This window comes from Nonomuraea cavernae (genome assembly GCF_040655715.1).
Lineage (GTDB): Bacteria > Actinomycetota > Actinomycetes > Streptosporangiales > Streptosporangiaceae > Nonomuraea > Nonomuraea cavernae_A.
The window spans coordinates 169,310-277,302 of sequence record NZ_JBFAKL010000010.1; the positions used below are offsets into that span (position 1 = coordinate 169,310).

119 protein-coding genes and 2 pseudogenes (2 of these 121 running past the window's edge) are annotated in these 107,993 nt (G+C 68.9%); 64 read left to right on the forward strand and 57 right to left on the reverse strand.

The features are described 5' to 3' along the window. Positions 1-179, reverse strand: partial view of a MerR family transcriptional regulator gene (locus tag AB0I38_RS17170; RefSeq protein WP_358468140.1) — the 5' portion only. It extends 217 nt beyond the left edge of the window; the window shows 179 of its 396 coding nt (coding positions 1-179); the start codon lies at positions 177-179; its stop codon lies beyond the left edge, outside the window. Positions 180-228: 49 nt separating this feature from the next. Between AB0I38_RS17170 and AB0I38_RS17175 the strand changes: the two genes are divergently transcribed. Then, on the forward strand, positions 229-1,278 hold the full coding sequence (locus AB0I38_RS17175; protein WP_358468148.1) for an aldo/keto reductase: 1,050 nt from the start codon (positions 229-231) through the stop codon (positions 1,276-1,278). Positions 1,279-1,349: 71 nt separating this feature from the next. Here AB0I38_RS17175 and AB0I38_RS17180 read toward each other — a convergent pair whose 3' ends face one another. From AB0I38_RS17180 to AB0I38_RS17190, 3 genes are all read right to left on the reverse strand, one after another. Further along, on the reverse strand, positions 1,350-1,718 hold the full coding sequence (locus AB0I38_RS17180) for a hypothetical protein (RefSeq protein ID WP_358468151.1): 369 nt from the start codon (positions 1,716-1,718) through the stop codon (positions 1,350-1,352). A 283-nt stretch (positions 1,719-2,001) separates the two neighbouring features. Next, the gene (locus AB0I38_RS17185) at positions 2,002-2,187 is read right to left on the reverse strand and encodes a DUF397 domain-containing protein (RefSeq protein ID WP_358468154.1); all 186 of its coding nucleotides are present in this window, start codon (positions 2,185-2,187) and stop codon (positions 2,002-2,004) included. An 8-nt stretch (positions 2,188-2,195) separates the two neighbouring features. Beyond that, entirely contained in the window at positions 2,196-3,011 is an 816-nt protein-coding gene (locus AB0I38_RS17190; RefSeq protein WP_358468157.1) for a helix-turn-helix domain-containing protein, read from the reverse strand. A gap of 260 nt (positions 3,012-3,271) precedes the next feature. On the opposite strand from AB0I38_RS17190, the gene AB0I38_RS17195 reads away from it, so the two are divergent. Together AB0I38_RS17195 and AB0I38_RS17200 are read left to right on the forward strand one after the other, a co-directional pair. Then, a complete protein-coding gene (locus AB0I38_RS17195) occupies positions 3,272-3,583 on the forward strand; it encodes a hypothetical protein (RefSeq protein WP_358468160.1) in 312 nt (103 codons plus the stop codon). Then, positions 3,580-4,041 carry an ATP-binding protein gene (locus AB0I38_RS17200; protein WP_358468163.1) on the forward strand — a complete coding sequence of 154 codons (462 nt, stop codon included), beginning with the start codon at positions 3,580-3,582 and terminating at the stop codon, positions 4,039-4,041. Before AB0I38_RS17195 ends, AB0I38_RS17200 begins: the two co-directional genes overlap by 4 nt. 144 nt (positions 4,042-4,185) lie before the next feature. Here AB0I38_RS17200 and AB0I38_RS17205 read toward each other — a convergent pair whose 3' ends face one another. Continuing rightward, complete coding sequence (locus AB0I38_RS17205) at positions 4,186-5,142, reverse strand: hypothetical protein (RefSeq protein WP_358468166.1); 957 nt, start codon at positions 5,140-5,142, stop codon at positions 4,186-4,188. Between the two features lie 381 nt (positions 5,143-5,523). Here AB0I38_RS17205 and AB0I38_RS17210 point away from each other — a divergent pair, with 381 nt between their 5' ends. Both AB0I38_RS17210 and AB0I38_RS17215 read left to right on the forward strand, forming a co-directional pair. Then, positions 5,524-6,417: a carbon-nitrogen hydrolase family protein gene (locus tag AB0I38_RS17210; protein ID WP_358468169.1), complete on the forward strand. Its 894-nt coding sequence runs from the start codon at positions 5,524-5,526 to the stop codon at positions 6,415-6,417. A gap of 160 nt (positions 6,418-6,577) precedes the next feature. Continuing rightward, positions 6,578-9,664, forward strand: a complete 3,087-nt coding sequence (locus AB0I38_RS17215; protein ID WP_358468171.1) for a DUF3427 domain-containing protein — start codon at positions 6,578-6,580, stop codon at positions 9,662-9,664. Positions 9,665-10,179: 515 nt separating this feature from the next. On the opposite strand, the gene AB0I38_RS17220 is transcribed toward AB0I38_RS17215, so the two are convergent. Continuing rightward, entirely contained in the window at positions 10,180-10,479 is a 300-nt protein-coding gene (locus AB0I38_RS17220) for a hypothetical protein (protein WP_358468174.1), read from the reverse strand. Between the two features lie 161 nt (positions 10,480-10,640). Beyond that, complete coding sequence (locus AB0I38_RS17225; protein ID WP_358468177.1) at positions 10,641-11,726, reverse strand: tetratricopeptide repeat protein; 1,086 nt, start codon at positions 11,724-11,726, stop codon at positions 10,641-10,643. 135 nt (positions 11,727-11,861) lie between these two features. Here AB0I38_RS17225 and AB0I38_RS17230 point away from each other — a divergent pair, with 135 nt between their 5' ends. Both AB0I38_RS17230 and AB0I38_RS17235 read left to right on the forward strand, forming a co-directional pair. Beyond that, on the forward strand, positions 11,862-11,984 hold the full coding sequence (locus tag AB0I38_RS17230; RefSeq protein WP_358468180.1) for a hypothetical protein: 123 nt from the start codon (positions 11,862-11,864) through the stop codon (positions 11,982-11,984). 282 nt (positions 11,985-12,266) lie between these two features. Further along, positions 12,267-12,986: a hypothetical protein gene (locus tag AB0I38_RS17235; RefSeq protein WP_358468183.1), complete on the forward strand. Its 720-nt coding sequence runs from the start codon at positions 12,267-12,269 to the stop codon at positions 12,984-12,986. A gap of 69 nt (positions 12,987-13,055) precedes the next feature. Here the strand turns inward: AB0I38_RS17235 and AB0I38_RS17240 are convergent, their stop codons facing one another. Continuing rightward, positions 13,056-15,650 carry a LamG-like jellyroll fold domain-containing protein gene (locus AB0I38_RS17240; RefSeq protein ID WP_358468186.1) on the reverse strand — a complete coding sequence of 865 codons (2,595 nt, stop codon included), beginning with the start codon at positions 15,648-15,650 and terminating at the stop codon, positions 13,056-13,058. Then, positions 15,651-18,287 carry an Ig-like domain-containing protein gene (locus AB0I38_RS17245; protein WP_358468189.1) on the reverse strand — a complete coding sequence of 879 codons (2,637 nt, stop codon included), beginning with the start codon at positions 18,285-18,287 and terminating at the stop codon, positions 15,651-15,653. Between the two features lie 326 nt (positions 18,288-18,613). Here AB0I38_RS17245 and AB0I38_RS17250 point away from each other — a divergent pair, with 326 nt between their 5' ends. Then, a complete protein-coding gene (locus AB0I38_RS17250) occupies positions 18,614-18,763 on the forward strand; it encodes a hypothetical protein (protein ID WP_358468192.1) in 150 nt (49 codons plus the stop codon). 179 nt (positions 18,764-18,942) lie between these two features. Then, a complete protein-coding gene (locus AB0I38_RS17255) occupies positions 18,943-19,218 on the forward strand; it encodes a hypothetical protein (protein WP_436838752.1) in 276 nt (91 codons plus the stop codon). A 71-nt stretch (positions 19,219-19,289) separates the two neighbouring features. On the opposite strand, the gene AB0I38_RS17260 is transcribed toward AB0I38_RS17255, so the two are convergent. After that, on the reverse strand, positions 19,290-19,424 hold the full coding sequence (locus tag AB0I38_RS17260; RefSeq protein ID WP_358468195.1) for a hypothetical protein: 135 nt from the start codon (positions 19,422-19,424) through the stop codon (positions 19,290-19,292). A 377-nt stretch (positions 19,425-19,801) separates the two neighbouring features. On the opposite strand from AB0I38_RS17260, the gene AB0I38_RS17265 reads away from it, so the two are divergent. The 4 genes from AB0I38_RS17265 to AB0I38_RS17280 are packed head-to-tail and all read left to right on the forward strand — an operon-like array spanning position 19,802 to position 21,220. After that, on the forward strand, positions 19,802-20,167 hold the full coding sequence (locus AB0I38_RS17265) for a hypothetical protein (RefSeq protein ID WP_358468198.1): 366 nt from the start codon (positions 19,802-19,804) through the stop codon (positions 20,165-20,167). Next, on the forward strand, positions 20,164-20,394 hold the full coding sequence (locus AB0I38_RS17270; protein ID WP_358468200.1) for a hypothetical protein: 231 nt from the start codon (positions 20,164-20,166) through the stop codon (positions 20,392-20,394). The genes AB0I38_RS17265 and AB0I38_RS17270 overlap by 4 nt, the downstream gene beginning before the upstream one ends. Beyond that, the gene (locus tag AB0I38_RS17275; protein WP_358468202.1) at positions 20,391-20,540 is read left to right on the forward strand and encodes a hypothetical protein; all 150 of its coding nucleotides are present in this window, start codon (positions 20,391-20,393) and stop codon (positions 20,538-20,540) included. The genes AB0I38_RS17270 and AB0I38_RS17275 overlap by 4 nt, the downstream gene beginning before the upstream one ends. Continuing rightward, entirely contained in the window at positions 20,537-21,220 is a 684-nt protein-coding gene (locus tag AB0I38_RS17280; RefSeq protein ID WP_358468205.1) for a hypothetical protein, read from the forward strand. Before AB0I38_RS17275 ends, AB0I38_RS17280 begins: the two co-directional genes overlap by 4 nt. 291 nt (positions 21,221-21,511) lie before the next feature. Here the strand turns inward: AB0I38_RS17280 and AB0I38_RS17285 are convergent, their stop codons facing one another. After that, on the reverse strand, positions 21,512-22,831 hold the full coding sequence (locus AB0I38_RS17285) for a hypothetical protein (RefSeq protein ID WP_358468208.1): 1,320 nt from the start codon (positions 22,829-22,831) through the stop codon (positions 21,512-21,514). Between the two features lie 129 nt (positions 22,832-22,960). On the opposite strand from AB0I38_RS17285, the gene AB0I38_RS17290 reads away from it, so the two are divergent. After that, the gene (locus AB0I38_RS17290; protein ID WP_358468211.1) at positions 22,961-23,296 is read left to right on the forward strand and encodes a hypothetical protein; all 336 of its coding nucleotides are present in this window, start codon (positions 22,961-22,963) and stop codon (positions 23,294-23,296) included. Between the two features lie 45 nt (positions 23,297-23,341). On the opposite strand, the gene AB0I38_RS17295 is transcribed toward AB0I38_RS17290, so the two are convergent. After that, on the reverse strand, positions 23,342-23,551 hold the full coding sequence (locus AB0I38_RS17295) for a DUF397 domain-containing protein (protein WP_358468213.1): 210 nt from the start codon (positions 23,549-23,551) through the stop codon (positions 23,342-23,344). Positions 23,552-23,565: 14 nt separating this feature from the next. Beyond that, complete coding sequence (locus AB0I38_RS17300; protein ID WP_358468216.1) at positions 23,566-24,417, reverse strand: helix-turn-helix domain-containing protein; 852 nt, start codon at positions 24,415-24,417, stop codon at positions 23,566-23,568. A gap of 141 nt (positions 24,418-24,558) precedes the next feature. On the opposite strand from AB0I38_RS17300, the gene AB0I38_RS17305 reads away from it, so the two are divergent. After that, complete coding sequence (locus AB0I38_RS17305; protein WP_358468219.1) at positions 24,559-24,888, forward strand: hypothetical protein; 330 nt, start codon at positions 24,559-24,561, stop codon at positions 24,886-24,888. A gap of 290 nt (positions 24,889-25,178) precedes the next feature. Further along, positions 25,179-25,412 (forward strand): annotated as a pseudogene (locus tag AB0I38_RS17310) (GNAT family N-acetyltransferase); the annotation flags it as partial. Positions 25,413-25,428: 16 nt separating this feature from the next. On the opposite strand, the gene AB0I38_RS17315 reads toward AB0I38_RS17310, so the two are convergent. Together AB0I38_RS17315 and AB0I38_RS17320 are read right to left on the reverse strand one after the other, a co-directional pair. Then, entirely contained in the window at positions 25,429-26,019 is a 591-nt protein-coding gene (locus tag AB0I38_RS17315; RefSeq protein WP_358468222.1) for a DinB family protein, read from the reverse strand. Positions 26,020-26,066: 47 nt separating this feature from the next. Continuing rightward, positions 26,067-26,504 carry a hypothetical protein gene (locus tag AB0I38_RS17320; RefSeq protein ID WP_358468225.1) on the reverse strand — a complete coding sequence of 146 codons (438 nt, stop codon included), beginning with the start codon at positions 26,502-26,504 and terminating at the stop codon, positions 26,067-26,069. A gap of 922 nt (positions 26,505-27,426) precedes the next feature. Here AB0I38_RS17320 and AB0I38_RS17325 point away from each other — a divergent pair. From AB0I38_RS17325 to AB0I38_RS17340, 4 genes are all read left to right on the forward strand, one after another. Beyond that, positions 27,427-28,278: a methionyl-tRNA formyltransferase gene (locus tag AB0I38_RS17325; protein ID WP_358468538.1), complete on the forward strand. Its 852-nt coding sequence runs from the start codon at positions 27,427-27,429 to the stop codon at positions 28,276-28,278. Positions 28,279-28,406: 128 nt separating this feature from the next. Further along, positions 28,407-28,676 carry a hypothetical protein gene (locus AB0I38_RS17330; RefSeq protein WP_358468228.1) on the forward strand — a complete coding sequence of 90 codons (270 nt, stop codon included), beginning with the start codon at positions 28,407-28,409 and terminating at the stop codon, positions 28,674-28,676. Beyond that, complete coding sequence (locus tag AB0I38_RS17335) at positions 28,669-29,292, forward strand: DUF6879 family protein (RefSeq protein ID WP_358468231.1); 624 nt, start codon at positions 28,669-28,671, stop codon at positions 29,290-29,292. The genes AB0I38_RS17330 and AB0I38_RS17335 overlap by 8 nt, the downstream gene beginning before the upstream one ends. A gap of 243 nt (positions 29,293-29,535) precedes the next feature. Beyond that, positions 29,536-31,776, forward strand: a complete 2,241-nt coding sequence (locus tag AB0I38_RS17340; RefSeq protein ID WP_358468234.1) for an ATP-binding protein — start codon at positions 29,536-29,538, stop codon at positions 31,774-31,776. A 131-nt stretch (positions 31,777-31,907) separates the two neighbouring features. Here AB0I38_RS17340 and AB0I38_RS17345 read toward each other — a convergent pair whose 3' ends face one another. The 5 genes from AB0I38_RS17345 to AB0I38_RS17365 all read right to left on the reverse strand — a co-directional run bounded on the left by AB0I38_RS17345 (position 31,908) and on the right by AB0I38_RS17365 (position 36,367). Further along, positions 31,908-32,870, reverse strand: coding sequence for a M64 family metallopeptidase (locus AB0I38_RS17345; protein WP_358468237.1), 963 nt, complete (start codon positions 32,868-32,870; stop codon positions 31,908-31,910). Positions 32,871-32,975: 105 nt separating this feature from the next. Continuing rightward, a complete protein-coding gene (locus AB0I38_RS17350) occupies positions 32,976-34,160 on the reverse strand; it encodes a serine hydrolase domain-containing protein (RefSeq protein WP_358468240.1) in 1,185 nt (394 codons plus the stop codon). Positions 34,161-34,306: 146 nt separating this feature from the next. Continuing rightward, entirely contained in the window at positions 34,307-34,684 is a 378-nt protein-coding gene (locus AB0I38_RS17355) for a hypothetical protein (RefSeq protein ID WP_358468243.1), read from the reverse strand. 217 nt (positions 34,685-34,901) lie between these two features. Continuing rightward, the gene (locus tag AB0I38_RS17360) at positions 34,902-35,780 is read right to left on the reverse strand and encodes an RNA polymerase sigma-70 factor (protein ID WP_358468246.1); all 879 of its coding nucleotides are present in this window, start codon (positions 35,778-35,780) and stop codon (positions 34,902-34,904) included. Then, positions 35,777-36,367, reverse strand: a complete 591-nt coding sequence (locus AB0I38_RS17365; RefSeq protein ID WP_358468249.1) for a carboxymuconolactone decarboxylase family protein — start codon at positions 36,365-36,367, stop codon at positions 35,777-35,779. Before AB0I38_RS17365 ends, AB0I38_RS17360 begins: the two co-directional genes overlap by 4 nt. 139 nt (positions 36,368-36,506) lie before the next feature. Here AB0I38_RS17365 and AB0I38_RS17370 point away from each other — a divergent pair, with 139 nt between their 5' ends. Genes AB0I38_RS17370 through AB0I38_RS17380 form a run of 3 tightly spaced genes read left to right on the forward strand, consistent with a single transcriptional unit; the run spans position 36,507 to position 38,133 of the window. Next, a complete protein-coding gene (locus tag AB0I38_RS17370; protein WP_358468252.1) occupies positions 36,507-36,935 on the forward strand; it encodes a hypothetical protein in 429 nt (142 codons plus the stop codon). Continuing rightward, positions 36,929-37,162, forward strand: coding sequence for a helix-turn-helix transcriptional regulator (locus AB0I38_RS17375; RefSeq protein WP_358468255.1), 234 nt, complete (start codon positions 36,929-36,931; stop codon positions 37,160-37,162). The genes AB0I38_RS17370 and AB0I38_RS17375 overlap by 7 nt, the downstream gene beginning before the upstream one ends. Then, on the forward strand, positions 37,159-38,133 hold the full coding sequence (locus AB0I38_RS17380; RefSeq protein WP_358468258.1) for an NAD(P)-dependent alcohol dehydrogenase: 975 nt from the start codon (positions 37,159-37,161) through the stop codon (positions 38,131-38,133). Before AB0I38_RS17375 ends, AB0I38_RS17380 begins: the two co-directional genes overlap by 4 nt. A gap of 155 nt (positions 38,134-38,288) precedes the next feature. Here the strand turns inward: AB0I38_RS17380 and AB0I38_RS17385 are convergent, their stop codons facing one another. The 4 genes from AB0I38_RS17385 to AB0I38_RS17400 form a co-directional block, all read right to left on the reverse strand. Continuing rightward, positions 38,289-38,819 (reverse strand): NUDIX hydrolase, encoded by a 531-nt coding sequence (locus AB0I38_RS17385; protein WP_358468260.1) that lies wholly within the window; start codon positions 38,817-38,819, stop codon positions 38,289-38,291. A gap of 35 nt (positions 38,820-38,854) precedes the next feature. Beyond that, entirely contained in the window at positions 38,855-39,391 is a 537-nt protein-coding gene (locus AB0I38_RS17390; RefSeq protein ID WP_358468263.1) for a hypothetical protein, read from the reverse strand. 85 nt (positions 39,392-39,476) lie between these two features. Next, a complete protein-coding gene (locus AB0I38_RS17395; protein ID WP_358468266.1) occupies positions 39,477-40,298 on the reverse strand; it encodes an alpha/beta fold hydrolase in 822 nt (273 codons plus the stop codon). A 78-nt stretch (positions 40,299-40,376) separates the two neighbouring features. After that, positions 40,377-40,955 (reverse strand): sugar O-acetyltransferase, encoded by a 579-nt coding sequence (locus tag AB0I38_RS17400; protein WP_358468269.1) that lies wholly within the window; start codon positions 40,953-40,955, stop codon positions 40,377-40,379. 279 nt (positions 40,956-41,234) lie between these two features. On the opposite strand from AB0I38_RS17400, the gene AB0I38_RS17405 reads away from it, so the two are divergent. From AB0I38_RS17405 to AB0I38_RS17420, 4 genes are all read left to right on the forward strand, one after another. Then, entirely contained in the window at positions 41,235-41,978 is a 744-nt protein-coding gene (locus AB0I38_RS17405) for a DUF6879 family protein (protein ID WP_358468272.1), read from the forward strand. 99 nt (positions 41,979-42,077) lie between these two features. After that, a complete protein-coding gene (locus AB0I38_RS17410; protein ID WP_358468275.1) occupies positions 42,078-43,367 on the forward strand; it encodes a glutamine synthetase family protein in 1,290 nt (429 codons plus the stop codon). Beyond that, positions 43,357-44,559 (forward strand): amidohydrolase family protein, encoded by a 1,203-nt coding sequence (locus AB0I38_RS17415; RefSeq protein WP_358468278.1) that lies wholly within the window; start codon positions 43,357-43,359, stop codon positions 44,557-44,559. Before AB0I38_RS17410 ends, AB0I38_RS17415 begins: the two co-directional genes overlap by 11 nt. A 62-nt stretch (positions 44,560-44,621) precedes the next feature. After that, the gene (locus AB0I38_RS17420; protein WP_358468281.1) at positions 44,622-46,106 is read left to right on the forward strand and encodes an AAA family ATPase; all 1,485 of its coding nucleotides are present in this window, start codon (positions 44,622-44,624) and stop codon (positions 46,104-46,106) included. Between the two features lie 7 nt (positions 46,107-46,113). On the opposite strand, the gene AB0I38_RS17425 is transcribed toward AB0I38_RS17420, so the two are convergent. Beyond that, positions 46,114-46,719, reverse strand: a complete 606-nt coding sequence (locus AB0I38_RS17425) for an Rv1733c family protein (protein ID WP_358468283.1) — start codon at positions 46,717-46,719, stop codon at positions 46,114-46,116. 215 nt (positions 46,720-46,934) lie between these two features. Between AB0I38_RS17425 and AB0I38_RS17430 the strand changes: the two genes are divergently transcribed. Then, positions 46,935-47,462, forward strand: a complete 528-nt coding sequence (locus AB0I38_RS17430) for a hypothetical protein (protein ID WP_358468286.1) — start codon at positions 46,935-46,937, stop codon at positions 47,460-47,462. A gap of 112 nt (positions 47,463-47,574) precedes the next feature. On the opposite strand, the gene AB0I38_RS17435 is transcribed toward AB0I38_RS17430, so the two are convergent. From AB0I38_RS17435 to AB0I38_RS17445, 3 genes are all read right to left on the reverse strand, one after another. Beyond that, positions 47,575-47,910, reverse strand: a complete 336-nt coding sequence (locus tag AB0I38_RS17435) for a cupin domain-containing protein (RefSeq protein WP_358468288.1) — start codon at positions 47,908-47,910, stop codon at positions 47,575-47,577. A gap of 122 nt (positions 47,911-48,032) precedes the next feature. Then, positions 48,033-48,182, reverse strand: coding sequence for a DUF6203 family protein (locus AB0I38_RS17440; RefSeq protein WP_358468290.1), 150 nt, complete (start codon positions 48,180-48,182; stop codon positions 48,033-48,035). A 182-nt stretch (positions 48,183-48,364) separates the two neighbouring features. Further along, complete coding sequence (locus AB0I38_RS17445; RefSeq protein WP_358468293.1) at positions 48,365-49,297, reverse strand: hypothetical protein; 933 nt, start codon at positions 49,295-49,297, stop codon at positions 48,365-48,367. Between the two features lie 376 nt (positions 49,298-49,673). Between AB0I38_RS17445 and AB0I38_RS17450 the strand changes: the two genes are divergently transcribed. From AB0I38_RS17450 to AB0I38_RS17470, 5 genes are all read left to right on the forward strand, one after another. Continuing rightward, positions 49,674-49,913, forward strand: a complete 240-nt coding sequence (locus AB0I38_RS17450; RefSeq protein WP_358468296.1) for a hypothetical protein — start codon at positions 49,674-49,676, stop codon at positions 49,911-49,913. A 12-nt stretch (positions 49,914-49,925) separates the two neighbouring features. Continuing rightward, positions 49,926-50,102, forward strand: coding sequence for a hypothetical protein (locus AB0I38_RS17455; RefSeq protein ID WP_358468299.1), 177 nt, complete (start codon positions 49,926-49,928; stop codon positions 50,100-50,102). 127 nt (positions 50,103-50,229) lie between these two features. Further along, the gene (locus AB0I38_RS17460; RefSeq protein ID WP_358468302.1) at positions 50,230-52,089 is read left to right on the forward strand and encodes an ABC transporter ATP-binding protein; all 1,860 of its coding nucleotides are present in this window, start codon (positions 50,230-50,232) and stop codon (positions 52,087-52,089) included. Beyond that, complete coding sequence (locus AB0I38_RS17465; RefSeq protein WP_358468305.1) at positions 52,089-53,909, forward strand: ABC transporter ATP-binding protein; 1,821 nt, start codon at positions 52,089-52,091, stop codon at positions 53,907-53,909. The genes AB0I38_RS17460 and AB0I38_RS17465 overlap by 1 nt, the downstream gene beginning before the upstream one ends. A 178-nt stretch (positions 53,910-54,087) precedes the next feature. After that, positions 54,088-55,242 (forward strand): hypothetical protein, encoded by a 1,155-nt coding sequence (locus AB0I38_RS17470; protein ID WP_358468308.1) that lies wholly within the window; start codon positions 54,088-54,090, stop codon positions 55,240-55,242. Between the two features lie 120 nt (positions 55,243-55,362). On the opposite strand, the gene AB0I38_RS17475 is transcribed toward AB0I38_RS17470, so the two are convergent. After that, positions 55,363-55,914: a hypothetical protein gene (locus AB0I38_RS17475; protein WP_358468310.1), complete on the reverse strand. Its 552-nt coding sequence runs from the start codon at positions 55,912-55,914 to the stop codon at positions 55,363-55,365. Positions 55,915-56,061: 147 nt separating this feature from the next. On the opposite strand from AB0I38_RS17475, the gene AB0I38_RS17480 reads away from it, so the two are divergent. After that, positions 56,062-57,333 carry a hypothetical protein gene (locus AB0I38_RS17480; RefSeq protein ID WP_358468313.1) on the forward strand — a complete coding sequence of 424 codons (1,272 nt, stop codon included), beginning with the start codon at positions 56,062-56,064 and terminating at the stop codon, positions 57,331-57,333. Between the two features lie 54 nt (positions 57,334-57,387). Here the strand turns inward: AB0I38_RS17480 and AB0I38_RS17485 are convergent, their stop codons facing one another. Genes AB0I38_RS17485 through AB0I38_RS17495 form a run of 3 tightly spaced genes read right to left on the reverse strand, consistent with a single transcriptional unit; the run spans position 57,388 to position 59,220 of the window. Beyond that, entirely contained in the window at positions 57,388-58,155 is a 768-nt protein-coding gene (locus AB0I38_RS17485; protein WP_358468316.1) for a MauE/DoxX family redox-associated membrane protein, read from the reverse strand. Between the two features lie 8 nt (positions 58,156-58,163). Beyond that, the gene (locus tag AB0I38_RS17490) at positions 58,164-58,760 is read right to left on the reverse strand and encodes a cell wall protein (protein WP_358468319.1); all 597 of its coding nucleotides are present in this window, start codon (positions 58,758-58,760) and stop codon (positions 58,164-58,166) included. Positions 58,761-58,770: 10 nt separating this feature from the next. Beyond that, complete coding sequence (locus tag AB0I38_RS17495; RefSeq protein ID WP_358468322.1) at positions 58,771-59,220, reverse strand: hypothetical protein; 450 nt, start codon at positions 59,218-59,220, stop codon at positions 58,771-58,773. Positions 59,221-59,475: 255 nt separating this feature from the next. Between AB0I38_RS17495 and AB0I38_RS17500 the strand changes: the two genes are divergently transcribed. Then, a complete protein-coding gene (locus tag AB0I38_RS17500) occupies positions 59,476-59,655 on the forward strand; it encodes a hypothetical protein (RefSeq protein WP_358468325.1) in 180 nt (59 codons plus the stop codon). Between the two features lie 143 nt (positions 59,656-59,798). Here the strand turns inward: AB0I38_RS17500 and AB0I38_RS17505 are convergent, their stop codons facing one another. The 6 genes and pseudogenes from AB0I38_RS17505 to AB0I38_RS17530 all read right to left on the reverse strand — a co-directional run bounded on the left by AB0I38_RS17505 (position 59,799) and on the right by AB0I38_RS17530 (position 64,807). After that, complete coding sequence (locus AB0I38_RS17505) at positions 59,799-60,731, reverse strand: DUF6891 domain-containing protein (RefSeq protein WP_358468328.1); 933 nt, start codon at positions 60,729-60,731, stop codon at positions 59,799-59,801. 136 nt (positions 60,732-60,867) lie between these two features. Beyond that, positions 60,868-61,254, reverse strand: a complete 387-nt coding sequence (locus tag AB0I38_RS17510; protein ID WP_358468331.1) for a TraR/DksA family transcriptional regulator — start codon at positions 61,252-61,254, stop codon at positions 60,868-60,870. A gap of 67 nt (positions 61,255-61,321) precedes the next feature. Continuing rightward, positions 61,322-61,957 (reverse strand): acyl-CoA dehydrogenase family protein, encoded by a 636-nt coding sequence (locus AB0I38_RS17515; protein ID WP_358468334.1) that lies wholly within the window; start codon positions 61,955-61,957, stop codon positions 61,322-61,324. A 92-nt stretch (positions 61,958-62,049) separates the two neighbouring features. Beyond that, positions 62,050-62,313: pseudogene (locus AB0I38_RS17520) on the reverse strand (acyl-CoA dehydrogenase family protein); the annotation flags it as partial. A gap of 157 nt (positions 62,314-62,470) precedes the next feature. After that, positions 62,471-63,409 (reverse strand): hypothetical protein, encoded by a 939-nt coding sequence (locus AB0I38_RS17525; RefSeq protein WP_358468337.1) that lies wholly within the window; start codon positions 63,407-63,409, stop codon positions 62,471-62,473. A gap of 132 nt (positions 63,410-63,541) precedes the next feature. Further along, complete coding sequence (locus AB0I38_RS17530) at positions 63,542-64,807, reverse strand: MFS transporter (RefSeq protein ID WP_358468340.1); 1,266 nt, start codon at positions 64,805-64,807, stop codon at positions 63,542-63,544. Positions 64,808-64,904: 97 nt separating this feature from the next. On the opposite strand from AB0I38_RS17530, the gene AB0I38_RS17535 reads away from it, so the two are divergent. Continuing rightward, a complete protein-coding gene (locus AB0I38_RS17535) occupies positions 64,905-65,615 on the forward strand; it encodes a CGNR zinc finger domain-containing protein (protein WP_358468541.1) in 711 nt (236 codons plus the stop codon). An 82-nt stretch (positions 65,616-65,697) separates the two neighbouring features. On the opposite strand, the gene AB0I38_RS17540 is transcribed toward AB0I38_RS17535, so the two are convergent. Further along, complete coding sequence (locus AB0I38_RS17540; protein WP_358468343.1) at positions 65,698-66,531, reverse strand: ABC transporter permease; 834 nt, start codon at positions 66,529-66,531, stop codon at positions 65,698-65,700. Further along, positions 66,528-67,472 carry an ATP-binding cassette domain-containing protein gene (locus AB0I38_RS17545; RefSeq protein ID WP_358468346.1) on the reverse strand — a complete coding sequence of 315 codons (945 nt, stop codon included), beginning with the start codon at positions 67,470-67,472 and terminating at the stop codon, positions 66,528-66,530. The genes AB0I38_RS17540 and AB0I38_RS17545 overlap by 4 nt, the downstream gene beginning before the upstream one ends. Positions 67,473-67,631: 159 nt before the next feature. Here AB0I38_RS17545 and AB0I38_RS17550 point away from each other — a divergent pair, with 159 nt between their 5' ends. Together AB0I38_RS17550 and AB0I38_RS17555 are read left to right on the forward strand one after the other, a co-directional pair. Beyond that, on the forward strand, positions 67,632-68,738 hold the full coding sequence (locus AB0I38_RS17550) for a DegT/DnrJ/EryC1/StrS family aminotransferase (RefSeq protein WP_358468350.1): 1,107 nt from the start codon (positions 67,632-67,634) through the stop codon (positions 68,736-68,738). A 4-nt stretch (positions 68,739-68,742) separates the two neighbouring features. Then, complete coding sequence (locus AB0I38_RS17555) at positions 68,743-69,333, forward strand: dTDP-4-dehydrorhamnose 3,5-epimerase family protein (protein WP_358468353.1); 591 nt, start codon at positions 68,743-68,745, stop codon at positions 69,331-69,333. A gap of 136 nt (positions 69,334-69,469) precedes the next feature. Here AB0I38_RS17555 and AB0I38_RS17560 read toward each other — a convergent pair whose 3' ends face one another. Beyond that, complete coding sequence (locus AB0I38_RS17560; protein WP_358468356.1) at positions 69,470-70,156, reverse strand: SDR family NAD(P)-dependent oxidoreductase; 687 nt, start codon at positions 70,154-70,156, stop codon at positions 69,470-69,472. 345 nt (positions 70,157-70,501) lie between these two features. Here AB0I38_RS17560 and AB0I38_RS17565 point away from each other — a divergent pair, with 345 nt between their 5' ends. From AB0I38_RS17565 to AB0I38_RS17585, 5 genes are all read left to right on the forward strand, one after another. Beyond that, the gene (locus AB0I38_RS17565) at positions 70,502-72,361 is read left to right on the forward strand and encodes an AfsR/SARP family transcriptional regulator (protein WP_358468359.1); all 1,860 of its coding nucleotides are present in this window, start codon (positions 70,502-70,504) and stop codon (positions 72,359-72,361) included. A 108-nt stretch (positions 72,362-72,469) separates the two neighbouring features. Beyond that, positions 72,470-73,534 (forward strand): glucose-1-phosphate thymidylyltransferase, encoded by a 1,065-nt coding sequence (locus AB0I38_RS17570; RefSeq protein WP_358468361.1) that lies wholly within the window; start codon positions 72,470-72,472, stop codon positions 73,532-73,534. After that, a complete protein-coding gene (locus AB0I38_RS17575) occupies positions 73,531-75,321 on the forward strand; it encodes an acetyl-CoA carboxylase carboxyltransferase subunit alpha (protein WP_358468364.1) in 1,791 nt (596 codons plus the stop codon). Before AB0I38_RS17570 ends, AB0I38_RS17575 begins: the two co-directional genes overlap by 4 nt. Beyond that, a complete protein-coding gene (locus AB0I38_RS17580; protein ID WP_358468367.1) occupies positions 75,300-75,857 on the forward strand; it encodes an acetyl-CoA carboxylase biotin carboxyl carrier protein in 558 nt (185 codons plus the stop codon). The genes AB0I38_RS17575 and AB0I38_RS17580 overlap by 22 nt, the downstream gene beginning before the upstream one ends. Continuing rightward, on the forward strand, positions 75,857-77,206 hold the full coding sequence (locus AB0I38_RS17585) for an acetyl-CoA carboxylase biotin carboxylase subunit (RefSeq protein WP_358468370.1): 1,350 nt from the start codon (positions 75,857-75,859) through the stop codon (positions 77,204-77,206). Before AB0I38_RS17580 ends, AB0I38_RS17585 begins: the two co-directional genes overlap by 1 nt. A 190-nt stretch (positions 77,207-77,396) precedes the next feature. On the opposite strand, the gene AB0I38_RS17590 is transcribed toward AB0I38_RS17585, so the two are convergent. Genes AB0I38_RS17590 through AB0I38_RS17605 form a run of 4 tightly spaced genes read right to left on the reverse strand, consistent with a single transcriptional unit; the run spans position 77,397 to position 80,992 of the window. Further along, positions 77,397-77,852 (reverse strand): anthrone oxygenase family protein, encoded by a 456-nt coding sequence (locus AB0I38_RS17590; RefSeq protein WP_358468373.1) that lies wholly within the window; start codon positions 77,850-77,852, stop codon positions 77,397-77,399. A gap of 17 nt (positions 77,853-77,869) precedes the next feature. Then, positions 77,870-78,865, reverse strand: a complete 996-nt coding sequence (locus AB0I38_RS17595; protein ID WP_358468376.1) for an acyltransferase domain-containing protein — start codon at positions 78,863-78,865, stop codon at positions 77,870-77,872. A gap of 9 nt (positions 78,866-78,874) precedes the next feature. Next, on the reverse strand, positions 78,875-80,725 hold the full coding sequence (gene asnB, locus AB0I38_RS17600) for an asparagine synthase (glutamine-hydrolyzing) (RefSeq protein WP_358468379.1): 1,851 nt from the start codon (positions 80,723-80,725) through the stop codon (positions 78,875-78,877). Between the two features lie 9 nt (positions 80,726-80,734). Further along, entirely contained in the window at positions 80,735-80,992 is a 258-nt protein-coding gene (locus tag AB0I38_RS17605; protein ID WP_358468382.1) for an acyl carrier protein, read from the reverse strand. Between the two features lie 152 nt (positions 80,993-81,144). Here AB0I38_RS17605 and AB0I38_RS17610 point away from each other — a divergent pair, with 152 nt between their 5' ends. Both AB0I38_RS17610 and AB0I38_RS17615 read left to right on the forward strand, forming a co-directional pair. Continuing rightward, a complete protein-coding gene (locus tag AB0I38_RS17610) occupies positions 81,145-81,285 on the forward strand; it encodes a hypothetical protein (protein ID WP_189129194.1) in 141 nt (46 codons plus the stop codon). Positions 81,286-81,322: 37 nt separating this feature from the next. Beyond that, complete coding sequence (locus AB0I38_RS17615; protein ID WP_358468385.1) at positions 81,323-82,522, forward strand: cytochrome P450; 1,200 nt, start codon at positions 81,323-81,325, stop codon at positions 82,520-82,522. A gap of 93 nt (positions 82,523-82,615) precedes the next feature. Here the strand turns inward: AB0I38_RS17615 and AB0I38_RS17620 are convergent, their stop codons facing one another. The 3 genes from AB0I38_RS17620 to AB0I38_RS17630 are packed head-to-tail and all read right to left on the reverse strand — an operon-like array spanning position 82,616 to position 84,281. Further along, positions 82,616-83,101, reverse strand: a complete 486-nt coding sequence (locus AB0I38_RS17620; RefSeq protein ID WP_358468388.1) for a hypothetical protein — start codon at positions 83,099-83,101, stop codon at positions 82,616-82,618. Continuing rightward, positions 83,086-83,259, reverse strand: coding sequence for a pentapeptide repeat-containing protein (locus AB0I38_RS17625; RefSeq protein ID WP_358468391.1), 174 nt, complete (start codon positions 83,257-83,259; stop codon positions 83,086-83,088). The genes AB0I38_RS17620 and AB0I38_RS17625 overlap by 16 nt, the downstream gene beginning before the upstream one ends. Beyond that, complete coding sequence (locus AB0I38_RS17630) at positions 83,256-84,281, reverse strand: LLM class flavin-dependent oxidoreductase (RefSeq protein ID WP_358468394.1); 1,026 nt, start codon at positions 84,279-84,281, stop codon at positions 83,256-83,258. Before AB0I38_RS17630 ends, AB0I38_RS17625 begins: the two co-directional genes overlap by 4 nt. Before the next feature lie 189 nt (positions 84,282-84,470). Here AB0I38_RS17630 and AB0I38_RS17635 point away from each other — a divergent pair, with 189 nt between their 5' ends. Genes AB0I38_RS17635 through AB0I38_RS17650 form a run of 4 tightly spaced genes read left to right on the forward strand, consistent with a single transcriptional unit; the run spans position 84,471 to position 89,343 of the window. Further along, positions 84,471-86,102: an FAD-dependent monooxygenase gene (locus AB0I38_RS17635; protein WP_358468397.1), complete on the forward strand. Its 1,632-nt coding sequence runs from the start codon at positions 84,471-84,473 to the stop codon at positions 86,100-86,102. Between the two features lie 13 nt (positions 86,103-86,115). Beyond that, positions 86,116-86,955, forward strand: coding sequence for an LLM class flavin-dependent oxidoreductase (locus tag AB0I38_RS17640; protein WP_358468400.1), 840 nt, complete (start codon positions 86,116-86,118; stop codon positions 86,953-86,955). Positions 86,956-86,969: 14 nt separating this feature from the next. After that, a complete protein-coding gene (locus AB0I38_RS17645) occupies positions 86,970-88,121 on the forward strand; it encodes a nucleotide disphospho-sugar-binding domain-containing protein (RefSeq protein WP_358468403.1) in 1,152 nt (383 codons plus the stop codon). Between the two features lie 52 nt (positions 88,122-88,173). Further along, the gene (locus tag AB0I38_RS17650; RefSeq protein ID WP_358468406.1) at positions 88,174-89,343 is read left to right on the forward strand and encodes a nucleotide disphospho-sugar-binding domain-containing protein; all 1,170 of its coding nucleotides are present in this window, start codon (positions 88,174-88,176) and stop codon (positions 89,341-89,343) included. Between the two features lie 4 nt (positions 89,344-89,347). Here AB0I38_RS17650 and AB0I38_RS17655 read toward each other — a convergent pair whose 3' ends face one another. Both AB0I38_RS17655 and AB0I38_RS17660 read right to left on the reverse strand, forming a co-directional pair. Beyond that, the gene (locus AB0I38_RS17655; protein WP_358468409.1) at positions 89,348-90,109 is read right to left on the reverse strand and encodes an SDR family NAD(P)-dependent oxidoreductase; all 762 of its coding nucleotides are present in this window, start codon (positions 90,107-90,109) and stop codon (positions 89,348-89,350) included. Positions 90,110-90,123: 14 nt separating this feature from the next. Then, complete coding sequence (locus AB0I38_RS17660; RefSeq protein ID WP_358468412.1) at positions 90,124-90,249, reverse strand: hypothetical protein; 126 nt, start codon at positions 90,247-90,249, stop codon at positions 90,124-90,126. Between the two features lie 107 nt (positions 90,250-90,356). Between AB0I38_RS17660 and AB0I38_RS17665 the strand changes: the two genes are divergently transcribed. From AB0I38_RS17665 to rfbB, 15 genes are read left to right on the forward strand one after another with little or no spacing between them, the layout of a single operon-like run. Continuing rightward, the gene (locus tag AB0I38_RS17665; RefSeq protein ID WP_358468415.1) at positions 90,357-91,364 is read left to right on the forward strand and encodes a methyltransferase; all 1,008 of its coding nucleotides are present in this window, start codon (positions 90,357-90,359) and stop codon (positions 91,362-91,364) included. Between the two features lie 28 nt (positions 91,365-91,392). Next, positions 91,393-92,397 carry a methyltransferase gene (locus AB0I38_RS17670; RefSeq protein WP_358468418.1) on the forward strand — a complete coding sequence of 335 codons (1,005 nt, stop codon included), beginning with the start codon at positions 91,393-91,395 and terminating at the stop codon, positions 92,395-92,397. A 9-nt stretch (positions 92,398-92,406) separates the two neighbouring features. Continuing rightward, positions 92,407-92,727, forward strand: a complete 321-nt coding sequence (locus tag AB0I38_RS17675) for a TcmI family type II polyketide cyclase (RefSeq protein ID WP_358468421.1) — start codon at positions 92,407-92,409, stop codon at positions 92,725-92,727. Then, complete coding sequence (locus tag AB0I38_RS17680; RefSeq protein ID WP_358468424.1) at positions 92,724-93,128, forward strand: cupin domain-containing protein; 405 nt, start codon at positions 92,724-92,726, stop codon at positions 93,126-93,128. Before AB0I38_RS17675 ends, AB0I38_RS17680 begins: the two co-directional genes overlap by 4 nt. Further along, positions 93,128-94,387: a beta-ketoacyl-[acyl-carrier-protein] synthase family protein gene (locus AB0I38_RS17685; RefSeq protein ID WP_358468427.1), complete on the forward strand. Its 1,260-nt coding sequence runs from the start codon at positions 93,128-93,130 to the stop codon at positions 94,385-94,387. The genes AB0I38_RS17680 and AB0I38_RS17685 overlap by 1 nt, the downstream gene beginning before the upstream one ends. Continuing rightward, entirely contained in the window at positions 94,384-95,559 is a 1,176-nt protein-coding gene (locus tag AB0I38_RS17690) for a ketosynthase chain-length factor (RefSeq protein ID WP_358468430.1), read from the forward strand. The genes AB0I38_RS17685 and AB0I38_RS17690 overlap by 4 nt, the downstream gene beginning before the upstream one ends. Before the next feature lie 10 nt (positions 95,560-95,569). Beyond that, a complete protein-coding gene (locus AB0I38_RS17695) occupies positions 95,570-96,031 on the forward strand; it encodes an SRPBCC family protein (RefSeq protein ID WP_358468433.1) in 462 nt (153 codons plus the stop codon). Further along, positions 96,028-96,489: a DUF1772 domain-containing protein gene (locus AB0I38_RS17700; protein ID WP_358468436.1), complete on the forward strand. Its 462-nt coding sequence runs from the start codon at positions 96,028-96,030 to the stop codon at positions 96,487-96,489. The genes AB0I38_RS17695 and AB0I38_RS17700 overlap by 4 nt, the downstream gene beginning before the upstream one ends. Positions 96,490-96,545: 56 nt before the next feature. After that, positions 96,546-97,271 (forward strand): SDR family NAD(P)-dependent oxidoreductase, encoded by a 726-nt coding sequence (locus tag AB0I38_RS17705; protein ID WP_358468439.1) that lies wholly within the window; start codon positions 96,546-96,548, stop codon positions 97,269-97,271. A 2-nt stretch (positions 97,272-97,273) separates the two neighbouring features. Continuing rightward, positions 97,274-97,585 (forward strand): antibiotic biosynthesis monooxygenase family protein, encoded by a 312-nt coding sequence (locus tag AB0I38_RS17710; protein ID WP_189128787.1) that lies wholly within the window; start codon positions 97,274-97,276, stop codon positions 97,583-97,585. After that, positions 97,582-97,908: an antibiotic biosynthesis monooxygenase family protein gene (locus AB0I38_RS17715; protein ID WP_358468443.1), complete on the forward strand. Its 327-nt coding sequence runs from the start codon at positions 97,582-97,584 to the stop codon at positions 97,906-97,908. The genes AB0I38_RS17710 and AB0I38_RS17715 overlap by 4 nt, the downstream gene beginning before the upstream one ends. Beyond that, positions 97,905-98,615, forward strand: a complete 711-nt coding sequence (locus AB0I38_RS17720) for an SDR family NAD(P)-dependent oxidoreductase (RefSeq protein WP_358468446.1) — start codon at positions 97,905-97,907, stop codon at positions 98,613-98,615. Before AB0I38_RS17715 ends, AB0I38_RS17720 begins: the two co-directional genes overlap by 4 nt. After that, on the forward strand, positions 98,615-98,998 hold the full coding sequence (locus AB0I38_RS17725; protein WP_358468449.1) for a SchA/CurD-like domain-containing protein: 384 nt from the start codon (positions 98,615-98,617) through the stop codon (positions 98,996-98,998). The genes AB0I38_RS17720 and AB0I38_RS17725 overlap by 1 nt, the downstream gene beginning before the upstream one ends. Continuing rightward, positions 98,995-99,855, forward strand: a complete 861-nt coding sequence (locus AB0I38_RS17730; RefSeq protein ID WP_358468452.1) for an NAD(P)-dependent oxidoreductase — start codon at positions 98,995-98,997, stop codon at positions 99,853-99,855. The genes AB0I38_RS17725 and AB0I38_RS17730 overlap by 4 nt, the downstream gene beginning before the upstream one ends. Before the next feature lie 6 nt (positions 99,856-99,861). Then, complete coding sequence (gene rfbB, locus AB0I38_RS17735) at positions 99,862-100,800, forward strand: dTDP-glucose 4,6-dehydratase (protein WP_358468455.1); 939 nt, start codon at positions 99,862-99,864, stop codon at positions 100,798-100,800. 1,234 nt (positions 100,801-102,034) lie between these two features. Here the strand turns inward: rfbB and AB0I38_RS17740 are convergent. From AB0I38_RS17740 to AB0I38_RS17770, 7 genes are all read right to left on the reverse strand, one after another. Then, a complete protein-coding gene (locus AB0I38_RS17740) occupies positions 102,035-104,569 on the reverse strand; it encodes a polysaccharide lyase family 8 super-sandwich domain-containing protein (RefSeq protein WP_358468458.1) in 2,535 nt (844 codons plus the stop codon). A gap of 15 nt (positions 104,570-104,584) precedes the next feature. After that, entirely contained in the window at positions 104,585-104,863 is a 279-nt protein-coding gene (locus AB0I38_RS17745; RefSeq protein WP_358468461.1) for a hypothetical protein, read from the reverse strand. Then, positions 104,845-105,198 carry an aldo/keto reductase gene (locus tag AB0I38_RS17750; RefSeq protein ID WP_358468464.1) on the reverse strand — a complete coding sequence of 118 codons (354 nt, stop codon included), beginning with the start codon at positions 105,196-105,198 and terminating at the stop codon, positions 104,845-104,847. The genes AB0I38_RS17745 and AB0I38_RS17750 overlap by 19 nt, the downstream gene beginning before the upstream one ends. A 75-nt stretch (positions 105,199-105,273) precedes the next feature. Continuing rightward, positions 105,274-105,819: a hypothetical protein gene (locus tag AB0I38_RS17755; RefSeq protein WP_358468467.1), complete on the reverse strand. Its 546-nt coding sequence runs from the start codon at positions 105,817-105,819 to the stop codon at positions 105,274-105,276. Between the two features lie 164 nt (positions 105,820-105,983). Then, entirely contained in the window at positions 105,984-106,382 is a 399-nt protein-coding gene (locus AB0I38_RS17760) for a hypothetical protein (RefSeq protein WP_358468470.1), read from the reverse strand. A gap of 208 nt (positions 106,383-106,590) precedes the next feature. Further along, positions 106,591-107,442, reverse strand: a complete 852-nt coding sequence (locus tag AB0I38_RS17765; RefSeq protein WP_358468473.1) for a metallophosphoesterase family protein — start codon at positions 107,440-107,442, stop codon at positions 106,591-106,593. After that, positions 107,439-107,993, reverse strand: the 3' portion of a protein-coding gene (locus tag AB0I38_RS17770) for a 4'-phosphopantetheinyl transferase family protein (protein WP_358468476.1). The gene runs 171 nt beyond the window's last position; only the last 555 of its 726 coding nucleotides appear in the window; its start codon lies off the right edge, out of view; its stop codon occupies positions 107,439-107,441. Before AB0I38_RS17770 ends, AB0I38_RS17765 begins: the two co-directional genes overlap by 4 nt.

Consider the following 107,993-nt stretch of genomic DNA (forward strand, 5'->3'; position numbering starts at 1 on the left):
GAGGCCCGTAGCCGGATGCACACGCCCAGCCAGTCGACGTCACCCTCGTTGTAGACCCGGTGCCCTGCGGTTCCCCGCCGTACCGGCTGGGCCAGCAGCCCCTCCCGCTCGTAGAACCGGAGTGTGTGCACGCTGAGCCCGGTCCGTTCGGCGACCTGGCCGATGCTCAAACCCGACATGTGGCCCAGTTTGACCTAGAGTCGGCTCTAGCTTCTACGGTTCCGAAGCATGAGATATCGCATCCTCGGCGGCACCGGTATCGAGGTCAGCACCCACTGCCTCGGCACCATGATGTTCGGCTCGGCCGGTAACCCCGACCACGATGACAGCATCCGCATCATCCACACCGCCCTCGACCACGGGATCAACTTCGTCGACACCGCCGACATGTACTCGGCGGGCGAGTCCGAGGAGATCGTGGGCAAGGCGCTGCAAGGCCGGCGAGACGAGGTGGTGCTGTCGACCAAGGTGCACTTCCAGATGGGGGAGGGGCCCAACCGAAGCGGCAACTCGCGGCGTTGGATCATGCGCGAGGTCGAGGCGAGTCTCAAGCGGCTGCGCACCGACTGGATCGACCTCTACCAGATCCACCGCCCCGACCACCGGACCGACATCGAGGAGACCCTCTCCGCACTGACCGATCTGGTACGGCAGGGCAAGATCCGGGCCTTCGGCAGCTCGGCCTTCCCGGCGCACGAGACCGTTGAGGCTTACCACGTGGCCCGGCAGCGCGGCTTGTACCGGTTCCGCACCGAGCAGCCGCCGTACAACATCCTGGCCCGCGGCATCGAGGGCGACGTCCTTCCCACCGCGCAGCGGCTCGGCATGGGCGTGCTCACCTACAGTCCGCTGGGCTGGGGGTTCCTGACCGGCCGTTACCGCAAGGGGCAGCAGGTCGACATGTCACAGGGCCGCGCCGCGCTCGCGCCAGAACGGTTCGACCCGTCCATCCCGGTCAACGCGGCCAAGTTGGAGATCGTTGAGGAGCTGGTGAAACTGGCGGACGAACTCGGCTGCACCCTGCCGGCGCTGGCCGTCGCCTTCGTCACGTCACATCCGGCGGTCACCTCGGTCATCCTCGGCCCGCGCACGATGGAGCAGTTGGAGGGCTTGCTGAAGGGCGCCTCGCTGGTGCTCGACGACACCGTGCTCGACCGGATCGACGAGCTCGTGCCGCCCGGCACCAACGTCTACCACCCTGTCGGTCTCTGGAGCCCCGCACCCCTGACCGACCCCGCACTGCGCCGCCGCCCGCTCGGCGACCGCGCGGCGAGCTGACCAGAAATCATCTGGCACGTTCGTGCCCGCCGGCCTGGGGCAGGCTGTCCCGGCTGCGCGCCGTAGGGGGTTCAGCCGCAGGTGAAGCCTTCGGTTGCGGCGCGGCAGAAGTCACGGAACGTCCGTAGCCACTCGGTGCTCGCCGAGTAGTTGAGGTCCAGGTCGGCGCGGTGGAACTGGTGGGTGTCGGGGTCGGTGGTGACCGTTCCGTCCAGCCGGACGCGGTCGTCGGAGGGCAGGCCGTTCAGGTAGGTGTCAAGGAAGTCCGCGATCCGGGCGGCATCTTGGGCGGTGATCGGCATGTGACCGTTGACGCCGAGCATGGTCGTGGTGTCGGGGTCGAGGACCTTGCCGTCTTCCAGCAGGGCCAGTGTGGGGCGCCAGTTCCACGCGTTCACGTACATCCGCGTGCCGTCAGGCGCCGTCAGTCTCCAGCCCATGTCCGCCCTCTCCGAGGTCAAGCTCCTCCGGCCCTTGTGGGCACAGTCGGATGGGCAACGACTGTGCCCAACGCGGAGCTCTGGCGCGACTGGGATATGGGCCCGGCCGATTTCGCGTACACGCGCGGGGCCGAGCACGTACGCCTGTACGAAGCATCCGTGACCCTGCCCCGCCGACACCCACAGGTGGCCGCCGGGTGGCGTCTGAAGACCACCCCGAACGGCCACGCCGTTCTGAGCGCCCTCTGACTGGCCTCGTCCCCTCCGTCGGGGGGCCTGTAGTTCAGAGGTCGAACTCGCCGCGCCCGGCTCCGTGAAGGAACGCCTTCCACTCCTGGGGTGTGAAGACCAGCGCGGGCCCGTTCGGGTCCTTGCTGTCGCGTACGGCCACAATGCCGGGCAGGTTGGTCGCGACTTCAACGCACTGACCGACGTCGCCGCTGGCGGTTGCTTTACGCCATTCCGCCATCTCTAGATTTAGTTCGCCCATTTGGTCACCGCATCCTCTATCGTCCGTTGTGAAACTGATTGGGAGTGTGCGTCCGCTCTGATGGTTTCATATCTAACCTTGAGGCTCGCGACTGAATCGTAATCGCCGGTGACATGACCGGACAGGAGCGAGTCGGTCGACGCAATCTCGGCACCGTTACGCAGACGCGCAAGCACGAACCCGGTCACCATCCCGACTATGCAGCCGGCATCGACAGGAACGACCTGGATCGTAATGCGTGGATGGTGTGACAGTTCGAGCAGGTAGCGAAGCTGGTCTATCAGGATGGCCTGGCCGCCGAGAGGACGATGTAGCACATGTTCGTCGATCAGCGCCATGTAGATGGGAGGGGTTGGGCCGTCGAACATCCGCAGGCGCTGTGTCCGGGCGAGGACCTGCTCCTCCACCTGCTCTGCGGGGGAAGTCTTGGAGAAGAGAGTCCGCGCGTACTCAGGTGTCTGGAGGCAGCCTGGGATCAGCAGCGGATCCCAGGACTGCAGGATGGCCGCCTGGGGTTCGATCTCCTCCACCCAACGCGCAAACCACCCGATGGTGGGCGAATGGGCTATTTCCCTGAATAGGCCGACGAAATGCTCGTCCAGTTGGAAGACCCGATCCAGGGCCTCGGCGAAGTCGAGCGTGGGTGTCCGCCGTCCTCTTTCGACGTGGCTGATAAGAGACGTGTGACACCGCATCCGGGTGCTCAGCCCGACCTGGGACATACCTGCATCCTTGCGGCGGCGTTCCAGATCAGAGGCGAAACGGGCCCGAGGGGACATCAGGTTGCTGATCTCGTCGCTCATGCCACTCCTTAGGGGGTCGCGTCGTCGTCCGATACGGTCGACTACTCTCCGCGACGATATCGCTACTCCCCAACGACAATCAACGTAGTTCTTATGTCGTTCTTTGTCTTTTATATTTCTCCAGGTAAACGCCCTATTCGCTGAAGCGAATGCGCATGCTGATACTCCACTCAGTCGTACAAGACGAGCTGCCTGTCGCGGCAAGCGGGCGGATGCGTCTCCATGAGGGAGGTCGGTGTGACGAACGTGACCTTGGCGCGGTGCTCATCGCCCACGATGAGTCTGGCGGTGATCGCATGATTGCGGCGCCGCTGTCTGACGGACAACAGGCGTACCTCTACCTGGTGCGCCTCGCCTGGGATCTACGCGAGCTGGGTGTGGGGTCGCTGGTCGACCTCTCGGTGCGGGCGGAGCCGGCAGTGGTGATCCATCAAGCATCCGCCAGGGTGAAGGTCACGGTCATCCAGCGCAAGGAAGTCTGGTTCTTCACCTGGGGCCACGGCCGCAAGCAGTCGGCCTGGGTGGGTGCGGACGGCGTCGTCTCCCAGATTGCGCACTGGGCGACGCGATGAAGACCTCTCTGACCCGCAGCACCTACACGGAACTCCCGACCCATCCCCTCTCGGTCTCGATCGCCCGTACGTACGTCGCGCGGATTCTCGCTGACTGGGGACGCGCGGAGCTGTCCGACGACGCCCAACTCGTCGTGAGCGAGCTGCTGACCAACGCCATCAAGGCCACCCAGGCCGCCCACACGCCGAACGACGAAGAACCCATGGTGCACGGGAAGTTCGCCGGGTACGAATGTCACCCGTGGATCGGCCTGCACCAATGGGGCAACGACCTGGTCGTGGAGGTCTGGGACTGCAACCACCACCCACCCAAGCTGCGTGCCCCCGAGTCGTGGGAGGCCGGCGGCCGTGGGCTGCAAGTGATCGACAGCCTGGCGGTGAGCTGGGGCTACCGATGGCCAAAGACCGGCGGCAAAATCGTCTGGGCCACACTGGCCATGTCGTCATCACCTGCCTGAACATGTGGCGCGGCCCATAGCTCGCCCCGGATCAACTGGGTCGAGAGATCGCAGGTCAGGGGCGTGTCCACTAAACGGCTCTCTCACAGAATCTGAGATAGAGCCGGAAACCGTGCAGTCCCGTCACTAAGCGCGGCTGGAATATTAAATGCAGAAAAACTCACCTCCTTTTGGGTAGATGAGCTTTATATCTAGCGAAGCTAGTAGATCTTGGAGGTCGTTGTGCGGCTCCGCTGGCAGGAGGATGGCCAGTAACGGCTCAATCGGTAAGACATGGCGGCGATAGTCGAAGAGTTGGCCGATCGCCATTCGGACTGCATCGCGGGAACTGGAGCTTTTAGCTTCGTATAGGATATTTGCGGTGCTGTCGTAGATGTCAGTGAAGAACGTAGATGTGAGCCCCTTTATCTTGATCTGGAAACGCTCGACCACATGATGTTGCGTCTTTAGATAGGCCATGTAGTCGTCAGTGAGTTGTGCTTCGCGGCGCTGGGCCTCGGTCTTCGGAACCGCTGGCCTGCGGCTTCTGAACTTGGTATTCGTCTCGGGGGCGACGAGTTTGCTTGTGGTTTCTTCAGCGGGGACGCGTAGGGCGGTCGTTCGAGGCGCGGGCGGAATTTGGTCTTGAGTTGTGCGCTGCACCGTGCCGATTGGGCGCAGGTTGAACACGATTGCCCAGCGGAGATCGCCCTTCTCGTCAGGGGCCCGTCGTATCACATACGGTTGTTGATCATCGAGCTGGAATTGGCCGAGGTAGCGGTGCGTCTTGGTTTTCGTTCCAGGTACCACGCCTACCGCAATGAAAACATGCAGTGCTTTTTGTGTGTCGACGTGATGAAGAACTGCCTTGTTTGGACCTGTGAAGGTTTGATCGCCGATACGACCTGCGCCTGTGTACTCGAAGAGAGGGCCGTCCGCATCCCCTTCAGCCAGCCATCCGTCGTAATAGCCGAACTGTGCCCCACTATCGTGATCGCTGTAGAGGAGGATGTTGTTGGTTGTCGCAGAGGGGATGATCCCCCCTTGCGACCCGCCGCCGACGATGGCGGTCATCTCCGCCCGGGTGACGATTTGTCCAGGTTTGATTGATAAGTCAGTCACATAAAGGACAATAGCCGCACTTGCGTGTTGCCTCTGTCGGATCTTGCGTGTAGTGATCCTTCTTGTCCGACAAAGTCATTAATCCTGCCTAAATATCCGCTATGTAGCGATCTCGGGGACTTTGGGTCATAGGTAGATCAATGTGCCGCAGCCTCTGTCTCGGCAGCCGCCAGCGGCCGAATGGGGCAGATGCTTGCCAGTCTGGAAGCCTTCAGTGGATAAGGTCGGCAAGCGTCTGAACTAGTGCTGTGACTGGAAACGTTCACCGCGTTGAGAGGAGTGAGTCGGATATCTGCACAGCTAGCCGATACGTCGCCAGGGCGTGGCGGAACGGATCATCAGGGCCTGGTAGTCGCGCAGCACGTGCCGTACCATCCCCGGATGGCTCGGACATTGCGGTTGGCGGTTGCGCAGAGCACGGTGCCTGAGGATCCGACCGATGCCGAGGCTCTCCGGGCGAGCGGCGCGGAAGTCCGCGGCCTGATGCGGGAGGCGGCTGCGGCCAGGGCGCGGCTGGTCCAGTTTCCCGAGGGCGCCATCACGTATCCGAGCAAGCATGTGATGTCTTCAGGGCCGCCTGGAACGCTGTCCGCCTCCGACTGGAGCCGGGTCCCCTGGGATGTCCTGCGGGAGGAGGCCGCGTCGATCGCCGACCTGGCCGGGGAACTGGGGCTCTGGGTGGCCTTCGGCTCCATTCACCCGTTGACGCCGCCGAACCGGCCGCACAACAGCCTGTACGTGGTCAGCGATCGGGGCCGCTTGGTAACGCGGTACGACAAGAGGTACTTGTCGAACACCGAGGTCTCTTTCATGTACTCGCCTGGCTCGTCACCGGTCGTCTTCGAGATCGACGGCATCCGGTTCGGATGCGCGTTGTGCATTGAGGCCGAGTTCCCTGAAGTGTTCGCCGAGTACGAGCGCCTGAACGTGGACTGCGTGCTGCTGTCGGTGATGGTCGACGATGCGCCTCGAGCGCTTGTCGCGCAGGCGTACGGGAGATTGTACGGCTACTGGATCGGGTATTCCGTCCCGGCGCAGTTCAGCGCGACCGTGCCCTCAGGGATCGTCGCACCTGGCGGTCGCTGGCTTGCGTGCTGCGCAAGGGACGGCCGGCCAGCACTGGCTGTGGCAGATCTCGATCTAGAGGCGCCGGACGCGGATATCGACGTATCCGTGCGTCTCGCCCGCCCGTGGCGCCGCGTGGCACGCGCCGGGCTCTATGACGATCGAAGGGTTCTAAGAGATCCCCGAAGCGAGACACGTACGGCATTCTGATGGGCGACAGCGATGTTCGGCGCCAGGCTTCGGCGGTACTTCGCAAACCCGGTGAACGTTTCCGGTCACAGCACTAGCGGCGATGTTGCGGAGCGTTCGAGTGAAACGCCAGACTCATCGGCAATCAGGGAGAGCGACCTGTCACCGGAGGCTTCTGCTTGTGGACGACACCCCAGTCACGGGCCTGTATGACTCGCTACTCACCCAGCAGCTCCAGCAGCGAGCGGGTCTCTGGCGTGAGACAGGCCATCTCGTCGAGATATCCGAGGTCGACAACGAGGAGGTCGCTCACCTGCTCGGACGCTTCGTAGGCCAAGCCGCAGCTCGCGCGTTTGCTGCGCTCAAGAGCCCTGAAGAGCAGGCAGAACTAGCCAACCGGCTGCTGCTCCAACTGGCCGACCCTGAGGTGGTTACCGACAGACCTGCCAGGCTGATGTCAGTCGTCGAGAAGGTGCCCGGTGCGGTCTCTCCGCCCAGGCCGCTTACCTCGCTGTCGGAGGCAGCACTGCTCACCAACGCTCGTGAGGACCCCAACCTGGCCCACGAGTTGGCGACCGAGTTGGCCAGCGCCGATCGGGTGGACCTGCTGTGTGCGTTCGTCAAATGGTCGGGACTGCGCATCCTGGAACGCCCGCTGGCCGATCTCTGCCGTAGGAACGTGCCATTGAGGGTCATCACCACCACGTACATGGGCGCAACCGAGCGGCGCGCCCTGGACCGGCTGGTACGTGACTTCGGTGCCCAGGTGCGGATCAGTTACGAGCAGAACACCACTCGCCTGCATGCGAAAGCGTGGCTGTTGCGACGCCGTACCGGCTTTGACACCGCCTACGTCGGCAGTTCCAACCTCTCACGAGCTGCCTTGCTGGACGGACTGGAGTGGAATGTACGTCTGTCATCGGTGACTACTGCCCGACTGCTGGACAAGTTCGAGGGCACCTTCGACTCGTACTGGAACCGTCCGGAGTTCGAGCCGTACGATCCCGACGCCGACGGTGACCGGTTGGATGAGGCACTCTCCCGTTCGAAGAGAGGGCAGCAGCTCTTCGACATTCCCGCCCTGGTCCCTCACCCTTTTCCGCACCAGCGGGAGATGCTTGAGGATTTGGACGTCGAGCGGACCGTGCACGACCGCCACCGCAACCTCCTCGTCGCCGCCACTGGGACGGGGAAGACCGTCGTGGCCGCGTTCGACTACCGCAATCTGCAACGGCGCCTTGGACGGCTGCCATCTCTGCTGTTCGTGGCGCATCGGCGGGAAATTCTTGCTCAGGCGTTGCGCACCTACCGACAGGTGCTGGCCGTACCGGACTTCGGCGAACTGCATGTCGGAGACGAGAGGTCACGACACTGGCGGCACGTATTCGCCTCGGTGCAGTCGCTCAACGCGCGCGGCATCGACGTATTCAATCCAGATTACTTCGACGTGGTCGTCATCGACGAATTCCACCATGCTGCTGCACGCACGTACCGAAAGATCATCGACCATCTTCAGCCTGCGGAACTGCTCGGTCTGACTGCCACGCCTGAGCGCGCGGACGGCACTTGGGTCCAGGACGAGTTCTTCGACCGGCGCATCGCCTCGGAACTACGCCTGTGGGACGCCCTCGATGCGGACCTGCTCTGCCCATTCCACTACTTCGGTATCAACGATGAGACTGACCTCACTACGGTGAAATGGTCACGTGGCTTCTACGACGCGGCGGCATTGGACAATGTCTTCACCGGCGACGACGCCCGCGCCCGCCTGGTGTTCAACTCGCTGCGTGACAAGGCCGCCGATTTGTCAGCGGTACGTGGGCTGGGGTTCTGCGTCTCAGTACGACACGCCCGTTTCATGGCCGATTTCTTCACCAAATCCGGGATCCCATCCCTGGCCGTGGATGGGACGACCGACAACCTTTCGCGGAAGGCGGCGTTGAAAGCCTTGCGCGACGGCGAGATCACGTTCCTGTTCGCGGTCGACCTGTTTAACGAAGGGTTGGACGTCCCAGATGTAAACACCCTGCTCTTGCTGCGCCCTACGGAGAGTGCGACCGTCTTTCTGCAGCAACTCGGCCGTGGCCTGCGGCGTACTCCAGAGAAGGACGTCCTGACGGTTCTGGACTTTGTTGGTCAGCACCGCAAGGAGTATCGCTTCGCCAACCGCTTCCAAGCCCTGACTGGGCACGCCCGTGGCCGGCTGGAGAAACAGGTGCACGACGACTTTCCGCTGCTGCCTCCCGGCAGTCAGATCGTGCTGGACCGGGTCACGAAGGATCGTCTACTCGCTGAGCTCAAGATTCACCTCGGCGCCACCGTGACGACCCTCATCCAGGAGGTCCGCTCGTATGCGGAGAAGTCCCTGGTCGGCTATCTCGAATCCAGCGGGCGCGACATCGACGATCTCTACCGCAATCGACGCTATTGGACGAGCCTCCTACGCCGCAGCAAACTCTTGGCCGAGCCGAGTTCGCCGCTCGAAGAGGCGCTGGGACGCCGTATCCGTGCACTCCTGCATGTCGACGATCGCGGCCGAGCCGAGGCTTACGCTCGCTTACTCGCCCCAGATGCTCCCCGCTATGACGATCTCACTCCTGTGGTCCAGTCCTTCGCCCGCATGCTGTTCTTCTCCTTCTGGCGCGACGGCGGAGACTTCGCTTCCTACGACCAGGCTCTCGGACAACTGCGCGGGCTTCCTGAGCTGTGCGAGGAGATCCGTCAGGTGCTGGCCTACGGCCTTGAGCGTCCACGGCACGTAGCCAAACCCTTGCCCGAACCGCTTGGCCAGTTGCCACTCGCGATCAATGCGCGTTACTCGTCCGACGAGATTCTTGCGGCCATTGGCTGGGCTTCCGTGGGTGGATCGGCGCCCTCGAACACTCGAGAAGGTGCCATCTGGAGCCCCACCATGCGATGCGACGCTCTCCTGGTCACGCTTAAGAAGAATGATAAGGAATTCTCTCCCCAAACTATGTATAGAGACTTCGCGCTAACCCCCACTCTTTTCCACTGGGAATCCCAAAATCGTACCAGCGAGCACTCGTCAACAGGGCTGCGCTATCAGAACCACGAGCGCGAAGGTAGCCACATTCTCCTGTTCGCGCGGGAGCGCAAGAAGAGCGATAGCGGCTATCCCGAGGCGTTCGTCTTCCACGGCACTGTTCGCTATGTGGAACATCAGAGGGAGAGGCCGATGGCCATCACATGGCGCCTGGACGAGGAAATGCCTGCCGACCTGTTCCGCCGCGCGGCTATCGCCAGCTAATGTGATGCTGCTCTGCGACAGAGCAGTTGTGCATGCTAGCTCGATGCGCGCGAAACGCCACCATCGCCATCTTCTGAAACGCTCCTATAAGTTCTCTCTGGAGAGGGGGTTCGCCTCTAGCGCTTGAGGCTGTGGCAGGTACTTGCCGGGGTTGGCACCTCGAATGATTATGCAGAGGAGCCAGCGGGCTCTGGCGCTGTTGTGGTCCTTGCCATAGACCACGGCAATAAGGAGCAAAAGGCAGGCCGAAATCTCCACGGTTATGACGACCAAAGACAGCATGGGCTGGTAGTAGGCGAGGACCACTGGAATCCCCAGAGTGGGGACGGCCCCGCGCAGGGCGCGCAACATCGACAGAAGCTCCAAGATCTGCTCTGCATGGATGATGCAGGTAGGGACGACGTTGGCCCTGCTGCGGATTGTCTGACTAGATTAACTCGCACTCACCGAACGCGCCAGAGGCATTGGTAGTTTTTCGCCTAGTGTCCCTCTGATAAGTGCGCTAAGGCCAACTACTAACCGATGGTGACACGCAGCCAGTGTGCGCTGCTCCTCATGACGGGAGTGGCGTCCAACTCCAAGCAGGCAACCTCATAGATGTAGTCGCTCAAGCATCCAGCCGGGTTGATCTCCCGGTCGTCACGGAAGGTCGCGTAGAAGGCTTCCCACAGTTCGGGGTCTTCGTCGAGGAGCAGGAGATCTGAATCTGCGCTGTTGAGGTGGCTGATCACGATGACCAGTGGGTCGCTGTCATCGTAAGGTGCGCGCCAATCGCAGATGTGAGATGTCTTCAGCATTGCCGTGCTCCAATCCATCGATGCTGACCCTAATCACCGCTCATCGCCGGTCTTTCACCAGGACGAGGGTATGGGAGGAGCGCTGTTCGGCGGTGGGGTCGTACGCCATCCGGCCGAAAACCGAAGCCTGGCATAGAAGGGCGCAGCACGAAGGTTTTCGATGAGACGGGCGCGTTCGTTCATGCCGCTCCCTGCCCAACTACGGCCAGACGCGCACGGAACTCGTCGGCTGCCTGCGGATGTGTGGTGGCGAGCACCAGGTCGAGATCAGCGGCGCGGGCCCGTACGGACGCGACCACCCGCGGTGAGTCCAGAGCCGCCACCCCTGCCGCGACCGCCTCGTCCACAGCCCCAAGGTTCGCCAGGGCAATGCCCAGGTCGAGGCGAGCGATCGCCTCCCGGCTGGGGGAGCGCTTGCTGTCCGGAACGTTCTCATGAGCCTTGACGGCACTCTCCGCGTGACGGCGGGCCAGTTCGTACTCGCCCAGCCAGATGTAGGACGAGGCTGTGTAGGCCGTCATCGCGTACGTGGCCAGCGGTCCTGTCTCGATCCCGTCGGGACGACTCGGTGTACGGCCAGGCAGCGTGTTCCACAACCGGTCGGCCTTGGCGAAGTGCTCCTCGAAGCCGCCGTGGTTTCCCAGTCTGGCCTGGCCCCGGGAAGCCTGAGCGTGGAGCCGTACGGCGAGGGGGTGGCTGGTCGAAACCCGGCTGAGTCCTCGTACCGCCGCGGAAACGGCGCGTTCGGGGCGGTCGGCGTGGAGCGCGATCGAGGCCATCGCATCGACCGCCCACCCGCACAGCTCGTCGTGTCCCGCCTGGTCGGCGTGCTCGAAGCAGTCGACGGCGTACGCCCACGCGGTCAGCGGGTTGCCCAGGTCGTGCGCGAGCCAGGCCAGGATCTCCGACAGCCATCCGGCGAGGACGAACAACTCCCGCCCCTCCTTGAGGGCGCGAGGTCCGGCGAGAAGCTGGTCGATCTCTATGCCGTCGGCTTCGACGTCACCGAGCCCATCCGCCGAGCGATCTGCAAGGTCCCCGCCGACGCCTGGACCCCAGCGGTCACCCCCGAAGGCGAACCACGGACCGGCGCCTGCACCACCGACATCACCGGCCTGCTCACCCTGGCCGAGGGCCGGCCTGGCGGCATGCGCGTGCAAGCCCGCCTCGAACCCCCGCACCCCCGCCACCACAAGCAGGCCAGCGACATCGAGAAGAGACGCGGCCAGCGCTTCCAGGCAGTCGCCCACAACCTGCCCGGCCACCACTACCCCCTCTGGACGCCTTCACCCGCAACCACGCCGGCGTCGAATCGGTGATCAAGGACGCCAAAGACCTCGGGCTGCGCCGGTTCCCGTTCTTCAAGATGGCCGCCAAACCAAGCCTGGTGCCTGGCCGTCATGCTCGCCACCGACCTGCTGGCCCACCTGCGGCTACTCCCCGACGACCACCCCCACGCCGCCGACCTGATCCTGGCCTGGAACAAGATCAGGGCCCTCAGCGCCGCCCCAGCGCCACCGTGACCGACACCCACCCGTCCCGACCAGTCGAAAGGCCTCGCCCACCCGGCCCACCAGGGGAACCACGGGCCACACCCGGCACCGCCGGGCCCTCACCATGCCCCCACCCAGCGCCATCAAGATCAACTACGGCCTACGGCTCCTACTTCACGATCGTGAAAGATTGAGGTGAAGTAGGTACCCAGGGGCTCGGTCGAAGCGTTTGGGCGGGATGCCCTCAATTTCCAGACCTGCGATAGATGGCATGATGGAGCGCCACGATATGGCTCAGGGAGTGGAACGCGCGTGACAATGGATCTTTCCGTGTTTGAGGATTTCTGCACCACGTTCACCACCCACAACGACATTGAGACTGTCGCATCACTGATCGGCGCAGTCCCTCTGGCGGTGGACTACCGTTCGCCGGAGGCTCTCGACTCGAGCACCGCCACCATCATCCGCTGGGGCGACGGGATCCTGATCACACATCCCTACTATGGCTACGAATGTGCCCGCCAAGAGGTCATGAGCGCCCTGTCCCGCCATGGTCACCTGGCCGTTTGCCTGGTGTGGGGAATCGCGCTCTCCCCATGGGCGAAGACCTACGCCAGAATGGACCCGTGGCACGCGGCGGGCGCATCGCGCGCCTACTTCGCCTACGCTGCGAACGGGAGACTGGACGTCGGGTTTGACCCTTATGACTTCGACAGTGCCGACGCGTCCGCCCGCTGCGGCTGGAATACCGGGGCGGTCGACTCCTACCTGCACGATCTGGACTTCAGCCCTCTTACGGTCGCGACACAGCAGGTCGGGAGGGGTTTTGGGAGGGGGTCGAGGCCGGGTCGGCGCACCATTCCCCGGCACAAGTACGCCGGCGTCACCCTGATGGAGCGAATCGCGGGGGCCACCTTTCCGGCGGATGTCGAAAGGCCGGATTCGCCCATTGCGGGATTCACTGTCGCCAGCCCGGTACCGGCCATGAGCGATGCTGAGTTCGCCCATTTCATGGGCCCGCCGCAGCGCTGAGGATCGCGTCGCCGGCTCCATGCAACCGATGAAGCCGGCGACGCCCCGTCATGGAAAAGCGGTATCAGCCTACGACGAAGGCCCCGCACCTGGGGAGATGAGAATCCAGAAGGGGTCTTCTTCAAGAAGCCTGTATCGCTGGTAGAACAATCTCAAGGCCGTGCCCGCACTGCCGTTGTGCGACGCCGACAGGTACTTGTAGCTGACATTCGCTGTGAGCGTCCCGGCTTTGTTTCTTCCGGCTCCTTCGTAGGCGCTGGCGAAGGGGTACTCATCGCATTGGTACCCTGCGGGCCTCGTGAGCAACTTGCATGCCTTGTCCTTCTCTGTGACGTTCGTCTCGTAGTGATCGTTGTCGTCTTCCTCCCAGATCCTGTGCAGCGGAGCACCGCGGCCCGCAACACCGCTGACGAGATACTCCACGTAGTCTCCTGGGATTACCTTGCTGGTGTTGGCGAAGGCGCTTTTGATGTGACGAGCGACCTCCCCGTGTTTCACGCTATTTTCGTAGTAGGTGAGGAACCTGTTCCCCCTGGCCAGGATGCAGCCCCCGTAATGGGCCCGGTACCTGGGCGAGGTGTCGCACATCACCTCCGGCTCTTTGTGGAAGTTCTTGACGTCCTCATCCTTCAGGAGCTTGCCGTTGAGATATCCGCTGACTTCGATGTACGGGGCTATCTTGCAGGTGCCGACCATGTCGGGCGCGGTGCTGGCGGCAGTACTCGACTTGATTTTGAAGTGGGCGTAGGGGTTCGACTCCCAGTCCGCGCGTGACGCCTTTCTGGAAGAGGGCCCGTCGACGGCACAGACGCCAGGACCGGGATCGCCCGCCGTCCTGATGTTGGCATTCAGCATGATGGCGTTGTCGTTGACCCTGACGCCCTCGGGCTCGATCTTGTACCAGACGTCGATGTCGCGGGCGTGCCGGGCAGGGTTATCCCAGGCCACGGCCAAGTAGTTCCCGATGCGAGTGAGAATCACCGTGGTTGCGGTGAACTGCGTGAATCCCATAGGGATCTTCGTCTTCACGCCATCTACGATGACCGTGTGGTAGAGGGTGACCCCGTAGGTCCAGGTGTAGCACCACGTGAAGGGCCGATATTGATCGTGGAGAACGGGCCTGGGCGGGAAGCCCGGCCGGCTCTCCCAGCCTTCGTCCCGACAGGTCTCAGTCGTGATGTGCTCCAGATTGAGATTGTCCGCAGCCGCACCGGTGGACTGGGTCGCTTGCTCGCCGTTGGGAAGGGGTTGGCCGCCACCGGCGGTGTTGATCGTGGCGGTGTGCCAGGTGGTCCAGGCGCCGTTGACGCTTGCTGTGGTGGCGCGGGCGCGCCATCTCACCGTCTTGCCGTCCCGCAACTTGCCCTTGGGGACCTGCAGAGATACCTGGGTATCGTTGGGCTTGGCGGTGACTTCGCCCGACCAGATCAGCCGCTTGTTCGTGGTCACTTTGTCCGCCTTGACGGACTTGGTGGGCTTGTCGGCGATCTCCACTTCCACCTTCGCCTCGCCGTTGCGCCCGGCGGACAGCCAGGCGGTCAGCTGCGGGGTGAGGTCGGAGGTGACGGTGACGCCGTCCACGGTCCGGCTGTCGCCGACCGCCAGCTTCTGGATTTCGGGGGCGGAGTTCGTCGGCAGCCGGCGGGCCATCACACCCGTGGCCGCGGCGCCGATGGGGGCGTTCATGTCGGCCTGGATCTGCGCCGCGGTCTGGACGACGTTGTAGACGCGTACCTCGTCGATCAGGCCGCTGTAGAACTCGTCTTCCCAGAGGGCGTTGCCGCCCAGGCGCAGCACACCGCCGTCGTCGACGATTTCACCGGTGAACAGGTATTGGTCGACCTGGGCGCCGTTGACGTACAGGGTGGCCATGCTGCCGTCGTAGGTGAGCGCAAGGTGACTCCACTGGTTCAGCGGCAGCGGGTCGTCGCCCTGTACCGCGCGGGGCCCGGCGGCGATTTCCACCCAGCCCATGGGGAGGGAGCCCTCGGAGGAGGAGTACAGGGCGTAGGAGCCGTCGGAGTCGTTCTCCTTCATCAGCACGGTGCGGTAGCCGCCCGCCGCCGCGGGCCGCACCCAGGCCGACAGGGTCAGCGTGTCGGTCAGGCGCAATGATTCGGCGTGGGGCACGGTGACCCAGCTGGAGGTGCCGTTGAACGATAGGGCCTTGCCGTGCTTGCCGGTCGTCGTCCACGCAGTGTCAGTGGCGGCTCCGGTGTTGTTCTGCCCGGAGGAGTCGCCGACGGTGGTACCCGTGCCCTCTTCCATGCCGTAGGCGGCCACCAGCCCGGGAACCGGTTCGGGGTCGGGGTCCGGCGTGGGTGTGGGGGTCGGGGTGGGCGTGGGGTCGGGCCCCGGGGTGGTGGAGCCGACGGGGGTGTTCATGTCGGTCTGGATCTCGGCGGCGGTCTGGGCGCGATTGTAGACGCGTACCTCGTCGATCAGGCCGCTGAAGAACTCGTCCCAGGCCTCGTTGCCGCCGATCCGCAGGGGGCTGTCGTTGTTGTAGAGGCTGCCGGTGAGCGCTGTCTCGTTAACCTGCTGGCCGTTGACGAACAAGCGCAGGGCGGAACCGTCGTAGGTGAGCGCGACGTGGCTCCAAGTGTTGACCGGCAACGGTGAGGTTCCGCTGACGGTCGAGTTGGTATCCGGACTGGTCTGCACTCAGGCGGACGGGACCGAAGCGCTGTTGGCCGCGTACAGGGTGTGGGTGACGGCGTCGAGCTCCAGTTCCTTGCCCACAATGGGGCTCCATGCGGCTACCGTGTCGGGGTTGACCCAGGCAGACAGCGTCATCCCGGTCGTCAGGCGCAGCGAGGCCGCGTCCTGGACGGTGACCCAGCTTGAAGAGCCGTTAAACGACAGCGCCTTTCCGTACTTGCCGTTGACCCAGCTGGTGCTGCTGCCAGTACCAGTGTTGTTCTGCCCAGAGGAGTCGGCCACGCTCGTGCCCGATCCCTCGTTCATGCCGTAGGCCGCCACCAGCCCCGGGATCGGCTGCGGCGTGTTCGCGCCCGTGGTGAACGACCAGGTGTAGGGCGCCATGACGTTGTCCGCGGCATCCTTGGCACTACTGACTTCGACCTGGTACGTCTTCTGCGCGGCGAGCTTGGATGTCGGTGTGAACGTCCATTCGGTGCCGCTGCCCTGCAGCGTCCCCTGCACCGCGGCGCCTGCCGGGTCTTTGACGGTGAGCTGTACCTGGGACACCGCCTCGTTGAACGTCGCCTTAACCGCAATGTTCACCGACACATTCGTGGCGCTACCGGCCGGTTCGGTTGCGGTCACGGTCGGCGGGACAGTATCGGGTTCTCCTGTTGTAAACGACCAAGAATGGGGTGCCATCTCATTACCGGCCTGGTCCTTCGCGCCGCTGACCTCCGCGCGGTAGGTCATTCCGGTGGCCAACTGAGTGAGCGGCGCGAACTCCAGCAAGGTCCCCCATGTGTCCAGGTCCCCTTGCCCCTCGACCGGGTTCTCCTGGTCGTCCGTGAGGGTGAAGACCGCTCCCGTGACCCGCTCGCTGAAGCGGACCATGACGCGGGACGATGTCGAGGTGTTCGTCTCGCCCGCGCTGGGGAGCGTATGGGCCACCTGCGGGGGCGTGGTGTCTGGTTGAGGATCACCTTCGAACGGAGGGGCGTCGGGAAGGTCTTCGGCCTTTATCTCGAAGGGGTTGACCACCTGGGTCTGCAGCGCCTGAAGCTGCTGACGGCTCACCGGTTCCACGGGCACGGGCTCGGGATAGGTCTCCACCTTCCAAGCGACTGCCTGCTCGTAGGAGGGAGGCTCCGCCAGCGGTGGACCGTTGTGGCGGAAGATCACCGTCTCGGGCTCGGGCTCTGCCGGGATGTATTCGACCATGAGGGTGGGCGGGTGCCGGTAGCCAGGGTAGGGGTCGCCGCTGTACTCGCTGGAGTAGTACTGGCGCCAGTTGATCGACGCAGTTTCGGGGAGGGCCCGCAGCACCAGCCCGTGGTTGGGTTCGTCCTGTTCGATCCAGGCGCGGGCCATGGCGTTGACCTCGTGCACCAGCGTCTCTTCCTTGGCGCACCAGCTGGCAGGATCGGCTTCGTAGTTGTAGCCGGCCTTGTTTCCTCCTTCTAGGGTGCCTAAGGTTGAGGGCTGGTTGGACCAGCTCAGGCTGCTGGTACTCCATGAAGAGATGACGCGTTCGGCCGCGATGCCGTTTCCGAGGTTCTTGCCGCACAGTTGGCCGTCGGGGCCGCCGGACTTGTAGTTCCACACCCATAGGTCCGCGTCAAGGACAGTGGCGCCCTCAAGCTCCGGGGCTTCGGTGTTGAACTTGAGGTACACGCGGGCGATGTCGGCACTGGTGGCGGTGGTACCGGCGCGCAGCCAGCCGGCCGCGGCGTTGTTGGAGCCGGGGTTGTTCTTATTGACCCAGGCGTCGGTGGGCACGCCGCCGCCAAACCACTCCGAGGCGGCCGCGATCGTCACCGGATAGGTGACCGCCGGGTCCGCCAGGAACTTCTCGTCCGGGGTGAACACCAGCTCCGGCGTCTTGCCGGAGGTCTCCACCCGCGCACTGACCGGGGAGCTCTTGCCCTCGTCGGGGGATGCCTCCACCTTGGCGTCCATCGCGGTCAGCACGATCGGCGAGGCCTTCGCCTTGCCCTTGGCATCCTTAAGTTGCGGTAGCCCTTCGGGCGTCTTGCCGAACGTGGTGCCTTTGGGCAGGGTGAGTGGCAGCCGCACGGCCACCGGGCCGGCCGGGCGCTGCCGGAAGACCACCTGGGAGATGAACCCGTCGGCCTGGGCCTGTACTACCAGGTCCGTCCCCGGCGCGACGGCGTCGGGGTAGGTGATCGTGCTGCCGGAGATCTTCGGCTCGGGCAGCGCCCGGGTGGCTTTCAGGCCGGTCGTGCCCTGCTCGCCGTCCGCCGACACCAGGTGTTTGGTACCGCGTCCGCCGAAGGTTAGCGGGCTTTTGACTCGCGCGGCCTGGAGCTTGCCGTCGCGGGTGACGATGCGCGTGTCGATGGGCTCCCAGGCGCCGCTGGCCGGGTTCTTCAGCTGGACGGGGCGGGTGTGCAGCTCGGCTCGCAGGTTCTTGCCGTTCGGAGTCGCCCAGACCTTCATGGTCTCGGTGAACCGGGAGGGGACCTCAACGGGTTTGCCGGACTTGACCGCCTTGTCCCAAGCGGTCTTGAGAGCTGGATCCGAGGCGGCGCCGGGTAGTGTCGTCGATGCGGACGCCGGGGTGGGGGATGGTGTGGGGCCCTGGGCGACCGCAGGTCCGCTCAGGAGCGAAAGCGGCAGCGTCAGGGCCGCGATCAAGGCAGCGCGGCGGCGCGTCCGGCCGGATAAGCCGGACGCTGATCGGCGTCTGTTCATTCACAACCTTTCGAACAGATGTAGCAAAACCAGCTGATCATCACATAAGGCGGACGTAACGTAAAGATCGTTTTTAGTAACGGGAACGAGATGCTCCGTGAGTGCAAGGCGAGGTCACCCGCGCCTCCCGGCGTGGCATAAGGACCTCCCGCTGAACCGGCTGCGCGAGCGGGTGCTGTTCGAGACCGTTTGCGATTTGCGACGCCCGCTCCGCCGAGGTCTGCGGCCTGTGCGTCGAAGACCTTGACCGGCGCCTGGACGATGAGCGCGTGCGCATCCACGGCAAGGGCGGCAGCGTGCTCCCAGATGGCCGCGGCTACGTTTTCCTGCTCAGGTTGTACCTGGCCCGCTCCGGATACACGAGCGGGCCGCTATTTCGCTGGCGCATCAACGACGCCGGCATCGACGGCTACGTATAATCCATGAGACCCGCTGCCAGGGCCGGATCGTCGCCCTTCTCCCGTACCGCGACACCGCAGTCGGCCGCTCCTACCTCGTCAAGTCCGAGGTCATCCCCTGCTGGAGCCTCGACCAGGTCCTGTCCACCATCACCGGCGGCTACGAAGGCGGCGACATCGCCGACGACGCCGTCCGCGAGATGCTCGAAGAGACCGGCTACACCATCACCGCCGACGAGCTCATCCCGCTCGGCGAGTCCTACGCCTCGAAGTCGTCCGACACCGTCTACACGTTGTACTCGGTAAATCTGACAGGGCGGACCGCCGGCGAAGCGATCGGAGACGGTATCCGCATCGAAGCCGAGAGCCGCGCCGTGTGGATGTACCCCGGCGCGCTCGCCGACCTGCGCGACCCGCAGATCGTCGTCATGTACGTCCGGCTCACCGCCCACCTGTCCCGCGCCACCTGGATGTAGACCAGCACGACGACGCCCCCGAGCCCCTTGCGGGCCTGGGGGCGTCGCCGCCTCAGCGTTTGGGGGAGTGGTCAGACCCGGACAGGCAGCAGGCTGGCCACGTCTACGCCGGCCGCCATCGCCACGAGGATGACGACGATGACGATGACGGTCCGGACGTGCGGACCCCACTCGCCGGGGATCCGGATGCTGAAAGTTACGTTCAAGAGCGCCTCCTCGGCTGGTTGGACGGCGCCCGACCCCCGGGAGATGCGGATTTCTGTCCGCGCCTCCCGGTACGCTCCACCTGTAAGCACACAGGCTGTGGTCGGGCACCAGTTGTTCGACCTGGCATCAGGGCCCTGACCCCCTTGGCCGAGAGAGTCAGGGCCTGCTGCTTGACCGCAACTGTAGGGCTGAAGGGTGACAGTTTGCCCTTGATCCGGCATACTCACGCCACCCCACGAACGCCGCTACTCACTTATTGTCCGACCTGCGGAAACGCCTCCGCAGCTGCGCCGGGCGGCCCACTCGGCCACGGTGCCCTCGCTCACCGTCCAAACGAGACGAGACACTAACCCTGTCCTGCCGGGACGCTCCCGCCATGACCACCACCCTCGCTGAGCCCCCGACGCTCACCGACGCCGGCACCCCCATCTACAAGGCGCTTCTCGCCGAACACCCCAACCTGTTCGACTACCGCGCGCCCGCTGGTGAGATCGAGATTCCGGCCCCGGTTGCCCGTGGCGGCACGGTTGACGTCGATGTCGAACTGGTCCAGCATCCGGTAGTCGGTGGCCCCCTCCGCGAGCATCCTGCCCCTTGCGCTCAGCGGCCCGCATCACCACCCACCAACACCGTGACGGCCACCGTCGAGATCCCCCGCATCGCCACCACGCCGCCAGCCCCAGCCGCGGCGGCACCGAACCCGTGGTTCACACCCCGCCGCACGGCAGGAGTCGCAGCATGAGCACCACCAACCTCGACAACGACGACCTCGCGCTCGCCGGCGGATGCGGCGCCCTCGCTCGCAACCTCATCCTCGGCGCGTTCCTGGCCAGCGCGATCCTCACCGATGGCGTCCCGTCCGGCGTCGCCTGGAGCGCCACCCGTCGGCTACACCCTGATCGGCTGTGTCACCGGCGCCAAGCGCGTCTACGCGCCCGCCGCGCACCCAAGACGAGGACCAGGCCGTGACCTACTTCGACCCGCCCAAGCCCGTCGAAGAGGTCCGGCTCGAAGTGCTCAAACTCGCCGCCGACCACGCGCCCCACGACGCCACCCCGGAGCAGGTGGTCGAAGCCGCGGCCACCTACGAGGCGTACATCGTGGAGGGGAAGTGAACAGCCGCGACTGGCAGCCCCGCAACCGGGAGCCAGTCGCCACCCTCGGCCGCAATACCGCAGGCGCCGTGCCCGCTATCGAACAGATCACGGTCACGATCCGCCTGGCGGACGGCTCCACCACCACCCTCGACATGCCCAAGCCGCAGGCTGCCGAGCTCGACGTCCAGGTCGATACGGGCCCTTGCCCCGGGTGCAGGCCGAGCCCCTACAGCCTGTCCCCGTACTGCCCGCACAAGGCGGACCAGGCAGACCTCACCCTCACCGTGCAGCTCAACCAGTGGCGCGACTGCGGCGAGAGCATGTTCTCCATCCAGCTCACCGACCCGCCCGACACCAGCCGACTGGCGGGGGTGCTCGAGGATCGCCGAGACACCAGGCGCCGCGTCCATACCGCCCTTTGTGCGCTCCATCACCGTGCTGTCGTGTCAGAGCTTGTCGCGCAGCTAGAGGAGCTGGCTGTTCTAGCTGGGCTTTTGCCCTGGACGGTCAGGTTTCGCTCCGCCGTTGGTGACCCGCAGCCAGTGTGCGCTGCTCCTCATGACGGGGGTGGCGTCCAGCTCCAAGCAGGCAACCTCATAGATGTAGTCGCTCAGGCATCCAGTCGGGTTGATCTCCCGGTCGTCGCGGAAAGCCGCGTAGAAGGCTTCCCACAGCTCAGGGTTTTCGTCGAGGAGTAGGAGGTCTGAATCTGCGCTGTCGGGGTGGGTGATCACGATGACCAGTGGGTCGCTGTCATCGTAAGGTGCGTGCCAATCGCAGATGTGAGATGTATTCAGCATTGCCGTGCTCCAATCCATCGATGCTGACCCCGAATCACCGATCCTCGCCGGTCTTTCACCAGGTCGAGGGTATGGGAGGAGCGCTGTTCGGCGGTGGGGTCGTACGCTATCCGGCCGAAAATCGAAGGCTGGGTCAGAGGCGGAACGCCGTCGCGGCACGAAGGTTTTCGATGAGACGGGCGAGATCGTTCATGCCGCTCCCTGCCCAACTACGGCCAGACGCGCACGGAACTCGTCGCCTGCCTGCGGATGTGTGGCGGCGAGCACCAGGTCGAGATCGGCGGCACGGGTCCGTACGGACGCGACCACCCGCGGTGAGTCCAGAGCCGCCATCCCCGCCGCGACCGCCTCGTCCACAGCCCCAAGGTTCGCCAGGGCAATGCCCAGGTCGAGGCGAGCGATCGCCTCCCGGCTGGGGGAGCGCTTGCCGTCCGGAACGTTCTCATGAGCCTTGACGGCACTCTCCGCATGACGGCGGGCCAGCTCGTACTCGCCCAGCCAGATGTAGGACGAGGCTGTGTAGGCCGTCATCGCGTACGTGGCCAGCGGTCCTGTCTCGATCCCGTCAGGACGACTCGGTGTACGGCCAGGCAGCGCGTTCCACAACCGGTCGGCCTTGGCGAAGTGCTCCTCGAAGCCGTCGTGGTTTCCCAGTCTGGCCTGGCCTCGGGAAGCCTGAGCGTGGAGCCGTACGGCGAGGGGGTGGTTGGTCGGAACCCGGCTGAGCCCTCGCATCGCCGCGGAGACCGCGCGCCCGGGCCGGTCGGCGTGGAGAGCGATCGAGGCCATCGCATCGGCCGCCCACCCGCACAACTCGTCGTGTCCCGCCTGGTCGGCGTGCTCAAAGCAGTCGACCGCGTATGCTCGCGCGGTCAGCGCGTCGCCCAGGTCGTGCGAGAGCCAGGCCAGGATCTCCGACAGCCATCCGGCGAGGACGAACAGCTCCCGCCCCTCCTTGAGGGTGCGGGGTCCGGCGAGAAGCTGGTCGATCTTGCGCCGGTAGAGGCGCGCCACGGTGAACAGGTCGGCAGGCGCACGGCGGGAATAGCCGCCGGCGAGGTCGTGGACCACCGTCTGGAGATGGTCCAGCGTGCTTCGGCCGACGGCCGAGGTGTTCGCGCGTCGGGTGAACTCCATAGCCTCGTCGGCTGCCTCGCCCAACACCTGGGCGAGGGTGGTGGCCAGCCCGAGTTTGAGTGCGTCACGTCGGTTCGTGGGATCGCCTTCTTCCCGCGATAGCTGTTGCCCGCCTTTCTCCTCATTGTTGGCAGATTCTTCGAACGACACACTCTCGTCGAGCGCGAGGGCGTGGCAGTACAGCAGCCGGTACCGCTCGCTCAACATCGCGATGGCGTTGGACTCCCAGCGGCGGATCGAGCGTACAAGTGACTCGTGATCCGGGAGGCCGGCACGGTCCTCTCCAGCGGCGGTTCGCAGGCGTCGAGCCATGGTGTGCACGTCCCAGGAGCGGGCCTTGCGTTCGGTGCGAATTCGTACGGTCCAGCTCATTGTCGTCACCTTAAGGACATGCACGGACACACACTGTGTCGGCCGTTGCCCCTCATTGTCATCCTTCGCAGGCCACGCAGCGGCCCCTCTACTGGGACTGATCCGAATTCCAGCAGGAGGGCCACGGACATGGATGAGATCACGGCGAGCCAGGCGGTTCGGGTGCTTGCGGCGCGGCTGCCGAACTGGACCATCTGGTACGGCCGGCACACGGGCCATTTCTGGGCCCTGCTCAAGCGCCGCCCCGGCGTCGAAGCACTCCACGTCGAAGCCAGGGCCGCGGCGGAGTTGGAAAACCAGGCGGCGGTGGCCGAACGATGGCTGGCGGGAGCGGTCGTCGGCCAGAAGGCGCCTCCGTTGCCCATCGGCGTCGCTCCGATCGGGGACGTCCTCGTGGCGCGAGCGCCCGACAGTCGGCCGCTTAGGGCGAGGCCACGGCCGCGCCGTACCACCGAGGCGATGTGACATCCGACGGCTTTTCCTCGGCGTAGGCGCGCTACGCCGAGGCGTTCAGTCGAACCTGCCGTCTTTGGCTCCATGGATAAAGGAATTCCATTCGCCTGACGTGAAAGTCAGCACCGGTCCATCGGGATTCTTGCTGTCGCGTACGGCCACGTGGCCGCCGCCAAGGAATGCGACCTGTACACACTGGCCGTTCGCGCCGCTGAAGCTGCTGGTGCGCCACTCGGCACGAGAAGGATCGACTTCCTTGTCCGTCATCTCCGCACTTCCTCTCACTCCATGTCCGTAAGCAAGTGGGTCATGAGATCCCGTGTCTTCGCCGGACTGGCCGCGACGGCTCGAAGCCGGTCGAATATCCGGTTATATCGTCGCAAGTCGTTCTCGCTGTCCAGGAACAGATCAGCCGCACTCGTCTCGATGTAGATCACATCGTGAACTCCTTCGGCGAACTGGAGGATGACGAAGGAGCCATGCATCCCAGGGTGCCCGCCGACGTCATAGGGGATCACCTGCAACGTCACATGGGGTTGTTGGCTGTCCGTGACGAGTCGTTCTATCTGCTGGCGCATGACCTTGGGGCCGCCAACGCGTCGACGCAGCACTGCTTCATCGATGATCGCCCAGAGGGCAGGCGAAGGATCGTGTTGGGCCTGGCGCGTCATGCGCGCGACCACCCGGTTCTCAACTTCGTTGGGAGAGAGCTCCGGATCGCTCGCGCGGATCACGTCTCGCGCGTACGCCTCGGTCTGCAGCAACCCGGGAACGAATGAGGACTCGTAGTTCAGGAGCCCCTTGGCCTCGCTCTCGAAGCCGATGTACGTGGCGTACTGCCCAGGCAGGCTCTCCGACGTGACATGGAGCCAGCTCTCCTCCTTGGCCAGTCTGAGGATCGCGACCAGCTCGTCCTGACGGGCGGTAGGCACGCCGTATACGTCGAGAAGCGCTCGCAGGGTCCTGACCTGTGGTTTCGCCTGCGCCGTCTCAATGCGGTAGAGGGTGGCGCGGTTGATGTCCGTCGCGTCGGCCACCTGCTCGCGGGACAAGCCCGTGCGTTCTCTGAGCTGCCGCAACTCCATCGCGAGACGCCGTAGGCGGGCGGTCGGTGCCTGTCTCAGTTGAGGCATGCGGCAAAGAGTAGCGGAGACATCTACCGATGTGGACGCAACGTGTTGCATCCACAGCAGAGCGTATGCATCATGGTGTGTAATCGAACTGTCACCCAAGGTGATCAACTCTGGCTTGTCGTCAACAGGAGGGCTGCTGACATGGACGAGTTGATGGCGAGCCAGACGGTTCGGGTGCTTGCGGACCGTCTGCCGAACTGGACCATCTGGTACGGCCGGCACACTGGCCACTTCTGGGCCCTGCTCAAGCATCGCCCCGGCGTCCAAGCGCTCCATGTCGAGGCGCCGACCGCGGCGGAGCTGGAGGGTCAGGCCGCCGAGGCCGAGCGATGGTTGCCGCGACCGGCTCTGGTCCGGCCGGTGCCCCGGCTGCCCTTGGGGGTCGCTCCGGTCGAGGATGTTCTCGTCGCATGGGCTCCCAACGGCTTCCTGGGCGTCACGGGGCCGACTGCGGCAGGAAAGGGGATTTGACCAGGTGATCGCGTCTGGGATAGAACGTCCTGCGACTCCCGGCCGACGTACGGCCGGAACTGCTTCGACGAGAGGAGGGATAAGCCGATGCGTGCCATGACCATCGTGCCGGTCCTTCCCGGGGTGCCGCGAAAGCACTGATCCCGGAGTGACCAGGCACGCCTTCACCGAAGGACAGTGCCTTGCCTCAGAGTGACCTGATCATGCGCCCGATCGCCGGGCGTGCGGAACTCGACCTCTTCAATCGCCTGCCGTACGTGCTCAACCATGAGTTCGCGGAGCCGTGCTCGATCCCGGCCCGGAACAACTACAACCCGATCATCGCGTACCTCGGCGTCGTGCCCGCGCACCGGGGGAACGGCCACATCGACGACCTGCTCGCCGAGGGCACCCGGATCCTCGCCGCGTACGACGTCCCGAGGATCCGGGCGTCCACGGACGTCGGCAACGTTCCCATGGCGCGGGCGTTCGAGCGGGCCGGATACGTCGACTTCCAGCGTGAGATCAACCTGGTCTGGAGCTGATCCGAGCGCGGTGGGATCAGTGCTGATCGGCTTCGCGTGCTGCCCGCTCCAGCCGGCTCCGATACTCCTCCCACCATGCCTGGTCGCCCTCAGGCAGGTTGTCGTTGTCCTTGCGCAGCCCGGCGGCCCCGTCGATGAGTTCGCGGACGATGTCGGCGTGGCCGGCGTGCCGGTCGGTCTCGGCGATCATGTGGATCAGGATGCGGTGCAGCGTCGCCTGGCGCCGGTCTTCCCCCCACCACGGCACGTGGCCGATCGCGTCCAGCGCGAGCGCGTCGATGGTCGCGTCCGTGTGGGCCCACGCCCGGTGGTACAGGCCGACGATGTCCTCGCGTGACTCGTCGGTGGTCGCCCACATGTCCGCGTTGGGCTCGGCATCGTCCTCGAACCAGGGCAGCGGCTCGCCGGACGGACGGCCGAAGGTGTCGCCGAAGTATCCGAACTCCACGCTGGCGACGTGCTTGATCAGCCCCAGCAGGTTGGTGCCGGTGGGAGTCAGCGGACGCCGGATGTCGTACTCCGAGAGCCCGTCGAGCTTCCACACCAGGGCTTCACGGGCAGTCTGCAGGTAACGGCGAAGCTCCGCTTTCGGGTCCCAATCAGTCATACGGGCATCCTCGCAGCGATCAGGGCTGTCCGACTAATGACTTGTGCTCAGGACCCACCCATACGACGACCTCGAGCACGCGTTGCCGCCAGTGGGACACCTCCGGGTGCCGGCCAGGTGTCTGCTGCCATTCGCATCCGCCACCGGTGCACGTAGTCCTGGAGGCCGGCCTGCGCTCGCGGCATGTCCAGCCACTCCTGGGCCGCTCGCTTGAACTCGCGCAGGGCGAGGGTCTCGCTGTCGGTCCCGTAGTCGACGGGCCAGCCGTCGAGGATGTCGTCGATATCCATCCAGATGCAGTAGATGCTGCCCGCAGGCCACAGATCCTCCAAGTGGGGCGATTCCAGACAGTGGTGCGTCACGTCATAGACGAAGTCGCCTGCCTGTCTCACGTCGTCACTGGCGAGGATGCCGCGCATGAGTGGGTCGAGCCCTGCCGCGAGTTCGGCGAGCAGGTCCAGGCCCACGTGCGGGGGGTCGGTCATGACTCCAGCATCGCAGGCCGGTGCTGAACTGCCTGTGGTCAGCTCGGCCAGGACCCTGGTGATCGTTGGACTCCCGGTCCACCTGTCGTGAGCTGCGGCTTCAGGATGAAAGGGCTCGCTGAAGCCTCTGGCTCTGAAGCTGATCTCTATACGAGAAACCACTTCTACCAGGGCTTTACGCTTGTCGGGCCATCGGGCTACGGCTTGCCAGGGCAATCTAGCGTCGCTAGAGCTACCGACCGTTACGGACAATGCCTCACTGAACGAGCGAGGCAACAGTTCCCGCCGTTGACATCGCGCAGATCCGCCTGACACACCACTACTTACGCTCTCTCGATGGCTTTTATCTGGCACGATGGGCGCCGTATCACCAAAAGTGCCCGTTTAAGCAGTTAAAGGCAAGGCGTCCATAAGCTACGCACTTGGGCGACCGTCATCGCCCTCTAGTCAGATCTACGTGTGAAGCTCAAGATAGAGCCATGCCGGGAAGATCCCTATGCTGGATTGGCGGGCTCCTGACCGCTGCTGCCATCGGTGGGTTGAGTGCCCACTTTGCGGTGCTTGGACTGGATAAAGCTGACAAACTGGCAAGTGTGATCGCAGCGTTGGTAGCGATCGCGGGCGCAGGGCTGACAGTTCATGGAATGATCCGCGCTCGCAGAGAGTCCTCGTCAGCCCCCTCTGACTCTGACGGCCCGGTAGCATCACCGCGCGTGCAGAACATCATCAGCGGGGGCACGCAGAATGGAACTGTCATCCAAGGCCAGGATTTTCATGGGCCGATATCTTTAGGCAGGCCAGATACACCGATCAGAAAAACCCCGAAGGCTAAACCCTAGTTGGTGATGGTCCTGTCCACGAATCAGCGAGCAGGATGGCTCCGCAAACACAAAGTGAGAAGTGAATAATCATGGCCGCCCCAATGCGGGTTGTTCTCGTTTCCTATAGCGCCAGTGGCTTCAAATTGCTGACCGATGCGTGCGCCGAGTCTGGCAACCAGCCGGTCGCCTACGTCCACGCCCGTACTCTTCGCCAACGAAGGCCCACGAGTTCGCTCTCGGCGGAGACTGTGGCAAACATAAGTCAATCACTTCCCGCTGGAGCGGATCTACTGCTGCCTGGAAGTGTCGAGGGCCTGGCTGAGGCGCTAGCCGGCTATCGTCCTGACCTCATTTTGGTCTATGGATTGCCTTGGAAGCTCTCGCGCGATGTCTTGCAGATACCAAGGCTCGGTGCCATAAACGTCCATACCTCTCTGCTGCCGAAATATCGGGGTCCGCTGCCAGTCCATTGGGCAGTTAGGAACGGAGACCCCGAGATCGGGGTGACGATCCACTGGATGGATGATCATTTTGATACAGGAAATATGCTCATCCAGCAAGGAGGAATTCAAATCGAAGAAGACCTCGTCACTTCTCGACTATGGAAGGAGACCGACCGATTGATCGGTGATTTGCTTGCTCCGGCTCTCCGGCGTGCGTCCGCTGGCGACGCAGGTGAGCCACAGGACGAGACAAATGCCAGTTATGCCGGCTGGATGGAACCCGACTTCATGTTCGTCGACTGGTCTCACCCTGCCGGCCAGATCCATAACCAAGTCCGTACTTTCAGATTCAACCTTTTTGGGCTGCGTGGCCCCTTTGCGAAGATCGATGATGAATGGGTGACCGTACTTCGCACCAGGCTCGAACCAGTAGACGGCCTGCGAGTAGAGTGCGGTGATGGGCCAATTTGGATCACAGACTCGGCGGCCGCAGTGCCAGTCGACCGTTAAGCGCCCATGTCCGGTAAGAAACGGTCCAATGCTTACGATCGACATGAATATAGCAGCAAAGGAGATGTGTGTCTTTTATTCGAGCAGGTAGCCGACCCCCTTCCGACATACCTCGAAAAGGAGAACCCATGACTAGAGCATGGGAAGCGGACCCTTCAGCGACGTTCATTCGACGACTCGGCAGGTCAGCGGTTGAGCTTGACTGCACAGGTGGAGACAGCGGCTGTCCTGACATCTGGGAACTCGATAATGGCGATATAGCTATCATCGGACGAGACCTAACGGACTCCTACGAGTCGCGGCTTCCCGCAAGTGTAAGCGTGGCTCCAGACGAGAAACTGGTCATAATCCCACGCATCATGCTCGTCACAGCAAAGGCGGATATACCGGATGCGTGATCTGCTCGAAGCATCCCCTGGCAGGGAACTCGGTCGCGAGGCCTATCTGAATGACTTCGACAAGTATTTCTGGAGGATAAACAATCACGACTTTTGGAAGCTGGAACGACAGCAATCGTTCCAGGAGCCGGGGGATGACAGTTGGGAGGCATTTGCTGCGAGCGACTGGAAAAAATCTCTTCAGTTGCTCGAGGAGAGGCGTGGTGCACTCCAAGACTATTATCATCGAATCGCTCAGGCCGGTTTCAGAACGTGGCGTGTTCGCGTTGTCGGCGAATCAATAACTCCCTATCTCAAGTGGGAACTCCGCCTTCTTCGGCTGCGCCATGAGTACGGTGGGAGCGTACGCGTTATTGGTGCTGCGGCAGTCCGATCATTGGAGTCGCAAGGCCAACTCCCCGAACTTGTCACTCTCGGCTCAGACGTCATGTATGAAGTGCTATATGACGAACACGGCATCCTCGCAGGGGGCAGACGGTATACGGATCCGTCCTTGATCGAGGCATGCAGGAAGATCATATCTGGACTGTATGCAGTCGGCGAAGATGTGGACAGATTTTTCGATCGCAACCGTGCGGAACTCGAGTTTTCCCACGGTGACCAGGATGACCGATAGGATCGCGCGACATCTTTGGAGACGCCGTCCTCCGCTGATGTGCACGACCAATAGGGAAATAGGAAAGCGATGGGGTGGTCTAAGAGGCCGAACGATGGTGACGATCGGGCCGGCGGTGGCACACGCTCCGAGCTATCGGGTCAAGCGAGTGATGTCGTACAGGCCCGGGATGTACATGGAGGAGTCCACTTCCATGGATCGGACCAGTCGAGAAGGCACGTTCCACGTCAACTGCCTGGTGATGTGAGGAGCTTCGTTAATCGCGTCAGCGAATTGGAACGACTTGAAGGTATCTTGATTCCTGACGGCGATGTTCTCAGGTCGAGCGGAGTCTGTATCATCGCCGGCACCGCTGGCGTAGGAAAAACTGCACTCGCACTGCATTGGGCACACCGGATCAGGGAAAAATACCCCGATGGCCAGCTTTATGTTAATTTGCGCGGATACGATCCAGGCCCACCGATTACAGCCAACGAAGTCTTGGATAGATTTCTGCGTGTTCTCGATGTGCCGGCGGGGGCGATCCCTCCGGATCTCGAGGCGAGATCGGCCATGTACCGCTCCTTGCTGGCAGGCCGCCGGATGCTGGTCCTGCTCGACAATGCCTTCAATGCACCTCAGGTACGGCCGTTGCTTCCTGGTACAGATGTGTCCCTGGTTATCGTGACCAGTAGAAGCCGGCTCTCTGGCCTAGTGGTTCGCGATGGAGCGTATCGAATCACCGTAGACATGCTTGCAGAGCCGGAGGCGTTGGAGCTTATTCGCCGGGTAACCGAAGGCTACCGTGGCAAAGATGATCGCGAGGAGCTCGCCGAGCTGGCCAGATTGTGTGCGCGCCTGCCCTTGGCCTTGCGAATTGCTGCAGAACGGGCCGCTAGTCGCCCGTGGATGCCCTTGCGTGAACTCATCAGAGACCTGCGTGACGAGTCTGCTCTCTGGGATGCTCTTACGGCAGAGAACGGTGATGAGGCCGACGCGGTTCGGTCGGTTTTCGCTTGGTCCTACCGTGCTCTTCCTGCGGCCGTGGCCAGCTTATTCCGACTGCTGGGTTTGCATCCAGGTCCAGAATTCGGCGTACAAGCAGCGGCTGCGATTGCCGGTTGCACGATCAGCCAGGCCCGCCAGATGCTCGACCTGTTGGTAGGGGCGTACCTGCTGGAGCAGATCGCACCTGATCGTTATCAGTTCCATGATCTTATGCGTGCCTATTCTGTCGATCAGGCGGGTGCCGAAGAGAGCATGGAAACCCGGAATGCTGCCTTGGAGCGGTCGATCACGTGGTACCTGTGGTGCGCTGTTCACGCTCAGGAGAAGATAGCTCCTCTTGATCGCAGGGTGAGGATGGACGAGTCATCTTCAGCTGTAGAGGCGATCGCTTTCTCTGATTATTCAGAGGCGCTCCGGTGGTATCAGGCTGAGCTCGCAAACCTGGTGACGGCTGTCCGGGTGGCCGCACAGATTGGATTGGATGACCTAGCGTGGAGGCTCGCCGCCGTCCTGCGCAGTTACTGTATGCGACACAATCCGTTTGATGCCTGGTTCGCCGCGGGGGAAATTGGGCTCAAGGCTGCTCGCCGTGTTGGTGATAGATATGGTGAAGCCGAGATTCTTGATAGCCTCGGGAAGGCGTATGTTCAGTCTCACCGGCTACCTATGGGGGTTGAGCATCATAGAATGGCGCTCGCAGTCCGTCGGGAAATCGGCGACCGACTTGGGGAGGCTATTTCACTAAATTCTCTCGGACTGGTGAATCTTCGCCGCCGCCATCTGCTGGAAGCGTATGCCGACTTCGAGCGGAGCTTAAGCGTGCTTAGGGAATTGGATCAACCTTATTGGGAGTCGACCTTGCTCGCGAATCTGGCTGAGGCAAGCTTCGAACTGTCGCGCCTTGAGGAGGCCGCCGAGTTCGCAGCATTCGCACTTGACGGGTTCCGTCATATGAACAGCCCAGACGGCCAGGGCAACGTACTTCGGATATTGTCAATGATTCATCGTGAGCGGGGGCGTTCCGATCTGGCGCTGGGACATATCCAAGAGGCCCTCTCCATAGCACATGAGCAAAATAATCAGATGTGGGAGGGCTACTGGCTGCTAGAGCTGGGAAAGGTGCAACTCATCTTGAGGCGTCCCGAAGAATCATTGATCGCGTTCCAGCGCTCTGCAAGCATTCAGCGGCGCATGGGTGACCGCAGCCGTGAAGCGCGCGCGCTGGATGGTACTGGCGAGGCATATCGCGAGATTGGGCGTCCTCTTGAGGCACTTGACTTCCATCGGACGGCAGCGGCCATTCACCGGGAGCTTGGCGATCCGTGGCAGTTGGCGATCGCGCTCGAGAACATACTGCTGGCCATCAGGAGTGCCGGGACCGGGGGCGATGTTTCAGTGCACGTGACGGAGATGTTCTCTGTGCTGGAGCAGCTGGATGACCCTCGAGCCCATGCAGCTCGTGACCGTATTGCCGCTGCTCTCGAAGAGGACGGTTGATGCGCCCTTACGAAACGGGTTAGGCGTCGCCGTCCAGGCGGGTGTGGATGCGCAAAGCGCTCCGGCGCCGGCCGTGGTCGACGAGTGTGCTCAGGGTCGCCCTGGAGGACGCCCCTGAGCACGCGGTCTGGTCAGCCCAGTTTGGCGGTGATGGCTCTGGTCATCGCGTCAAGGCCGATCAGGTTGAACGGCCTGCCGAGGGTGCGCATGAGGGAGTTCTCGGAGGGGCGGTAGATGCCGGAGGTGTAACCGTAGGCGCCCGCGTAGGTCCCGATCACGCCACCGTCGGGAGTGGCCTGGCCGAGGTACTGGTACCACTTGCGCCGGTTGGAGGTGAGCTGTGCGGCGGTGTAGATGGTGATGTTGGCGGCCGACGGCTCGGAGCCGCGATAACGGCTCGTCCCCTCGGTGTACTCGTCCGCGAGGCCGCCCATCGAGTGGCCGAGCTCGTGCACCACGACCTGGCCGGAGCTCGCGTTGCCGCCGGAGGCGGTGGCGACCCGGCCGCCGGCGCCGCCGTACTTGGTGCTGTTGCCCAGCGCGATCACGTGGTCGACCGCCGGGGCGTTGGCGGCGTAGGACAGGGCGGTGGACTCGTTCACGCACAGCAGGCGCTCGATCCCGGAGCACCAGAAGCCCATCCCGAGCGCCGTGTTCTTGCTCACGCCCTGGGTGGGGTCGTTGTCGACGCCGGATTGGCTGGAGATGACCTCGACCATCCAGACGTTGAAGGAGTTCTTGTACGTCTTGAACGGCTCGACCGTGGTCATGACGGCCCACTGGCTCGCGACGTGGGCGTGGAACGTGGCGATCTGGGATGAGGTGTAGCCGTCACCGACGAAGACCAGGTCGTAGCGCTGGCCGGTCGGGCCGGTCTGCTGGAGGGCGGTCACGTTCGCCGGCGGTGGCACGGCGAACGGCGAGATCTGTTCCGCGCGTTTCGGGACCTCGACCCGGCTGATGGTTCCGTCGGGGGAGAAGACCTCCACCGACTCTGTCTCGGGGGGTGGGATGGCGGCGGACGCGGGAGCGGAGGCGAGGGCGGTGGCGGCGGTGATCAGCACGCATAAGGCGAGTCTGAGCGAATGGCGCACGAAGTCTCCTGGGGGGTGGACGCGGCGTATTCACTCTCAGCGTGAGCGTTCGTTTCCGCCGACGGAAATCGTTCTTCGGGATAACTCCGCAGCTATGGAAGTTTTCTACGCCGTATCGCCCTTCATCGCGCTCTTGACCGCGTCCAGGAGGCCGGCGGCTCTCAGGTCCGGCACTCCTTCCTGAACGTGGTTCATTACATAGCCGAACGCCAGGCCGGTGGCCGGGTCGGCGAAGCCGATCGATCCGCCGAAACCGGCGAACCCGAAGGCGGTCGGGCTGTACCAGTACGCGTCGGGCGTCGGCAGGCCGAACCCGGTGCCGATCCGGACGGGTACGCGCAGGATGCGATCGATGCCGACGGCCTGTTCCGCGGTCGCCGTGGCCAAGGTGCCGGAGGTGAGGATGCGATGCCCGTCGACCTCGCCGATCAGCGCGGCGTAGAAGCGGGCCAGTGCGCGGGCCGTGCAGATGCCGTTGGTGGAGGGCATCTCGGCGGACTGCTCGTCCGGGTCGTTGTGGTCCAGCGGGGGCGTGACGACGGTCATCGATCGCACAGTCAACGACGTCGGATCGGCGTAGGCCGCCATCATGTCGCGCATGGGCTCGGGAAAAGTCTCCAGGTCGATCGCGGCCAGGGCTTCGAAGTCGGGCGCGGCGGCGATGATGCGGCTGACCCGGTGCTGCTCGGTCTTCGGCAGGCCGATCCACAGGTCCAGGCCGAGCGGTGCGGCGATCTCTTCGGCGAGGAACGTGCCGAGGGTGCGGCCTGTCACCCGGCGGACGACCTCTCCGACCAGCCAGCCGTACGTGAGCCCGTGGTAGCCGTGTTCGGTGCCCGGCTCCCAGGCCGGGCGCTGGGCGGCCAACGCGGCCACCATCGGATCCCAGGCGATCGCCTCCGCCGGGGTGATCGGGTGGTCGATCGTGGGCAGGCCGGCCTGGTGGGTGAGGAGCCAGCGGACGGGGATGCGGTCCTTGCCATTGGCCGCGAACTCCGGCCAGTAGGCGGCGACGGGGGCGTCGAGGTCGAGCTCGCCGCGCTGGGCCAGCAGGTGCGCGCAGGCGGCGACGACGCCCTTGGTCGTGGAGTAGACGACCTGCAGGGTGTCGCGTTCCCAGCGGCGGCCGGTCTGGGGGTCGGCGATTCCGCCCCACAGGTCGACGACCTTCCGGCCGTGCAGGTAGACGCCGACCGCGGCGCCCACCTCCTGGCCGCCGGCCAGGTTGGCGGCGAACGCCTCGCGTACTCCTTCGAATCCGGGTGCTGTGGTTCCGCTGATTTCGGGCATGCGTCATCGCCTTCCGTGCTGTGGGGTGTCGCTGGAGGTGCCGGCCGGTGTCGCCGGACGTGTCAGCGGTGATGCTGGAGGTGCCGGCCGGTGTTGCTGGACGTGTCAGCGGTGATGCTGGAGGTGCCGGCCGGTGTTGCCGGGAGTCAGCCGCGCCACTTCTCGAGGAGCCAGGCGCAGAGCTCCGGCTCGGTCATCTCGGGAAACTCCGCGGTGAACGTGGCGAGTGCGCGCATCGCCTCGTCCCGGTCCAGGCCGCGGATCGCCGCTTGCCGGAGGTAATCCTGACGCGCGGCCGTAGGACGGCCTCCGCCCGCGCCACGGCCCGGCAGGCTTTCGCGCCACCGCACTATCTGGTCAATGCGGTCAGGCCGCCAACCGGGAGCTCCGTCGACCTCGACGTCGGGCTCGGGAAACGGGTGACTCGAATCGCTCGGATAGCGAGCGCGCCACTTGTGCACCGCGTGCCGGGTCACTCCCAGGGCCTCGGCGATGCCGAGCACGCCGAGGTAGTGCTCGGTCATGGCGCACCAACTTGTCTGTCCGGCCTCCTCCGTGGGTCTCATGAATACCACGCCCAAGGCAGAGCCCTCGCGCCGACCAGATGCGTCGAACATCGTCTCTGCCAGAGACGACATTAATGCCGCAAAGGAAACGTCGTCAACAACGAGGACGAAGTTCGTCCCTCGCGGCCGGGGCCAAGCGTCGCCGGGCGTCGTCGAGGGGCATGCCGGGGACCGGTCAGCGGCTGAGTTCGGTCTCCTCGTCGAGCCGGGCCAGCTTGTGCGGGTTGCGGATCGCGTAGATCCGGGTGATCCGGCCGTCCTCGATCACCAGGCTCGCCACCGTGTCCAGTTCGCCGTCGAGGTCGAGCCGCGCCGCCGGCTCGCCGTTGAGCCACATCGGCATCGCCTCGAAAGCGCTGGTCATCCTCGCCCACGAGCTCAGCAGCGGGGCCACCCGGTGGGCACCCTTGATCGGGCGGCGAGCGGCGTCGACCACGCCGCCACCGTCGGACACCACGACCACGTCCGGCGCGAGCACGTCCAGCAGCCCCTGCAGGTCGCCGTCGCGGACCGCGACCAGGAACCGCTGCACGACGGCCTCCCGCTCGGCCCGGCTCACCTTCACTCGGGGTCGCCGCGCGGCCACGTGCTCCCGGGCGCGGTGGGCGATCTGCCGCACCGCCGCCGGCGTCCTGCCGACCGCCTCCGCGATCTCGTCGTACGGGGTCTCGAACACCTCGCGCAGCACGAACACCGCCCGTTCGATGGGGCCCAGGGTCTCCAGCACGGTCAGCATCGCGAGCGAGACGCTCTCGGCGAGCTCGACGTCCTCTGCCACGTCGGGGCTGGTCAGCAGCGGCTCGGGAAGCCACTCACCGATGTACTCCTCGCGCCGCCGCGTCAGCGTGCGCAGCCGGTTGAGCGCCTGCCGGGTGACGGTCCGTACCAGGTAGGCCCGTGCGTCGCGGACGTCCGCCCGGAGCGCGGCGTCGAGTCCCGCCCACCGCAGCCAGGTCTCCTGCACGACGTCCTCGGCGTCGGCGGCGGAGCCGAGCATCTCGTAGGCGACCGTGAACAGCAGGCTGCGGTGGGTGACGAACGGGTCGGCGGTCATGCCCGCGACGCTACGTCGCCGGGTCGAGCCAGGGGCGCCAGGCCGCACGCCGCGGAGAAGCCCTGGGCCTCGATGCCGAGGGCGAAGTTCGTCCGCGCGGTCTGGTTCGCCAGCGCGACCCACGCGGTGAGCTCGACCATCGCCGGCGCCCCGAGCCGCTCGAGCAGCCGAGCGGAGAGCTCGTCGGTGACGGTCGGCGGCGTGTGCGTCATCGCCTCGGCGTACTCCATGACGTCGCGCTCCAGCGGTGTGAAGACGTCCGATTCGCGCCAGCGCGGCACCTCGCGGGCCTTGGCCACGTCCAGCCCCTCGTTGTGCGCCTGGAAATACCCGAAATCGAGGCAGAACGTGCAACCGATCAGGGATGCCGTCGCCATGTGGGCGTAGGACTTCAGGTCCTTGTCGCACGTCTTCCACTTGCCGGCCTTCCGGCCGAGGCCGAGGCTGAACGTGAGCACCGGCCGGTTGTTCCACATCACTCCGAGAGGCTCGGGCACGACGCCGAACATCTTCCTGCTGAACTTCTTCAGTACGGCCCCGTAGACGCCGGTGATCTCAGCCTTGGGAACCCGGGTGCGGCTGCTCATGTCTCTCCTCGTCTCCTGATGTCGGCATGGAGACACCGGCGGGGCCCGATCTGTGACATGTACGGCGGGGGAGCCTCGCCCCAGGGTGGCGATGTAAAGAAAGCTAGACATCGGGTCTGCTTTGTTTTACATTGCCGGTATGGCAGCAGAAGAGAAGAGCGCGTGGATCATGCTGATGGTCTCGGTCGTCGCGTACACGGCGTACCTGGTCGTGGTCCTCGGGCGGGTGGGAGACGGCCCGCTGGCCGAGGTGTCGTACGCGGCGCCGCTGGTGTGGACCATCGGCGGGGCGATCGTGGCCGGGATCGTGCTGAACATCGCGGCCGGCGTCATCGCGCCGAAGGAGGCGCTCCGGAAGGACCAGCGCGATCGGGAGATCAACCAGTTCGGCGAGCACATCGGCCAGTCGTTCGCCGTCATCGGCGGCGTGACGGCGATGGGCCTGGCGGTGGCCGAGTTCGCCCACTTCTGGATCGCGAACGCGATCTACCTTGGGTTCGTGCTGTCGGCCATCCTCGGGTCGATCGCGAAGATCTTCGCCTATCGCAAGGGCTTCCACCAGTGGTGAAGCCGACCCGGGTGACGAACTCGATCCGCTCCCTCCGGTTCGCGCATGGCGAGATGACCCAGGCGGAGCTGGCGGAGCGGATCGGCGTGACCCGGCAGACCGTCATCGCCATCGAGCAGGGCCGCTACTCGCCCTCGCTGGAGATGGCCTTCCAGATCGCCAGAGTGTTCGGCGTCCCGCTCGACGACGTCTTCCAGTATCCGGACAGTCAGGAGGAGGCACCATGAAGGCAATCATCCAAGACAGGTACGGTTCGCCCGACGTACTGAGATTAGAGGACATCGACCGGCCGACTCCGGGGGACGACGACGTGCTCGTGGAGGTGTACGCGGCGGGGGTCGAACAGGGCGTCGCCCACCTCATGACCGGCCTGCCGTACCTGGTCCGACTGGCCTTCGGGCTCCGCGCGCCCCGAGGTCGCGTCCGGGGCCGCGAGCTCGCCGGGCGCGTCGAAGCGGTCGGGAAGAACGTGACCCGCTTCCGGCCGGGCGACGAGGTCTTCGGCATGGGCGAGGGCACCTTCGCCGCGTACGCCTGCGCCCGCGAGCGCAAGCTCGCCCGCAAGCCGGCGAACCTCACGTTCGAGCAGGCCGCGGCCGTCACCATCTCGGCGACCACCGCCCTCCTGGGGATCCACGACATCGGCCAGGTCAAGCCCGGCCAGCAGGTGCTCGTCACCGGAGCCGGAGGGGGCGTGGGGACGTTCGCGGTGCAGCTGGCCAAGGCGTCCGGCGCCGAGGTCACCGGCGTGTGCGGCACGGCCAAGGCGGAGCTGGTCCGGTCGATCGGCGCCGACCACGTCATCGACTACACGCGCGAGGACTTCACGAACGGCGGGCGCCGCTACGACGTCATCTTCGACCTGGCCGGCAACCGCCCGGTGGCCCGCCTGCGGCACTGCCTCACGCCTCACGGCACTCTCGTCCTCGGCGGCGGCGAGGGCGGCGGGCGGTGGCTCGGCGGCATGGAACGTTCCCTCGGCGCGATCCTGCTGTCGCCGTTCGTCGGCCAGCGGCTCCGCTGGCTGCTGGCGGGCGAGCGCAGCGAGGATCTCGAACGCCTGAGAGAGCTCGCCGAGGCCGGCACGATCACGCCGGTCATCGGCGGGACGTATCCGCTGAGCGAAGCCCCCGAGGCCCTGCGGCAACTGGCCGCCGGCCAGGCACACGGAAAGCTGGTCATCACCGTGCGAGAGTGAGCGGCGCGCGGACGGACGACTTCGACGGTCGAGAAGCTGGACCAGATCCTGCCGGTGGCGCTCCGCAGGCGTCCTCTACGGCTGAACGCCCGTGTTTCCGCCAACCCGTACGACCTCGATCCCGTCGAGCCGGTCGTCGCCGAGCCGGACGCCCGTCAGTCCTGAGCCGGACAGGGCTCCTTGATGGCCGGGAGGTGCCAGGGGAGGATCACCGGTTCGGTGGGATGGTCGCCCATGAGGAGGCGTTCGAGCAGGTCGGCCAGGTCGAGGGGGATGACGCGTTCGCCGGTGGCCCGGAGCTCCGGCAGGGTCCACCAGCGGAACGTGTCGAGCAGGGAGCGTTCGAGCTGTTCCATGGCGGAGACGTCCACGGTCAGCTCGGGGACGCGCAGGAAGAAGTAGGAATCGTACGCGTGGAACAGCCGGTCGTCGTCCCTGACCCAGTGGCCGGAGCTGACGGCGACGACGGGGCCGAAGTCGTCGGGGGCGACCACGTGCCCGGTCTCCTCACGCAGTTCGCGGGCCGCTGCCACGGGAAGTGCCTCGCCGGGCTGGACACCGCCGCCCGGCGTGAACCAGGCCAGGTCAGGTTTCTTGGTGGGACCCTGGCCGCGAAACAGGAAGACCCGGTCACGGTCGTCGACCATCAGGACGCGGGCGGTGGGGCGGGAGATCGCTTCGGGCATGATCACGAGCCTAGTCGCCCGCCCTCCTGGGGCGCCTACAGCCAGCTGGCCCGGACGCTGTCCGCCTTGCCGTCGGGCGCCTGGCCGAGCTCTCCCTTGCGCACCCTGGTGAGCAGGCGTTCGACGCTGTCGATGATCTCGGGGGCGGACGCGCGCAGCTCGGCCACGTCGGCGGCGATCAGGTCGTCGCGCTCGATCCCGGCCCGGTCCAGCACGCCGTCCAGGTCGGTCAGCCGGGCGGCCAGCCAGCCGATCGGGTCGCCGGACAGCTCCCTCTCGAACACGCGGGAGCCCGGCTCCCAGCCGGTGAAGGTGGGGTGGTGGTGGGTGCGGTCGAAGCTGCCGGGCTGCCCGGCGACCGACTCCAGCAGGTCGACGCGCCAGACGGGCTGGTCGACCTCGATGGGGCGGGCCGAGTAGATGGATCCCTTCAGCTGCCCTTGCCGGAGCATCCGCACTTCGAGACGTACGCCGCGCTCGGGTCCCTCCTGGCCCTTGTCCGGCTCGGGGTCCACGAAGTAGAGGTCGCTGACGACCACGCCGATGCGCTCGAAGCCGAAGACGTAAAGCACAACAAACCCTCCCATTTCGGATGTCTTTCTCGCAGTATGAACACCCCGGAGATCGGCTTCAATCCGCGTCCGGAGATTGCGGCCGTCAGTCCACGAACTCCACCAGAGCCCGGTTGACCTGTTCGGGATGGGTCCAGCCGATGTTGTGCGGGCCGCCCTCGACGACCTCGAACCGCAGGTTCCTGACGAACTCGCCCAGCCGCCTGCCCGTGGACTCGATCGGCAGGATGCGGTCCTCGTCGCCCTGGACGGCCAGCACCGGCACGTCGAATCTGGCCAGGTCCGCGCGGAAGTCCGTGCCCCACGCCGGGACACAGTCGTAGGTGCCCTTGGCCGATGCCGCCGCGGCCACGTTCCAGCTCGCCTGCCACGCCTCCGCGCTGATCCGCTCGCCGCCGAGAACGTCCACGTTGTAGAAGTCGTCGAGGAACGTCTTCAGGTAGGCGAACCGGTCGTCGGCGATGGACTTCTGGATGCCGTCCAGCACGCTCGGGTCGATGCCGCCGTGCTCGTCGACCAGGTACGGCTGGAGCGGCGCGAGCAGCACCGCCTTGCGGGCCCGGCCGGAGCCGTACGTGCCGAGGTAGCGGGTGACCTCGCCGGTGCCCATGGAGAAGCCGACCAGGACGACGTCGCGCAGGTCGAGCCGCTCCATCAGAATGTTGAGGTCGGCGGCCAAGGTGTCGTAGTCGTAGCCCGTGGCCGGTTTGCTGGATCGGCCGAAGCCGCGCCGGTCGTAGGCGATGACGCGGTGGCCGGCGGCCAGCATGGGCGGCACCTGCTTCTCCCACGAGTGGCAGTCCAGCGGGAAGCCGTGGATCAGCACGACGGGCGTGCCGCTGCCGTGGTCCTCGTAGTAGATCTCGATGGGTCCGGAGTTCTCCTGGCCGGTCGTGATGTAAGGCATGTGGTGTCTCCCCCGAAGTGACGCTCAAACAGCATGAATGCCCCTTGACGAGGATGAACACGCCTCCGACCGTAAGAGTCAGAGGTGGCGGACCACTCTGGCCGGGACGCCCACGGCCACCACGCCGCCAGGGAGGTCGCCGGTGACGACGGCGCCCGCGCCGATGACGGTGTCGTCGCCGATGGTGACTCCGGCCAGCACGATCGCGCCGCCGCCGAGCCAGACGTTGTCGCCGATCACGATCGGCTCGGCCGCCTCCAGCCTGGCGCGCCGCTGCGCCGGGTCCAGCGGGTGGGTGGGGGTGAGCAACTGGACGTGCGGGCCGATCTGCACGTCGGCGCCGATCGTGATGGGCGCCACGTCCAGGGCGGTCAGGCCGTAGTTGGCGAACGTGCCCTCGCCGACCGTGATGTGCGAGCCGTAGTCGACGTACAGGGGCGGCTTGATGTGCGCGGTGGGCGCGATCGAGCCGAGCAACTCCTCCAGGATGGGATGCGCGGCGCCGGGGTCGACCGCGTAGACCTCGCCGTAGCGGTGCGCCAGCGCGACCGCGCGCCTGGCGGCGGCGTCGAGCTCGGGGTCGTCGGCGATGTAGAGGTCACCGGCCAGCATGCGCTCGCGGTTGGTACGCGGGTCTCCGGCGAAGAAGTCAACCATAGGGCCGAACGTACGCTTTCCCCCGGAAACGGTCGTGGATGCCGCGCCCGGTGTGGAGTGTCCCCATGTGTCGGGGCCGCCAGAGGTGCTCGGTGAGGCCGGGCCAAGCTCGCCGGATCGCGACCCTTGACCTTGATCGGCGCAAAGGAGTGATCTTCGGGGGAGTCTTTCCAGCAGCGCCGGACCCGATGTGGAGGGATTTTGGATCCGTTCGACCGTCTTCGTACCGCCAAGGGAGAGGTTCTCCCCGTTTCCGCGTACCGGAGGGAGTTCGGGGAGGTGTACGCCGCGTCACGCGGCGTCGTCTGGAAACTGGAGCGGGCACATGACTTCCACGAGCCGGACGTGCCGAGCTGGCGGGCCATGATGGACGGCGACTGGGACCTCTCGATGCGCCTGATGGCCGAGATGTGCGAGCCCCTGCGGCAGCTCTACGCCGCTCCGCCCGAGTTCCGGAGGCTGCGCGTCGTCGACACCCCGATCACGCCCTACCTGCAGTGGGAGATCAACGGCCTGGCGATGCGGGTGGCGGCCGGCGAGCAGATCAGGGCCCTGCCGGCCGCCGCCGTACGCGATCTCGAAACCACCGCCCCACTGCCCGAGCTGGTCGTCTTCACCACCTCGCTCTGCTACGAGGTCCGCTACGACGGCATCGGCGGCCACACCGGAGCCCGCCGGGTGACCGACCCCGACGCGATCGGCCCCGCCCTGAACGCGCTCATCGGCCTCTACGGCCGGGCCGAGGACCTGATCGCCTACCACGAGCGGGAGGTCAGCGCAGGTGCGCCGCGACTGTGCGGGGCTCAGTCGGGGGGGACACTTAGTGGCCGTCCGCGGGCTCGGCGAGCCCGCACCACTCGATCGCGGCCAGCGCGTACGTCTTCGCCGACTGCACGAGCTGGGCGATCTCGACGTACTCGTTCTCCGCGTGGGCCGTGTCGGGGATGGCGTTCCGCGCCTGTTTTGCGACGGACTGTCACGTTCGTCATTGAAACGTACGTTGCATCTGTGTGCCAAGGGTAGGTGTGTAAATGTCTGTTACACACTGTGTTCGGCTTCGACGTGCTGATCAGGTAAACGCCGATCAGCTCGGCGGTACCGGACTGGGAGGAGAGAGTGCCGATGGCGACGGGGACCGTCTTTGTGGCGACCTGTGACCTCGCGGGACAGGTTCGGGGGCGAGCCACCCCGGCGGCCCGGCTGGAGCACACGCTGCGCACCGGTGTGGGCTGGGTCCCCGCCAACCTGGCGGTGAACTGCTTCGGCGAACTGGTCGAGGACAACGTCTTCGGCTCGGTGGGAGACCTGCGGCTGATCCCCGACCCTGCCACGGCCATCGACCTCCCGGCCGACGACCGGACGCCCGGCACCCGGCTCTACCTCGCCGACCAGACCGGCCTCGACGGCTCCCGCTGGCCCGGCTGTCCGCGCGGGTTCCTCGCCGCCGCCCTCGAAGACCTCAGGGAGACCGCCGGGCTGGAGGTGCACGCCTCCTTCGAGCACGAGTTCGTGCTCCAGGACCAGGGCGACCGGCCGCCGTTCTCGTTCCAGCGGCTACGCGGCGCCGAGCCGTTCGGCACCGACCTGGTCGCGCTGCTGGAGACGACCGGGCTGGAGCCGGAGAGCTGGCTGCCCGAGTTCGGCGACGGCCAGTTCGGGATCACGCTGCGCCCGGCAGCCGGCATGGCCGCCGCCGACCGGGCCGTCCTGCTGCGCGAGCTGGTGCGCGACCTCGCCCACCGCAGGGGACACCGGGCCACCTTCGTCCCGATCGCCGCCCCCGACGGCGTCGGCAACGGCGTCCACGTGCACTTCTCGCTCCGGCGGGTCGGCGGCGGCCCCGTCATGTACGACGGCGACGCCCCCGGCAGGCTGTCGTCGACCGCGGCCAGGTTCGCCGCCGGAATCCTGCGGCACGCCGGCGCCGTGGTCGCCGTCACCGCGCCCAACCCGTCGTCCTACTTCAGGCTCACCCCGCACCGGTGGAGCGCCGGCGGCGTCTTCCTCGCCGAACGCGACCGCGAGGCCCTGCTGCGCATCGCCCCCACGGTCGAGATCGGCGGCGCCGACCCGGCGGCCCAGTCGCACCTCGAATACCGGGCCGCCGACGCCACGGCCAACCCGTGGCTGGTGCTGGGCGTCCTCGTACGGGCCGGACTCGCCGGGCTGGCCGGCGACGAGCCCGCCAGGGTGTGGCCGGAGACCAGCACCGAGGCCGACCTGGCCGGGGAGCCCCCGCTGCCCGGATCCCTGCCGGAGGCGCTCGCCGCGCTGGAGGCCGACGAGGCCGCCCGCGGCTGGTTCCCCCACGAGCTGCTCCACACGTTCCTCACGGTGCGACGGGCCGAGCTGGCCACCGTCGACGGCCTGCCCATCCACGAGATCTGCCGGAAGGTCGCAGATGTCTACTGAGAGCAGCGGCCTGGAGGCCGCGCTCGCCGAGCTCCCCCTGGTCGACCACCACGTGCACGGCGCCTCGGCCGACGACCTCGACCGGGCCACGTTCGAGACGCTGGTGACCGAGTCGGACCGGCCGATCCCGGCGTACATGACTCAGTTCGACTCCCAGATCGGCTTCGCGCTCCGGCGGTGGTGCGCACCCGTCCTCGGGCTGCCCGCCCACGCCTCGCCCGAGGACTATCTCGCCCGCCGCGCCGAGCTGGGCGCGGCCGAGGTCAACCGGCTGCTGCTGGCCGCGAGCGGCGTAGGCCGCTACCTGGTGGAGACCGGCTACCGGGGCGACGCCGTGCTCGACCCCGCCGGGATGGCCGCCGTCTCGGGCCGTCCCGCGCACGAGGTCGTCCGCCTCGAACGGGTGCTGGAGGAGACCGCCGCGTCCGGCGTCTCGGCCGCCGACCTGCCCGGACGCTTCCGCGAGGAGCTGACCCGCCGCATCGCGGGCGCGGTGGGGCTGAAGAGCATCATCGCCTACCGGCACGGCTTCGCCTTCGACCCCGAGCCGCCCGGAGATCGGGAGGTCGTCGAGGCCGCGGGCCGCTGGCTGGCCGCCGGCGAGACGAGCGGCGAGTGGCGGGTGGACGACCCGGTGCTGCTGCGCCTCGCCCTCTGGGCGGGCGTGGAGCACGGCCTGCCGCTGCAACTACACGTCGGCTACGGCGACCCCGACGTCGAGCTGCGGCTGACCGACCCGCTGCTGCTCACCCGCTGGCTCAAACTGGTCGAGCCGCACGGCGTGGACGTCATGCTGCTGCACTGCTATCCCTACCACCGCAACGCCGGCTACCTGGCGCAGGTGTTCCCGCACGTCTACTTCGACGTCGGCCTCGGCGTCAACTACACCGGCAGCCGCTCCGACGCCCTGATCGCCGAGTCGTTGGAACTGGCCCCGTTCGCCAAGATCCTGTTCTCGTCCGACGCCTGGGGGCCCGCCGAGCTGCACTTCCTGGGAGCCCACCTGTTCCGCCGGGGGCTCGGCCGGGCGCTGCGCCGCTGGGTAGACGCCGGAGAGTGGACCGAGGCCGATGCGATCCGGGTGGCGACCATGATCGGCGCCGGCAACGCCCTGCGCGTCTACGGCCTGGAAGAAGGCGGCGGCCCGCGCGGCGGGGTCTCTCACGGCTACGGCCCCCGACAGGTTCGATGACCTGCTCAAAGGGGACATCCGGGGATGCCGACCGGATCCGCATCGCAGGCAGGGGGAGCGCCATGACCACCATGATCAAGGAGACGCACGCCGCCATGGTGTTCCTGCTCGGCGAGCGCGCGTACAAGATGAAGAAGCCGGTGAACCTCGGTTTCCTCGACTTCTCGACCGTGCGGGCCCGGGAGGCGGCGTGCCGGCGGGAGGTCGAGCTCAACCGCAGGCTGGCGCCCGACGTCTACGAAGGGGTGGCCGACGTGCTCGGCCCCGACGGCCAGGTCTGTGAGCATCTGGTGGTCATGCGCCAGATGCCCGGCGAGCGGCGGCTGGCCACCCTCGTGCGGTCGGGCGCGCACGTGGAGGACCAGCTGCGCGGCATCGCGCGCCAGCTCGCCGGGCTGCACGCCAAGTCCCGGCACGGCCCCGACCTCGATCGCGAAGGCAGCCGGGAGGCGCTGCACGCCCGATGGACCGCGAGCTTCTCGCAGGTGCGCGGCCTGCCCGGCGGCACGATCCCGGCCGAGACGCTCGACGAGATCGAGCGGCTCACGCTCCGCTTCCTCGACGGCAGAGAGCCCCTCTTCGCCGCCCGCATCGCCGCGCGGCGCATCGTCGACGGCCACGGCGACCTGATGGCCGAGGACATCTTCTGCCTGGAGGACGGCCCCCGGATCCTCGACTGCCTGGAGTTCGACGAACGCCTGCGCTACGTCGACGGCCTGGACGACGCGGCCTTCCTGGCCATGGACCTCGAACGGCTGGGCGCGCCCCGGCTGTCCGAGCTGTTCCTGCGCCGCTACGTCGAGTTCTCCGGCGACCCCGCGCCGCCCACGCTGTGGCACCACTACGTCGCCTACCGCGCGTTCGTCCGGGCCAAGGTCGCCTGCCTGCGCCACTGGCAGGGCGACGTCGACGCCGGCTGGGAGGCACGGCGGCTGGCCGAGCTGACCCTGCGCCACCTGCGCGCGGGCGCGGTCACCATGGTCGTCGTCGGTGGCTCGCCCGGCACCGGCAAGTCGACCCTGAGCGGCGGCATCGCCGACCGGCTCGGCTACACGGTGCTGCGCAGCGACCGCATCCGCAAGGAACTGGCCGGGTTCGACCCCCTCGAGTCCGCGCGCGCGCCGTACCAGCAGGGGATCTACGACCAGGCGCACACCGAGCGCACCTACACCGAGCTGCTGTCGCGCGCCGAGACGCTGCTCGGCCTGGGCGAGCCGGTCGTCCTCGACGCGTCGTGGACCGACGAGCGGCACCGGGACCTGGCCGCGCGGGTGGCCGCCCGCACGTCGAGCACCCTGGTCACGCTGCGCTGCACGGTCATGCCGCAGATCGCCGCCGAACGCCTCGCCAGGCGAGGTACCGGCCTCGCCGACGCCGACGAGGCCATCGGCGCCGCCATGGCGGCCACCGCGGTGCCCTGGCCGGACGCGACCGAGATCGACACCGGGGTCGCGCCGGAGCAGGCGCTCGAACGCGCCCTGACTGCCGTCCACCCGTCCGAGGGCGAGTCCTGGAGGTTCCGGCGCCCGCAGATCGAGCCCGGCTGACCCGCCGCTACACCTCGCGCCGACGCTGCCAGTGCTGGTTGTACAGGTTCCAGGCCGCGTCCCACGCGGCCAGGCGGCGCCGGTCGAGCACCCACCGGAGGGCGGCGAACGCGCCCGCGCACAGCAGCGCGGTCACCAGCACCACCAGCCCGCTCGTCGTGACCGCTCGGATCCGGATCTGCGTCCCGCTCAGCGGCGGAGACGCGGGAGCCCCGCCGCCGTCCAGCCACACCGGAACCGTGGCTCCGGCCCTGGTCAGGGCCGGAGCCGGCACCAGCCCCGTCCGCGCCTCACCCGTCCGGGTCGTCCACCGCGCCTTCACCGACACTTCGGGCGCGGCGCCGTCCCACCCGAGCCGGCCGCCGGTCGGCGCGTCCTCCAGCAGCGTCGCCTCCACCTGCCGGCTCGTGCTCGCCTCGCGCGCGTTCGTCTCGTACGAGTGCCGCCCCGCCAGCACCGCCGGCCAGAGGCTGACCAGCACCAGCAGCACCGCCACCACGCCTCCGCTCGTCTCCAGCCGGTCGGCGCGGCGGCGCAGTGGATTGCCGTCCAACCGGTGCCTGCGCACCCGGGACCTCACGGAACACACCACGGAGCGGATCGCGGCCTTCATCTCGCACCTCCCTCGCCAGGCTCCCCTTTCTCTCGCGAGCCGGGCCAGAGTCGTAAGCCCCGCCCGATCAGGGACCTTCGGCAGGGCCGCGGCCAAGGCCCGACGAGGTCCAAAGTCCCTGCGGGGCAGGCCCTACGGCACTGCACCGGAGCCGCCGGACACGATGTGATCGTGGTGTGAGAAAGACGCTGATCTAGCACTGAAAGGGGGCCGTCATGGCCACCACGATCACCAGGCCCGTCATGGCAGCCGACACCGGCACCGCGGCGCGCCGCCCCGTTGACTACGTCTGGGCCATCGCCCGGATCTCGCTCGGCTGGGTCTTCCTGTGGGCGTTCCTGGACAAGACCTTCGGCTGGGGCTTCGCCACTCCGGCCGAGCGGGCCTGGGTCGCGGGTGGCAGCCCGACGACCGGCTTCCTCAAGGGCACCGGCGAGAACGCGCTCGGCGGCTTCTTCGGCTCGCTGGCCGGACAGGTCTGGGTGGACTGGCTGTTCATGCTCGGCCTGCTCGGCATCGGCACCGCGCTCATCCTCGGAGTCGGCCTGCGGATCGCCGCCGCAACCGGCAGCCTCCTGATGGTCATGATGTGGGCGGCGGCCCTGCCCCTGACCACCAACCCCTTCATGGACGACCACATCATCTACGCGATCGTGATGGTCGGCCTGGCCCTCGGCGGCGCCGGCACCACGCTCGGCCTGGGCAAGCTGCCGATCGTCCAGCGCAACCCGTACCTCAAGTGATCGGCCCCGCCGATGCCCACCCTCCCGGTGGGCATCGGACCGCACCCGCGACGCCCCGACCCTGACCCAGGGACGGGGCGTTTCGCCGTGTCCGATCGGACGGGTGCGCCGCTCAGACCGCGCGCTTGGCCACGGTGAGCAGGACGGCGGAGTCCTCCAGGGCCTCCAGGCTGTGGCGTTCCTCCGGGATCTCCAGGAGGTCACCGGCCAGGCCGTCGCGCGTCTCGTCGCCGCCGCGCAGCCGTACCCGTCCGCGCAGCACCAGCAGCGTGGCCTCGCCCGGGTTCTCGTGCTCGGCCAGCGACGTGCCGGCCGTCAGGACGAGGAGCGTCTGACGGAGGGCGCGTTCGTGGCCGCCGTAGAGGGTCTCGGCGCTGCGCCCCGACGTGGCCGCCGCGGCACGCTCCATGTGGTCCAGTACGAGCGCGTCCAAAGGGATCTTCCGCATGTTCACGAGTCTGCACCACCTTCCGGCCGATCACCGCACCCAGGTCCCGCGTTTCACCTCCCCGGCCGCCAGATGTCGTGAACGCCAGGAGTCGTGAACGCCAGGAGTTGTGAAGGCCGGGCTCAGCGCCGCCGGCGGCCCCGCTTGTCCTGCTGCTGCTCGGTGCGCTGCCGACGACGGCGTCCAAGAAACCAGGCCAGCCCGACGACGGCCAGGCCGATGGGGGTACGCGCCAGCCAGCGCGCTACGACGACTTCGAGGAAGTTTTTCATGGAGATCTCCTCTGCCCCGCTGAGAGGCGGGTAAAGATGGCCGAACATCCGCCACCTGCCCACGCGAAGCCGACGGTCCGCCACCAGCGCCACTTCCCACGATGGCGCTGGTGACCACCCAGCTCGGCCGACGCCCGCGGACGCGCGGGTCCTGGCCGCTCATGTGGCGCCCGGCGATGGCGTCAGACGAACGACGCGGAGGTGTCACCGGCCGGAGAGGGCGGCTCCTGAGGAGCGAGCGTCCTCGTCCAGCCGGGTGCCGGCGTCGCACGTGTGTCCCACTGGGAGGTGGTACGTCGCCACGAACCGTCGAGCTCGGCGGCGGCCTGGGGATGGCCGTTGGCGTCGGCCCGGTGAAACCAGTTCGTGGCCGCCCGGTGCTCGCCCTTGAGCTGGTGAGCCCGCGCGAGCTGGTAGGCGGCCTCGGCATGGCCGTTGACGCCGGACAGCCGGAAGAAGAACATCGCGACGCTGAGCTGCCTCCATCGGTAGTCGCAGCCGTAGACGTAGGCCAGCTCGGCCGCCTGCCGCCGCCCCGGCTGACCGACCAGCTCGGGAACGTCACGGTGACCCGCTTCGCCGGCCCGGCGCAGCCACTGACGCGCTTCGTCGGGCCAGCCCCTCAGCAGGGCGATCACCGCCAGGCGCAGGCAGTCGCGCCCGTCGCCCACCTCGCACTCGCGCAGCAGGCGGGTGCCGGTCCTGCCGTACACCCGAAGCTCGTGTTCCCTGTTCGAAGGCAGCGGTGGTGGGACGTCTCCGTTCTCCGGCCGTTCCTCTGGATCTGACGCGTCCGGCGGATTCGGCTGGGTCTCACGGGCGGCCAGCCATCGCTCGTTCCAGGCCTTTGGGTCGCCCAAGTCCCCCACATCCAGGCCGGTCTCTTCGGCGGCCGTCCTGCAGGCGGTGACGAAGGAGTACACCCACGCCCAGTCGGGCACCTTCTTCCGTTTGCCGGTCAGGATGTCGTGGGTGGTGCTTTCCGCCAGGTCTCTCTTGCCGCATCTCGATATCTTTCGCAGTTCGGACAGCGGTGGTGAGCCGGCCAGCGTGAGTAATTCGTTCAGTTGGTTGACGAAAGCGCATAGCGCCGCAACGCGAAGTTGTTCAGCCATCGCCCCTTGCCGAAAATGAGTGATCTTTGTTGTATGCCGAGTGGCGCAAGTCATATTGGCATCATCTGACCCGCAACTGGGGGAGATCTCGTATTCCGCCTCGTCCGGGATCAGTCGGTGGTTGTCCCACCTTTCGTACCCGGACACATCCGAAGATGATCAGGGCGATCCAGGATGAATGCGGACGGTTCCGGATGAAGTCGAGGTCGGTCGGGGCGTCCCGGAAAAGTCAGAAGTGGCTGATGGTGCGCTTTGTCGATATAGACAGGCATTTGCTCCGAGATCATCCGAAGACGCATGAAGCGCTGGCGGGCGTGCCACGGCCACCGCATCCTTGAGCGCATCCCGAACGCCGACGATGGAGACGAGACAGTTTATGCAGTGCGCCGATCCCGCCCCGCACACCTTCATTCGCGTCACCTGCGACCAGCGGCCGGACCCGGCCTCTCGGGTACGCGAAGACGACCAGTTGCTGACCCTGCTGGTGACGGCCTGGGCATTGACCACAGGACGCGTACCCCCGACCGGCCCGGCCGACCAGCTCACCGTCGACGAGCTGATCACCTTCTGGGCTGACGACCAGACCATCGCCGGCGACTCGCCGGCCCGTTTCTAGGAATGGATCGCGATGCTCTCTCTGCCTGGACTCCTCGTGCTCACCATCGCCGCGCTGACAGCGGCGATCGCCTGTGCTCTCACGCTGGCCACCGGCGTCTCGTGGCCGACGGCTCTGCTCAGCGGCGGAGCCGCCGGTGGGGTCGCCCTGGGCGTGGTGCCCCGGTTGCTCGGCGGCGACGACGATTAGCGCCGCGGGCGGAAGACGACCGGGTCGCGACCGCGCGGAGGACCGGGGAAAACCGATGGGAAACTGTCGGACGCCGGTGATAGAAAACAGTTTCGACCTACGTTCATCTGCGGCCGGGGGGCTCGCCGTGACCACCAGCAGTTCGGAGTTCTCCGTTTCCGGTCCGCGCTACAACGGGCGCGGTCCGGTGCGCTGGATCTGGTCCCATCTGCGCCGCCACCCGCTCCACCTGGTCGGTTTCCTCGGCGGGTCGCTCGTCATGGTGGTGCTCAACGCCTTGGTCCCCCAGCTCACCGGCGAGGCCTTCGACGCCGTGCTGGGAGAGCGGGGTGAGCCGGGCGCCGTGCTGGGCCTGCTCGCCCTGGCGCTGCTGGCGATCGTGTCGGCCCGCGGGCTGTTCGATCTCGCCGCCCGGCTGTCGAGCGAGGTCCTGGCCAAGCGGTTGGAGCGGGACGCCCGCGACGAGCTCTACGTGAGCCTGCTGGGCAAGAGTCAGACCTTCCACAACCGGCAGCGGGTGGGCGACCTGATGGCCCGCGCCGCCAACGACATCCGCCAGCTCTCCATCATGATCACTCCGGGGGTCGACCTGATCGTCGACTCCGGCCTCACCGGCCTGGTGCCGCTCTTCTTCATCGGTGCGATCGACCCGCGGCTGCTGCTGGTGCCCGGCGTCTTCGCGGTCACCTTCGTGATCGCGCTCTGGCATTACATGCGCCAGCTCAACCCGGTGGCCACCGGCATGCGCGAGCAGTTCGGCGATCTCAACGCGGGCCTCAACCAGGCCGTGCGCGGCATCGAGGTGATCAAGGTGACCGCGCAGGAGGAGCAGGAGCGGCGGCGGTTCCGCTCCTACGCGCGCGGCTACCGCGACTCGTTCGTCCGCAACGGCCTCGTCCAGGCCCGCTATCTGCCCACCCTGCTGTTCGCGTTCGCGATGGCCGGAGCACTGTGGCACGCCCTCCACCTCCAGGCGGCGGGGGCGATCACCATCGGCGAGCTGGTGGCCTTCATGGGCCTCATGGGCATGATGGGCTTCCCGACGCAGATCTCGATCTTCACGTTCTCGCTGGTCCAGCTCGGCATCGTGTCCTCCCGCCGGATCCTTCACATCGTCAACGCCGAGACCGAGCTGGAGCAGCGGGCCGAGGGCCACGCCGCGCCCATCACCGGCGAGATCGTCTTCGACGACGTGACGTTCGGCTACGGAGAGGGCGACCCGGTGCTGCGCGGGGTGACGTTCACCGTGCGGCCGGGCGAGACGGTGGCGATCGTCGGCGAGACGGGCTCCGGCAAGAGCACGCTGACCAAGCTGGTGCCCCGCATCTACGACGTGACCTCGGGCCGGATCCTGGTCGACGGCATCGACGTGCGCGACTGGGACCTCGACTCGCTGCGTTCGCAGATCTCCACCATCGAGCAGGACATCGTGCTCTTCTCCCGCTCCGTCGCCGCCAACATCGCCTTCAGCCTCGGCCAGCGGGCCGATCGCGAGGCCGTGGTCAGGGCGGCCGAGGACGCGCAGGCCGCCGAGTTCATCGCCGAGCTCGACGACGGCTACGACACGGTCATCGGCGAGCGCGGTGTCACCCTGTCGGGCGGCCAGCGCCAGCGTCTGGCCATCGCGCGGGCGTTGCTGACCGACCCGGCGATCCTCGTGCTCGACGACTCGACCAGCGCCGTCGACTCCGCCACCGAGGACCGGATCCAGCAGGCGATCGGCCGCATCCTCGACGGGCGCACCACACTGCTGATCACCCATCGCCTCTCCCAGATCCGCTGGGCCGACAAGGTCCTGCTGCTGCGGCGCGGCGAGCTGGTCGACTACGGCACCCACGACGAGCTGATCGAGCGCAGCCGCCTCTACCAGCGGATCTTCGCCCACTATGACGAGGTCGCGGACCCGGCCGAGGAGCCCGTACCAGCGGCTTGTCAGGACCTGGCCGAGCCGCCGGTCCTGGCGAGCGAGCAAGGAGGGACGCGCTGATGGGCTTCGTCATGGACGGCCTCGACGCCGAAGACTACGACCGCACCTATGACGACCGCGACCTGCTGCGCCGGATCCTGTCCTACTTCCGGCCGAAGCTCGGGTCGATGCTCCTGGTGGCCGTCATGATCGTGCTGGTCTCGGCGACCCAGGCGGCCATGCCGCTGCTGGCCAGCTGGGGCGTCGACGCGATCGCCGACGGCACGATCGCCGAGGTGGGGTGGCAGCTCACGGCGGGCATCCTGCTCGCCGGGGCGCTCGGCTGGCTGTTCACCTTCTTCCGGCAGTGGCACAGCGCGAGGGTCACCGGTGATGTCGTGCTCCGCCTGCGCGAGGACGCGTTCGACGCCGTGCTCGAACGCGACCTGTCCTTCTACGACGAGACCCCGTCCGGCAAGATCGTCAGCCGGGTGACCTCCGACACCGACGACTTCGCCACCGTGTCCACGCTCACGATGGACCTGATCAGCCAGGTGCTGATGGTGGGGTTCGTCACGGTTCTGCTGTTCCTGCGGAGCGTCGAGCTCGCCCTGCTGACCCTGCTGGTGGTGCCGGTCGTGGTGGGCATCGCGCTGCTCTTCCGGCGGCTGGCCCGCGTCAGCACCCGCAGGGCGCAGCGCTCGCTGAGCCGGGTCAACGCCAACCTGCAGGAGACCATGGGCGGCATCGCCGTGGCCAAGAACTTCCGGCAGGAGCGGCAGGTCTACGACGAGTTCCGGCCCATCAACCAGCAGAGCTACCGGGTGACCCTCAGGCAGGGGTTCGTCTTCTCCGCCATCTTCCCGGTGCTCTTCCTCGTGTCCGGGCTCGCCACCGTCGCGCTGGTCCAGCTGGGCGGCACGTCGGTGCTCGGGGGCGGCCTATCGGCCGGCGACTGGTACCTCTTCCTGCAGGGGGTGTCGCTCTTCTGGTTTCCGCTGACGTCCATCGCCGCCTTCTGGTCGCAGTTCCAGCAGGGCCTGTCGGCGTCCGAGCGGGTCTTCGCCCTGATCGACGCCCAGCCGCGCGTCGTCCAGACGGACGCGCGGGCTCCCGGCAGGCTGGCGGGCCGCATCGAGTTCCAGCACGTCACCTTCGGCTACGACGCCGCCAGCCCCGTGCTCCGTGACTTCGACCTGCTCATCGAGGCAGGCGAGTCCGTGGCCCTCGTCGGCCACACCGGTGCGGGCAAGTCCACGCTCAGCAAGCTGATCACCCGGTTCTACGAGTTCCAGGAAGGCAGCCTGCTGATCGACGGCCGCGACATCCGCACTCTCGATCTGGGCGGCTACCGCAGGCAGATCGGTGCGGTCCCGCAGGCCCCGTTCCTGTTCAGCGGCACCGTCGCCGACAACATCCGCTACCCGCGGCCCGACGCCGGCGACGAGGAGGTGCTCGCCGCCGCGGCCGCGGTCGGCGGCGGCGACTGGATCGACGCCCTGCCAGACGGCCTGCTGACCGACGTCGGCGAGCACGGCCGGGCGCTGTCCATGGGCCAGCGCCAGCTCGTCGCGCTGGCCCGCCTGCTCATCCAGGATCCGGCGATCGTGGTGCTCGACGAGGCCACGGCCAGCGTCGACCCGCTGACCGAGGCGCAGATCCAGGAGGGGCTCGACCTGGTGCTGGCCGGGCGCACCTCGATCGTCATCGCCCACCGGCTGTCCACGATCGAGCACGTCGACCGCATCATCGTGCTCGACCACGGCCAGATCGTGGAGGAGGGCGACCACGCGACGCTGCTGGCTCGGGGCGGCCGCTACTGCCAGGTTTACAACACCTACTTCCGGCACCAGTCGCCCAACTACCGCGCCGGTACGGGGTTCGTCGCCGTGAGCGACTGATCCCGGGTTCCGGGTTCCGGGTTCCGGGGCGGCGGGCGACGGCGGTCCGCACGCCTGCGGTCCGCCTGGCGGTCGTCGCATGGGTTCGTTCTGATCTCGGCTGGGACGCCCCTGGTCATGATCCGCTGGTTAATATGGGCGGCTATCCCCGAACGAACTCATGGGAGTGCCCGAGCCGGTGAGCGAGTACCAGTACTACGAGTTCCTCGCGATCGACCAGCCGCTGGACGATCGGCAACAGGCCCAGGTGCGTGCGCTGTCCACCCGAGCGCACATCACGGCCACGCGCTTCACCAACGAGTACCACTGGGGTGACTTCAGTGGAGACCCCGCCCGGCTCATGGAGCGCTACTACGACGCCCACTTCTACCTGGCCAACTGGGGCACCCACCGGATCATGCTCCGGCTGCCGAAAAGCGCCCTCAGCCTGAAGGTCGCCGAGGACTACCGCGTCGGCGAGCAGGTCACCGCCTGGACCTCCGGCAAGCACCTCATCCTTGATCTGACCAGCGAAGCCGAGGAGGAGTACTGGGAGGAGCACTCCCTGTCGGCGATCGTCGGGGTCCGCGCGGAGCTCGTCGCCGGCGACCTGCGGTCGCTCTACCTGGCCTGGCTGTCGGCCTACGGCAGCTGGGAGCGAGACGAGGAAGCCTTCGAATACGACGCGGAAGACGTCCTCGAACCTCCCGTCCCGCCCGGCCTCGGCTCGCTCACGGCGTCCCAGCGGGCGCTGGCCGACTTCCTGCGCCTGGACGACGATCTGCTGGCGGTCGCCGCGCGGGCCAGCTCGTCCGCGTCCCCCGTAAAAGACGATTCCGCGGCGCTGGCCGGCTGGATCGCCGCCCTTCCGGTGGCCGAGAAGGACAAACTGCTCCTCCGGCTGGCCCAGGATGAGACGGGTCAGGCCCGCACAAAGCTGTGGCGCCGCTTCCGGGGCCCGGTCGCCCCGGACGAGAGTCCCCGCCGGACGGTCGGCGACCTGCTGGACGCCGCCGCGTCACACCGCCAGGAACGACAGCGGGTGGCCGCCGCCGAGCGGGCCGAAGAGGAGGCCCGTCGCGAGAGGGCGCGGGTGCTGGCCCGCGAGCGGTGGCTGGAGGACCTGGCGGAGGACGAGGAAAGCGCGTGGGTGCGGGTGGAGACGCTGATCGCCGGCAGGCGGGCGGCTGACTACGACCAGGCGGCCGAACTCCTCCTGGACCTCCAGCAGGTGGCCTACCGTGCGGACCGCATCACCGCGTTCTCCGAACGGTTCACCCACCTGCGCACCCGGCATCTGCGCAAGCCCAGCCTCATCCAGCGTTTCGACCGCGCCGGCCTCATACCTGTGTGACCCTTCGCGCGAAGTGCCGGAAGGGCGGCCGTGCTGACGGGAGTGCCGTAAGGGCGGCCGTGCTGACGGGAGTGCCGTAAGGGCGGCCGCGCCGACCTCAGCCGCGGCCGCCGTGCGACGTCATTGCCGCCAGGTTTTGGCGTACTTACCTCGATATTTGAGGTCATCCTCGGTCTCGATGAGCGCCATCGCCCGCTGCTCGATCGTCTCGTCGCCGGTCGCGCGGTGCAGATCGCGCAACCCCGCGACGAGGTCGTTCCGGATGAGCGTGTGGTTCTTCTCCGGCGCGCAGTCGGCGAACCGCGCGGCGAGCGCGTCCATCACGGCCGCCCGCTGCGCTGGCCCCGCGAGCCCGATCTTCCACAGCGACCGCAGGCAGTGGCGGGCCGTGACGAACCGCTTGTCCCTGGTCACCTCGACCAGCGGGGCGAGGGCTTTGAGAATGCGCTGCTCCGGATCGCTGACCGCGAGGTTGCACAGGATTTGCGAGGCGATCGCCCGGTTGTGGTTGTCGTGGTGACCGAGGTTGGCGACCACGTCGTCCCACACCGTGTAGGCCCAGGGCACCGGATCGCTCGTCGCCTTCATCATCGCGTCGTACGCGGCGTTCTGCCGGTCGCGGTCGTCGGTCCAGAGGTCGCCGAACCCTTCGGGCGCTGGGACGCTGGTCATGGGCCTCGACTCCACCATCACTCGCGGGGATGATCTGGATCAGGTCGTCCATATCCTAGAGCGTCGCGATCAGCGGCAAACGCGCCTCCCATCGGAGCATGTTGCGTGATTTGTCGCCACTGTCACGGACGCGGCTAGCATCGGCGGATGCCCGCGATCTCGTCGGCCAGGCGCCGGATACCGCGCTGGTCGCTTCGGCTGGCGGCCGCCGTGGTCAGCGTCTGCGCCCTGGCGGGTGCGGTGCGGCTCATCGTCCCCGCCACCGCGGGGCCGACCGGCGAGCCTACTGGGGTCCGGCGGCAACTCGAGTTCCTGCGTTCGGCGCTCGACGACGGCGCCGCCGACGAGGCACAGCGGCTGTTCCCGGAAGGCTATTTCTTCCTGCACGCGCTGTACGGCCTGAGCTGGGTCGAGCTCGGCCTGCGCGAACCGGCCGCAGAACGTACGGTCGCGCTCCGCGAGGCCCGCTGGGCGCTGCGACGGCTGGACTCGCCCTCCGGCCGCGACCCGTTCAGCCCCGACCTCGTCCCGCCCTACGGCGTCTTCTACCAGGGCTGGACCAACTGGCTGCGCGGCGGAGCGCTGAGCCTGCAACCGGCCGGGCAGCGGGACCCGGCCGCGCTGCGCCGGTTCGCCGCCGACTCCGCCGCCCTCGGCCGGGCGTTCGACGCCTCCGGGTCACCGTTCCTGGCGGCGTACCCGGAGCAGGCCTGGCCGGTCGACTCCACGGTGGCCGTGGCGTCGCTCCGGCTGCATGACACGCTGCTGCCGCCGCGGTTCGCCGGCACCGTCGATCGGTGGCTCCAAGACGTACGCGAGCGGCTCGACCCGAGCACCGGGCTGATTCCGCACCGGACCGACCCCGTCACCGGCGAGCCGATCGAGGTGGCCAGGGGCACCTCGCAGAGCATGATCCAGCGCTTCCTCGCCGACATCGACCCCGCCTTCGCCGCAGAGCAGTACCTGCGTTTCCGCGACCGGTACGTCGTCACGCCACTCGGCCTCGGGCCGGCCGTGCGGGAGTACCCCGACGGCCTGGACGGCCCGGCCGACGTCGACTCCGGTCCGCTCCCGCTCGGCGTGAGCCTGTCGGCGACCGCCGTCACCCTCGGGGCCGCCCAGGTTCACGGCGACGCGCCACTCGCCGGCGCACTGGCCAACTACGGTGAGCTGGCCGGTCTGCCGATCGGCACACCGTGGACCAAGAGGTACGCCTTCGGCCTGCTCCCGATCGGTGACGCGTTCCTCGCCTGGTCGAAGACCGCACGGCCGTGGGTGGCGCGCACGCCGGACCCGCCGCCGGCGACCGTCTCGTGGTGGTGGCGGATGCCGCTGCTGTCGATGCTGTTCGTCGTCGGCGTCGCACCTTGGGTGGTGGCGCGGCGGCGGCGTCGTCGTACGCGTGCCGGCACCCGCTGAGCGGGACCCGCGCTCGGCCGGAAGAACCGCGAAAGCGGTCAGGCCGGAGCCTGGTCAGGCGAGGGCCGCTTCGTTGACCAGGGCGACCCTGATGGCCGCTGGATCGTCGCCGGAGAGGGGGACGGCGAAGACCGCGGACCGCTCGTCTGCCCCGTAGACCACGAACCGCACGCCGTCCTCGTCCCACGTCTCGCGTACGTCCGAGGTGAGCCGGGCGGACGCCGAGCAGTACGCGGGGCTGCGGCGGAGCAGGTGCAGCGTGGTCTCCAGCGGGACGTCCCTGGGCGGGGGAGCGGCGAGCGGGCGGCGCAGCCGTACCAGGAGGCGGCGTGACGGGGTGAGCCAGTAGCGGTCCAGCTCGGCCGAGAGGCCCAGCAGGATCACGACCTCCAGCAGGACGAGGGGCGCGAGCGACGGGTGCGGCCCCGCCCCGATCGACACCAGCCCGGCGGCGAGCAGGACACCCGCGCGGGCGAAGGCGCGCAGGTCCACCGGGCGGGAGTGCGTGCCCAGGCAGCCGCACGACGAGGTGGGCGCGGCGACGTACGCGTAGGTGAGGTAGGCGAGGAAACCGGCTGCCAGCAGCGCGGCGGCCACGCCGTCGAGAGGGTGGACCGGTGGCAGCAGCAGCGCGGCGGCCACCGCCAGCTCGACCAGGCCGACGAGCCGGAGCACCGGGACCGCGCGCGCCGCGCCGGTCAGCCGGGCCAGGGCGGTCTGCCCGGCCTGTGCCCGCATCCGCCGGCTGAGCAGCTTCATCAGGCCTGCCCAGGTGAGGAAGACGGCGATCACGTACGGCTGCGACGCGGCGATCCCGTGCATCTTGGCTCCTAGTGAGGGGAGAAGACGGTTGCGATGTCGACTTCGTTCGTGTCCGGGCGCCAGGCGCCCAGGATCTGCACGTGCTGGCTCACTTTCAGCATCGACAGGTCCGAGGTGGCCGGCGACTCGGAGTGGATGGCGACCGACTTGCCGGCCACGACATGGCACAGCACGTCGTGGCCGTTGTGATCGAGGTGGATCGTCTGGCTGGTGATGTTCTTGATGTGGCCCTTGATGTTGACGATGTTGAGCCACACCGCCTCGGCGGCGAGCATCCCATCGGGCATACGCACGCCCCTGGCGTACAGGCCGTCGCCCGGTTTGGCCTGGTCGAACCCGACCGGTCCCAGCTTCCACAGGCTCGTACCGTCGACGACCCTGATGGTGTGGAACACCATGTTCGAGCCCAGGACGAGCAGCGTGTTCTCCTTGATCGAGCGGATCCGGCCCTCGGCGAAGTTGGGGTCGGGGGTGCCGGGCTCGATCGCGGGAGCCGTGGTGGCGAAGGCCGCCTCGGGGCCGAGCGAGCCCAGCGCGGTCGCGGCGACGACGCTCGCACCACCGCCGAGCACGGCCGACTTGAGCAGGTCCCTTCTGCTGCGCATGGTTCGCCTCCTACGCGGCCGAGATCTCGCACGGCCGCAGGCCGGTGGAAAGACTGGCGATCTGGCTGTACGCGGCCGGCGTGAGGTCGATCAGCCGGTTGCTCGCGCAGGTCGCCCCGCAGCAGCTCTGCTCGCCGCAGAACAGGTCGGTCTGCGGGCCGCAGTCGGCGATGGCGGTGACGACGCTGACGCCGCTGCACAGCGCCGTGGTGCGGTGGCGGAAACCACAGGTCCTGCGGGACAGCCCGACACCGCAGCTGTCGGGGCGGGTGATCGCCCAGCAGGCGTCGGACGTGTTGGGCCAGGCATGCTGCATGCTGCCCGAGTTGCAGGTGCCGCAGGCTCCCTTGCCGGTGCTGCTGCACGGCCCCCAGGCGGTGCCGCAGCAGAACCAGGAGACCTCTCCTTGGACGGGGCCGAGTAAGTCGGCGGGCGGGTCGGGTGACTTGCTTCGCGACATGCGCGTCCTCCTTGGGTGAGCTCTGAACGATCTCAGCGAGGGGCTTGAAGCTTTCCGACTCGATCTATGAGTACCATGTAAGGATTTTTCGTCAATGCCTGATCGGTCCCATCGGAGAAAGCCGAAGCGGCCGACGATGAAGCGATCCCAGCATGGCCGGGTGCTGTCGCTGATGAGGTGAAAGCAAAGTGGCCTGAGTTGTCGGATTAAGCCAGATTTAAGGGTGTTGCAAGAGAGGCGCGATGGAATGCGGGCATGACGAACGAGAAGAAGGTTGGCGGCTTCGCACGCGCGGGCCGCCGAATCATCGCGGTCGCGGTGGTCGCCGCAGCCTCCTTGACCATCCTCGGCAGCGCAGCCCAGGCCAGGCCAAGTGATGGCTGGTACCGCTGCTGGATTTCGGACCACGGCTGGATGTGGTGCAAGGACGTCTAAGACGTCCTCGTCCCGCCGGCGCAGGGCCCGCGCCGGGTGGGGCATCAGATCCAGGCACGACCTTCGGCAAGGTCGTGCCTGCTCTGTTTCGAGTTCGCTTTGGTACGACGTGTCGTGGCGGAGTATGAGCCGCGGGACAGCTGCTAGGTCCACGAGACCGTGTGAAGCGGGCCGAGATCTGTCAGCGCGATGCGATCGTCGTGGACAAGGGTGGTGACCAGCATCAACGCCTCGTCGATGGTCACGTGTCGGCCACGCGAGCACTGCGCCGCCGCGTCAGGAGACTCCGCCCAGAGTTGTAAGTCGCTCTCCCACTGGAACTGAAGGATGGCTCCGGCGGCATTCTGAAAGCTGGTGAAGTTTCGCGTTGACGGGGTCAGCCAAAGCAGCAGGTCTCGGCACTCCTGCAGTGACATGGGAACGGGTTCGTGCTGCTGAAGAGCCGAATAGTCACAGTAGGTGACCCTCAGATCGGCTGCCGGTCTGTTCGCCTCCGGATGACGGGCCAGTGGACCGAAGCGCCTTCGCCGCCAGATCAGAGGCACCTGGATTCGTTGACCGGCGGCTCCGTTCCATCGGACGGACAGGCCGCGCCGGCCAAGGGCAGTCATGATCTCCTGGCCGACAGACTCGGTGCCGGCCGCGCCGGTCGAGCCGAAGGCCAGGTAGATCCCCTCGCCCTGGGCGGCTCGCTCGGCGTCCTGCTGGTGGTAGAAGGTGTAGCCGCGTGCTGCTGGGATGCGTTGAACCTCTGCCTGGATGTCATGGAGGCCGCAATTACGGCAGCAAGTGTAGTTTTCGCGAGACACGATCCCGGCCTGGGTGAGGTCGATCATGGCCAGGCTCAGCCGGTCGCAGTCGGTCGATTCGGGCCAGGCCGCCTGTTCGGCGAGGTGTCGCGCTAACTCCTGAGTAGCGATCTCTCTGATCGTGCTCTCCAGGAGTTGATCATCCTCCACCTCGTCCGCCCAGCGCTCCATCGCGTCCTCGACCAGCCACGAGTACGCGCTGCGCCCGACGGCCACCTGTGTGCGGAGATCCTCGCTGAGTTCCTCCAGCACGGTTGGCTCGATCACTTTCCGACCTCCTCATCCCCGCCTCGGCCACAGCTGAGGCCGCCGCTCATCGATATCGTTTCATCAGCGGCACTTCGCCCTCGGGGCTCGGGGAATACGGCGCAGTGGATCAATTCGGCCAGGTCCGGTCCGCGGGTCAGCGGCGGCGAGAGGCGCAGCTCACGCAGGTCTTGATGGCCGGCAGGACCTTCAGGCGCTCGATGGGAATGCGTTGCCCGCACCTCGCGCAGGTCCCGTAGGTGCCATCGCGTAGCCGCTCGGAAGCGAGGTCCAGCTCGGTGAGGTGAGTCAGGGCCTGATCGAGAAGGGCCTGGACGTGGGCCCGCTCGAACGCCGTGGACGTGCCCTCGGGGTCGTGCTCGTCGTCGGAGGCCGTCAGCGCCGACGATGTGACGATCTCGTCCCGGTCGCGGCCCAGCAGGGCCACACGGTCCATGGTCCTGCGACGGTCGGCGTCGAGCAGGTCTCGCATGGTCGCCTGCTCGGAGGGGGAAAGCGCGGCGTCCCGATGGTGTTCGGTCATGACGGCTCCTCACCTTCCCTGCCAGAGTATTCGCCGCCCTTCCCCGGAGATCCCTGAACGGTCCTGCTCACGGCCCCAGGGCGAAGAGCGTCCAGGATTCGTCCGGAGCCAGGCCGGCCAGTTCGCGGCCGCACTCCCGAAGCAACTGCGGGCCCGAGGTGATATGCGCGGTGCCGGCGTGAGCATCCCTGAACAGCCGCTGGATCAGCCCGTCGCGCAGCGCCGAGGTGCCGCCCGACGCGTAGACGAAACGAGCCACCTCGGCGACCGTCGACGTGACGTGATTGAGTGCGAGCCGCACCATCGTCTCCTGGCGTACGTCGAGCGTCCGGCCGGAGTCCAGGGTGTGTTCCGTGTCGTCCCACGTCGCGTGCACCAGCGCCTTCGCCGCGCGGAACGTCGCCTCGGCGCGGGCGAAGTCGGCGTGGAAAGCGTCACTGCCGGCGATCTGACCCGGCCGCCCGGCCCGCGCCCCCGCGTAGCGGATCAGCTCGTCGAGTAACCGGCGGCCGACCCCGAGTGCCCAGGCGGAGTGGCAGATCAGCGCCTGGTCGAGCACGCCGAGCCGGTAGATCGCGCCGCCGCGCAACGGCTCGTTCTGGGCGAAGACGTGCGTCTGGGACTCTGGTACGAAGGCGCCGTCGATGGAGTAGTCGATGCTGCCTGTCGCGCGCAGGCCCAGGACGTCCCAGTTGCCGAGCATCGTGACGTCCTCGATCGGGGTGATGAAGATCCGGTCACGGCCTCGTCGCCCAGGTAGGCGCCGGCCGTGCCGTTCTCCAGCGTGGTGGCCATCAGGACCCACCCCGTTGAAGGGTCGGCGTAGGAGAGTTCCTCGAAGACGGCGATCAGCTCCCTCGGGGAAAGCTCGGCGCCGCCCAGCGGCACAGGCACCCAGATGCCGAAAAGCCCTGCCTCGTGCAGGGCGTCCACGACAGTGGCGGTGAGTCTGCCCTCCGCCTCGGCGGCGGTCGCCTCGCGCTCGATCAGCGGGCGCAGCTCGCGGGCTCGGTTCAGCAGGGTGGTGCCGGCGGTGTGCAGTCGCGGCGTGTCGCTCATATCCAGATGCCCCTGATTCCTGATGGACGGCGCTCTTCTTTACTCCTTCCGTCAGATCACGTAAGCGCCAGATTGTCCAGTGCGGGGTAGCTCGTCCACAGCCTGGACGAGCTCCTACGCGGTGGGCGAGGGTGTGTTAACGGCACTGATCGCGTGGTTAGCTGAACAGGTCCTGGAGGCTCTCGGCGGTCACCGCGCGGGTGGCCCAGGTTTCGAGCTGGTCCAGGTTGGTGCAGGCAGCGATCTGGGTGCGTGTGTCATCTGGGACGTCGAGACCGCGGGCTTCCAGTAGGAGCAGCACCAGCCTGGCGGCCTCTTCGGCCTTGCCTTCGGCCTTGCCTTCCGCTTTCCCTTCCGCTTTGCCTTCAGCCTTGCCCTCGGCTTTGCCTATGGTTTGGCCTTCTTCGAGGCCGCGGCCGTAGTGTTCGCGGGCGAAGGGGCTGTACACGGGCCAGGCGGTGGACGTCATGATCTCCTCCATGAGTCGCCGGATGTCGGGCGAGGCCATGCTGTAAGCGTATTCATAGTACTTCGGAGCGTGTTCGTCGTGCAGTTCGGCCAACGCCATGGCGAACGCCTCGATGACCTTGCGATCGCGGCCGTGGACCATGACCGCCATGGCCGAAAGCCCTGGGTGGGCTGCGGCCTGGTGGGGGTCGGTGATGGCCGGAATGCCGTCCGGCCCGAGCACCTGGGCCTGGAGGCGGTAGCCGGTCAGGCCGGAGTTGATCGGTTGTGCGTAGTGGGCGGCGGTCCCACGGTCGGGGCAGATGACCAGGACCGTGACGTCACAGCCCAGCAGCAGCCACAGGGCGGCGGCGTAGCGGGCGAGCTGCCGGGGATCCTTGGACTTGTCCTGCTGGATCTCCACGATGATCGCGTGCGCGGGGCTTTGTGGCGGCCCCAGGACGAGGACCAGGTCGGCCGCGAAGTCGTCCGAGGTGCGAGTGTTGAATGAGTTGTCCTCCAGTCGGATCAGCGGAGTCGCGGGTAGCTCCACCCCCATGAGGTCGCGCAAGATCTCCACCGCCAGCTGGGGGCGGTCGCTGATCAACTGGATGAGGGCATCATGTCGGGGGGACGGCATGTCGCTCATTGTTACACAGTAATCGCTGTGCGTGATGTCGGTGTCATGGCCCGTCGGCGCCTTGGTGATCGCGGTGGACGCCTCACCGGCGGGTGGGCGCATCGGGGGGCCGGTCGTGTCGCGCTCGCCGAGATAACGCCGTCACAGGACCGGCTGCGGGGTCCGTCCGGGCTCGACCGCCGCCGACAGGTCCGTACGGAGCGCGTACGGGATGAAGGCGACCAGGATGGCGACGGCGAGCACGGTGGCGATGACGAACACCGCTCGCACGCCCCAGAGCTCGGCCGCGATCCCGGCCAGGGCGGCGCCGGCCGGGATGACGCCCCAGCTGAGCACGCGCGAGGCGGCGTAGACGCGGCCGAGAAGGTGGGGCGGTGACAGGTTCTGCCGGATGGTGGCGACCAGGATGCGCCAGACGCTGGAGCCTGCTCCGGCGACCACCGCGCCCGCGGCCACGGTCCACACCGGGCCGTCCGCCGCCACGGGGGCCACCAGCAGGACGGTGCCGGCGGCATCGGCGATCAGCAGCCTGGTCACGCCGAACCTGCGGCGCAGCCGCTCCACCACCGTCGACGCGAGCAGGCCGCCGACGGCCATCGCGGTCAGCACGAGCCCGTACTGCGCCGTGCTGAGCCCGAGCGGGCCAGGGGAGACCGCGTACACGACGAGCAGGGCGGTCGCCACGGCCCAGGGGATGTTCATGGCGGCGGTGAAGAGAGTCAGGGTCCGCACGACCGGCTGCCGCCAGAGGTAGCGGAAGCCCGCGACCACTCCGTCGCTCGCGGTGCCTGCCGCGGCCACCCCGTCGCTCGCGGTGTGTGCCGCGGCGAGCGGGCGGCGCAGCGTCATCGCGAGGACGCCGGCGACGGCCAGCACGTAGAGCGCCGCGCTCGCGCCGGTGGCCAGCGCGAGGGTGGCCGCTGCCAGCAGACCCGCGAGCGGCGGGCCGGCGAGTTGGTTGGTGAGGTTGATGGTCGCCTCGATGCGGGCGTTGGCCCGGTTGCGGCCGGCCGGCTCGACGACCATCGGGATGGTCGCCGTCAGCGCGGTGTCGACGAGGGTCTCGGCGGTGCCGAGCAGCACGGCGCCGGCGAGGATGAGCGGCAGCGACAGCGTGCCGGCGAGGTGGGCCGTGCTGAGACCGGCCAGCACGAGGGCGCGGACCACGTTGACGCTGATGAGGACCGTCCGGCGGTCGACGCGGTCGACGATCCAGCCGGCGTGCAGGCCGAAGACCGGCCAAGCCAGCGTCAGCGCCGCGGTGACGGCGGCGACTCCGCCGGGGGACGCGTCGACGGCGAGGGCCAGCAGGGGGAGCACGAACAGCGCCATGCCGTCGCCCAGGTTCGCGGCGCCGGTGCCGAACCACAGCGCGTTGAACGGCCGGCCGAGTGAGGTGGGACGCATGGCGTTCTTACCTTTCAACTGTAGTTGATCGGTCGTAGCCTGACGTCCTCGATCTGACCTGTCAATGGCATTTGATCGGTGAGATACTGGTTCGGTGATGGATGTCGAGCTGGTTGGCAACGCGCTCTGCCTGGACTTCGCCAACACCGTCAACGCCCGTCCAGTGGCGCGGAGCGACTGGCTGGCCGATGAGAGAGAGGCCGAGACCTGGGCCCACGCCGCGGGGCACCCGATCGAGGACGCGGCCGGGCTCGCCGCCGCGCTGCCGGCCGCGCGGGAGTTCCGGGAGGCGGTGTTCCGGGTGTTCCAGCCGCTCGCGCACGGCGAGCGGCCACCGCGCGCGGACCTGGACGCCGTCGCCGCCATGTACGCCGACGGCGTCGCGCGCGGCCGCCTCACCGCCGGGCCGAGCGGTGACGGGCCGAGCGGGGAGGGGCCGAGCGGGGAGGGGCCGAGCGGTGACGGGCCGAGCGGGGAGGGGCCGAGCGGGGAGGGGCCGAGCGGTGACGGGCCGAGCGGGGAGGGGCCGAGCGGTGACGGGCCGAGCGGGGAGGGATCGAGGGACAGGTACTACCGGTTCACGTGGGACGGGCCGCGGACGGCGCGGGTGCTGCTTTGGGAGGTCGCCGCGTCCGCGGTGGAACTACTCGGCCACGGGCCGCTCGGACGGCTGGGCGAATGCCCGTCGTGCTGCTGGCTCTTCCTCGACACGAGCAGGAACAACCGTCGCCGCTGGTGCAGCATGACCACCTGCGGCAGCCGTGACAAGTCCCGCCGCTACTACGCGACCCGGCCTGCGGAGCCCTGACCCGCGGGGCCTGACCGCGGGGCTGACCGCGGGGCCCTCATCCGCGGGGCCCTGACCCGCGAGGCCCTGACCCGCGAGGCCCTCATCCGCGGCGGGCCGAGCGGCGGAAGGCGAGCAGGGACAGCGGGATGAAGACCGCGATCAGCGCCAGCGACCAGATCACGGCGGCGACGATGGGATGCTCCAGCGGCAGCCGGTCCGGGGTGGCCATGCCGAGCGGGTTGCCGAACAGGCTCCTGGCCGCGGTGACGACCGCGCTGACGGGGTTCCACGCCGCCACGACCTGCAGCCAGTCCGGCATCGAGGTGATCGGGACGAACCCGTTCGAGACGAAGCCCAGCGGCAGCACCCACAGCAGCCCGGCCGTGCCGGCCACCTCGGGGCTGCGCACCGACAGACCGATGGCGATGCCCACCCACGTCATCGCGTAGGCGAACAGCAGCAGCACCCCCAGCCCCGCCGCCGTGGACAGCACGCCCGTGTGCGCCCGCCAGCCCACCAGCAGACCCACCACCGCCAGCACGCCGGTCACCAGGACGGCGCGTACCAGCTCCGCGTTGGCCCGTCCGATGAGCACCGCCACGTGGGCCATCGGCAGCGCGCGGAAACGGTCGATGACCCCTCTGCTCATGTCCACCGCCAGGCCGGTGCCGGTGCCGACGCCCATGAAGGCCAGGGTGTGGGCGAAGACCGCCACCACGACGTACTCCTTGAACGGCCCGCCGCCGGGCAGCGGGATCGCGCCGCCGAAGACGTAGCTGAACAGCAGCACGAAGATGATCGGCTGGGCCAGGTTGTAGGCCAGTTCGTCGGGGACGCGGCCCATGCGCAGCAGCCCGCGTCTGGTCATCACGGCGCAGTCGCGCAGCGCCAGGCCGAGGCCCGTGGGCGCGGTGCCCGGGTCGGTCACGGTCATGCTTCGTCCGCCTTCCTGGTCAGGGCGAAGAAGACGTCGTCCAGCGTCGGCCGGCGCACGGTGAGGTCGGCGACCTCGACGCCGCCGGTGTCCAGTTCCCTGATCACGTCCGCCAACCGGCTCGCGCCGCCCGGCAGTACCGCCGTCACGCGCAGCGTGTCCTCGTCGGCCTTCGGCTCGGCCAGGCCGGCCGCGGCCAGTGCGGACATCGCGGGCGGCAGGTCGGAGGCGTAGCGCACCGCCACTTCGAGGTGGTCGCCGCCGACCCGGTCCTTGAGCTCGGCCGGCTTGCCCGTCGCGACCTCCCGCCCGTGGTCGATGACCACGATGAGGTCGGCGAACTGGTCCGCCTCCTCCAGGTACTGCGTGGTGACCAGCGCGGTCGTGCCCTCCTTGACCAGGTCCCCGAGCACCCGCCACACCTCCGCCCGGCCGCGGGGGTCGAGGCCGGTCGTGGGCTCGTCGAGGAACAGGACGCGGGGAGCGGCCAGCAGCGCCACCCCCAGGTCCAGGCGGCGGCGCATGCCGCCCGAGTAGGTGCGCACCGGACGGTCGGCCGCGCGGGTGAGGTCGAAGCGTTCGATCAGCTCCTCGCTGCGGGCCCGGACCGCCGCCGGTGTCATGCGGGCCAGCAGGCCGAAGATGTGCAGGTTCTCCCGGGCCGTCAGGTACTCGTCGACGGCCGCGTACTGTCCCGCCAGGCCGACGACCCTGCGGACCGCCTGGGCCTCGCGGGCCACGTCGAAGCCGCACACCCGGGCGTGGCCGCCGTCCGGGCGCAGCAGAGTCGCCAGGATGCGCACCAGCGTGGACTTGCCCGCCCCGTTGGGCCCGAGCAGGCCGAGCACCTGTCCTTCGGGGGCGTGCAGATCGAGACCGTCGAGGGCGAGGACCGAGCCGTACCGCTTCACCAGCCCTTCCGCCTGGATGCCGCCGTTCATGGCGCGCTCCGCGCGGGGGCCGGGCATCTGAGAGCGTTCATGTGTGGCAGCCTGGCCCGGACCGCTCGAGCCCGGGTGGTGCGCGCCGCTCCACGCGGACTTGTGGGGCTCGACCGAACGTCCAGGAGGCCTCGAACCACCGCTGCGACCGTGACCGCCATGATTCCCATGTTCAAGGTCGCCATGTCCGAACAGGCCCCGGCGGCGGTCGCGGACGTGCTGGCCAGCGGGCACATCGGGCAGGGCGCCAAGGTCGACGCGTTCGAGGACGCGCTGCGCTCGCGGGTGGGCAACCCCCGCCTGGCCACCGTCAACAGCGGCACCGCCGGCCTGCAGATGGCCCTGCGACTGGCCGGCGCGGAAGGCGGCGAGGTGCTGAGCACCCCGCTGACATTCGTGGCGACCAACTGGGCCATCCTGGCCGCCGGGCTGCGCATCCGCTGGGTCGACGTCGACCCGTCCACGCTCAACGCCGACCTGGACGACCTGGCGGCCAAGGTGTCGCCCGAGACGTCCGCGATCATGGTGGTCCACTGGGCCGGCTACCCGATCGACCTGACCAGGGTGGCGGCCATCGCCGACGAGTGCGAGCGCCGCCACGGCAGGCGGCCGGTCATCATCGAGGACTGCGCGCAGGCGTGGGGGGCGACGTACGCGGGACGACCGCTGGGCAACCACGGCAACCTCGCCGTCTACAGCTTCCAGGCCATCAAGCACATCACCTGCGGAGACGGCGGCCTCGTCGTCTTCCCCGACGACGACGGCAACCGGAGGGGCCGCCTGATGCGCTGGTTCGGCCTGGACCGCGACCCCGGTGCGGCCCCCAGGCCCGAGCAGAACGTCACCGAGTGGGGCCTGAAGTTCCACATGAACGACATCAGCGCCGCGATCGGCCTGGCGAACCTGGACGGGGTCGACGAGCGCGTCCGGCGGCACCGCGGCAACGCCGCCTACTACGACAGGGAGTTGAAGGACGTGGCCGGCCTGGAGCTGACCCGGCCGGTGCCCGGCAGCGAGCCGTCCTACTGGGTCTATCCGGTCAAGGTGAAGCGCAGAGACGACTTCGTCGCCCGGCTGGCGGCGGCCGGCATCGCCGCCGGGCACGTCGATCCGCGCAACGACCGGCACGCCTGCGTGGCCGCGTACGCCGAGCCGCTGCCGAAGCTGGACGCGGTCCACGACCAGATCGTGTGCCTGCCCGTCGGCTGGTGGCTGTCGGAACAGGACAGGGAGCACATCGTGAACACGATCAAGTCTGGATGGTGACGCCGTGAGCACATCAGTCGAACCGTTGCGGATCGAAGGGTCCTTCCTCGTCCAACCGGAGATCTTCCTCGACGAGCGCGGGCAGTTCCTGGAACTGTTCCAGCAGCGCGCCGTCGAGGGACCGACCGGCGGCCCGATGCCGGTGGCGCAGGTCAACTGCTCGGTCTCCCAGCGGGGGACGATCAGGGGTGTGCACTCCTGCGTGACGCCCCCCGGCCAGGCCAGGTACGTCACCTGCGTGAGCGGGGCCATCCTGGACGTCATCGTGGACATCCGACCCGGATCCCCCACGTACGGGGAGCACGTGGCGGTGCCGCTGGACGAGTACTCGCGGCACGCGGTGTATCTAGCCGAGGGGCTGGGGCACGCGTTCGCGCCGCTCAGCGAGCAGGCCACCGTGGTCTATCTCTGCTCCACCGCCTACAACCCGGGCGGGGAGATCTGCGTCAACCCGCTGGACCCGGAGCTGGCGCTGCCGTGGGCGGCCTCGCCGCGGATCCTGTCGGACAAGGACGCCAAGGCGCCGACGCTGCGCGAGGCCGAGGCCGCCGGGTTGCTGCCGGCCTACGCGGGCGGCACGCTCGTCGGCGCGTAACAGCACGTACCGGTCAGCGCATGACAGCACGTACCGGGGAGCACGCGTCGTCAACGCGTAACAAGCACCTACGGGGCCGCCGGGCCACTGCCGCCCGGCGGCCCCTCGGCGTCCTGCCCACCGCCGGGGCGGCCGGCTACCAGGGCGTCTCCTTCCGGCCGCGCAGGAAGACGCCGGAGGGGCCGTTGTCCGGGAGGGTGGCCGCCCACACGATGTCCTCCGCGGCCTGTTCCGGCAGCCGGTCGGCCTGCGGCCGCATTCGTGTGCGCACCTGGCCGGGGTTGACCGCGTTGACCAGCACGCCCGTGCCCGCCGTCTCGGCCGCCATGAGCACGGTCAGCGCGTTGAGCGCGGTCTTCGACACCGAGTAGCCCGGCGTGTGCGCCGAGAGCCCGTGGCTGAACGCCCCCGTGCCGCTGGAGACCATCACCACCCGGCCCCAGCCTCGCTCCACCATGCCGGGCAGGAAGGCCTGGCACATCCGCCAGGCGCCCAGAACGTTCACCTCGAACTGCCGCCTGACCAGCTCCACCGGCACGGCCGACGGCGGGCGTCCCCAGTCGAGCTGGATCCCGGCGTTGTTCACCACGATGTCCACGGGCCCCACCAGGTCGCGCACCCGCGCCGGCCCCTCCTCATCGGTCACGTCGAGCACGGCGGCGCGCGCGTCGCGGCCCAGCGCCGTCGCGGCGCGCTCGGCCTCCTCCTGGTCTCTGGCCGTCACCACCACCTCGTGCCCGAGCGCGTGCAATCTGTCACTCACCGCGCGGCCGATGCCACGGTTGGCACCTGTGACCAGGGCGATACGTGTCTTCGCCGCCATAGGACGCTCCATTCGACCGTTGGTATCGCGCGATTGTGGCCACGATCGGTAGAGGATCGCTGGAGTCTGACTGGAAATAGTTTCCGTCGCGACGGGAGGGCTTGACGGTTTTCTCTGCATGGAGATCGTGCTTATATCAGAACACCAGCACCGCTCCATGGCTGACTCCAACCATGGCGGGTGTTCGACTGGGGGAGCTCAAAGGAGGGCAGGAGCTGAGGAAACGAACGAGTGGTAAGCGCAACAAGGCAGACGAAACACTGCCGCGCTCGGGGTATCACTCTTTGTGACACTCCGCTCTGCTGAGCGGCAGTCGCGTCTCCCTATTGAGAACCTGGGAAGGCGATGGATTTCCTTGTGCTGGGCCCGTTGGCCGTGCATGACCGTCAGGGTGTGGAGCTGACCCCGACGCCGCCGAAGGTCAGAGAAGTGCTCGCCCTGCTTCTCTTACGCAATCAAACACTCGTATTAACATCCGAGCTGGTCGACGAAATTTGGCCTGACAGCCCGCCGGTGAGTGCGCTGTCAACTCTTCAAACTTATATCTACAAGCTCCGGAACATGTTGTCGGAAGGTTACGGAGAGAGGTCAACCGTATTACGGACCAGGCCGCACGGCTACATGCTGGCGGTGCCCCAAGAAAGTATTGACTCGTTCCATTTCGAGAGATTGACGACAGCGGGAAACGCCGCACTCGCGGACGGTGATCTGGGTGCGGCGGCCGACCTGCTGAGCCAGGCCCTCTCGCTGTGGCGAGGCCCCGCGCTGGCCGATGTCACCGGCGGCAACCTGCTGTCGGCGTACGGGACGGCTTTGGAGGAGGGGCGCCTGCGCGCCCTGGAGTTGCGGATCGACGTGGATCTGCGGCTGGGGCGGCACCGCAAAGCCGTCAGCGAGCTGAAGAGGCTGGTCAACGACCATCCGTTGCAGGAGGTCTTCCACACCCAGCTCATGCTGGCGCTGCACCGGTCCGGCCGCCGTCCCGAGGCGCTCGACGTCTACCAGAGGCTGCGTAACCTCCTGGTGGAGGAGCTCGGCGTGGAGCCGTCGAGCCGGGCGCAGTCCATGCACCAGGCGGTGCTCTCCTCGGCCACCTCGCTGGAGGTGCGGGTCACCGAGGGCCGGATCAGCGTTCCCGACCGCCTGGAGGAGGAGTCCGCGCCGCCGCCCGCGCAGCTCCCGCCCGACGTTCTCGATTTCACCCCCCGGGCGGACCTGGAGCAGGTCCTGAACGGGCTGCTCAAGCCGCGCAACGGGACCGCCCCGGTCGTCTCGATCAGCGGCATGACCGGCGTGGGCAAGACGGTGCTGGCCGTGCACGCCGCCCACCTGCTGCGCCAGGACTTCCCCGACGGCCAGCTCTTCGCGCGGTTGCGCGGCAGCACCGGTGACCCGGCCGACCCGGCCGACATCCTGGCCGACTTCCTCCACGCCGCTGGCCTGGCCGAGGACCGCATCCCGGCCGGCATGGAGGGACGCGTCGCCGCGTTCCGCACCTGGGTGGCCACGCGAAAAGTGCTCATCGTGCTCGACGACGCGGCCACGGCCGCGCAGATCCAGCCGCTGCTGCCGGGCTGCCCGCCCAGCGGCACCATCATCACGGGCCGTGCCGGGCTCAACGGGCTGGTCGGCGCGGTGCACGTGCCGCTGGACCTGCCCACCGAGGCGGACTGCGTCGAGCTCCTGCAGAACATCATCGGCCGGCCGCTCGCCGACGGCGAACGCCAGGCCGCCGAGGTGATCGCCCAGCTCTGCGGCCGTCTGCCGCTGGCGATCAGGGCGGTCGGCGCGCGCCTGTCGTCCACCGGCTGGTCGCTCAAGAAGCTGGCCGAACGCCTGATCGCCAGCGGCAGGCGACTGGACGAGCTGGCCTTCGCCGATCTCGATGTACGGGACCGGCTGCAGGAGAGCTACCAGCAGCTCGGCGAGGAGGAGCGGCGGTTCCTGCGCCTGCTCAGCCTCCTGCCGGGACCGGTGTTCACCGCAGCCGGCGTGGCCAATCTGCTGGAGTCGGATTCCGACTCCGTGGACAAGCTGATGCTGCAACTCGTGGAGAGCCACTTCCTGCGGGTGCTTCTGCAGAATGTCGATGAAATCGTATACACCATCCATGAGCTGGTCCGGTTCTTCGCCCAGGAGCAGGTCCAGCAGGAGCTCGGCTACCACGAGCAGGTACGCCTGAACGGACCCTCCGAGCTGCCGTGACTTCCCTCAAGCCGCGCTCGACCCGCTGGACGAGTGCGGCTCCATCGCTTCTCCAGCGGTGCCGGACAGCCTGCGCTTTGTCCATGGCCTCGTCAGGCAGGAATATCCATGAAGGCACTTGTCCTCGCGGGTGGGCGGGGAACCAGGCTGCGGCCCCTCACCCACACTGTCCCCAAGCAACTGGTGCCGGTGGCCAACAAGCCGGTGCTCCTGTACGGTCTGGAAGCCATCAGGGACGTCGGCATCACCGACGTCGGCGTGGTCGTGGGCGACCACGAACCAACCTTTCGCGACGTGCTCGGCAACGGCGGCGCGCTGGGGCTCGACATCACCTACCTGCACCAGCACGCCCCTCTCGGACTGGCGCACTGCGTCATGCTGTCCCAGGACTTCCTCGGCGGCGCTGACTTCCTGCTCTACCTCGGAGACAACGTCATCCTCGACGGGCTCGGCCCGTTGCTCGACGCGTTCTGGCACTCCAGGCCGGACGCCCTGGTGATGACCGGCAAGGTGGGCAACCCCTCCGAATACGGCGTGGCGGAGGTCGGCCCCGGCGGCATCGTCACCGGCCTGGCGGAGAAACCCGCCAACCCGCGCAGCGACCTGGCCCTCATCGGCGCGTACGTCTTCTCCCCGGTCATCCACCAGGCCGTGCGCAGCATCAAGCCGAGCTGGCGCAACGAACGCGAGATCACCGATGCCATCGAATGGCTGATGCGCAACGGCTGGCGGGTGGAGGCGCACCTGCACGGCGGCTACTGGAAGGACACCGGCCGTACCGAGGACCTGCTGGAGTGCAATCGGGCGGTGCTCGACACCGCAGAGCGGTCGATCAGAGGCCAGGTGGACGACTCCTGCGAGATCCGCGGCCCGGTCGTCATCGAGGAGGGTGCGCAGGTCAGCGGCTCCCGCATCATCGGGCCGGTGGCGATCGGCGGCTCGGCGGTGGTGCGCGACAGCCGCATCGGGCCGTACACCAGCATCGGCGCCGACTGTGACATCGTCGGCGCCACCATCGAGAACTCGGTCGTGTGCGACGGCAGCACCGTCCGCGGCAGCCTGCGCGACTCCCTCATCGGCAGGCAGGCCAGGGTGAACGGCGACTTCGGACGGCCCGCCCGCCTGGTCCTGGGTGACCACAGCGAGGCCAGGCTGCACGAGGGCGCGTCATGACCGTCACCCTTGAGGCCACGTGGCTGATCTGTCCGAGCTGCTCCGACCTGGTCTTCCGGCCCAAGTACGAGCGTGGCCTGCGGGTCTGCCCGGGCTGCGGCCACCACGCCAGGCTCACCGCTCGCGAGCGGCTGGACAGCCTGCTGGACCCCGGCTCGGAGAAGCCGGTCGAGACCGCCCTGCCGGTCGACGATCCCCTCGGATTCACCGACACCCGTCCCTACGCCGAACGGCTGGCCACCGCGCGGGCCACCACCGGCCTGCGTGAGGCCGCCCTCTGCGCCACCGGAACCATCGAGTCCCACCCTGTCGTGGTGGCGTGCCTCGACTTCGCCTTCGTCGGCGGCTCGCTCGGCTCCGGGGTCGGCGAGCTGGTGACGGTCGCGGCCGAGAAGGCGCTGGCTGAACGCGTGCCGTTGCTGGTCGTGACCGCCTCCGGCGGCGCGCGGATGCAGGAGGGCGCGCTTTCGCTGATGCAGATGGCCAAGTGCAGCCAGGCGCTGGCCCGTCTGGACGAGGCGGGGATCCTCACCGTCGCCCTGGTGACCGACCCGACGTACGGCGGCGTGGCGGCCTCGATCGCCACGCTGCCCGACGTGCTGATCGCCGAGCCCGGGGCGCACCTGGGGTTCGCCGGGCCGCGCGTCATCGAGCAGACCATCCGGCAGCGGCTGCCGGAGGGGTTCCAGACGGCGGAGTTCCTGCTGACGCGCGGGCTGATCGACGCCGTGGTGCCCAGGCCGGCGCTGCGTCGCGCCCTGGCCCGGCTCCTCGCGGCCGCCCGCCCGGACGGCACGGGCGCGCCGACGGGCCACGAAGACCTCCCCGCCGAGCGGGTCGGGCAGGTCGGGCAGACCAGGCAGGCCGAGCAGGTCGAGCAGGTCGAGCAGGTCGGGCAGGCCGAGCGGGTCGGGCAGGTTGAGCGGGCCGGGCTGGTGCGGGACTCGGCGGCGCTGACGCGGCGCCCCTCCTGGGAGGTGGTGCGCCTGGCCAGGGAACCGGCCCGCCCGACCACCCTCGACTACGCCGGCCTGCTCCTGGAGGACTTCACCGAGCTGCGCGGCGACCGCGCGGGCGCGGACTGCCCGGCCATCGTCGGTGGTATCGGACGCCTGTACGGCAGGGGCGTGATGCTCATCGGTCACCAGAAGGGGCACGACACCCAGGAACGCGTCAAGCGGAACTTCGGCATGCCGACCCCTGCCGGATACCGCAAGGCGGCCCGGCTCATGCGGCTGGCCGCCAAGCTGGGCCTGCCGGTGCTCACCCTCGTGGACACCCCCGGCGCCTACCCCGGCATCGAGGCCGAGGAGCAGGGACAGGCGTGGGCCATCGCCGAGAACCAGCGCCTGATGTCCGGCCTGCCCGTGCCCGTCGTCGCCGTCATCACCGGCGAGGGCGGCAGCGGCGGCGCGCTCGCCCTCGCCGTGGCAGATCGGGTGCTCGCCCTGTCCAACGCCGTCTACTCCGTCATCAGCCCCGAGGGGTGCGCCGCGATCCTGTGGAAGACCGCCGCGGCGGCCCCGCAGGCCGCCGACGCGCTCGGCCTGGACGCCCGCGAACTGCTCCGGCACCGCATCGTCGACGCGGTCATCCTGGAGCCTGACGGCGGGGCGCACGAGGCCGTCTCCCGTACCGCCGAGCGGGTCGGGACGGCCGTGCGGCAGGCGTTCGAGGAGCTGACCCCGCTGTCGGCCGCCGAGTTGGTCGAGGCGCGTCGGCGGCGCTTCCGCAGTTTTGGTGCCCCTTCTTCCGAGGAGTCGAGATGGCCGAACACGGAGACCTGATCGAGGCGGTGCACCGGCATGCCGTGGGGTTCATCGAGTCGATCGGCGGGCCGATCCGCCGGCTGAAGGTGACGGCGGGCGAGGTCACCCTCGAAGCGGAATGGGCCGACCCCGCCGCCCTCGCTGACGCCGCCGACCGGCATGCTGCCGCGGCCGACGGCGCGACATCCAACGGGCAGGGGCCGGACGGTGTGGCCTCGGGTGCGGCGCTGGTCGCCGCCACGGTGGACGCGCACGGGACGCGGGCCGCCGCCACGGCGGCCTCGGTCACCTTGAACGGGGCCGCCGCCACGTTGGTGGCGGTTATCCCGTCGCCCACGGTCGGCACCTTCTACCGCTGCCCGGAGCCCGGAGCCGAGCCCTTCGTCAAGGAGGGCGACCTGGTCACCCCGGGACAGCAGGTCGCGATCCTGGAGGCGATGAAGATGATGAACCCCATCCACGCGCTCACCGCCGGCCGGATCACCCGGATCCTCGTCGAGGACGCCGCCGCCGTCGAGTACGGCCAGGCGCTCTTCGCCCTGGAGGAGAGCTGATGTTCGGAACGGTCCTGATCGCCAATCGCGGTGAGATCGCCCTCCGGGTGGTCCGGACCTGCAAGGAGATGGGCATCCGCACCGTCGCCGTCTACTCCTCGGCGGACGAGGACTCCCCGGTCGTCCGCATGGCCGACGAGGCCGTGCGGATCGGGCCGCCCCCGGCCAAACGCAGCTACCTGTACGCTCCCGCCATCCTCCAGGCCGCCCGCCTGACCGGCGCGGAGGCCATCCATCCCGGCTACGGCTTCGTGTCGGAGGACGCCGACTTCGCCGAGATGTGCCAGGCGGAGGGGCTGACCTTCATCGGACCACCGCCGGAGGTGCTGGCCATGCTGGGCGACAAGGCCGAGGCGCTGCGCGTGCTGTCGGCCGCCGGACTGCCGGTCCTTCCGGGCACGCACCGGCCGATCGCGAGCGCGGGAGAGGCGGTCGAGGCGGCGGCCGGCATCGGTTTCCCGATCATCGTCAAGGCCCTGTCGGGCGGGGGTGGCCGGGGCATGGCCATCGCGATGCGCCCGTCGGAGCTGCCCGAGGCGTACGCGCGGGCCCGCAACGCGGCCCGGGCCGTCTTCGGAGACGAGCGCGTCTACCTGGAGCGGTACGTCGAGTCGGCCCGGCACGTCGAGGTGCAGGTGCTGGGTGGGCTCCACGGGCAGGTCCTGCACCTGGGCGCGCGCGACTGCTCGGTGCAGCGGCGGCGGCAGAAGCTCATCGAGGAGACCCCGGTGCCCGGCCTGCCCGGGGACGTGGCGGCCAGGTTGTGCGAGCGGACCGTCGAGGCGGCCCGCGCCGTCGGATACGTAGGGGCGGGGACGTTCGAGTTCCTGCTCGACGACGCGGGCGAGTTCCACTGCATCGAGGTCAACTGCCGCATCCAGGTCGAACACCCGGTCACCGAACTGGTCACCGGCGTGGACCTGGTCCGCGAGCAGCTCAACGTGGCCGCGACCGGCGCGCCCGGCATCACGCAGGCCGACGTGCGGCTCAGCGGCGCGGCCATCGAGTGCCGCATCAACGCCGAGGATCCGGCACGGGGCTTCCTGCCCACGCCGGGTACGGTCGAGTCGCTGACGCTGCCGGCCGGGCCGTTCACCCGCGTGGACGATCACGTCCGGCAGGGCATGCGCGTCTCGCCCTTCTACGACCCGCTGCTGGCCAAGGTCAGCGTGTGGGCGCCCGACCGTGAGCAGGCCCTCGCCCGCATGGAGCGGGCGTTGTCGGAGTGCGTCGTCACCGGTCCCGGGATCAGCACCACGACCGGGTTCCTCGCCGGTCTGCTCGCCCACCCGCTCTTCCGGGACGGTAAGCACACCACGGCCCTGGCCGAGACCTTCGACCCCGCCTGACGGTACTCACGGCAACCAAAAACTCACGGCAACCAAAAACTCACGGCAACCAAAACTCACGGCAACCAAAACTCACGGCAACCAAAACTCACGGCAACCAAAACTCACGGCAACCAAAACTCACGGCAGACCAGAAGACGGCGCGGCCCCCACTCGGGGGCCGCGCCGCCTGGCTTTCGGTGAGCCGCACTCAGGTGAGCGCCACACCCAGGCTGTTGGCCGTCAGGGCGGCCACGGCCAGCGTGGTCCGCAGCAGGTGCCAGGCCCGCCAGCGCGGGCGCGGGTCGGCCCAGTCGGCCGGGACGGCGTCCGGGGCGATCCGCTTCAGCATCCGGTTGATCGGCACGTTGCACAGGTGAGAGACCCCCGCCACCCCCAGCATCAGCACGACCGTCGCCCCGAACAGCAGCCGGGCGCTCTGCGGTCCCGGCAGCAGCGCCAGGGCCAGGTCCCCGGCCGCCGTGCCCAGTACGAGGATCGGCATGACAGGGTCCCAGTTACGCCCGAGCAGGGTCGTGGTGTAGAGGTAGCGGTCGGCGGGCATCGCCATCAGCGCCGGCACCACGCTCAGCGCCACGGCGAACAGCACGCCCGCCACCATCCCGCTGCTCACCACCACCAACACGGCCAGCGGTGAAATCTGCATCGCTCGTCACACTCCCTCTACGCTCCTTCGCCGACCTGGGCGTCCAGCTCCTCCATCGCCGCCTTCCACGCGGCGAGCGTCCCCTCGGCCGAGGCCGGCAGCGGCGCGAGCACCGTGCTGCGGCCCGACCGCACGGCGGCGTGCCGCCGCGCCAGCATCGACAGGCTCCTCCCGGGACCGGCCTCCACCAGCGTGTGGTCGCCGTCGGTGAGCAGGCCGTCCAACGCCGCCCAGAACAGCACGGTCCGGGCCAGCTGCCCGGCCCAGAAGCCGGGGGAGAGCGCCTCGGCCCGGCTGACGGGCCGGCCCGTCGCGGTGGACCTGATCGGCACCCGAGGCGGCGCCAGGGGCACCCCGGCGAACCCCACGGCGAACAGCTCCGCCGCGCCTCGCACCGCCGGGCAGTGGAACGGCTGGCGCGACGGCACCCGCCGCGTCGTCACGCCCTCGGCGGCCAGCTCCCGCGTCAGCTCCGTCAGCCACGGTTCGGGCCCGGCCACGACGGTGTGGCGGGGGGCGTTGATCGCGGCCACGGCCACGCCCGCCGCCCGGTGCCGGGCGCCGATGCGGGGCTCCAGATCGTCGGCGGCCACCCCGGCGGCGATCATGCCGCCGGGGCCGACCGTCGCCATCGCCTGGCTGCGCGCCGCCATCAGCCGCGCCGCGTCGGCCAGGGTGAACACCCCGGCCAGGCAGGCCGCCGCCAGCTCGCCGACGCTATGGCCGAGCAGCGCCGCCGGCCTGAGCCCGCGGGCCGTCAGCGTCCTGCCGAGCGCGTACCCGATGGCGAACAACAGCGGCTGGGCGCGCGAGGCGTCGTCGAGGGGGACCCGCGGGTCGTCGCCGAGCCAGTCGGCGCGCAACCGGCCCCCCTCCTCGCCCATCAGGGCGAAGAACTCGTCCATGGTCGCGGTGAACTCCGGCTCGGCGCCGTACAGCTCCACCGCCATGCCGGGGTGCTGCGCCCCCTGCCCGGGGAACAGCAGCACCACCGGGCGACTCGGCTCGGGCATGTGCGCCTCTCAGTAGTCGAGGGTGACGTCGTATTCGGTGAACCACCTGGTCAGCCAGAGCGCCATCTCCAGGCTGCCGCGGTCGTACGGCCGGCTGACGTGGCCGGCCGGGCGCTGGACCGCCTTCCTGACGCGCTCCGGGTCGAGCAGCCCCGGCACCGCGCGCTCGCCGCCGCCGGTCAGCTCGCCGAGCTCGTCACGCAGGGCCTGCTCGTACGCGGGGTCCTGCGTGGCCGGGTACGGCGTCTTCACCCGGTCCCGTACGGCCTCGGGCAGCAGGTCGCCGACGGCGGCCCGCAGCAGGCTCTTCTCCCTGCCGTCGAACACCTTCATCGCCCACGGGACGTTGAAGACGTACTCGACCAGGCGGTGGTCCAGGAAGGGCACCCGCACCTCCAGGCCGTTGGCCATGCTCATGCGGTCCTTGCGGTCGAGGAGCGTCTGCAGGAACCGGGTGAGGTTGAGGTAGGTCACCTCGCGCATGCGCCGTTCGAGCCGATCCTCGCCCGGCAGCACGGGCACCTCGGCCAGCGCCTCGTGGTAGCGGGCCAGCCGGTGCTGCTGGATGTCGAGCTTCTCCTTCAGCTCCTCGGCCAGCAGCGACAGCCCGCCGAAGTAGCGTGCCGAGCCCGGCGTCAGCCAGGGGAAGGTGCCGGCGTGCACGGCCGCCTGGTTGAAGAACCAGCGGTAGCCGCCGAACAGCTCGTCGGCGCCCTCACCGGACAGCGCCACCGTGGAGCGTTCGCGCACCGCGCGGCAGAGCAGATACAGCGACGGCCACATGTCGCCCCAGAACGCGGGCGGCTGGTCGTTGGCCCGCAGCACCGCCGAGCGCACCGACTCGGCCACCAGCTCGTCGCTGTTCAGCCGCACTTCGCGGTGCTCGGCTCCCACGTGCGCCGCCAGCGCGCGGGCGAACGGGGCGTCGGGCGCGCCGCGCACCGCGTCCGCCTGGAAGATGTCCTCCGCGCCGGAGAAGGCGACCGAGAACGACCGCACGGGGCCCTTCCCGGCGGCCGCCAGCCGGTCGGCGGTCAGCGCCGTCAGCGCGGACGAGTCGAGGCCGCCCGACAGCAGCGTGCACACGGGCACGTCGGCGATGAGCTGCCGGCCGACGATGTCCTCCAGCAGCTCGCGCACCGTGGCGACCGTGGTGTCCAGGTCGTCGGTGTGCTCGCGGGCCTCGATCGACCAGTAGCGGTGCTTGGTCAGGCCGCTCCTGCGCAGCCGTACCAGGTGGCCGGGGCGGACCTCGTGCATGCCGGACAGGACCGCCCGCTCGGGGGTCTTGACCATGTCGAGGACCTCGCGCAGGCCGTCCAGCCCGACGCGGCGCCGCACCTCCGGGTGCGCGAGCAGGGCCTTGGGCTCCGAGCCGAACAGCACCCCGGCGCGGGTCGGATGGTAGAAGAGGGGCTTGACGCCCAGCCGGTCGCGCAGCAGCACCAGTTCCTGTGTGCGGACGTCCCAGACGGCCAGCGCGAACATGCCGTTCAGTCGCTGGGCGAAGTCGGTGCCCCACCGCAGGTAGGCGTGGAGCACCACCTCGGTGTCGCTGTTGGTGCGGAACCGGTGGCCGTACGAGAGCAGCTCGGCACGCAACTCCCTGAAGTTGTAGATCTCCCCGCAGAAGGTCACCGCGGCCAGCGTCCTGCCGTCCTCTTCGGCCGACATGGGCTGGTGGCCGCCGGCCAGGTCGATGACCGACAGGCGGCGGTGCCCGAGCAGGACGTGCCGGTCCTGCCACAGGCCCTCGTCGTCGGGGCCTCTGCGACTCATCGTGGCCGTCATCGCCCTGGCCGTCGCCGTGTGGCGGGTCAGGTCACGCGAGAAGTCCACCCAGCCGGCGATTCCGCACATGCGCGCTCCTCAGGACGTGCCCGCCAGGGCCCGGTTGACCGTCTTGAGCAGGTCCGCGGGCGTCTTGGCGCCGCCGACCTCCTCCTCCGAGATCTCGAGTGAGTACTCCCGCTCGATCGCGCTGACCGTGTTGAACAGGGCCAGCGAGTCGTAGCCGAGTGCTTCGAAGGTCGTGTCGAGGATGTCGCCGTCCAGCTGGACCGACTCGTCCTCGCCGGCGCTTTCGCGGAGCAGCCGCACCAGTGTGTCGATGGTGATTTCCCGCATCTTCACCCCTTGTCTTACCTGAGAGCTGTCTATAGCGGGAAATGTCGTACGACGCGCTTGATGGACGTTGGACGGCGGCTCGACCCGCCGTGCGGTCCGTGCTCCAGCGGGGCTCCAGCGAGACCACAGATCGCGCGGTCACGGTCGGCACCATGAGGTTGCCGTTAGGCGAATGGCTGCGGGCCTACGTCCGCGTCTGGGCGGAGTATCCGTCCCTGATCTTCTACCAGCCCAGCCCCTGGGACGACGGCCCCGAACCGGACGACGAGTGGCCCGAGACGGCGAACCGGTGAGGCCCACCGCGTGCCGTAGCCGTACAAGGAGGCAAGTATGACCGCAGAAGCACCACCCCCGAGCTTCCCGTTCACCGCCGCCGACCCGCTGGAGCCGGCCGAGAAGTACGTGCGGATGCGCGAGAACGGCTCCGCCGCCCGCGTCACCCTCCCGTCCGGCGACCCGGCCTGGCTGGTGACGAGGTACGAGGACGTCCGCACTGTGCTCGCCGACCCGCGCTTCAGCCGGGAGGCGATCACCGCGCCCGGCGCGCCCAAGGGGTTCCCGATCGCCCGGGGGGCCAAGTCCATCATCGTGATGGACCCGCCGGAGCACACCAGGCTGCGCCGCCTGGTGTCGTACGCGTTCTCCGTGCGGCGCATGGAGGCACTGCGCCCGCGCGTGGAGGAGATCGCCCGTGGGCTGGCGACGGCGATGGAACAGACCGGCCCGCCCGCCGACCTCGTGGCCGGCCTCACCCAGCCGCTGCCCATCATGGTCATCTGCGAGATGCTCGGCGTGCCGTACGCGGAGGTCGACCAGTTCCGCACGTGGACCGACCTCATGCTCAGCTTCGACTCCGGCCGTCGCGAGGAGGTCATCGAGGCCCGCGACCGGCTCAACGGCTACCTGGCCGAGCTCATCGCCGCCAAGCGCACCCAGCCGTCCGACGACCTGCTCATGGTGCTGATCAACGCCAGGGACGAGGGCGACCGGCTGTCGGAGGAGGAGCTGGTGGCGTTCGCGTTCACGCTGCTCGGCGCCGGTTACCACGCCACCACCGCCGGGATGACACACGTGATGCTGCGGTTGCTGCGCAGCCCCGAGCGGATGCGGACGCTGCGCGACAAGCCCGAGCTGCTGGCGTCCGCGGCCGAGGAGCTCCTGCGGCTGTCGCAGGCCGGCGGCGGGGTGGGCGCGCTGCGCATCGCCACCGAGGACGTCGAGCTGGGCGGCACCCTCGTCAAGGCGGGCGACGCAGTGCTGCCGTCCACGACGGCCGCCAACCGGGACCCCGGGGTCTTCTCCGACCCCGACGGGTACGACCCGGCGCGCGAGCAGAACCACCACATCACCTTCGGCCACGGCGTCCACTACTGCCTGGGCGCGCAGCTCAGCCGGATCGAGCTGCGGATCGTGCTGGAGACGGTGCTGGACCGGTTCCCCGCTCTGGAGCTGGCGGTGCCGGAGGAGGAGCTGGAGTGGCGCACCGGGACGGCGTTCGGCCGGCCCGAGCGGCTGCCGGTCACCTGGTAGCGGACACGGCAGGCCGGTAGGGAACACGGCAGGCCGGTAGGGAACACGGCAGGGGCGGCGCCGCGCGATCACGCGGCGCCGCCCCCGCTGCTGTCACGGTGCCTGGACGCTGTAGCGCTTGCCCTCGACCTGGGTCTGGAAGACGCCTTGGACGTTGCCGTCGGCGTCCACCGACGTGCCGGTGCCCGACGAGGTGAAGGTGTCGGCCGAGGTCACCTGCCCGTCCTGGACGCCGCGCAGCTCCCAGTCGAAGGCGCCGTCGGCGTTGAGGTTGTAGTGCCTGAAGACGTACCGGAAGCCGGTGGCGGTGGGCCGCCAGGTGCCGAGCCCGACGCGCTTGCCGTCGGCCAAGGTGAAGCTGCCGTCGGCCCGCAGCGCGAACAGGGCGCGCTCCTTCTTGGTGCTGGACGCGAACTTGATCTCCACGGCCCACGTGCCGATGGGAGAGCGTAACTGCTCGGTGTCACCGCTGGCCGAGCCGGCCAGGCCGGCCACCGAGCCGAGCGTCAGGGTCGCCGCTGCCGCCACCAGCGCCACGCGCCGGGCCATCCCGGGACGCCTGCCTACCTTGTCTGACATGCTTCCTCCCACTGTTCTGACCGTTTCTCCCGATTCGTCCGCCGGAACGTCGTCCGCCGGAACGTCGTCCGCCGGAACGTCGTCCGCCGGAACGTCGTCCGCCGGAACGTCGTCCGCCGGAACGTCGTCCGCCGGAACGTCATCCGCCGGAACGTCATCTGCCTGAACCGACCAGGCCGATCGCTTCCGCCGCGACCTGGACAGATGCGCGCCGCGCCGCCGGGTCGGAGCCGACGGGTGACAGGGCGAGCGTGGTGACGCCGGCCCGCGCGTACGCGGCCATCCGCTCCGCCACCCGGTCCGGCGGCCCGAGCAGCGAAACGCTGTCGACGAACTCGAACGGCACCGCCGCCACCGCGCCCGCGGTGTCACCCGACTGGGCCCGGTCCTGGATCTCCACCGCGGCCTCGCCGTGGCCGAGCCGCTCCAGCAGGCGGAAGTAGAAGTTGTCGGCGCGGTGCCCGAGGCTGACGAAACGCGCCACGTGGTGCCTGACGGGCAGGGCGGCGGCCTCCAGGTCCTCGTCCACGGCGATCGACACCGAGGGGATGACCTCGAACGGCTCGCCGGCCAGGTCGCCCCGCCGCCGTCCCGACTCCAGGTGCCCGATCACCTCGGTCACCCGCTCGGGCGAGCTGAAGACCCCGAACCAGCCGTCGGAGATCTCCCCGGCCAGCTCCAGCCCGCGCTCGCCGACGGCGGCGAGGTAGATCGGGATGCGCGGGCTGACCAGCGGAGCGTGCAGGCGGAAGCCGGTGCCCCGCCCGCCGGGCAGCGGCACCCGCAGGTGCTCGCCCTGGTGGTCGACCTGGCGGCCGGCCAGCGCGGCCCGTACCACCGAGACGTACTCGCGCGTCCTGGCCAGCGGGCGGCCGAACGGCAGGCCGTGCCAGCCCTCGGTGATGAACGCGTTGGAGACGCCCAGCCCGAGCCGGAACCGGCCGCCGGACAGGCCGTCCAGCGTGGCGGCCGTCATCACGGTCATGGCCGCGGTCCGCGCGGGAATCTGGAACACCCCGGCGGCCACGTGGATCCGCGTGGTCCTGGCCGCGAGGTACCCCAGCGCGCTGGCCGCGTCCGAACGGAACCCCTCCGGCACGAACGCCACCTCGAACCCGTGCCGCTCCGCCTCCACGGCGAGATCGGCGTCGTTCAGCGGGACGTTGATCCCCAGTCGCATGGCATGCTCCGCTCTCTCGGATCTGATCGCCGCGGGGGCCATCCTGGAAGGTCCGGTTCGAGCCGCGCTGGACCTGGGGCGAACGTGGCTGGAGCGGAACTCGACCGGGCGTCCAGCGCCGCGCGACGCCCGTTCTGCTCCCTGGTACCGCGGGTTCCCGTGCCGATGACCGAAGGGATGAGGCCAGCCATGCCACACGAAGACACCGAGGTGCTGATCGCCGGCGGGGCCGTGGTCGGCTTGTCCGCGGCTCTGTTCCTGGCCCGGGCCGGAGTCCGGGTGACGCTCGTCGAGCGCAAGCCCAGCACGCTGCGCCACCCCAGGGCGCGGGTGATCAATCCACGCACCGTCGAGATCTACCGGTCGGTCGGTTTGGAGGAGACGATCGTCGCCGCCCAGTCCCTGACCTCCGACCTGAGCACCAAGACGGTCATCAGGGCCAGGACGCTCGACGACGCCGAGCTGTTCTCCACCCCGATGCGCAACGAGGCGCCCGGGCTCAGCGAGGCCACCCCCTGCGACTGGTGCTCCATCGACCAGAACCGGCTGGAGGAGATCGTCGCCGACCACGCCGTGAAGCTGGGCGCCGACGTGCGGTACTCCACCGAATTGGCGTCGTTCGAGGAGGACGGCGACGGGGTGACGGCGACCCTGCGCGACCCCGACACCGGCCGGGAGCGCCGGATCCGCGCCCGCTACCTCATCGCCGCCGACGGCAGCCGCAGCTCCGTGCGGCGGCGGCTCGGCATCGGCGTCACCGGCCCCGGCGTGCTGCAGAACATCGTCAGCCTCGTCTTCAAGGCCGACCTCAGCGGCCCGCTGCGCGGCAGGGACCTCGGCCTGGGCTACTTCGACCAGCCCGAGCCGGGCACCCGGATGATGCCGCTGGACGGCTCGCGCTGGGTGTTCGTCACCCCCTACGACCCGGCCACCAACTCCGCCGAGGACTTCGACGACGACTGGTGCGTGGGGGTCATCCGCGCCGCCGTGGGCGTGCCCGATCTGCGCGTGGACAACATCGAGGTGCAGATCGAGCGGACCGGCGCCAAGGTGCTCGGCTACGAGGTCGCCGCCCAGCTCGCCGAGCGCTACCGCCAGGGGCGGGTGTTCCTGGCCGGCGACGCCGCGCACGCCATGCCGCCGACCGGCGCGCTCGGCGCGGCCACCGGCGTGCAGGACGCCCACAACCTGGCCTGGAAGCTGGCCGCCGTCCTGTCGGGCGACGCGGGTCCCGCCCTGCTCGACACCTACGAGCAGGAGCGCCGCGCCGTCGCCGGGCACACCATCGACTACGCCATGAAGACCATGCGCGACCGCACCAGCACCGCCGACGGCGACGAGAAGCCCGTCAGCTACGCCGCGATCATCCTGGGCTACCGGTACGACTCCGCGGCCGTGCTCCCCGAGGAGACCGGCGGCCCGCCCGCGCTGGACCCCGACCTGCTGGGCGCGCCGGGCACCCGGGCCCCGCACTACGTGATCGTCCGCGACGGCGTGCCGTTGTCCACGCTGGACCTGTTCGGCGGGGGCGCGGTGCTGCTCACCGGCCCCGAGGGCGGCGGCTGGCATCCGGCGGCGGCCCGCGCCGGGGTGGACGTCCGGATGATCGGCGGGCCCGAGCTGGCCGACCCCGAGGGCGGCTGGCCGCGGGCGTACGGCGTGAGCGCGTCGGGCGCGGTGCTCGTCCGCCCCGACGGGTTCGTCGCCTGGCGCGCGCCCGCCCTGCCCACCGTTGCCAAGTCCGATGCCGGGCGCGATGCCGGGCGCGATGCCGAGGCCGCGTTGCGGTCGGTGGTCGCCCGGATCCTCGATCGCGGCTGAGGGGCACGTGACCATGGACATCGGACTCGCCCTGCCCACGACCGTGCCGGACCTGACCGGCGAGAGGCTCATCGAGTGGGCCCGCCGGGCCGACCGGCTCGGCTTCAGCACTCTCGGCGCGCTCGACCGCATCGTGTACCCCAACTACGAGCCGCTGCTCGCCCTGACGGCGGCCGCCGCCGTCACCGAGCGGATCAAGCTGGCCACCACCATCCTCATCGCCGCCTGCCGCGACAGCACGCTGCTGGCCAAGCAACTGGCCACGCTCGATCACCTGGCCGGCGGACGGCTGGTGGTGGGCCTGGCCTCGGGCGACCGCGAGGACGACTTCACCGCGACCGGGACGCCGTTCGCCGGCCGGGGCAAGCGGCTCGACACCGTGGTCCGTGAGCTGCGCGCCGCCTGGTCCGAGGCGAGCCCGGGCCTGCGCCCGAGGCACGCGCCGTCCTTGCTGATCGGCGGCCACTCGCAGGTGGCCATGCGCCGCTCGGCGCGGGTCGGCGACGGCTGGATCGGCGGCGGCAGCTCGGTCTCCCGCTACGCCGACCTGGCCGCCCGGGTGCGCGCCGAGTGGCGGCGGCAGGGGCGGGCGCAGGCTCCCAGGCTGCTGGCGCTGTCCTACGTCGCGCTCGGCCCCGGCGGGCGCGAGCACGCCGAGCGCTACCTGCGCTCCTACTACGCCTTCATCGGCGACAAGGCGGCGCTGGTGGTCTCCGGCGTGACCACGGAGCCCGGACGACTGCGCGAGCTCGCCCGCGGCTACGCCGAGGCCGGCTGCGACGAGCTGATCCTGCTGCCGTGCGCGGCGGACCCCGGACAGGTCGACCTGATCGCCGACGCGGCGCTGAGCTGAGAGCTGGTAGAGCGATGCGGATGCTCGTCACGGCCTGGGCGTGGCCGTCCCACCTGTACGCCATGGTGCCCCTGGCCTGGGCGATGCGCGCGGCCGGGCACGACGTGCTGGTGGCCTGCCAGCCGTCCCTGATGGCCGCCGCGGAACGGACCGGCCTGCCGTGCGTGCGGGTCGGGTCCGACGTGGACTCGGTGGACATGGTCCGCGGCTACGCGCTGCCGACCCGCCGCTTCGGCACCCCGGAGGCGGCGGCCTCGGCGAACGGGGGCGCCCCCCGCGCGCTGCGCATGTTCCAGGCCAACGCGGAGGCCATGGTGGACGACCTGGTGCGGCTGACCCGGGAATGGCGGCCGGCGCTGATCGTCCACGACCCGACGGCCTGGGCCGCCTCGATCGCGGCGGCCGTGGCCGGGGTGCCCGCCGTGCGCCACCTGTACGGCGCCGACCTCGTCCACCGCGCCCGCCGGTTCCTGCCGGAGCTGCTGGCGCCGATGGGGGAGCGACACGGGCTGGACGACCTGGAACCCCTGGGGGCGGCCACGATCGACCCCTTCCCCGCCAGTGTGCAGGTGGAGGTGGACTACCGGCCGGCGCCCATCAGGTACGTCCCGTACAACGGGCCCGGCCAGGCCCCCCGCCTCGGCCCCTCGGACCGGCCGCGCGTCTGCGTGACGTGGGGCACGACCATGGCCCGCGTCGACTCCCGCCGCTTCCTGGCCGGGGAGGTCGTCAGGGCGCTGGCCTCGCCGGAGGTCGATGTGGTCGTCGCCGTGACCGCCGCGCAGCGCCGGCTCCTCGGCCCCGTGCCGGAGGGCGTGCGGGTCGTCGAGGGCGCGCCGCTGCACGCCCTGCTGCCCTCCTGCGACCTGCTGGTGGCGCACGGCGGCGCCGGCACCTCGCTGACCGGCCTGGCCGCCGGCCTGCCGCAGCTCCTGGTGCCGCAGCTGCCCGACCATCAGGCGCACGCCACCCGGCTGGTCCGCGCCGGGGCCGCCGACCTGCTGCCCTTTGACGAGGCCGGCCCTGCCGAGCTGCGGGAGCGCGCGCTGCGGCTGCTCCACGACGAGCGGGCCAGGCAGGCCGCGGCCTGCCTGCGCCAGGAGATCGCCGACCGGCCCGCCCCCGCCGCCGTCGTCCCGTGGCTGGAGCGCATCGCCGTCGCCTGACACCCCAGCGCGGGTCAACCGAGTCTCCAGCGTCCGGGCGCAGCCTGCGCGCATGCGGATCCTCATCTCCACCATCGGAACAGCGGCCCACTTCTACCCGGTCGTGCCGTTCGCCTGGGCGCTGCGCTGCGCGGGCCACGACGTGCGGGTGGCCTGCGAGCCGGGCTTCACCGCCACGGTCGGGGCCACCGGCCTGCCGGCGGTCGCCGTCGGCCATGACGTCGACCTGCGTACGTTCTGGCAGGGCGTCGCGCTGGAGCCCGAGGCGGGCACCGGCGACGACGACCACCTGCGCATGCGCATGGAGCGGTCGATGGCGATGTTCACCGGCATCGCGGCCGCCGCGGCCGGCGACCTCATCGACCTCGCCCGAGCCTGGCGTCCCGACGCCGTCGTCTTCGAGGCCCGAGGGTACGCCGGGCTTATCGCCGCCCACAGCGTGGGCGTTCCGGCCATCCGCCACACGTGGGGCATCGACACCAACTACTCGCGCCGCGACTTCGACCGGCCGTACCTGGACGAACTGTGCGCCCGCTACGGCCTCACCGGCGTGGACCCCCTGGGGGACCTGACGCTGACGCCCTGCCCGCCCAGCCTCACCGAGCCCGACGAGGTCAACCGCGCGCGGCTGCGCTACGTCCCGTACAACGGCTCCGGTGGCCTGCCGTCCTGGCTGATCCCCGCGCCGGAGCGCCCGCGCGTCTGCGTCACCTGGGGGCACATGTTCTCGCAGATCACCGACAACCTGCACCCGATCAACCAGGCCATCGAGGGCCTGCGCGGCCTGCCCGTCGAGGTGGTGGCCGCCGTCGCGCCCGGCCAGCGCGGGCTGCTGCCGGCCACGCCGCCACCGCACGTGCGCGTGGCCGAGTCGGTGCCGCTCAACCTGCTGCTGCCCACCTGCGCCGCGGTGATCAACGGGGGCGGCGCGGGCACGCTGATGACCGCGCTCAGCGCGGGCGTGCCGATGGTCGTGGTGCCTTCGCACACCGACGAGCCCGAGTACGCCGAGCGCATGTCCGCCGCAGGCGCGGCCACCTGGCTGTCCTACCGTGAGGCGGACGCCGGGGCGTTCCGCGCGGCGGCGGAAAAGGTACTGGCGGCCCCCTCCTACCAGGAGGGAGCCGCCAGGCTGGCAGCCGAGAACGCGGCGCTGCCGTCACCGGCCGCCCTGGCGGCGGGACTGGACGAGGTGATCGCCCAGGCCCGCCGGGGCGCGTGACGGATCAGGTTCCGCCGGTGACCTCGACGATGGTCCCGGTGATGTTCCCGTTGGCCTCCGAGCCCAGGAACACGATGGTCCGGGCCACTTCCTCGGGAGTCGAGATGCGGCCGGTGGCGGCCGAGGCGGCCACCTGGCTCATCAGCTTCGGGGGAAGGGCCCGCCGGGTGGTGTCGGTCGCGGTCGCCCCGGGCGAGACCACGACGCTCAGGACCCCGCTCGTGCCCGCCTCGCCCGCCAGGGTGCGGCTGAAGGCGTTCAGGCCGGCCTTGCTGGCGATGAACGCCTCCTCCCCGGGAATGCCCGAACGCACCGAGGCGGCGGAGATGAAGATCATCCTGCCCCAGCCGCGCGCCTTCATCGACGGCAGGACCGCCTGAACCGTGTGGAAGGCGCCGTCGAGCTCCTCGCGCAGCTGGCTCTGCCACTCCGCCACCGGCACGTCCTCGAAGGCGCGGAACGGGATGTGCGGCCCCGACCAAGGGGAGGCGTTGGCGACCAGTACGTCCACGCCGCCGTAGGCGTCGATCACACTGTCCACCGTGGCCCTGATCGTGGCCGGGTCGCCCAGGTCGTACTGTGTGGCGATCGCGGTGCCACCCGCCTGCTCGATCTCGGCGACAGCGCTGTGCGCGCCGTCCTTGTTGGACCGGTAGGTGAGCGCCACCCTGGCCCCTTCGGCGGCGAACAGGCGCGCGGTCGCGCGCCCGATGCCGCTGCTGGCGCCCGTGATGAGCACGCTCTTTCCGGTGAGCCCCAGATCCATCCGTCACTCCCTTGTCATCGGTACGACGGGCGGAGCCGGCCCGCCGGGACGCCCATGCTGACCCGCTCCACTCGAGCATCACCTGAGCGGTGCTCGCCGTCGCCGGTCAGCACCCCGCCGATCCGCGGGCGGCTGCTCAAGCGGCGCTGGAGCGATCCTTCAGCCCTCGCCGTCAGCGTCGGCACTCGGCGGGTCTCAAGGACCCGGCCGCCGGAAAACCCGGAGGTATCACATGGCAATGGCGGTCATGCGCGACAAAGCGGCCGCGGAGGTATTCGAGCTCTCCACCGGGGTGCACGCCAGCGCGGTGGTGCGGGCGGCGGTCCAGCTCGGCCTGGCCGACGCCGTCGGCGACGAGCCCATCACCCTGGCGGAACTCGCCTCGGCCGTCGGGGCGCGGCGGGACACGCTCGGGCGCTTCATGCGGCTGCTCACCGCGTACGGCATCTTCGCCGAGGTGGGGGACCGCTACGAGCACACCCCCACCTCCAGAGCGCTGCGCTCGGACGCGCCCGACGGCCCCGCGGGGATCATCCGCCTGGGCGGCGACTGGAACTGGATCCTGTGGGGACTGCTCGCCCACTCGGTCAGGACCGGCGAATCCGCCTTCCAGGCCCACTACGGCCAGGACATCTTCGCCTACTTCGACCAGAACAGGCAGGCCGGCGACGCGTTCCAGCACGGCCTGTCGGTCGTGGCCAAGCGGGAGGACCCGCTGGTCGCGGAGGCGCTGCCGGTCAAGGACGGAGAGTGCGTGGTCGAGCTGGCGGGCGGCAAGGGCAACCTGCTGCGCGCGGTGCTGGAACGCCACCCGGGCGTCACCGGGGTGCTCGTCGAGACCGAGCAGGCGCTCGACACCGTCGACCCGGCGCTGCGGGAGGGCCCGCTGGCCGAACGCTTCCGCGCGTTCCCCGGCGACTGCCAGACCGCCGTTCCCGGCGGCGGCGACGTCTATCTGATCAAGCAGACCCTGCACATGTGGGACGACGAGACGTGCCTGCGCGTCCTGGAGAACTGCCGGCGCGCCGCACCGCCCGGCGCCCGGGTGGTGGTCGTCGAGCAGCTCCTCACCAGCGGTCCCGCCGAGCGGCGGACCCGGCTGATGGACCTGCACATGCTCCTGGTCGCCGGCGGCAGGGAGCGCACCGAGAAGGACTTCGCCGAGCTGTTCCACCGTGCCGGCCTCAGCTTCGGCGGCATCCGCGGGGAGGCGGGCGACCTGCGGCTGATCGAGGCCGTGACGCCCGAGGCCTGACCCGATCAGCATTCAGAAGGGAGCCCCCATGGCAACGGACGCACCGATCAGTACCCCGGCCGACATCTTCCGGCTGGGCAGCATGTACGCGATGTCCAAGGTCGTGCTCACCGCGGTCGAGCTGGACCTGTTCACCGCGCTCCAGGACGCCGAGGCCACCGCCGAGGAGGTGTGCGAGCGCCTCGGCCTGCACCCGCGCGCCACCCGGCAGTGGCTGGACACCCTGGTCGTCACCGGCCTGCTCCGGCGCGAGAACGGCAGGTACGGCAACAGCCAGGCCGCGACCCGCTTCCTGGTCCGCGGCGCCCCCGCCTACGTCGGCGGCTTCCTGTCCCGCTCCGGTGAGATGCTCTACCCCGCGTGGGGCCGCCTCACCGACACGCTGCGCACCGGCCTGCCGCAGGCCAACGACGGCGACTTCCGCGAGCTGGTCGACAATCCCGCGTTCCTGGACCGCTTCCTGACCATGATGGACTCGCTCAGCGGCCACCTCGGCCCCGAGCTGGCCACGTCCTACGACTGGACCGCGCACGACTCCGTCGCGGACATCGGCGGCGCCCGTGGCAACCTCGTCGCGCACCTGGTCAGGGCGCACGTCCACCTCAAGGGCATGGTGTTCGACCTGCCGCAGATGGAGCCCAGGTTCGACGCGCACCTGGCCGAGCTCGGGCTGTCCGGCCGGGCCTCCTTCGTGCCCGGCGACTTCTTCAACGATCCGCTGCCGCAGGCCGACGTCCTGATCATGGGGCACGTGCTGCACGACTGGTCGGAGGAGGAGCGCCGGATGCTGGTCGGCAAGGCGTACCAGGCGCTCGCGCCGGGCGGGGTGCTGCTCGTCTACGACCGCATGATCGAGGACGAGCCGACCGACGCCGACAACCTCGTGGTGAGCCTGCACATGATCCTCACCACGACCGACGGGGCGGAGTACACGCAGGGCGAGTGCCTGGCGTGGCTGCGCGAGGCCGGCTTCCGGCAGACCTCGGTCCAGCCGCTCGGTCCCACGGACTCCCTCGTCATCGCGACCAAGTAGGAGATCACCGTGCACAGAACGCTCATCGTGGCGCACATGGAGGCCTCGCACGCCGACGCCATCGCGACCATCTTCGGCGAGTCCGACGCCACGGACCTGCCGCACCTGATCGGCGTGTCCCGCAGGACCCTCTTCCGTTTCCACGACCTGTACTTCCACCTGGTCGAGGCGGACCAGGACATCAAGCCCGACCTGGACAAGGCTCGCGAGCACCCGCTCTACCTGGACGTCAGCCGGCGACTGGGGGAGCACGTCAGCCCGTACGACCCCAACTGGCGCGAGCCGAAGGACGCCATGGCCATCCCCTTCTACACCTGGGAGCGTTCGTGACCGAGACACAGGGCGGACTCAAGATCGTCCACATCGACGACGTCGAGCCGAACCGGCGACGCGGCGGCGACCTGCGGGTGCTGCTCAGCCCCAAGACCGTGGGCTCGACCACGGGCTTCATGGGCGTGACGCTGCTCAAGCCGGGGGAGTTCGTTGCCGAGCACTACCACCCCTACTCCGACGAGTTCATGTTCATCGCCCGCGGCACGATCGTCGCCCGGCTGGACGGCGAGGACGTCAAGATGCTCGCCGACCAGAGCGTCATGGTGCCGAAGGGCACCCGGCACCGCGTCGAGAACACCGGTACGGAGGACGCGCTCATCGTCTTCCACCTGTGCCCGCTGGCCCCGCGCCCCGAGCTGGGACACGTCGACACGGAAGAACGGGCGGGAGAGGGCTGATGCGATCCGCCCGCGTCGTGGTCACCGGGATCGGCGTCGTCGCTCCCGGTGACCCGGGCACCAAGGCGTTCTGGGAGATGCTCACGGCCGGTCGCACGGCGACGCGCACCATCACCTTCTTCGACCCGTCGGGCTTCCGCTCCCGGATGGCCGCCGAGTGCGACTTCGACCCGGCGGCGCAGGGCCTGTCGGCTCAGGAGATCCGCAGGATGGACCGGGCCGCGCAGCTCGGCGTGGTCGCGGCCAGGGAGGCGTGGGCCGACAGCGGCCTGGGCCAGGACGTCGCGCCCGAGCGGATGAGCGTCAGCCTGGGCAGCGCCGTGGGCAGCACGATGAGCCTGGAGGAGGAGTACGTCGTCCTGAGCGACGCCGGCAGACGGTGGCTGGTGGACGACGGCTACGGGGTGCCGCACCTGTACGGCTTCATGGCGCCCAGCACCCTGGCCGCCGAGGTGGCGTGGAGCTGCGGGGCCGAGGGCCAGGTCGGGCTGATCTCGACCGGCTGCACCTCGGGGCTGGACGCCATCGGCCTCGGCGCCCGTCTCATCCGGCAGGGCACGGCCGACGTGGTGGTGGCCGGCGCGACCGACGCGCCCATCTCACCGATCACCTCGGCCTGCTTCGACGCCATCAAGGCCACCTCGCCCAACAACGACGACCCCGAGCACGCCTCGCGCCCGTTCGACCTGCACCGGGACGGGTTCGTGCTGGGGGAGGGCGCGGCCGTGCTGGTGCTGGAGGAGCTGGAGTCGGCACGCCGCCGCGGCGCGACGATCTACGGTGAGATCGCCGGATACGCCTCCCGCAGCAACGCCTTCCACATGACCGGCCTCAAGCCGGACGGCAGGGAGATGGCCGAGGCGATCCGCGCCGCGCTGGACGAGGCCAGGCTCGATCCGTCGGACATCGACTACGTCAACGCCCACGGCTCGGGCACCAAGCAGAACGACCGGCACGAGACCGCCGCCTTCAAACGGGCACTGGGACCGCGCGCCCACGAGGTGCCGGTCAGCTCGCTCAAGTCGATGGTCGGCCATTCGCTCGGCGCGATCGGCGCCATCGAGGCGGCCGCCTGCCTGCTGGCGATGCGTGACCAGGTGGTGCCTCCCACGGCCAACCTGCACACTCCCGACCCGGAGTGCGATCTGGACTATGTGCCGCTGACCGCCCGTGACCAGCGGGTGGACGCGGTCCTCAGCGTCGGCAGCGGGTTCGGCGGCTTCCAGACGGCGATGGTGCTGGGGCGGGGAGAGCCATGAGCGCGGTGACCGGAATGGGAGTGGTGGCGCCCAACGGCGACCGCACCGAGGACTACTGGCAGGCGGTTCTGGACGGCCGGTCCGGGCTGGGGCCGATCAGCCACTTCGACGCCGGCGGTTATCCGGTCAGCAGGGGCGGCGAGTCGTCGTTCGTCGCCAAGGGCCGGGTGCCGGGCAGGCTCGTCGCCGAGACCGACCGCTTCACCCACATGGCGCTGGCGGCGGCCGAGATGGCGCTCGCCGACGCCCGCGTGGACCCGGCCGAGCTGCCCGAGTACGAGATGGCGGTGACCACGGCCAGCTCGTCCGGCGGCACCGACTTCGGGCAGCGGGAGATCGAGAAGCTGTGGCGCAACGGGCCCCGGCACGTGGGCGCGTACCAGTCCATCGCCTGGTTCTACGCGGCCAGCACCGGCCAGATCGCGATCCGGCACAAGATGCGCGGCCCGTGCGGCGTCATCTGCGCCGAGCAGGCCGGCGGGCTGGACGCGGTGGCCCACTCGTGCCGGCTGCTGCGCGACGGGGTGCGGCTGGCGCTGGCCGGCGGCACCGACGCCTCGTTGTGCCCGTACGGGCTGGTCGCGCAGCTCAGCAACCGCAGGCTCAGCCCGTCCGGTGAGTTCCTGCCCTTCGACGCCCGCGCCGACGGCTACCTGCCGGGCGAGGGCGGGGCGATGCTCGCCATCGAGCCCACCGACACCAAAAAGCCTAAATATGGCTTCATAGCCGGTCATGCGGCGACGTTCGATCCGCCGCCGTGGTCCGGCCGGTCCCCGGCGCTGCGCCGCGCCATCGAGGCCGCCCTCGCCGACGCCGGCGCCGAGCCCGGCGACATCGACGTCATCTTCGCCGACGCCGCCGGGCTGCCCGAGCTGGACCGCCAGGAGGCCGAAGCGGTCAACGCGGTGTTCGGGCCGCTGGCCGTGCCGGTCACCGCGCCGAAGACCATGACCGGACGCCTGTACGCGGGCGGCGCCGCGCTCGACCTGGCCACCGCGCTGCTGGCCCTGCGCGACCAGGTCATCCCGCCCACCATCGGCATCACCAGCCCCGTCGAGGGGCTCGGCCTCGACCTCGTCCGCGACACCCCCCGGCAGGCGCCGCTGCGCGCGGCACTGGTGCTGGCCAGGGGCTACGGCGGATTCAACTCGGCAATCGTCGTCAGAGCGTAAGGACATGACCATGGCCGTACACACCGAGAACCAGATCGTCATCGCCGCGCCGATGGAGGTGGTCTGGACGATGACCAACGACGTGCAGAACTGGCCACGGCTGTTCGACGAGTACGCCGCGGCCGAGATCCTGGAGCGGAACGGCCACACCGTCCGCTTCCGGCTCACCATGCACCCCGACGCCGAAGGCAACGCCTGGAGCTGGGTGTCCGAACGAACCACCGACCCGCGTACCAGGACCGTCCGGGCCCACCGCGTGGAGACCGGCTGGTTCGAGTACATGCGCATCGCCTGGGACTACACCGAAGTGGACGGCGGCGTGCTGATGCGCTGGAAGCAGGACTTCCACATGAAACCGGACGCGCCGCTGGACGACACGGCGATGGCCGCCAGGATCAACGCCAACTCCGTCGTCCAGCTCGACCTGATCCGGCGCCGCGTGGAAGCCGCCGCGGCCCAGACGGTTCGGTGATCCCGCTGCTCATGCCGCTGTCCCTGGCCGGAGGCGGCCTGGCGGCAGGGGTCATGCTCTCGACCGTCATCGGCATCGAGCCGTACACCAAGGCCATGCCCTACGACGGGTACGTGCGCACCATCCGCTTCCTGTGGCCGCGCTACGACCCGCTCATGCCCATCGTCAACGCCATCACCTTCCTGGCCAACGCCGCCCTGGCGGTGCTGGCCCCCACCACCGGCGCCCGCGTCACGTACACCACGGCGGCGGCCCTGCTGGCGCTCGTCATGGCCATCTCGGTCGTCAAGAACGTGCCGATCAACAAGTACGTGACGTCCCTGGACCCCGGCGACCCGCCGGCCGACTGGGCGGCGCGCGACCCCCGGGCCCGGTGGCGTTCCTGGAACCTCATCCGCACCGTCCTCGTCCTCACCGCGCTCGCGGCCAGCGGCGCCGGCGCGGCCACCCTGATGTGACCCACCTGGTGTGACTCACCTGAAGTGACCCACCTGATGTGACAACGGAGAAGCCCATGCGACTCAACGGCAGGAAAGCGCTGGTCACCGGCGGCGCCAGAGGCATCGGCCGGGCCATCGTGCTCGACCTGGCCAGGGCGGGCGCGAGCATCGTCACCTGCACCAGGCAGGGCGGCGAACCCGCGGAGACCCTGGCCAAGGAGCTACAGGCGATCGGCGGCGAGCACCACGTCGCGACCGCCGACGTGACCAGACAGGAGGACATCGACGCCCTGGTCGGCGAGTGCGAGCGCCGATGGGGCCGGATCGACATCGTGGTCAACAACGCCGGCGCGATCAGCCACGTCCCGTTCGCCGAGCTGGACGCGGCCGAGTGGCACCGCGTCGTGAACACCGGGCTGACCGCCACGGCGATGGTCATCCAGCGGGCGCTGCCGCTGATGGGCGAGGGCGGCTCGATCATCAACATCGGCTCGAAGGTGGCCACCGTCGGCCTCCCGCTGCGCGCCCACTACACGGCCGCCAAAGCCGGGCTCATCGGCCTGACCAGGTCCCTGACCAAGGAGCTCGGCGAGCGCGGCATCCGGGTCAACCTGGTCGCCCCCGGCCCGATCGAGACGGAGGCGGGCGTGCCCGACGAGGTACGCGAGCGCTACCGGCGGCTCATCGCGCTCGGCCGGATGGGGCGCCCCGAGGAGATCGCCACCGTGGTGACCTTCCTGGCCGGAGACCAGTCGGCGTTCATCAACGGCGAGACCATCAACGTGGACGGCGGGATCTAGCGATGACCTTCCGCGTGATGTTGCGCATGCAGATCAAACCGGGCGCCGAGCGCGATTTCGAGGAGACCTGGCTGCGGGTCGGCACCGCGGTCACCGAGCACCCGGCCAACGAGGGCCAGTGGCTGTCGAAGAGCGACGAGGAGGACGGCGTCTACTACATCGTCAGCGACTGGGTGGACGAGCCGCGCTTCCGGGAGTTCGAGCGCAGCGAGCAGCACCTGAACCACCGGGTCAGGCTGCACCCGTTCCGCTCCGGCGGCTCCATGGTCACGATGAACGTGGTCTACGCCATGGACCCCGTGGCCCGGACATGACCGGCCCGAGGGTGCGGGTGCTCGTCTACGCCACGGCCTCCGGGGACTCTCCCGGCGAGCTGGCCGACGCCTACCACCGCGTCAGCCGGGAGCTGTCCGGCACGCCGGGCCTGCTCGGCAACGAGCTGCTGCGCTCGCTCACCCAGCCGGGCGGGTTCCTGGTCATGAGCGAGTGGGACAGCCTGGATTCCTTCCGCGCCTGGGAGACCGGCACGCGGCACCGGCAGACGACCGCGCCGCTGCGTTCCTTCCAGGACAGCTCGCGGGGGCCGAGTTTCGGCCTCTACACCGTCACCGCCGCCTACTCCGAGGAGCGATCATGACGTACGACGCCGGGCTCGCCGGCAAGCGGGTGCTGGTCACCGGCGGATCGCGGGGCATCGGCGCGGCCACCGCCCGCGCGCTGGCCGCCGCGGGCGCCCGCGTCGTCGCCTGCCACAGGGGCGAGCCGGCTTTGCTCTCCTACGAGCTGGTCACCGCGGACGTCACCCAGGAGGCGGAGGTGGCGGCGCTCGCCGACACCTGCGCCGAGCGCCTGGGCGGGCTCGACGTTCTGGTCAACAACGCGGGAGTGGACGGCGTCTGTCCCGTGGACAAGCTGGACCCCGGCCAGTGGCACGAGATCATGGACGCCAACCTGACCTCCGCCTTCCTCGTCACGAGGCAGGCGCTGAGCCTGCTGTCCGACGGCGCCTCGGTGGTCAACCTGTCCGCGTCCGTCGCGCTGCGCGGCCGGCCCGCCAGCGCGCACTACACCGCGTCCAAGGCCGCGCTCATCGGGCTCACCCGTTCGCTCGCCCGCGAGCTGGGCCCGCGCGGCATCAGAGTGAACACGGTCGCCCCCGGCGTCGTCGACGCCGCGGACCCCGGCGCGGGGCCGCCCCCGCAGCTGCGCGAACGACTGGCCGGCATGACCGCGCTGGGCCGGCTCGGCACCGCCGACGAGGTGGCCGCCGCCGTGCTCTTCCTGGCCGGAGACCAGTCCCGCTACATCACCGGAACTACGCTCTACGTCGATGGAGGAATGTGATGACGTACGCCGCGATCACCTACCGGGTCAAGCCGGGGCACGAGGACGAGATCGCCGAGATCTTCCAGGGCTTCCAGCGGGTCGGCAGCTCCGTCCTGCGCGACGAACAGGGCAACGAGGTGGGCCGGCTGCTCGGCACCGCCGTGTTCATCAAGGACGACCTCATGGTCCGGGTCATCCACTTCGAGGGCACGCTGGAGGCCGTCTCCGCGAACATGGCCAAGCACGGCGGCGTCCACAAGCTGGAGAAGCAGCTCGCCCCCTACCTGGTGCGCGAGCGCGACACCAGCACGACGGACAAGTTCGGCGCCTACTTCCGCGACGCCACCATGCGCTGCATCTCCCAGCTGTCCGCCGACACCCGGCCCGTGGAGGCGTCGTGAAGCTCGCCGTGGTGGGACTCGGCGCGATGGGCGCGGGCATGGCGAAGCGCCTGCTGGAGTCCGGCTTCCCGCTCATCGTGCACAACAGGACGGCCGCCAAGGCCGGTCCACTGCGCCAGGCCGGCGCCCGGTGGGCGCCGCAGCCGCAGGACGTGGCCCGCGACAGCGACGTCATCCTGCTCAGCCTCGCCGACGAGAAGGCCGTGGAGCAGACGCTGTTCGAGCGGATGCTGCCGGCGCTCAAGCCCGGCACCGTGGTCGTCGACACCACCACCGTCTCGGCGGCCTACGCCGCCGAGGCGGCCGAACGGCTGACCGCCCACGGCGTACGCCGGGTGGAGTTGTGCCTGATCGGCAACCCGGTCATGGCCGCGCAGGGCAAGCTGCGCCTGTTCGCGGCCGGAGACCAGCGCGACGTGGCCGAGATCGAACACGTGCTGACCGCCATCGGCGGGGAGCTGCGCTATCTGGGCCCGCCCGGCATGGCGTGCACCATGAAGCTCGCCTTCAACCTGCTGCTCGGCGTCCAGACCGTCGGCCTGGCCGAGGCGGTGGCCCTCGGCGTGCGGGCGGGACTCGACCGCGCCATGCTGATCAACGCGATCACGGGCAGCGCGTTCTGCTCGCCCGCCCTGGCCTTCCGCGCCGGGTTCATGCGGGACGGCTGCTACGAGCCGGCCGCCTTCCGCGCCCAGCTCATGGCGAAAGACCTGCGGCTGGCCGTTTCGGACGCGGCGGCGGGCGGGCTGACCCTGCCCGTGTGCTCGCGCGCGGCGGAACGGCTGGACGAGGTGGTCGCCGCGGGCCGGGGCGACGAGGACAGCGCGGTGGTCGTGGAGACCGCCATGGCCTCCTGAGCGGCCATGAGGATCCTCGTCACCGGCGGGGCCGGGTTCATCGGCTCCCACTTCGCCCGCATCGCCGCCGCGGAGCGGATCACGGTGCTCGACCGGCTCACCTACGCCGCGGACCTGGCGAACCTGGACGGAGTCGCCTGCGACGTCGTCGAGGGAGACATCTGCGACGCCGGCCTGCTCAGCCGAGTCGTGCCCGGCCATGACCTCGTGGTCAACTTCGCGGCCGAGTCACACGTGGACCGGTCGATCGAGGGGGCCGCGGAGTTCGTCCGCACCAACGTGCTCGGCGTCCAGGCGCTCATGCGAGCCTGCCTGGACGCCGGGACCCCCAAGGTGGTGCACGTGTCCACCGACGAGGTGTACGGCAGCATCGAGTCGGGCTCGTGGCGCGAGGACGCGCCGCTGCGGCCGCGCTCGCCGTACGCGGCCAGCAAGGCGGGCGGCGACCTGATCGCCCTGGCCGACGCGACGACGCACGGCCTGCCCGTGGTGATCACCAGGTGCGGCAACACCTACGGACCCCGCCAGTACCCCGAGAAGATCATCCCCCTGTTCGTCACGAACCTGCTCGCCGGCCGCAAGCTCCCCCTCTACGGCGACGGGGGCAACATCCGGGAATGGATCCACGTGGACGACCACTGCCGGGCCATCCAACTGGTCGCCGAGCGCGGGGTGCCGGGCGAGGTCTACCACGTGGCGGGCAGCGCCCAGCTCACCAACGTGGAGCTCACCGAACGCCTGCTCGCCGCCCTGGGCGCCGACTGGGACATGGTGGAACGGGTGGCCGACAGGAAGGGGCACGACCGCCGCTACTCGCTGGACGACACCAAGCTGCGCGCCCTCGGCTACCGCCCACGCGTCGGCTGGGAGGAGGGTCTGGCCGAAACCGTCCGCTGGTACACCGACAACCCGTCCTGGTGGAAGGACAAGACCCCGACCGGATAGTGGTGAACGAACATCCCGAGGCCGAGCCGGCCGAGCCGCGCGCCAGGTTCTTCGCGAAGTTCCAGGCGTGCCTGCGGGCCGGATCACGCTGGGTATCACCCGCCAGGCGCCTGTCCGCTTATGCCGTGTTTCCTCCATCTTTGGCCCCGGTGAGACCGGGGCCATTTCATTCCCGCCGCTCGTCAGGCCGAGTCGTTCCGGCCTGACGTCGCCCTGCTGCGGCACCCTGGCGAGCACGGGCAGTGAGGAGGGAGAACCATGCACGACGAACACGACCACCCCGCACCCTCACCCGGAGAACCTCTGCCGATGCGGCGCCCTCCGAGCGATCCGCCACGTCGGCAGCCGGTCAGGCTCGCCGGCGGGGGCGAGTCCTTCGGCTGGCGAACGTACTCGACTCCGACCCCACCGGAGCGGCCGTCACCACGACACCGGGACCGCCGGACCAGACCGGCGGTCATCGCCGGCTTCGTGGCCTGCGTGGCTCTGGGCATCTGGTCGACCGCCTGGGGCACGGACACCACCTCCCCGGGGGCGGGGACCGCCATGGCGCCGACGACTGACCCGCGCGTGACGGAACGGGCCGTGCCCACCTCGTCGCCGAGCCCCACGGCCAGGGCCGGAGCCCGCCCGCCGCGCTCGGCCTCGTCCAGGCCGAGACCCAAGGCGCCGACCCGTGGGAAGACGTCGTCCGAGCGGGCCCACCGCACGGAGAACCGCACGGAGAACCGATCGGATGGTCGCACGGAGAGCCGGCGGCAGAACCACACGGAGAGCCGAACGGCGAGCAGGGCGGAGAACCGGGCCGTGCCACGCCGACGACATGAGAACGACGACCCCGCGCGTCCGTCCGGCAGGACCGTGGTGAAGAGGCAGACCGACCCTCCCATGGAGGTCAGGAGCGAGGAACAGATGCTGGAAGACGGTGCCAACACCGGAACGACCTCCTTGTTCGCTGCGAAGTGCGACGAGCTGTTCCCGTCTTCGCGCCCTGAGTTCCGTCTCCACAACCAGATCTGCCATCAGATGTACGAGTGACGGGCGACGGACATCAGCTGAGTTCGAGGCCGCCGTCGACGGTGAGGATCTGGCCGGTGCGACGGCACGACACCGTCCAGTGTCGTCGCCACCTTCCCGGCCGAGGGGCGCGATCGGATCGCCGCCGGCCGAGGAGGACGCACTTGACGGATCCCTGCGACGAGGCACCCGCCGCGGACGGCGCCGCCTCCCCCCGTCAGCGCAGGGTGGCGGTGAAAGTGCGGCCGTGGGCGTGCCGGGTGGTGGCCTGGACCAGGGTGCCGCCCGGCACGCGGCGTACCGTCACTCCCTCGTCCGCCGTGACGAGGCGGAGGGGCGCGCCGAGCAGGACGACCGTGACGCGGTCGCGCTTCATGGTGGGGTCGGACAGGGCGACGACCGTGCGCTCGCCGGACTGGACGATGACCGAGGCGGGGCCGTTGATGAGCAGGCGCCCGGCGTGGCGCGGGCCGTCGGTGAAGACGTTGGCGGCGACGATCCCGAGTTTCCGGTGCTTGATCGCCTGCACGTGCCGGTCGTTGGCCAGGACGGTCAGCGGGCCGTCCGCGTAGCCGCGCAGGCCGCTCTCGGTGGAGTTCGGGACCAGGGCGTAGGCGAGGGCGGGGACGTCACCGGCGGCGGGGTGGGTTACCGAGGCGGTGAAGACGTTCTTGGTCACGCTGGTGTCGGGGTTGGACGCGCGGACGACTCTGCGGCTGCGGGTCACCGTCTGCACGCCGGCCGCCACGGGCTGCCTGGTGAGGAAGACGTAGCCGATCGCGGTGCCACGGGTGGCGTTGGCGTGGCGCAGCCAGCGCGGCGGAGTGGTGTCGCCGGCCTGCCAGGCCCCGCCGCGCCAGCTCTCGCCGGTGAGCTCGATGGCGTCGGCGGGAGCGGCGATGCGGCTGTCCACGGTGGTCACCGCGTCGCGGCCGCCCTGGCCGGAGACGTTCGCGGCCAGCACCACGATCTCGTCGTCGAGCATGAACCAGGACTTCGTCGCGCGGGCGTTGCGGTAGGCGACGAAGTCGCCGGGCAGGAGGCCCGCCTGTTTTGCGGTGTAGGCGGCGTCGTCGGACTGGACCATGCCGGCCGCGCCGTACGCGCCGAGGGTGGCGCCGCCGGAGAAGGAGTCACCGGCGCGGGGGAAGTACACGTAGGTGTTCTGGGACTCCGAGGAGGAGGTGAAGTTCAGCGGGTGCCCGGGGTTCTCGTACCAGAACCGGCCGTACAGCTCGGGGATCGTGCGCCGCTCCTCCGTGGGCGCGGTGATCCCGGCCAGCCGGTACGGCGAGACGGTCGTGTAGTAGTCGACGCCGAAGACCTCGCGCTGGTCCTCGCCCGCCAGGTAGAGATAGTAGGCGCCATGGCCCTGGAACCAGGGCATGAGGTTCTCGCCGTTCATGTACTCGTACGCGCTGATCCGCTCCGAGCTGCGCGCGAGGGCGAAGGCGTAGCCGGGGCGGCGGTGGACGGTCCGGTCCATGGAGTTGAACGCCACCGAACGCTCGGGCGGGTTCAGGTCGGCGGGCGGGAGGGCGGAGTCGGCGCGGATGGCCGTGTAGCGGGCGACGCTGACAGGGGAGACGAAGGCGGCCGTGTCGGCGGCCGGCAGGAACCTGACGTACTTCTTCAGCGCCAGAGCCTCGGCGCTCGACGCGTGGTCGGCCAGGTCGGCGATGGCCTCCACGATCACCCCGACGTCGGCGTAGCCGGTGGTGGTGCGCGAGACCGCCCGCCCCTTGACGATCTCCATCATCCAGCCCTCGAAGATCAGCGGGGCGAAGCCGTCGGCGATCCAGCGATGGACCATGCCGGCCAGATCGGCGGAGCCGCCGCTCGTCGCGCCCTCCAGTGTCTTGAGGGTCTGCACGACGCGGGTGAGCAGGATGCGCCCGTAGGAGCCGGTGTAGGCGACCGAGTGGTGCTGGATGAAGGAGCCGTCGCGGTAGTAGCCGTCGGTGACGCCGTGCCGGAGGTCGTAGGGGTCGATCGTGGCGAAGACGGTGGCCTGGTCGGAGATGGCCTTGCCGACGCGGGCGTCGTCGCCGATGAGGGCGCCCTGCAGCATCCGGTTGGCGGCGATGTCGGCGAGGTTGGCCCCGGTGTGGAAGCGCGAGTCGAGGTCGACGTCGCCGTCCTTGCCGTTGCGTAAGTAGGCGTCCATCGAGGCGAGGTAGGCCGCCGTCAGCTCGGGCCGCTCCTGCCGCACCCGGTCGGCCAGCAGGGCCAGCGTCCTGCTCACATGGGTGGGGATGCCGATCTCCCAGGTGTGCCAGTTGCCGTAGTAGCCCGCCGACTGGTCGCCGTAGTGGCGGTCGTGCAGCCACACCAGGCCGTCGACGACCCGCCGCTGGACGGCGACGTCCTCGGCGAGCCCGCCGCCCGGCGTGCGGGTCGCGAGCGCGATCTCGTACAGATACTGGAACGCCAGCCGCAGGTTGGCGTCGTCGGCGCCGAGCGGCAGGCCGGAGAACAGCTGCCCGGCGCCCGCCTGGTCCATGGCGGTCAGCCGCTGCCTGGCGGTCCGGAGGATCGCCGCGAGCTTGCCGGCGACCTCGGGCCGGGCATTGACGTCAGGAGTCCCCGCGAACATCGCCACGGTGTTGGCGAGCAGCCGCGCGTGATCGACCCCCACCGCGGCACGCGCGGGGGAGCCCGCCAGGGCGAGCAGGCCGGTTGCGGGAAGCAGGGAGAGAACCTGGCGACGGGACAGGTGCGGCACGGCGTGCTCCAAGCGTTTGGAGGGCACGCCCACCCTAAACGATCACTGCCACTTCAGCGAGCCCCTTGTCGCCCAGTAGGTCTCGGGCTCCTCGGCCAGTACGGCGAGCCGTTCGTCCAGTTCGGCGTCCCAGCCGACGCCGGTCGCGGTCAGGTTGCTGTGGAGTTGCTCCACCGAGGCGGCGCCGCTCAGCACCACGCCGGCCCATGGCCGGGCCAGGATGGCGGCCAGGGCCAGGGCGTCCGGGGCGAGCCCCCGTTCGCGGGCGACGGCGGCGAGAGGGTGCGGGGCGGCGCGGGCGGTCAGCCGGCCGTTCGCCACGCCCTCCTTTCGGCGTCCGTCCGCCAGTCGCCGACGTAGGCGTACCCCCACTTCGATCCCACGGTCACGGCACCGGGAGCGATGGCGCGCTCGCGCAGCCAGCCGGCCAGGAACTCCTCCGCCCGGCCGTAGGAGCGCGCCACGTCGAAGTAGCGCACGCCGGCCGCCCACGCCGCGTCCAGCACGGCCCAGCTCCTGACCCGCAGGGCGGCGATGCCGCGATCAGCGCCGAGATCCTCCTCCCGGCCGAGCGTGATGTAGGCCGGGCGGCCGAGCGCGGCCAGCCCGACACCCAACGGCGTCACCGGCAGCGGATTCCGCGTCTTCGCTGTCATGCCGCCAGTCCACCACACGCCCTCAGGCCGGTGTCCTCGTCCGGGGCGAGTCGTGGGCTGCGCGCGAAGGGGGGATCAGAGCAAGAAGGTCCCCACCACCGCCAGGCCGAGGGCCAGGGCGATGAAGGCCGGCGTCCGGGGGTGGCGGGCCGCCTCCCTGCGCGAGGAGATCAGCAGGACGGCGGCCGTGGTCAGCGCCGCCAGCAGGTGGAGGGCGTACCAGATGGGGATGGGGATCCTGCTCAGGAAGGTGCCTGACAGGAGGTCGTCCACGGAGGCGTAGCCGGACAGCGCGCCGAGCAGGCTCAGGGCTAGGCCGAGCAGCGCGAGAACGTACCGGAAGCGGCCGAGCAGCACCCAGACGACCGCCCCCACCACCAGCAGCACCGAGGACTCGTGGTGCAGCCCCCGCATGAGCCGGCCGCCGACGTTGAAGCTGAGGTTGAGGACGGACTCGTAGGCGGCGCTCATCGGGACGCCATGGAGCGGCTGATAGGGGCCGGTGTACGCGACCGTCTCGCCGCTGGGGGTGTAGACGAAGGTCAGGAAGGCGCCGGTGACCAGGACGACGACGAAACAGTAGACGAGCATCTCGCCTACCAGCTGCCTCGCCCGCTCCATTGGCCATATTTCACCACAAGTGCTGGCCGCGGGATGGCCGATCTTCAGGGCGCACGGCGGGGGTTCGGTTTCACCGCACCGACGCAGAGCGAACGGGCACGACCTCCGAGAAGGTCGTGCCCGTCACGTGCGGCTCAGACGTCCAGCCGTCAGCGGTGTCTGGCCTAGTAGATGCGGTACTTGCGGCCGCAGTTGTCGAACTTGCCGGCCCAGCAGGTGAACGTGTACACCTTCTTGATCCCGCGGCCGCTCCAGGTGCCGACGACCTTGCCGTCCCAGGCCTTGTTGAACTTGTGCCAGGAGCCGTTCTGGTAGTACTCGAACCACACCCAGGCCTTCTTGCCGCCGCGCTTGTCCACCCCGTGCCACTTCGTGAAGACCTTGCCGTGGCTCTTCCACGTCTTACCGAACGTGTAGGCCTTGTGGTCGCTGGAGAAGACCTTCCCCCAGTTCCCGGAAGACTGCGACGCGGTGGTGGTGGCCTGGGCGGCAGCCGGGCTGAGGGCGAGGCCGGTGACGGCCATCGAGCCGGCCAAGGCCGCGATCGCAAGGGTCTTACGCATTGGGTTCCTCCCGTTTTGGTGCTGCCGGTGTCGTTAATTTGTCCGGCAGTCGGGACATTACGGAGAGACCCGACGATCAACTGTGTACGAATCCACACATCCAGCGTGATCGGCGTCACAACCCTGCGAGGCGATGACCTGGCTGTCGGCGCCCGGCGTGACGCTGAACTCGATCTCGCTCCGGAGCAGGCTGCCGAGTGTCCTTCGATCAGCGGGAGCGCTCCGGCTGGGTGGGGGGCAGGATTTGGCGGTAGCCGGGCTGGGAGCCGCGGGGACGCCATTCGCGTGGGTAGCCGACGGACACCTCTTCGAAGGGGACGCCGTCGTGGACAGTGGTGCGGGGGATGTGGAGGTGGCCGTAGACGACGGCGGCGGCGTGGAAGCGCCGGTGCCAGTCGGCGGTCAGGCGGGTGCCGCACCAGAGGGCGAACTCCGGGTGGCGCAGCACGCGGGTCGGGTCGCGGACAAGGGGATAGTGGTTGACCAGGACGGTGGGCGGACCGTCGGCCACCGCAGCGAGCCGGGTGGCGGTGTGGCGGACCCGGGCCTGACACCAGGCGACCCGGCTGGGATAGGGGTCGGGGTGGAGGAGGAATTCGTCGGAGCAGACCACGCCGACGTCATAGGCGCGGGCGAGCGCGGCTTCCTCGGTGAAGGTGCCGTCGGGGCGGAAGGAGTAGTCGTACAGCAGGAACAGCGGCGCTATGGTGACCGGCCCGCCCGGCCCGTCCCAGAGCGGATAGGGGTCTTCGGGGGTGGTCACGCCCAGGTCGCGGCAGAGGGTGACGAGGTGCTCGTAGCGGGCTTGGCCGCGTAGTTGCACGGGGTCGTCTGGCGGAGTCCACAGCTCATGGTTGCCCGGTGTCCACACCACCTTGGCGAAGCGGGCGCTGAGCAGGCGCAGCGCCCATTCGACGTCGGCCACGTACTCGCCGACGTCACCGGCCACCAGCAGCCAGTCACCGCTCGATCGGGGACGCAACCCCTCCACGAGCCGCCGGTTGTCGGCGTACCGCACGTGCAGATCGCTGATGGCGAGCAGGCTCGGCGGGGGACTCACAAGATGATCCTAGGCTCGGCCTCGGCCGGGTGTCCTCTCCGGGAACGGACACAGATGGCGGTCACGACCAGCCCACGGGAGACCGTCCACCGGCCCGTGAAGCCGGACACCGGTCCTGCCACCAGCAGCCGAGCGTTGAAGGCGCGCTGGTCTGGCTGCACGGTGAGGGTGGCGTCCTCGAATCCGAGCCAACGCCCGGTGAGCGGAAACCAGGCCTTGTAGACCGATTCCTTGGCGCTGAACAGCAGCCGGTCCCAGGAGACCCGCGGGTCGGCCCGCGCCAGCTCGGCGATCCAGGCCCGCTCGGCCGCGTCGGACACGGTGGCCAGCACCCCGTCGGGCAGCGGGCTGTTGGGTTCGGCGTCGATGCCGAGCGTGAGCACCTCGGTTGTCCGGGCGAGGGCGCACGCGCGGTACCCATCGCAGTGGGTCATGCTGCCCACGATCCCCGACGGCCAGATTGGCGCACCGCGCGGACCGGGCAGGATGGGGGCCGGTGGCAGGCCCAACTTGCCGAGGGCGATGCGGGCGCAGGCCCGGACGGTGGTGAA

Bases quoted from the DNA above. Each gene is read 5' to 3' on its own strand.
- AB0I38_RS17175 (WP_358468148.1), top strand. From the start codon at position 229: ATGAGATATCGCATCCTCGGCGGCACCGGTATCGAGGTCAGCACCCAC.
- AB0I38_RS17180 (WP_358468151.1), bottom strand. From the start codon at position 1,718: ATGGGCTGGAGACTGACGGCGCCTGACGGCACGCGGATGTACGTGAAC.
- AB0I38_RS17185 (WP_358468154.1), bottom strand. From the start codon at position 2,187: ATGGCGGAATGGCGTAAAGCAACCGCCAGCGGCGACGTCGGTCAGTGC.
- AB0I38_RS17190 (WP_358468157.1), bottom strand. From the start codon at position 3,011: ATGAGCGACGAGATCAGCAACCTGATGTCCCCTCGGGCCCGTTTCGCC.
- AB0I38_RS17200 (WP_358468163.1), top strand. From the start codon at position 3,580: ATGAAGACCTCTCTGACCCGCAGCACCTACACGGAACTCCCGACCCAT.
- AB0I38_RS17210 (WP_358468169.1), top strand. From the start codon at position 5,524: ATGGCTCGGACATTGCGGTTGGCGGTTGCGCAGAGCACGGTGCCTGAG.
- AB0I38_RS17220 (WP_358468174.1), bottom strand. From the start codon at position 10,479: ATGGATTGGAGCACGGCAATGCTGAAGACATCTCACATCTGCGATTGG.
- AB0I38_RS17230 (WP_358468180.1), top strand. From the start codon at position 11,862: ATGCTCGCCACCGACCTGCTGGCCCACCTGCGGCTACTCCCCGACGAC.
- AB0I38_RS17255 (WP_436838752.1), top strand. From the start codon at position 18,943: ATGCTCGAAGAGACCGGCTACACCATCACCGCCGACGAGCTCATCCCG.
- AB0I38_RS17265 (WP_358468198.1), top strand. From the start codon at position 19,802: ATGACCACCACCCTCGCTGAGCCCCCGACGCTCACCGACGCCGGCACC.
- AB0I38_RS17270 (WP_358468200.1), top strand. From the start codon at position 20,164: ATGAGCACCACCAACCTCGACAACGACGACCTCGCGCTCGCCGGCGGA.
- AB0I38_RS17285 (WP_358468208.1), bottom strand. From the start codon at position 22,831: ATGAGCTGGACCGTACGAATTCGCACCGAACGCAAGGCCCGCTCCTGG.
- AB0I38_RS17290 (WP_358468211.1), top strand. From the start codon at position 22,961: ATGGATGAGATCACGGCGAGCCAGGCGGTTCGGGTGCTTGCGGCGCGG.
- AB0I38_RS17295 (WP_358468213.1), bottom strand. From the start codon at position 23,551: ATGACGGACAAGGAAGTCGATCCTTCTCGTGCCGAGTGGCGCACCAGC.
- AB0I38_RS17300 (WP_358468216.1), bottom strand. From the start codon at position 24,417: ATGCCTCAACTGAGACAGGCACCGACCGCCCGCCTACGGCGTCTCGCG.
- AB0I38_RS17305 (WP_358468219.1), top strand. From the start codon at position 24,559: ATGGACGAGTTGATGGCGAGCCAGACGGTTCGGGTGCTTGCGGACCGT.
- AB0I38_RS17315 (WP_358468222.1), bottom strand. From the start codon at position 26,019: ATGACTGATTGGGACCCGAAAGCGGAGCTTCGCCGTTACCTGCAGACT.
- AB0I38_RS17320 (WP_358468225.1), bottom strand. From the start codon at position 26,504: ATGACCGACCCCCCGCACGTGGGCCTGGACCTGCTCGCCGAACTCGCG.
- AB0I38_RS17325 (WP_358468538.1), top strand. From the start codon at position 27,427: ATGCGGGTTGTTCTCGTTTCCTATAGCGCCAGTGGCTTCAAATTGCTG.
- AB0I38_RS17330 (WP_358468228.1), top strand. From the start codon at position 28,407: ATGACTAGAGCATGGGAAGCGGACCCTTCAGCGACGTTCATTCGACGA.
- AB0I38_RS17335 (WP_358468231.1), top strand. From the start codon at position 28,669: ATGCGTGATCTGCTCGAAGCATCCCCTGGCAGGGAACTCGGTCGCGAG.
- AB0I38_RS17350 (WP_358468240.1), bottom strand. From the start codon at position 34,160: ATGCCCGAAATCAGCGGAACCACAGCACCCGGATTCGAAGGAGTACGC.
- AB0I38_RS17355 (WP_358468243.1), bottom strand. From the start codon at position 34,684: ATGACCGAGCACTACCTCGGCGTGCTCGGCATCGCCGAGGCCCTGGGA.
- AB0I38_RS17360 (WP_358468246.1), bottom strand. From the start codon at position 35,780: ATGACCGCCGACCCGTTCGTCACCCACCGCAGCCTGCTGTTCACGGTC.
- AB0I38_RS17365 (WP_358468249.1), bottom strand. From the start codon at position 36,367: ATGAGCAGCCGCACCCGGGTTCCCAAGGCTGAGATCACCGGCGTCTAC.
- AB0I38_RS17370 (WP_358468252.1), top strand. From the start codon at position 36,507: ATGGCAGCAGAAGAGAAGAGCGCGTGGATCATGCTGATGGTCTCGGTC.
- AB0I38_RS17380 (WP_358468258.1), top strand. From the start codon at position 37,159: ATGAAGGCAATCATCCAAGACAGGTACGGTTCGCCCGACGTACTGAGA.
- AB0I38_RS17385 (WP_358468260.1), bottom strand. From the start codon at position 38,819: ATGCCCGAAGCGATCTCCCGCCCCACCGCCCGCGTCCTGATGGTCGAC.
- AB0I38_RS17395 (WP_358468266.1), bottom strand. From the start codon at position 40,298: ATGCCTTACATCACGACCGGCCAGGAGAACTCCGGACCCATCGAGATC.
- AB0I38_RS17400 (WP_358468269.1), bottom strand. From the start codon at position 40,955: ATGGTTGACTTCTTCGCCGGAGACCCGCGTACCAACCGCGAGCGCATG.
- AB0I38_RS17410 (WP_358468275.1), top strand. From the start codon at position 42,078: ATGGCGACGGGGACCGTCTTTGTGGCGACCTGTGACCTCGCGGGACAG.
- AB0I38_RS17415 (WP_358468278.1), top strand. From the start codon at position 43,357: ATGTCTACTGAGAGCAGCGGCCTGGAGGCCGCGCTCGCCGAGCTCCCC.
- AB0I38_RS17420 (WP_358468281.1), top strand. From the start codon at position 44,622: ATGACCACCATGATCAAGGAGACGCACGCCGCCATGGTGTTCCTGCTC.
- AB0I38_RS17425 (WP_358468283.1), bottom strand. From the start codon at position 46,719: ATGAAGGCCGCGATCCGCTCCGTGGTGTGTTCCGTGAGGTCCCGGGTG.
- AB0I38_RS17430 (WP_358468286.1), top strand. From the start codon at position 46,935: ATGGCCACCACGATCACCAGGCCCGTCATGGCAGCCGACACCGGCACC.
- AB0I38_RS17435 (WP_358468288.1), bottom strand. From the start codon at position 47,910: ATGCGGAAGATCCCTTTGGACGCGCTCGTACTGGACCACATGGAGCGT.
- AB0I38_RS17440 (WP_358468290.1), bottom strand. From the start codon at position 48,182: ATGAAAAACTTCCTCGAAGTCGTCGTAGCGCGCTGGCTGGCGCGTACC.
- AB0I38_RS17445 (WP_358468293.1), bottom strand. From the start codon at position 49,297: ATGGCTGAACAACTTCGCGTTGCGGCGCTATGCGCTTTCGTCAACCAA.
- AB0I38_RS17450 (WP_358468296.1), top strand. From the start codon at position 49,674: ATGCAGTGCGCCGATCCCGCCCCGCACACCTTCATTCGCGTCACCTGC.
- AB0I38_RS17455 (WP_358468299.1), top strand. From the start codon at position 49,926: ATGCTCTCTCTGCCTGGACTCCTCGTGCTCACCATCGCCGCGCTGACA.
- AB0I38_RS17465 (WP_358468305.1), top strand. From the start codon at position 52,089: ATGGGCTTCGTCATGGACGGCCTCGACGCCGAAGACTACGACCGCACC.
- AB0I38_RS17475 (WP_358468310.1), bottom strand. From the start codon at position 55,914: ATGACCAGCGTCCCAGCGCCCGAAGGGTTCGGCGACCTCTGGACCGAC.
- AB0I38_RS17480 (WP_358468313.1), top strand. From the start codon at position 56,062: ATGCCCGCGATCTCGTCGGCCAGGCGCCGGATACCGCGCTGGTCGCTT.
- AB0I38_RS17485 (WP_358468316.1), bottom strand. From the start codon at position 58,155: ATGCACGGGATCGCCGCGTCGCAGCCGTACGTGATCGCCGTCTTCCTC.
- AB0I38_RS17490 (WP_358468319.1), bottom strand. From the start codon at position 58,760: ATGCGCAGCAGAAGGGACCTGCTCAAGTCGGCCGTGCTCGGCGGTGGT.
- AB0I38_RS17495 (WP_358468322.1), bottom strand. From the start codon at position 59,220: ATGTCGCGAAGCAAGTCACCCGACCCGCCCGCCGACTTACTCGGCCCC.
- AB0I38_RS17500 (WP_358468325.1), top strand. From the start codon at position 59,476: ATGACGAACGAGAAGAAGGTTGGCGGCTTCGCACGCGCGGGCCGCCGA.
- AB0I38_RS17510 (WP_358468331.1), bottom strand. From the start codon at position 61,254: ATGACCGAACACCATCGGGACGCCGCGCTTTCCCCCTCCGAGCAGGCG.
- AB0I38_RS17515 (WP_358468334.1), bottom strand. From the start codon at position 61,957: ATGCTCGGCAACTGGGACGTCCTGGGCCTGCGCGCGACAGGCAGCATC.
- AB0I38_RS17525 (WP_358468337.1), bottom strand. From the start codon at position 63,409: ATGAGCGACATGCCGTCCCCCCGACATGATGCCCTCATCCAGTTGATC.
- AB0I38_RS17530 (WP_358468340.1), bottom strand. From the start codon at position 64,807: ATGCGTCCCACCTCACTCGGCCGGCCGTTCAACGCGCTGTGGTTCGGC.
- AB0I38_RS17535 (WP_358468541.1), top strand. From the start codon at position 64,905: ATGGATGTCGAGCTGGTTGGCAACGCGCTCTGCCTGGACTTCGCCAAC.
- AB0I38_RS17540 (WP_358468343.1), bottom strand. From the start codon at position 66,531: ATGACCGTGACCGACCCGGGCACCGCGCCCACGGGCCTCGGCCTGGCG.
- AB0I38_RS17545 (WP_358468346.1), bottom strand. From the start codon at position 67,472: ATGAACGGCGGCATCCAGGCGGAAGGGCTGGTGAAGCGGTACGGCTCG.
- AB0I38_RS17550 (WP_358468350.1), top strand. From the start codon at position 67,632: ATGATTCCCATGTTCAAGGTCGCCATGTCCGAACAGGCCCCGGCGGCG.
- AB0I38_RS17560 (WP_358468356.1), bottom strand. From the start codon at position 70,156: ATGGCGGCGAAGACACGTATCGCCCTGGTCACAGGTGCCAACCGTGGC.
- AB0I38_RS17565 (WP_358468359.1), top strand. From the start codon at position 70,502: ATGGATTTCCTTGTGCTGGGCCCGTTGGCCGTGCATGACCGTCAGGGT.
- AB0I38_RS17570 (WP_358468361.1), top strand. From the start codon at position 72,470: ATGAAGGCACTTGTCCTCGCGGGTGGGCGGGGAACCAGGCTGCGGCCC.
- AB0I38_RS17575 (WP_358468364.1), top strand. From the start codon at position 73,531: ATGACCGTCACCCTTGAGGCCACGTGGCTGATCTGTCCGAGCTGCTCC.
- AB0I38_RS17580 (WP_358468367.1), top strand. From the start codon at position 75,300: ATGGCCGAACACGGAGACCTGATCGAGGCGGTGCACCGGCATGCCGTG.
- AB0I38_RS17585 (WP_358468370.1), top strand. From the start codon at position 75,857: ATGTTCGGAACGGTCCTGATCGCCAATCGCGGTGAGATCGCCCTCCGG.
- AB0I38_RS17590 (WP_358468373.1), bottom strand. From the start codon at position 77,852: ATGCAGATTTCACCGCTGGCCGTGTTGGTGGTGGTGAGCAGCGGGATG.
- AB0I38_RS17595 (WP_358468376.1), bottom strand. From the start codon at position 78,865: ATGCCCGAGCCGAGTCGCCCGGTGGTGCTGCTGTTCCCCGGGCAGGGG.
- asnB (WP_358468379.1), bottom strand. From the start codon at position 80,725: ATGTGCGGAATCGCCGGCTGGGTGGACTTCTCGCGTGACCTGACCCGC.
- AB0I38_RS17605 (WP_358468382.1), bottom strand. From the start codon at position 80,992: ATGCGGGAAATCACCATCGACACACTGGTGCGGCTGCTCCGCGAAAGC.
- AB0I38_RS17610 (WP_189129194.1), top strand. From the start codon at position 81,145: ATGAGGTTGCCGTTAGGCGAATGGCTGCGGGCCTACGTCCGCGTCTGG.
- AB0I38_RS17615 (WP_358468385.1), top strand. From the start codon at position 81,323: ATGACCGCAGAAGCACCACCCCCGAGCTTCCCGTTCACCGCCGCCGAC.
- AB0I38_RS17620 (WP_358468388.1), bottom strand. From the start codon at position 83,101: ATGTCAGACAAGGTAGGCAGGCGTCCCGGGATGGCCCGGCGCGTGGCG.
- AB0I38_RS17625 (WP_358468391.1), bottom strand. From the start codon at position 83,259: ATGACGTTCCGGCGGATGACGTTCCGGCGGACGACGTTCCGGCGGACG.
- AB0I38_RS17630 (WP_358468394.1), bottom strand. From the start codon at position 84,281: ATGCGACTGGGGATCAACGTCCCGCTGAACGACGCCGATCTCGCCGTG.
- AB0I38_RS17635 (WP_358468397.1), top strand. From the start codon at position 84,471: ATGCCACACGAAGACACCGAGGTGCTGATCGCCGGCGGGGCCGTGGTC.
- AB0I38_RS17640 (WP_358468400.1), top strand. From the start codon at position 86,116: ATGGACATCGGACTCGCCCTGCCCACGACCGTGCCGGACCTGACCGGC.
- AB0I38_RS17645 (WP_358468403.1), top strand. From the start codon at position 86,970: ATGCGGATGCTCGTCACGGCCTGGGCGTGGCCGTCCCACCTGTACGCC.
- AB0I38_RS17650 (WP_358468406.1), top strand. From the start codon at position 88,174: ATGCGGATCCTCATCTCCACCATCGGAACAGCGGCCCACTTCTACCCG.
- AB0I38_RS17655 (WP_358468409.1), bottom strand. From the start codon at position 90,109: ATGGATCTGGGGCTCACCGGAAAGAGCGTGCTCATCACGGGCGCCAGC.
- AB0I38_RS17665 (WP_358468415.1), top strand. From the start codon at position 90,357: ATGCGCGACAAAGCGGCCGCGGAGGTATTCGAGCTCTCCACCGGGGTG.
- AB0I38_RS17670 (WP_358468418.1), top strand. From the start codon at position 91,393: ATGGCAACGGACGCACCGATCAGTACCCCGGCCGACATCTTCCGGCTG.
- AB0I38_RS17685 (WP_358468427.1), top strand. From the start codon at position 93,128: ATGCGATCCGCCCGCGTCGTGGTCACCGGGATCGGCGTCGTCGCTCCC.
- AB0I38_RS17690 (WP_358468430.1), top strand. From the start codon at position 94,384: ATGAGCGCGGTGACCGGAATGGGAGTGGTGGCGCCCAACGGCGACCGC.
- AB0I38_RS17695 (WP_358468433.1), top strand. From the start codon at position 95,570: ATGGCCGTACACACCGAGAACCAGATCGTCATCGCCGCGCCGATGGAG.
- AB0I38_RS17705 (WP_358468439.1), top strand. From the start codon at position 96,546: ATGCGACTCAACGGCAGGAAAGCGCTGGTCACCGGCGGCGCCAGAGGC.
- AB0I38_RS17710 (WP_189128787.1), top strand. From the start codon at position 97,274: ATGACCTTCCGCGTGATGTTGCGCATGCAGATCAAACCGGGCGCCGAG.
- AB0I38_RS17715 (WP_358468443.1), top strand. From the start codon at position 97,582: ATGACCGGCCCGAGGGTGCGGGTGCTCGTCTACGCCACGGCCTCCGGG.
- AB0I38_RS17720 (WP_358468446.1), top strand. From the start codon at position 97,905: ATGACGTACGACGCCGGGCTCGCCGGCAAGCGGGTGCTGGTCACCGGC.
- AB0I38_RS17725 (WP_358468449.1), top strand. From the start codon at position 98,615: ATGACGTACGCCGCGATCACCTACCGGGTCAAGCCGGGGCACGAGGAC.
- rfbB (WP_358468455.1), top strand. From the start codon at position 99,862: ATGAGGATCCTCGTCACCGGCGGGGCCGGGTTCATCGGCTCCCACTTC.
- AB0I38_RS17750 (WP_358468464.1), bottom strand. From the start codon at position 105,198: ATGACAGCGAAGACGCGGAATCCGCTGCCGGTGACGCCGTTGGGTGTC.
- AB0I38_RS17755 (WP_358468467.1), bottom strand. From the start codon at position 105,819: ATGGAGCGGGCGAGGCAGCTGGTAGGCGAGATGCTCGTCTACTGTTTC.
- AB0I38_RS17760 (WP_358468470.1), bottom strand. From the start codon at position 106,382: ATGCGTAAGACCCTTGCGATCGCGGCCTTGGCCGGCTCGATGGCCGTC.